The organism is Pseudoalteromonas sp. BSi20495 (assembly GCF_000241185.1).
Classification (GTDB): domain Bacteria; phylum Pseudomonadota; class Gammaproteobacteria; order Enterobacterales; family Alteromonadaceae; genus Pseudoalteromonas; species Pseudoalteromonas fuliginea.
The window spans coordinates 1-115,343 of the sequence record NZ_BADY01000001.1 but is presented as its reverse complement, the minus strand read 5'-3'; the positions used below and the strand labels follow the sequence as shown (position 1 = coordinate 115,343).

Below are 115,343 nucleotides of genomic sequence, written 5' to 3'. Positions count from 1 at the left end.
AAAGTCAGCTTTGCGCCAAATAGTACTCCCGTTACGAATAACAAGCCAAGTACGCTCTGAATAGTAACGTTTTTTCGCTTTTTGTTTCAGCAACCGCTCTAATGCAGCCCGCAATCTGTGTTCACTTGGCTTTTGTGCCATGTCTGCCAAATCTCGTTGCATTTGCATTGACAGCGGGCGTCCTAAAACAGCCATCGCTTCTGTTTCGCTGGCATATAGATGAGCAATTTCTATATCAAGCTGTTCATTCTCTTGATAACAACTAACGTCAGGTTTATTCGGCTCATTATGCCAAATATTACGCATATGAATGCCTTGCTGTTGCTCATAACAGCGTAAAAACAATTTAGCCGCATCATGCTCTAACTGACGCTTTTCCTCATCACTGCTGCGTTTCATTCAACACCTTGTAAACATCATTCAGTAAGCTTGAAGCACCAAACCTAAATGTATTTGCTTGCAGGTAATCATCGCCCATTATCGCGCGTGCAAGCGCTAAATAATCACTGGCATCAGCCACTGTTTTAACACCACCGGCGGCTTTAAAGCCAACATGCTTACCAGTATTTTTAATTGCACTGAGCATAATTTTTGTTGATTCAAGCGTGGCATTTACAGCGACTTTACCCGTACTGGTTTTTACAAAATCAGCACCACCTTCAATTGCAAGCTCCGTGGCTTGATTAATAAGCGCGTCAGTTTTTAGCTCGCCGCTTTCTATTATTACTTTAAGTTGCGCGCGCGACCCACACGCTTTTTTACTTTCGCTTACATAGTTAAGTACAGTTTGAGCATCGCCCGCGATTAACTTTTTATAAGGAATAACCAAGTCAATCTCATCAGCACCGCGCTCTATTGCAATAAGTGTTTCGTTAATTACATCACTTATTGGTGCATCACCCGTTGGGAAGTTAGTGACTGTTGCCACTTTTACATGGTTAAGCTCACGCGCTGCGAGTGATATTTTTGCATCATCAACAAAGTCGCTATAAACACATACGGCGGCAGGCGTGCCCAACGTCGGATTTATACTATTAACAAGCGCTTGAATGTCTGTAGTTGTATCGCTGGTATTTAAGCTTGTTAAATCCATCAGTGCGACTGCTAATGCAGCTTCTTTTTGTTGTTGTGCCATGTAGACTCCCTTGCCTATGTAATACCAATTTTATTAAAAACATGATCATTTTAGCGTATTAAATAACTCACTAACGACGTTAAAAATTATTTATATAGAACAACTATGTATCATAATTTTAGCCTTGTTATTGAGCTATTTTCTCGTCGCTATAATAGATCACTAATTTAATGCAATTGGTATAAGTACAAAATTTAATATGCCACCATATTAACAAATTAAATCAAACTCGCTATAGCTCATAACCAAACACTATAAGCTGATTATTTTACTTGTAACTCGTCGCAATCCCTTGTTAACTAACTCTTAGGCCTAAAAAGCCCACCTATTATAACTTTTAGTTATATCAACTTGGTTTTAATTATTTTTTACTTATTGATAGCCGCTATATTCTGCTCATCAGAATAAAGCGTTTTCTTATATTTGAATTTGTTTAGGGGTCTTATTAACGTGCAGTATTTACCTATCTTTACCAAACTCGACAACAAACCAGTATTGGTTGTTGGCGGTGGAGAGGTCGCACTACGCAAATGTCGCGCGTTTTTAAAAGCGAGAGCAAGCGTTACTTTAGTAGCACCTTGGTTTTGCGACGAACTAAAAGAGCATGCACATAATAATGAAGTAACGCTTATTGATGCTTATTTTGATGAATCGCATCTCGATGGCAAAATGCTTGTTATTGCAGCAACCGACCGCGATGAAGTAAACAACAACGTATTTGAACTTGCCAATGCCCGCAATGTATTTGTAAACGTGGTTGATGACCAACCTAAATGTACGTTTATATTTCCATCCATTGTTGACCGCGACCCAATTACGATTGCTATATCAAGTGCGGGCACAGCGCCGGTACTTGCACGTCGCTTACGCGAAAAGCTCGAAACCCTTATTCCGCATCATATTGGCCCACTTGCAACACTTGTCGGTGGCTTTAGAGACAAAGTAAAAAAACGCTTTAAGCATTTTTCAGACCGCCGCCAATTTTGGGAAGGCGTGTTCGACTCATCTGTCGTGAGTAAAGTACAAACCGGCGATACCCAAGCCGCACAGCAGCAACTAGAGCAAATGCTAGATGCTAAAGCAGAGCCTGAAGGCGAAGTATATGTAGTCGGTGCAGGCCCTGGCGATCCAGAGCTTTTAACACTTAAAGCACTGCAACTTATGCAACAAGCCGACGTCGTCGTTTATGACTTTTTAGTCTCTGACGAAATTATGGAATTAGTGCGCCGCGATGCTGACCTTATTTGTGTAGGCAAACGTTTAGGCGATCATAGTGTTGTTCAAGACGACACCAACCAAATGCTGGTCGACCTTGCTAAACAAGGCAAAAAAGTGTGCCGCATTAAAGGTGGCGATCCGTTTATTTATGGCCGTGGTGGCGAAGAAGTACAAGTACTGGCTGCTAACAACGTAAATTATCAAATTGTACCGGGTATTACAGCCGCTGCAGGTTGTAGTGCTTATGCGGGTATTCCACTTACGCATCGTGACCATGCACAAGCCATTCAATTTGTAACTGGCCACTGTAAAAAAGACGGTCAAGAACTTGATTGGCAATCGCTGGCAAAAGCAAATCAAACGCTGGCTATTTACATGGGCGTAATTAAGTCGCCGCACATACAAAGCGAGCTTTTAAAACATGGCCGCAAAGCCGACACACCAGTTGCCATTATCGAAAACGGTACACGCAAAAATCAGCGTGTAGTAACAGGCCAACTAGGCGAACTTGCCGACTTAATCCAGCGCAACAACATTATATCGCCTGCGCTACTCATTATTGGTGAAGTAGCCGCCCTGCACTCGCAACTATCGTGGTTTGGCCAAAACGAGCAAACAAGCAGCTTTGCACAGCCGCTAACAGATGTATCAAATACATAACCGAATTTTAAATTTGTAACTTTTAATCATTTTAGTAGGACGACTAACAATGGCTTTAACTCACCTTCAGCAACTTGAAGCTGAAAGTATCAAAATCATGCGCGAAGTCGCCGCTGAGTTTGAGAACCCAGTAATGCTTTACTCTATTGGTAAAGATTCGTCGGTACTTTTGCACTTAGCGCGTAAAGCATTTTACCCTGCAAAAATTCCGTTCCCGTTATTACACGTAGACACCAATTGGAAGTTTCGTGAAATGATCGAGTTTCGCGACCGTATAGCTAAAGAATACGGCTTTGATCTACTGGTACACAAAAATCCAGAAGGCATTGAAATGGGTGTAGGCCCGTTTACGCATGGCTCGGGTAAACATACTGACATAATGAAAACCCAAGGCTTAAAGCAAGCACTTAACAAATATGGTTTTGATGCTGCATTTGGTGGCGCACGCCGAGACGAAGAAAAGTCACGCGCAAAAGAGCGTGTTTATTCATTCCGCGACAAACACCACCGTTGGGACCCTAAAAACCAACGTCCTGAGCTTTGGAACACCTATAACAGCCAAGTTAATCCGGGCGAAAGCATTCGTGTTTTCCCGTTGTCTAACTGGACTGAGCTTGATATTTGGCAATACATTTATCAAGAAAACATCGACATGGTACCGCTTTATCTAGCAAAAGAGCGCCCTGTTGTTGATCGCGATGGCACTTTAATTATGGTTGACGATGAGCGTATGCCACTTAATGAAGGTGAAGTACCGCAAATGAAATCTGTACGTTTTCGTACATTAGGCTGCTACCCACTTACCGGTGCAGTTGAATCAACAGCAAGTACTTTAACCGAAATTATTGAAGAAATGCTGCTATCTACGTCATCTGAACGTGAAGGTCGTGTTATTGATCATGATTCAGCCGGCTCAATGGAGAAGAAAAAACGTGAGGGGTATTTTTAATGTCTAGCCAAAATAACGATACATTTAACGAAGTAAAAGAAATAGGCATAGACGCCTACCTAGCACGCCAACAAGATAAAAGCTTATTACGCATGCTTACCTGTGGCAGCGTAGATGACGGTAAATCAACATTGATTGGCCGCCTACTGCACGACAGCCACCAAATTTATGAAGATCAGCTTGCTGCCCTTCATAAAGATAACGAAAAAGTAGGTAATGCAGGTGAAGATCTTGACCTTGCTTTATTAGTTGATGGCCTACAAGCTGAGCGCGAGCAAGGCATTACCATTGACGTAGCGTACCGTTACTTTTCAACGGCTAAGCGTAAATTTATTATTGCCGACACACCTGGGCACGAGCAATACACACGCAACATGGTAACGGGTGCATCAACAAGTGATGTCGCCATTATTTTGGTTGATGCGCGTTACGGCGTGCAAGTACAAACTAAGCGCCATAGCTTTATTTGTGACTCGCTGGGCATTAAGCAGTTTGTTGTTGCCGTTAATAAAATGGATATCGTTGATTTTGACGAAACCGTGTATGAAAAAATTAAGGCCGATTACCTTAAATTTGCTGAGCAACTTAACGTATCAAACATTAAGTTTGTGCCTATGTCGGCGCTTAAAGGCGACAACGTAGTAACGCGTTCTGCTCATACACCGTATTACACCGACAAGCCGCTACTAGAATTACTAGAAGATTCGCCAGCAGCCGAAACAGATACAGGCTTTGAAGCGCGCCTACCAGTGCAATATGTAGTGCGTCCTAATTTAAACTTCCGTGGTTTTCAGGGCACACTGACATCGGGCAAGATACACGTAGGCGATGCAATAAAAGTATTACCGTCGGGTAAAACATCAAGCATTAAAGAAATTGTTACCTTTGATGGCAACCTAGACAGCGCACAAGCAGGCCAAGCAATTACCGTTACCCTTAATAACGAGATTGATATTAGCCGAGGCGACGTAATAGTACCTGCAAATTCAACGGCTGTTGTTACTAACCAGCTGCAAGCTAAAATTGTGTGGATGCATGAGTCGCCATTAGTATTAGGCAAAAGTTATAACCTAAAGCTAGGCAGCAAAAACACCTCAGCTATTGTTACAAAAATTGATTACACAATTGATGTGAACACGCTTGAACACGGCACTAGCGACTCATTACAGTTAAACGAAATTGCGATTGTAACACTTGAACTAACCGAAACTATTTTGGCAGACGAGTACCACAGCAATCACGAAACAGGCTCGTTTATATTAATTGATCGCTTATCAAACCTAACAGTTGCTGCGGGTATGATTGAGCAAGTACTGCAAAGCCAAGCACAGCAAAGTAACTTTAGCGAATTTGAAGTTGAATTTAACAGCTTAGTACGCAAGCACTTCCCGCATTGGCAAGCGCTTGATATTTCTAAGTTATAAGTTAACTTTAGCCTGTTAGGAATTTAAAAGCATGGTAGAACAGCTCGTTTTAACAGGCATTATGCTTACCTTAGTCGGGTGCCTTTTTGGCACCCGTATTAATCCAGCATGGTTATTTGTAAGCGCTATTGGCACCAGCTACTTAGCAGGGCTAATCGATCTTGAAAGTATGTTAGTTAACTACGCTAACCCGTCGCTTATCACTTTAGTACTATTGGTGTTAGTGTCGACTGCAATAGAAAAAACCACCCTAATTCAAAAGTTAGCGCAATCGCTATCTAAAGGTAGTTTAGTAAAATCGGTAACAAAATTGGGGTTATCAACCGCCTTTTTATCGTCGTTCACTAACAATACCGCCGTTGTTGCATCGCTTATTACAGCGATAAAAGACAATCCTAATCACTCCCCTTCAAAGCTATTATTACCGCTGTCGTACACTGCTATTTTGGGCGGCACTATTACGCTTATTGGTACATCAACCAACTTAATCGTTAATGGCTTTGCGGTAGATGCGGGCATGGAACCACTGGGCTTTTTTGACTTTACCTTAGTAGGTCTAGGCGCGCTAAGCGTAGGCCTAATTACTATTTTAGTTATGCTTAAATACTTACCCGACAACGGTAAAAGCGACCAAGAAGTCGTGCCTTTTTACCTAGAAGGTAAAGTACAAGCAAACTCAAAGTTAATAGGCCAAACCGTTGAAGAAAACGGCCTGCGTGATTTAAAAGACTTATTCCTTGCAGAAATTATTCGCGACGGGAGCCGAATTTGCGCAGTCACCCCGCAGCAAATTATTCAAAAAGACGACGTGCTACTTTTTGTAGGTGACATAAAATCGGTGCCATTACTTACCCGTTTTGACGGTTTAAAAGTAGTGCACGAGAATCATCAAAAAGACATAGAACACTTAGTAGAAGTAGTCGTAAGTCAATCTTCAAAATTTATTGGCAAAACCGTAAAAGAAGCCCGCTTTAGAGAGCAGTTTCATGCAGCCGTTATTGCTATTCGCCGTGGGCACGACCGCTTACAAGGTGGCCTTGGGCAAGTGCAATTACAAGCTGGCGACTCACTTATACTCGCACCAGGCAAAAACTTTTACAGCTTGCCTAATTTAAAGCGCGAATTTGTGTATATTTCAGGGTTTGACTTACAAGCCCACCTTGCGCCTAAACAATCAAACATTGTGTTACTAAGCTTTGCCGCAGTACTGGGTTTAAGCATTATTGGCATAGTGCCGCTGGTTAAAGGCTTATTAGTATTACTGATTGGCTTAATGCTCAGTGGCACCATAAAACTTAACGAAGTAAAACGCCGTTTTCCTATCGAGTTATTAGTGGTAGTAGGCAGCGCCATTGGCCTTGCTAAATTAATGATAGGCACCGGACTTGCCGGGCAAATATCCGACGCCATGTTTATGGTACTTGGGGATTTTGGCCCGTACGGCGCATTTATTGCCATATTTTTAATGACCGTATTATTTACCGAGCTTATTACTAATAACGCAGCAGCTGCCTTGTCGTTCCCTGTTGCTTACTCGCTCGCGGTTGGTTTTAATGTAGACCCGCTACCGTTTATTATGGCGGTTGCCTTTGGCGCATCAGCCAGCTTTATATCGCCATTTGGGTATCAAACTAATCTAATGGTTTATAGCGCGGGTAACTATCGCTTAAAAGATTACATAGTGATGGGCTTACCCCTTTCTATTATTTATTCAATCACGGTATTAACCTTGATCCCGCTGGTATTTCCGTTTTAATACCTGCGCCCACAGCATAAGAGACTCTCACTATGGATGAAAATATAGTTTGGCATAACTACGCAACTACAAAAGCACAGCGTAGTGAGCAAAAAAAACATAAGCCCGCTATTTTATGGTTTACCGGCTTTTCAGGCTCTGGCAAAAGTACCGTAGCAAACGCATTAGAAGCAGCACTTAACCAACAAGGTACGCATACTTACCTGCTCGATGGCGACAACGTACGCCACGGTTTGTGTAAAGATCTAGGCTTTAGCGACGAAGACCGCATTGAAAACATACGCCGCGTAGGCGAAACCGCAAAACTAATGACCGACGCTGGCTTGTTAGTACTTACTGCGTTTATATCGCCTTTTAGAGCAGAACGCGACATGGTGCGCAGCTTAGTAGACGAAGGCGAATTTATCGAAGTATTTATCGATACCCCACTGGATGTATGCGAAAGCCGCGATCCAAAAGGCTTATACAAAAAAGCCCGCGCTGGAGAGATAAAACACTTCACTGGTATCGATTCAAACTACGAAGTGCCAAACAATCCAGAAATAATTTTAGATACAAGTAAAAACACCCTAGACCAATCGGTTACACAACTGATAACGTATCTAAAACAAAAGCACATAATATAGGTTAACCCCATGAATCAAACCGAACTGCTAGAAGAAACCCTCATCCTTGCCCGCAAAGCAGGCCAAGCGATAATGGGAATTTACGAAAAGGATTTTAACGTTGAGTACAAAGCCGATGAAAGCCCCGTAACCGACGCCGATTTAGCAGCTCATAAACTGATTGTGGCAGGGCTTCAACAGCTCACACCTGATATTCCAATACTCAGTGAAGAAAACGCCGACATAAGCTGGGATATACGCCAAACGTGGAAAAGCTACTGGTTAGTTGATCCAATCGACGGCACTAAAGAATTTATTAAAAAGAACGGTGAATTTACCGTAAACATCGCCCTAATCAAAAACGGCATTCCTATTTTAGCCGTAGTTGATGCACCCGCCCTTGGCGTATCGTACTTAGCTGCCGAAGCCATTGGCGCATTTAAAGATAAAGGCGATGAGAGAATTGAGCTTAAAGTAACCACCAAACCTAATAAAGGGTTAATTCGTGTTGTAGGCAGCCGCTCGCACCCATCACCCGATTTAGCCGAGTTTGTGAAACGCTTTGACGACGTTGAAATGGTGTCTAAAGGCAGCTCACTAAAGCTGTGTTTAGTCGCTGAGGGCAGCGCCGATATTTACCCGCGCTTAGGTCCAACTTGCGAATGGGATACGGGTGCCGGCCATGCAATCGCCGAAATAGCCGGTGCTAAAGTCACTAAACTTGATGGCAGCCCGCTTATTTATAACACCAAAGATGAATACTTAAACCCGTATTTTATTGTGAGTGCGATAGAAGAGTAAAAGCTAAGAGTTGCGAGCTGTTAGCCACGATCAGCTCGATGTCAATTTAAACACCGCAGGTTGGGTTGAGTGGAACGAAACCCAACAAATACCTACGAGCCACGGGCTCAGAGTTGCGAGCAGCTCAATAACAATTTATACACCGTAGGCTGGGTTTAGTGCAGCGAAACCTAAAATGAAGAGCCATAAAGCTGAGAGCTTTAAGCCATAAGTTCAAACCTCTCCCCTTAGAGGCTGGTTTGAGCAACGAATAATCCTGTACGATGTTTAGATTTATAAACAATCTCACCACCGAGGCGCTTCGCGCTACATAGAAATTGAGTCATAAGTTATCAATTGCACACTTCACTTAAGAAGCTTTTTGCTGTTTACTTGATATTTTTTTCTTCTATTTCTTCATTTAACTTCTTGGCATTTTTTATAATTACTTTCAGGGATTGAAATATTATGATCTATATCTGAGTTACTTTTAACTGCATCATACGCAGCTCTTGTAAATGCGTATAAACCTTCAGGGAGCTCACTTTCAAACGTTTTACCCGAAATTTCAGAAAATTTCCTTTTATAGCTATCTGTTAATACTTCAATTAGCGCTACTTTCAAATGAGTGTTAGCACTTTTGTTCAATGATTCATCATTACCATTTATTAATAGCAACTGCTCTATATCAACAAGCGGTTCTATCGTTAATCTACTCGCAATATAAAAAGCAACTCTGCGAACTGGAGTATCATATAAATGCCCAACAACATTTTTATAGCTATTAAATAAGCACGATTCTAATTTACCTGATTCGAGATCCCAGAATATAAACTGTGCAATCCTATTTTTCTCTTGAAATGGCTCAGCTTCCAGCCAATATTTTACAAAACTTAATAAATCTTTAGATTGTGTTATATATTTAAATGTTTCAATAAACTTTTGATCAGAATCTATTTTGTCTACATTTTGTTTTAAAGCTCTACGCAGATACTTAGGAGAGTTAATACCCTGCAAATAGTCTTTTAAGCTGTCAAAGTAATACTTATCGTCTATTTCAATTAAATTTAACAACACTATGATGAAATGATGAATATTCTTATCATTTTGCGCTATTTTCTCTAAAGAGCCTTTAAGGTCCTGCTTACTCATGAGAATATAATTTTGCTCATCTAAGAAGTGCTGAAATCTATAAAAAGCTTTAATTTCCCTTTCTCGCAACGTGTAAAGCATTAACAGAGCATATATATTCACTTCCCCCATTAGCCCATCATTTGATGTCCATGCTTCATGAGCTCTTCTCAACACTTTTTTCAACACTCTAAGTGTAGTTAAATAGTTACTAATCAGTTCCAGCTCTAACGACTTATTCGCTATAAATGATAACCGTTTACTTTGGGCATCTCTAAATTCATTCATATTGTCATTGAAAACTACAACGCCTTTTTTTTCAGCTTCTTCTATCATTATTAAAATAAAACGCTCTATTTTTTCAACAGAAAAATCACTAAAAATAATATCCTCTCTATAATCAGTCGCTTTCGATATTACTTCAGCCGCAACTTCATTCTCATTACCCATTGCAACGATAAAATTGATATGGCTCAAGTTTCTATCTTTCAACCTATCCAGCAGTGCAGCTATATCATTTAAGCGCTTTTCCTTTTCATCGCCTGTTCCGCGATCTACATCTTGTAGGGTAATGAGTAATTTATGGTTAGTTACTTCAAGAACATCATTAAGTTTTTGAAAACTTCCTTCAATTTCCACAGGGCCTGCGAGTAACGTAGATGCAAACTGAAACATACTACCACCCGACTTTAGTGCTTCAGTGTAATGTTTAGGTAGTGCACGGAAGGCACATATATCAATATATTGGCTTATATCATCAATAATATTGCTGAGTATCACATGCGCAACATTCCCGCTTGCAGCGCCCCACGTTGATATGTCGCTGTGTATCCAAATACTCTCTTTTTCAGAGTTTTTTGCTAAATCATTCACAATACTTTCGACGATACTGCTTTTTCCGCAACCATAAGGCCCACATAAAGCTATGTGCTGCGCTAAATCCTTTTCATACTTACCACCGCCATTTTTTAACCGTTCGGTGATCCGCGTGGCGTAAACCTGTAAATCGGGTTCTAATTTCTCTGTGCTTTTAATAGTGGAATCGTCCTTAAACCAACTTTTAAACTCATCTAATGTTTTAAAATCACCAGAACTCAGATTTTTCGTACGCTCTAAAGTTATTTGATTACGATTCCATTTAGCTTTAATACATTCATTTATATATTTGATTATCAAAAATATTGCAGAGAATATGTAAACATCTACTGTTATAAAAAGCGGCCAGCTAAAGCCTATCTGACTGATATGCCAATAAATGAAAGCTGTACTAGTCGCTGCGATAAGAGAGAAGCATACAACTAAATTAAGGCTAATTCTTTCATTGCTTTGTTGATAAGCTGTAATTATGGAAGAGCCTAAAATTAATACGATGAAATACTCAAAACAAGAAGTAGCAGCTATTAACTCTTCCTGGTTTGAAGTGAAATAAAAAATAAATCCTATAAAAATCAATGATAACCATAAGCTCATTGTCACTGGCGGGTATCGCCAGCTAAATCCAATATCGCGTTTAGGGTGTGATATATAAAACTTATCAAGCAGAAGCTTTATGCCAATACCCGCTAAAAATGCGCTGCTGTAATGTAGAATTGGATTCGCATTTAAAATAGTGCTCCAACTTAAATATGCCTTTTGTACAAAACCGACTTTGCTTAAGAATACAGTAATTGTAGCGGCGGTAATTGCGCACAACAAAAGAGAGAACCAGCGTCTGGCTGTAATGGGGAGAGTTTTAACTTGTGACAACTTAATATCCTTATCAATGCGTTACCTTGCCAGTGTATACCTTATATTTGTCGATTTGAACAGTCAGTGCTATCCATGATAATTTTTGTTCTTAGATTGAATAATACCGTATATCAACGTTTCACATTATTTATAGATAAAGATAAATACATGGATTTTATACAAGGAATAATAAATGCTCGGATTAATTCGCTATACAGTAGAGCTATGTCCGGAAGTTAAAGGACAACTTATGCTAAACGGTAAACCAGTACCAAACCAACTTATCCAAAGAGGCTTAACCTTAGAAAATGAGGAGATAGATGAAGCCTATACTGATGAGTTTGGTTTTTACTCATTTTCCGCTAAATCAATTAAATCACGTAAGCCTGGCAGTATATTTTATGAGTCAATGATAAGAGTCGTAATAGTGACTCACTTTAAAAGTCATCATCATACTTTATGGTTTGGATTTCAACATGGACTTAAAACCCCAATTGAACTACAAAAAAGACTGATTAATTTAAATGCAGATTTAAGCGCTGAAGAAATAAAACATCAAATCGTTGACTCAGAAGCACCAAGCGGCGAGCATAATATTTCAAGTATTTGTCGCTGGACAAATTAAATCGTATAGGAAATACATTGATGTTTTACTCTGTTTATGGATAATTATAGAAACATGGATTATTAACAAGGAACGATATATGCTCGGATTAATTCGCTATACAGTAGAACTATGCCCCGAAGTAAAAGGTCAGGTTTTTGATAATGGAATCCCATTAGCCAATCAACTCATTGAACGAAGCTTAACCTACAAAGAAGAAGAACTAGATAGTGTTTATACTGATGAAAACGGTTGCTTCTCATTTCCTGCCAAATCTCTAAAATCTCGCAAACCAGGCAGTATTTTTCATGAGCCCGTGGTGCGAGTAATTATTGATCTAGAAAGGAATGACGAAGTGTACTTGCTCTGGTTTGGTAATCAGCGAGGGTTAAAAAATACATCAGAGTTCAAAAAGCATTTGATCAATTTAAAGGCGGATTTAACTTCTAGCGAACAAGTGCATCATTTTATAAACACTGACTCCCCTTTTCAGGAAGAGCATAATATATCTAGTATTTGCCGTTGGTAATATAAACTTTACTTTTTAAAAGGAATTAACATGAGCACTTTATCCCCAGTAATTTGTGCAGAATTGGCCACTATCTCCTATGATATCCATAAGCCAACGAAACGAGGACGTTATCTACTTGAAACATCAGCAACATTAAAAAGCTTGTTCTCTTTTGACCTATCAAACGGTCCTATAAAAGGAATTTCAGGCGGAGCAATGGCCCATGCAACAGGTCATCAAACAGGGTTTGTACTCGTTGGCAAAGGCACCTCTCCAGCTGGTCGCATGAACCCATTTAAAAACGATTTAGTACTTGCCATACGCGGGACTGCATCAATATACGATGCATCTACTGACTGTAGAGCTAATATAAGTGTGTGTGACGGAGGGCATAGTGTACACGCAGGGTTTAACACTTTGTTTGAAACTTTGAAATTACAATTAGCCCCTTTATTACGTGAATTAAAGCCTAATGCTACAGTTCACTGTGTTGGTCATAGTCTGGGCGGCGCAGTTGCCTCATTAGTAGCTGACTGGGCAAAACGACGTTTTAGTTCAGACGTTAAATTATATACTTTTGGAGCCCCAAAAGTAGGCTTAACAAACTTTGCATTAAGCACAACAAATGCGTTGGAGCCCAAAAACATTTTCCGTTGCGTTAATGGCGGAGATGTTGTGCCTATGGTTCCATTCTGGCCATTCATGCAAGCTCCTTACAACGCTCCTGAATATAAAATGGATAACAATCAAATTATAGCTCCTTGGCATCATTTGATGAAATACTATACCCGAAACTCACAAAAGCAATCTTGGGATAGTATCAATAAAAGAGTGACATTTAACCCATTTAAACGCGTTACCTTAGATATTACTCATGCCACTCAAGTACAGCCTTCAATATATTGGATGAATCGCTTAAGTGAAGCCCTTATGACTGTGTTACGTCAAGCAAAACTTGGCACTTTAAACGCACTACAATCAGGCACTGCAAACGGCTTAAGCTTATACGACAAAATTGCGATGATTTTAGCTAATAATAATTTTCATACTGTAGATTTAACAGGCCCTATAAATGGATTACTTGCATGTATGCTGGCCTTTGCTGGTTATGCTAGAACTAAAATAAAGGAGTTATCTGCCGAGTTTATTAAGTGGGTATTCGAAAAAACACTTAAAATGGTTAATCGAATTGCTCAAAAAGCCCTTTCGGCAGTAGATTAAAAGCTAATAATTTCCAATAATAGTAATAAGCAAGAGCATAAAGCCTAAGCTTATTACTATTACAACCCCCACTACAGTTCACTTTTCAAACATCGTTTCATTTTCATTACACTTAGCAACTAAGCAACTAAGCAACTAAGCAACTAAGCATGAAAACTACGTTAAAAGTTATATTATTGCGCGCAATTGTTATTAATAATGGATGAGCACACACATGACAACACCTCAAGGTGTAACGCTTTCAAATACATCAATAAATAACACACTCTTTTACCTCAAAATAGAACCAGCACGATATACAATGGACGCTAAGTCTATATGGCACGGCCGTTGGTGCGGGTACTTTATTTTTACCTATTAATATTGGCATTGGCGGTTTTTGGCCGTTAATTATTATGGCGTGTTTAGCATTTCCAATGACCTTTTTGCCCACCGAGAGTTAGCGCGCTTTGTACTTTCATCAAAAAATAAAGATGCCGATTTTACCGATGTAGTTGAAGAGCACTTTGGTGTGACTGCAGAACGGTTAATTTCTTTATTGTACTTTTTATCTATATTCCCAATTTTGCTTATTTACGGTGTGGCTTAACCAATACTATTGATAGCTTTATGGTTATTCAAATGGGGATGGATTCGCCTTCTCGCGTATTGCTTTCAGGCCTATTGGTTGCGGGTATTATCCTTCGGATCTTGTTTTTAGTTTAGGACGAAAGTCAAAAAGAAAGATCTGTTCCAGTTTACTCATGATGGCTGTTATAAAATTTTTCTAATTACCTACCATTAACTGAAAGCTTTTTAAAAGCAACAACCCTTAACGATTTTGCTGGGCGATAAACGCAAGCGAGTGCTGATTGAATAAGTCAGGACGTTCTACATTACAAACATGGCCGCAATGGTGAATAGTTTGCAGTACGCTATTTTTATGACGCTTAACCATTTCTTTAACAGGGCCAAGGAACATATGATCTTCCTTACCCATAATGTACAGAATGGGAATATCAATGTCTTTTTCTTTGAAGTATTGCATTAAAGGATTTACATCCATGGCTAATTTAAACCATTTTATAAACTCTTTTTGGCACAAGCGCTTTGCTTCACGAACAAATAAAAGTCGAGATTCTTTATGACGCTTCTTCGGCATCATAATAAAAGCAAATAAGCGATACAGCCACATATAAGGCAAGAAGTGTTTAAAAGTATTGCCTAAATAAACCAATGTATTACTGCGCGTATTAAAACGAGTAACCGCTCCACCTAGTACCATGCTAGAAACATATTGCGGCGCAATTTCAGCAATATTTCGAATAAGAATTGTGCCCAATGAAATACCAACAAAGTGTGCGCTGGTAATATTGTTATGATCTAACACATCTATGATGTCTTTAGAGACATTATTAAATGAATAATTATTATCAACAAAGTTTTGTAGTAGATTATTCGATTTGCCGTGACCGCGAAGATCAAGCAACAACACATTATATTCTTTTTTATACGCTTTAAGCTGACGAAACCAGATTGCCGAACTACCACCGGCTCCATGGACAAATACAACCCATGTTTTACTGGCTTCGTGTGGAAAAATAGTATGGAAAAGAATTTCTGTACTCATTGCAGTTAGCGGCCTATTTACTTCATTTGGCATATTCAATTGCAAGAAGTATAACGGAGTTTAATAAAAATCTCTCATGAAGTTCAGATCAATAGCTCCTACTTAACAACTTTTCGGAGCAGATTTTGATTTTTAAATAAAAACGACTCGCTTCTATTCTCAACGTATTTTAGGCGCTTGCCCGTGAAAATCTAAATACAGTTTTTTAAGTTTGTCAGGAACAAGTGGCCAACCTATTTCAATTCCAATGGGAGTAGCCTTGCAAAATAAGTGCTCAACGTAATAAGTGTCTATGTACTCAAGTTCAGCAGGACTTGCAGAGTCTAATTTTAGACTCATATATGACAAGTGCTTTAGAGCATTAGTGACTTTATTTTCGTTGAATGCAAAAGTTGTTAAGTTTGCAAATTCTTCCATGCGAAAAGTAAGCGCCCAACTTTCGTGTTTATCCATTAGCGGGATCACATCTGGAAACTTACATTGTATATCCTTAATGAATCTTATTATTTCTTGCTTTTCCATATACTCCCTTGCTGCACATAGTTATACAAATGCCATTGTACCAGCTAAAAATAATTTGGTGGGGCACGGACAAAGCCAACTGTTCTTGTCCGCGTTTACGACCTCGTTAACTTAACGTTTTGATAACCATACCCACACCATATAATTTTTTAAATGCCTAAATATTGTTTTTATTTAAGACTTACGCTCAATACGTTAAGTTTTTTTAAGGCCTCAAACGATTTTTTAGTAAGCTTCCAATCGCCCTGCACCACTTCAAAAACCCACTTAAACTATTGCTTAGGTTAACTTTTTAAATAATTACGATATAAAAATATCAGTCTTCAGCAACTCTATGAAACAGCTAAACGTATATTAATTTAATATCTTCACATAAAGATACTTGACACAAAGTTAATTCTTACATATCTTTACGTCGAGATTCTTTACAACCCTTTAACTTTAAATTGGAGAACATTATGAAAAACATTATTCAAGTAGCTGGCATTATCGACCGAGAAGAAGCAAATCTAATGCTGGAGTCTGGCATTGAGTGGCTTGGCTTTCCTTTACGCTTACCTTCTGGAAAAGATGATATTTCTGAAACAGATGCAATGAGCATTATTAAAGGCTTAAGTGAGCCTCAAGCCGGTGTGTTGATTAGCTATATGGTAGATGCTGAAGAAGTGAGCGGTTATTGCAGTGAGCTAGGTGTAAAAGCAGTTCAACTACACGGTGATATTAGTGTGGCAGAAATGAAAAAGCTTAGAGAGCTGCGCCCTGATCTTTTCTTATTAAAAAGCCTTGTTGTGAAAGAAGACAATGCTGAAGAGCTGTTAGAAATTGTTGATACCATGGCTGACTTTGTTGACATGTTTATCACTGATACGTTTAACCCTAAAACGGGTGCTAAAGGCGCTACTGGTTTAACGCATAACTGGGACGTAAGCGCTGAACTTGTTAGACGATCTCCAAAACCTCTAATGATGGCTGGCGGTTTAACGCCTGAAAATGTAGCTGATGCAATCTATAAGGTTAAACCAGCCGCAGTTGATTCACATACGGGATTAGAAGGTAGCGACGGCAGAAAAGATGCCGCTAAGGTGAAGAAATTCATTCGCGAAGCTGAAAAAGCATTTTCGGAGATCAATGCTTAATATAATTCACTGCCAGATTAACACCCCTAATCTGGCAGACTCAAATAGGGAGAGCGTTATGAATGCAAATCAAGTTATTCAAATATATAAAGAAGACTCACAAATACTCTCAAGTAGTGTGATCGAGTTACCGCAAACAAATAGACTAAAATACCTGCATGCAAAAATGCGTGACAAGGTAGCTAGTAAAAGCCAATTCATTTTTTATGCTGATCAAGTGTTTCGTCTGCTGATTGAAAAAAGCTTAGAATTAGTACCATTTAAAGATCTCGATGTAACTACTCCCGTGGGAGAAACATACAAAGGCAAGCAGTTTGCAGATCCAATATGTGCCGTTTCTGTGGTTCGTGCTGGTGAAAGTATGGAAAATGAGCTGCGTCATATTGACTTAAAAATTCCCATTGGAAAAATTTTAATACAACGCGATGTCGTCACAAAATTGCCAACTCTTTATTATTCAAAACTTCCGGATCATATCGCTAAATGTCGCGTGCTGATATTCGAACCTATGTTGGCGACAGGCGGCTCTGCAATTTGTGCTATTCAGGTGCTTATAGATGCTGGTGTTTTAGAAGAAAATATCATTTTTGTTAATCTTTTGTGCTCCCCTGAGGGGATTCAAAAAGTTACTCAGCAATTTAAGAAAATTCAAATAGTCACGTCTTCAATTGAAGAGTATCTAAATGGAAACGCATTTATGATACCTGGAATTGGCGACTTCGGAGATCGCTACTTCGGTACGACCGATGTGGGGGCCGTATGACAAATAAACAACTAATACTTTGGATGTTAGTTGCTATGATTGCCCCAACAATTTGGGGCAGTACATACATAGTAACGACCGAGCTATTACCGCCAGATATGCCTTTAATGGCGTCAACACTTCGTGCTTTACCTGCTGGTATTTTATTAGTACTGATTGGTCGAAAGCTACCTAAAGGCATCTGGTGGGTGCGTTCTATCGTGCTTGGCATACTTAATATTGGTGGCTTTTTTTACTGTTTATTTGTAGCAGCCTATCTATTACCCGGTGGTGTAGCTGCACTTGTTATGTCGTGCCAACCTATCATAGTCATGATACTTGGTGCGCTACTCTTTAAAGATACCCTTAATTTAAGGCAATTTATTGCTTGTGCAATTGCGGCTGTTGGAGTCGCGATGTTGGTCTTAGAACCAAATATGAATTTACCTGTTCAAGGTGTTATTGCAGGTTTAATTGGTGCCGCTTCAATGGCCACGGGAATCGTATTAACAAAAAAATGGGGCAAGCCTGCTGACGTTAATTTATATACTTTTACAGGCTGGCAACTCGTTGTAGGTGGATTATTTTTACTCCCGATTGGATTAGTACAAGAAGGCTTACCTAGTAACCTAACAGTGGACAATATAATTGGTTATTCCTACTTAAGTATCATTGGCGCCTTGTTCGCTTATATAGTTTGGTTTAAAGCTATTGAAAAACTGCCAGTTGTTACGGTGTCTTTTATATCGTTTGCAAGCCCAATCTCAGCAACATTATTGGGTTATTTTATTCTTTCGCAAAGGCTAACGATGAGTCAAACATTAGGCGCAGTCATTATTGTATTAGCCATTGTTATATCTCAAGTACAGCTGTTTAAAAAATCAAGTTCCAATTTTAATCTGGAACCATCATTAAACAAAAAAACTAGTTAAAGGAAGTAAACATGGACAACTTATTTACAGAAGCTCGTTTTGGGAAAATCAACGCAAGCAATCGCTTTGTAATGGCACCAATGAGTAGAAACAGGGCAACAGCTGAAGGATTAGCAACGCCTCTTATGGCAACCTATTATGCTCAAAGAGCAACAGCTGGGTTAATTATTTCTGAAGGTATTCAACCTAACCAAGTTGGTCAAGGTTTTATGAATTCCCCAGGGCTACATAATTTACAACATGTGAAAAGCTGGCAGCCCATTACTGAAGCAGTACATAAAAGGGGAGGCAAAATTGTAGCTCAATTGATGCATTCTGGTCGTATTGGGCATCCTGAATTATACCCCAGTGCTCATCAATCAATAGCGCCTTCAGCAATTAAAGCTACCGGAGACGCTTTTACACCAACAGGGCCAAAGAGCTACCCTACACCAAAAGAAATGACATTAGATGAAATTACAGCAACCATTGAAGACTTCGCAAAATCAGCTGAATTAGCGATTCAGGCAGGTTTTGATGGGGTAGAAATACACGCAGGAAATGGTTTTTTACTTCACCAATTTATGGCAAGCAATACAAATAATAGAGCCGATCTATTTGGTGGTAGCGTCAAAAACCGTTTAAGATTTACGCTAAAAGTAGTGGCGGCTGTTACACAAGCTATTGGTGCTAAAAGAGTCGGTATTCGTATTTCTCCCGACAATACTTACAATGACATTATTGAACAAGACAGTGAAGTGCTCTACCAAACTCTTATTAGTCAGTTGCCAACTGATCTGGCGTATTTGCATATTATGGAAGCGGCTAACCGTGAGCACACCCAGCAGATCCGTAACCAATGGTTAGGTAAGCTTATATTAAACCCTCACAAAGCTTGGCAGGATGGCCCTGTAACCCCTGCTATTGCATCAGATGTGTTAAATGAAAATTTATGCGATGGTGTGGCATTAGGGGCACTCTTTTTAGCAAACCCTGATTTGGTAGAACGTACTAAGTTAAATGCTTCTTTTAATAATGTAGATCCCGATACGTTTTATGGTGGCGACGAAACCGGTTATACCGATTATCCTACAATGGTAGATAAAAGTGCATCGCTATCTGAGAAACAAAGTGAATCTATATTAGAGCGTGTTGAGCTTTCGTGATTAATTTTGCACCTGTAGGTTTGGTAGTTAGGCGAGGCAGAGTTTATGTCGTGTGATTATTCCCCATAAATAGGCGATAACGCAGCGTAAGTGCCAAACATCCGTAGCCCTTAGGTTCGTCCTAGGGGCGATTTACTCTTTGCTGCTACATAGATGTAAATAAAAGCCGTGAGTAGGGCGCGGAAGCTTTGCGCGAATTTACCTATTCTTACATAAAGATAAGTTAGTAAGGTGATGCAGGAGCGTTACCAAAGCTACCAAGTTACAAATCTCGCGCCACGATTAAATCGCTCCTCGATTGAACAAATTTTAATCCACAAAGATCAACATGCCCTAGATAGAACAAATTGTGCTCCTGAAAGGCCAACTGGCCTTATTTATAAGTAGAGCTAGAAAGGCCTAAAAGTAATTTTTTAAGTAATACTGCGAGTTGCTGCTGCTCCGACTTATCTAAAGGTGACAATAAAGACTGCCCTTTTGCGATATGCTCCTCTACAACCTGATCAATCAATTGAAAACCTTTCTCTGTTAAAGACACCATAACGCCTCGACGGTCATTAGGATCAGAGCTGCGTGCAACCAAGTCTTTAGCTTCTAGTTTATCGATACGGTTTGTCATTGAGCCTGAGGTTAGCATTAATGTCTGCAATAGTTGATTTGGACTCAATGTAAACGGTTTTCCTGAACGCCTAATTGTCGCTAATACATCAAATTCGCCACCATTGAGGCCAAAACGGCCAAATACAGTTTGTAATTCTTTGCTAAACATTGCATCGGTACGAACGAGTCGGCCCATAACTCCCATAGGCGAAGGGTCTAAATCAGGTCTTTCTTTATTCCACTGGGCTATAACGACGTCAACAAGATCATTTTTCATCATATCTACTACTCTAATTTAAATTGATAAACCAATATAACTCACAACAACCTCTACGACAAGACTCATCACAACAAGTATCTTCATACAAAGATACTTGACATTAAGATTGTATGTATTATCTTTTACCTAACTTTGTTACATGAGAGTTATGTGTAGTACTCATTTTTAACAAGGCAATTCAAAAATTAGTCATCTATAAAATTTTAAATAAAGGAATAGGCATAGAAATGAAACTACATAACCAACTAAATCGAACCGAAAACCTTGAGCAAGATCAGATATCTTTTTTGGGAGAAAGTGATACTCGAACATTGTTTGATTTAATTCAAAAGCAAATTATTGAAACACCTGATGAAACTGCAGTAATTAGTAACCAAGGAGATTGGAGCTATAAAATGCTGGATAAAAAATCAGCTAACATTGCCTCTTTACTCCATCAGCATGGTGCTAAGCAAGGTGAATATGTTGGTTTGTTTGTCGATCCATCGCCTGACTTAATTTTTGGTGTGTGGGGAGCTATTTATGCAGGATGCGGATACCTTCCACTGTCTCCTGAATACCCTGAAAAACGTATTAGCTATATGCTAAAAGACTCTAAAGCGCGCTTAGTTTTAACTCAAGCACATTTAAAAGAGCAAATTACTGCATTGGTTAGCAGCGACATTACTGTGATTTCAATAGATGATGTTGATGATAATACGTCATATTATGCGCCACTATCACAAGATAGCCTTGCTTATATGATTTACACCTCTGGAAGCACAGGTGATCCAAAAGGCGTCATCATTGAACATAGCAGTATTGTTAATCAGCTTCTGTGGTTAAAAGAAGAGCATAGCTTTAGCCAATCAACTCGTATTGTACAAAAAACGCCTTTTAGCTTTGATGCAGCCCAATGGGAGATTTTAGCTAATGCAATCGGTATTTGTGTTGTTACAAGTGAAGTAGGAATGTATCGCGATCCGCTTGCACTTATTGATTTAATCATTGAAAAACAAGTGACCGTTTTGCAATGTGTTCCTACCCTTTTACAAGCCTTGCTTGATTCGCCTTGTATTCAATTGTGCAACTCATTGTCTCACGTGTTCAGTGGGGGTGAAACGCTTACTAAACAGCTCGCCTTGCAATTTTTTGAAACACTGCCTGAAAAAGATCTAATCAATTTATATGGGCCAACAGAATGCACAATAAATTCATCCAGCCATAAAGTAACACCTCATACTTTAGAACAAGCGTTTGATGCAATTACCATTGGTAAGCCTGTAGCCAATACTCACTACTATATACTTGATGAACAGTTAAACTTAGTTGATGAGGGTGAATCTGGTGAGCTTTATATTAGTGGTGTGCAGGTTGCTAGAGGTTATTTAAACCGTAACGATACAACGCTCGAAAGATTTATATCTAACCCTCACAATAGCGAGCCTATGCATAATACGCTCTATCGCAGTGGTGATATTGTAAAACGTGATAAAGAAGGTAACACACACTTTTTAGGTCGCGCCGATAATCAAATTAAATTACGTGGTTACCGTGTTGAGCTTGATGAAATTAGACTTGCCATTGAAAAGCATGATTGGATAAAAAATGCCGCAATGGTTGTAAAAAATGACCAGCGTACCGGTTTTCAAAATCTTATTGCATGCATTGAATTAAATCATCGTGAAGCCGCTTTAATGGATCAAGGCAAGCAGAGTGAACACCATCAATCTAAAAAAAGTAAATTACAAGTTAAAGCACAACTCTCTAATGCTGGATTTAGACAACCACAAGCGCTGTTAAACTTACCCGTATTTAATTTACCAAATAAAAACGCATCAAAAGAGCAAACTGAAACTGTTTTTGCTCGTAAAACTTATCGTTACTTTGATGGTGGAAATGTGTGTGAGCAAGAAATACTTAACTTACTCAAAAAACAAAAATCAAAGATCCCTACACGCCCTGTCAGCGCATTAGAATATGATGAATTTGGTCAAATCATGAGATATTTTGGCCAGTTTAAAAGCAAGCAACGCTTACTGCCCAAGTATGGCTATGCATCTCCAGGCGCCCTGTATGCTACGCAGTTATTTTTAGAAATACATAATTTATTTAATTTAAAATCGGGTATTTATTATTATCACCCTGAACTACATACCCTGCATCTTGTACGCTCATTAGCGCCTGTAAGCACGGTTAAATTAACTTGCCATTTTTTAGGTAAACAATCAGCTATAGAACCTGTATATCAAAATAATATATTAGAAGTTTTAGAAATGGAAACAGGCCATATGCTTGGCTTATTTGATCATATTTTACCTCAGTTTGGCCTTTCAATTGGCGCTGCTAGTTTTGACAATGAATACCAAGATTACTTAGCTGTTCACGAAGATGACGCCTACTTAGGAAGTTTTGATATTAGCCAACATAGCGAAACTGACCCGCTTTCAAATGTTGAGACCTTAGTGCAAATTCAAAATGTAGATGGTTTAAATTCAGGACAATACACAGTTCAAGATAATCAGCTGACACCCCTTTCTGATCAGCTAATTGAAAAGAAAAAAGTGATTGCCATTAATCAGCAAGTCTATGATAGAGCTTCTTTTGGTATTTCTTTACTTAATCATTCTACAACGGCTTGGCGACACTATATTGATTTAGGTCGTAAGTTACAGCAGTTACAAATGAACGACTTAAACATAGGTTTAATGTCTTCTGGTTATAGCTCAAAATCTGGTAATAATTTACCTTCAGCCAATCGTATTGAAGAAATTTTATCTGATGCGAACTGTACAATGAAACCATTTTATTTTTGCATTGGTGGAAAAATTTCAGAAGAGCAAAAACGCAGCGAAGGTATGAAAGAAGACGCTATACATATGCGTGGCCCCCTTGAAATATTGAATCATGATTTACAAAATTCGCTACCTAGCTATATGGTACCTAATAAAATTATAACTTTTGCTGAATTCCCACAAACAGCGAATGGGAAAGTCGATTATCTCGCTCTAAAAAATTCAGAGAAACTTAATAATATTGAAAATAAGGCAGCCTACATTGAGCCTCGAAATAAATTAGAAGAGAAAATAGCTGATATTTGGCTCCATGTTATGAAATGGGACAAAGTATCTGTCCAAGATGATTTTTTTGAAAGTGGTGGAAACTCTTTAACAGCCGTTACATTTATGAATACTTTAAATAAAGAGTTGAGCATTAGTATCCCGATGCAAGCTATCTTTCAAGCCCCCACTATTGAAGCACTTGCTCTTTATATTAAGCAAAACGATAACAGCTCACATAGTCGGTTGATTAATTTAAATAACTCTACACAAAAATCGCGAATTTTCTGCTGGCCTGGTTTAGGTGGGTATCCAATGAGCTTAAAACCTTTAGCTGAAAAAGTGGCCGATGAAGCGACGTTTATTGCAGTGCAAGCGCATGGCCTTAATTGTGATGAAGTTCCTTACGATACAATACAAGAAATGGCAGAAGCTGATATCAAGCTAATCAAAAATGAGCAACCAACGGGTCCTTATACGTTATGGGGATACTCTTTTGGGGCTCGTGTTGCATTTGAAGTGGCGCATCAACTTGAAGCAAGTGGCGAGACCGTGGAAGCACTTTATCTCATTGCACCTGGCTCACCTAATCTACCTCAGTATTCACAAAAAGAGCAGACACCTTGTTTTACTTCTCCTGCATTTGTCACCATTTTATTTTCAGTGTTCTTTCAAAAAATACAAGGCCCGGTATTAGAACAATGTTTATCGGCAGTGACTAATAAACAACAGTTTATTGACTTTGTATGTATGAATCATCGCACTTTGAATCGAGATGTTGTCAGTAAAATCATAGAAGTAGTCATGCGCACTTATGAGTTTAAATATACATTCACAGAGTTGCTTGAACGCCAAGTAAAAGCACCAAAAGTGATATTTAAAGCACAAGGAGATGATTATTCATTTATTGAAAACATTCCTGAGTACAACGAAAAAGAAGCGATAACACAACACTTACAAGCAGATCATTACGCATTATTAAAACATCAAGGTGTTGATGAGCTGTTTAATTGCATTGTGCAATCTCAAGGTTCTTACGAGAACCATCGTTCATTATTAATAGCGTAAGGACGCAATATGCCGCATATCAACATACATTATTTTGATTCTCACGTATCCAGTTCTACCAAGAATAGGCTCGTGAAAAAAATTTCGGCACTGATAAGTAAAGAGTTTAAATGCAATAACGACTTTATTTCAATCGCACTGCATGCAGAGCAACCGAAAAATTGGCGACAACGTGTTTATAACAAACATATTATTCAGCAAAAATATAAATTAATTAAAAAACCAAGTTATTAGAGGAAAATAAAATGAACAATACAAAGATAAATCTTGTTATTAAGCCTGAAATTAAACGGGCTCTTGAGTTAGGGCTTGCGGTCGTGGCGCTTGAGTCTAATGTTATAACGCATGGCTTAGATTACCCTGAAAATAAACACACCGCGTTACAAGTAGAAGCAGCAGTTCGTGAATCGGGTGCAATCCCTGCAACCATTGGAGTCGCTAATGGTAAATTACTAATTGGCATGGATGAAAGTGAGATTGAGTTATTTGCAACAACCGCAAATATACCTAAAGTCAGCACGCGTGACTTACCCGTTGTATTAGCGACTAAGCAATTGGGTGCAACCACCGTTGCCTCATCTATTATTGCAGCTGAGTTAGCAGGAATATGCTTTTTTGCATCTGCCGGCATTGGTGGCGTTCATAGAGGAGCAAACAATACGATGGATATTTCTTCAGATCTTATGCAATTTACACGTTCACGGGTTGCCGTTGTATGTGCTGGTGCAAAAAACATACTCGATCTAGGTTTAACACTTGAATACTTAGAGACCCACAATGTCCCTATTATATCTTATCAATTTGATGATTTCCCTGCATTTTACTGTCGCTCAAGTGGCTATAAAGCACCACAACGGATAGATGATGCATCTATTTTAGCCGACATAATTGAAACCCAATGGCTACTTGATAATAAGCGCAGTGTATTAATTACAACACCCACTAAGCTCGAAGACGCCATTGATAGTGATGATGTTAATGATGCTATCAACGCGGCAATTAGCTCGGCTCAAGCGCAAGGGATCAGTGGAAATAAAGTCACTAAGTACATTATGAAAGCAATTGATGAAGTAACTAAAGGGCGTTCAGCTAAAGCTAACAGTGCCGTTTTGATCAATACAGCGCGTGTTGCAGGGCATTTAGCTGTTGCCCATGCAAAGCAATCTAGTAATAAAAGAGAAGTAGCGTAAAAATAATGGGTGAAGTTTATTGACAAATTTTTTTAATTATATATCTTTATATAAAGATACTTTACATAAACAAACTTCACCCAAGCATATTACCTACTAGATGCACACAAGGAGCTAATTATGAATTTCATTCCATGGATTACAACGACAGGCATACTAGCAATTTTAATAGCGGGCAGCTTTGCAGTTAAAAGTAACATCATTGATGCGCGCAGCAATATAGGCAATGAACAATCGGCTAATGTCGAAGCTATGTATGTAGAAAAAGTTGCTCACCAGTCACATATAGATATTAGCGGTATCGTAAAAGCCCCTAAAACATTATCGTTAATTAATGAATCAGCAGGTAAAGTTACAAAACTCTATTTGCAATCTGGCGGTATTACTTATGCAGGTGATACGTTACTCGAAATAGAACACGAGGAGGAAAAAGCACAACTGCAAATAGCTAAATCACGCTTTGAACTACAAAACACCACCGTAAAGAGATATAAAAGCCTTTATAATTCAAATAAATTGAGCGCTCAGCAATTAGATGAATCAACGGCTTTACTTGCTCAATACCAAGCAGAAATAAACCTACTCTCAGCTAAAATTGCTAAAAAAGTGATTACAGCACCATTTACAGCCCGCGTTGGTATACATGACTTGCAAGTCGGTCAGTTTTTACCTGCTAATACAAATCTAACTCAGCTCATTGGTATTGAAAAATATATGTGGGTCGATTTTTCTCTCCCGCAAACCTATACAGAGCTAGCAATTAATACGCCGGTAGTATTAACGCTACTTGATGACACACAGACAGAAATAATTGCACAAGTTGCCTCTGTTGCACCAGAAATGTCAAAACACTCAAGACAGCTGAAATACCGTGCAAAAATTACATTAGGAAATACTAAACTAAATTCAAATCAACTCGTTAAAATTAAGGTACCTATTGGCAACAAAAAAGAGGTTGTTGCGATCCCATATTTAGCAGTTATTAAAGGCAAATTAGGGAACTATGTATATTTATTAAATAAAGACGAGGAAGGAAAAACATACGCTAAGCGTACACAAGTTGAATTAGGCGAACGTATTGGGGATCTCGTTATGATCACCAATGGCTTAACCTCAGGCGCATTAATCGCAAGTAATGGAGCATTTAAATTGCGTGACGGTTTGAGAGCATACTTGCTTAATTCAGAGCGTACTGTAGCTATGGAAGATACGTTATCTCCTAAGGTATCATTATGAAAAACAATCATTTTATGGATCGATTCATAACACAACCAACACTTGCAATCGTTTTATCCGCTATTATTTGTATTGCTGGGATTTGGTCAGTGCTTAAGGTGACTGTGCTACAGTTTCCAAAAATTGAAAGTTCATCTTTAGTTATTTCAACTAACTACGTAGGCGCATCAGCTGATACAGTTAAAGGTTTTATTACAGAACCAATAGAACGTATTTCCGCTACGGTTCCAGGTGTTGATTATGTTGAATCAGTCACAATTGCAGGGAACAGCACTGTAACAGCTTACTTAAATTTAAACGAAGATAGTACTCGGGCTTTATCACAGCTTACTGCTCGTCTTAGCCAAGTTAAATATATGCTCCCGAATGATACTGAGGATCCCATTGTTAGCGTTAAGCGTACCGATCGACCTCATGCGCTATTTTATTTAAATATAGGGCATCAGGGCGAATCACTTACACAACTAACCGACTTTTTATCAAGGCAAGTGACTCCTATAATTACAGATATTGAGGGTGTTCAAAGAGTCGCAATTGAAGGCAGTAGAACGCCTGCGATGCGCGTGCATTTAAATTCTGCAAAGTTAGAAGCATTTGATCTTAGCGCTGACGATATTTACTCCGCGTTGGCTGCAAATAATACAATAGCTACGCTAGGTTATATAGAAACTAATAAACAAAAAATTGATCTGGTCGCTAATACACAATTGAAAAGTATCGATGAATTTGAGCAGTTAATTGTAAAACGTATAGATAATGATGTTATATATCTGAGAGATGTAGCCCATATTGAACTTGGCTCTGAGCAGCCAACGGTAAGTGCTCGCTTAAATCAGCATGATACTGTTTATATTTCAGTTTGGCCGCAGCCAGGTGCAAATGAAATTGAAGTTGGTGACGCACTTTACGCATTAACCGATAAAATTAATAAGACTTTACCGGATGGTATCAGCATTGGTTATGCCTATGATGGTACTTTATATATGCGCGATGCATTAAATGAGATTTTTAAAACACTTATTGAGACGGTTATTCTAGTAGGCGTTGTTGTTCTCTTTATGATGGGATCATTTAGAAGCTCAGCGGTACCTTTAGTGACTATTCCTATTTCAATATTAGGTGCTATTGCGGCAATGTATGTCGTCGGTTTTTCGTTAAACTTACTAACCGTGCTCGCTATTGTTCTCTCTGTTGGCTTGGTGGTTGATGATGCGATTGTTGTTGTAGAAAATGTTTCACGTCATATTCGTGCAGGAAAATCTAAAATTGACGCAGCGCTCACAAGCTCCAAAGAGCTGTTTGTACCAATTGTATCAATGACTCTCACACTAACAATGGTGTATTTACCGATTGGCTTTCTGTCTGGACTTACCGGCGTATTATTTAAAGAATTTGCTTTTACCCTAGCAATATCAGTGCTTATATCAGGCATTGTTGCCCTCACACTTTCACCAATAATGAGCGCGTATGTTATCCCTGCTGAAGGGCAAGAAACTAAATTAACAAAAAAAGTAAACTGGGTATTTGATCAGCTAAGAAATAAATATGCGTTGTTACTTACTCTTTTATTGTCGTGGCGAAATCAAGTGATTGTTGCTGCAATTGCGTTAAGCCTTATGATAATACCATTTTACCAAGGTGCACAAAAAGAGCTTGCGCCAGTTGAGGATCAAAGCAGCATATTTGTACTTGTACAATCCCCCCCTGAGTCATCGTTAACTTATAATGAAGATAACATTCGTGGCATGGTTGATAGCTTATTAGAAATACCCGGCACAACTCAAATGTGGCAGAACATTTTTACCAATAGTGCTTTTGGCGGTATTGAATTTATAAGTGCTAGCGAACGAGATTACACTACTAAATCAATTCTTCCTGAGGTTTATGGACGCTTGGCTAAAACCCCTGGAGTCAACCCGTTGCCCATTCTTCCAGCGCCACTTCCTACTGCGGGCCAATTCGATGTAGAAATGGTCGTTAAGTCCAGCGATAGTTTTGAAATAATGCAAAGCTATGCGGGGCAACTTATAGGTAAAGCATTTGCTAGTGGGCACTTTTTATACGCAGACACTGATTTAAAAATCGATTTACCCCAAATACAATTACAATTAAAGCGCGATAAAATTGCCGATTTAGGAATGGATCTCGCTTATGTCAATCAGCAACTGAGTGTTCTTTTATCAAATAACTACGTTAATCGATTTGATGCGCAAGGAAAAGCTTATCAGGTAATCCCTGTTATTGACCGAAATGTAAAGTCAGATCCTGGAAAACTACTAAGCTTAAACATTAAATCAATTAATGGAACCAGCGTGCCATTATCTGCAATAGCTGAAGTTAAATGGGCAACAGTTCCTAGACAATTAAATAGCTTTGGACAGCAAAATGCCTTTCGCATATTTGGAGCCGTATTACCTAACTCCACAAAAGAAGAGGCACTTTCAGCATTAGAAAATGCCGCAAAAGAATTACTCCCCCCTTCATACACTGTTGATTATGCCGGAGAGTCTAGACAAATAAGACAACAAGGTAATAGTTTATTAGGCGTTATGCTAATTTCACTGGTCATTGTTTACTTACTGCTTAGTATCCAATTTAATAGCTTTCGAGACCCTCTAGTTGTGTTAATTGGGAGTGTACCTTTGGCAATGGCTGGCGCGTTGATGCTGTCGTATTTTGAATTAACGACTATCAATATTTATTCTCAAATCGGTTTAATCACACTCATTGGTCTGATTGCAAAAAACGGTATCTTAATTGTCGAATTTGCAAATCACCTACAAGAGCAAGGTAAAAGCCGCATAGAAGCCGTAATTGAATCTGCATCAACTAGATTAAGGCCTATTTTAATGACCACTGCTGCCACTGTTCTTGGACACTTCCCATTATTAATGGTATCTGGAGCTGGGGCTGAAGCCCGAAATAGTATTGGCATTATATTAGTAGCAGGAATGCTTATAGGAACCCTTTTTACTCTTTTTGTATTGCCTGCTTTTTACGTAAAACTGGCTGCAAAACGAGTGCCTAAAGAAGTAAATAAAAGTAACCTTTGCAGTTCAAATGAAAAACCATCTTTTGCTATTAGTTAAGGTCTGTGACCTCTCAAGATTAAAGTTTGTTCTATCTAGGGGAAATTTAATCCCGGCGCGAGATTTATAACATAGCCAGCTCGGTAACAGCTCCTGCGTTACCTTGTTGGCTTACATGCAAACATGCTGTTGAAAACTCAACGACCAAAGATCAACACGCTCTAATAAGCTAAAGCTCTTATCGCGATAAATTATGTAATATCTGCAGCGTATAAAAAACTTTGTTTCATACAAAAAAACCTGACAGCAGTTACTTCGTTCAAATAAACAACACATTGTATAATTATTACTTTATACATTGCTCACTTTTAAATCGGTGTTTCATATTCATGACAGTTAGTCACTAAACCACTACAACTAATTCATTCTAAAACCAGCTCAAAACATGAAAAATTTAGTCAAAAACTATATTCTTCGGCGCAATTATTATTACAAATAATGGATGAGCACACACATGACAACACCTCAAGGTGCAACGCTTTCAAATGCACCAATAAATAACACACACTCTTCTACCTCAAAATGGAACCAACACGATACACAATGGACGCTAAGTCTATTTGGCACGGCCGTTGGTGCGGGTATTTTATTTTTACCTATTAATATTGGTATTGGCGGTTTTTGGCCATTAATTATTATGGCGTGTTTAGCATTCCCAATGACCTTTTGTGCCCACCGAGGCTTAGCACGCTTTGTACTTTCATCGAAAAATAAAGATGCCGACTTTACCGATGTAGTTGAAGAGCACTTTGGTGTGACTGCAGGTCGATTAATTTCTTTGTTGTACTTTTTATCTATATTCCCAATTTTGCTTATTTACGGTGTGGGCTTAACCAATACTGTGGATAGCTTTATGGTTAATCAAATGGGGATGGAATCACCTTCTCGCGTATTACTTTCGGGTGTATTAGTTGCAGGTATGATTAGCTTAATGATGGGCGGCGAGCGCTTAATGCTACGTGCCTTTGCTATCTTAGTTTATCCGCTTGTGGGTATATTATTGTTTTTATCACTTTATTTAATCCCAAGCTGGCAAGTGCCCGATATGAGCATGCCTGAAATGGGCAGCTTTGGTAAAACGTTGTGGTTATCGATTCCTATTATTGTATTTTCGTTTAGCCACGCAGCGGCTATCTCAAGCTTTGTAAATGTGCAACGCGGCCATTACGGTAACCAAGCAACAAGCAAGGCAGAGGCGATTTTAAAGCGCACTAGCTTACTACTTATTACCTTTGTACTGTTATTTGTGTTCTCTTGCGTGCTATCGCTTACAGGCGAGCAAATGGCCGCTGCTAAAGCGGCTAACGTATCGGTTCTGTCCTATCTTGCTAACATTACTGATAACTCGTTTATTGCCACACTTGGGCCGCTTGTTGCCTTTATTGCTATTACATCGTCGTTTTTGGGTCACTTTTTAGGGGCACGTGAAAGCTTTACAGGTTTAGTAACTAAACAAACAAGCTTAAGCGCAAAAGCGGCCGATAAAATTGGTGTGCTAATTATGTTTTTAGCTATTTGGTTTTGCGCTGTTAAAAACCCAAGTATTTTAGACATGATGGATCAGTTATCGGGCCCTATCATTGCGATGATTTTATTCATCATGCCAATGATTGCAGTTTATAAAGTGCCTGCACTTCATAAATACCGTAACCGTTTAAGCACGCTATTTATATTAGCGGTTGGCTCACTTGCTGTATTTGCACTTATTTACAGCATGATTAATTAATACGCTATATACACAAAAGCCCAGCTAAGTTAATTAGCTGGGCTTTTTTGTTTGTACGGTTTGTCTCAAATTATTTTTTTATAGTGTGGGTTCTGGCATGTTAAGTATAAATTAGCCTAAAAATAGCCCAACTATGCAATACAATAAATTATTACTAATAAGCGCATGTTTGCTCGCAACACTATTTGTAAGCCCTTTAGTTCAAGCTTCAGAACCCCCAACAATTTTATCAATGAAAGAGCGCGCTGCGTTTATTAATAAAATAACTGAGCTTAGGGTTAACACCTTAATGCCCTCGTTAATGAAGCAGCACAACACTGATATGTGGCTTCTTATAAGCCGCGAATACAATGAAGATCCAATATTAAAAACAATGCTGCCTGCAACATGGCTTTCAGCCAGACGCACCACTATTTTGCTATTTGCACTTAATAAACAAGGTGGGGTTGATGCTTACGCTATTGCACCTTATAAAATAGGTAATGTATTTAAAAAAGGTTGGGATAAGCAAAAACAACCTAGCCAGTGGCAGGCACTCAATACGCTTATTGAGCAATACAAACCTCGCAACATTGCGCTCAATACTTCTACCGACTGGGCACATGCCGATGGCCTTGTGCTAGGCGATTACAAAACCTTAATGGCTAACTTGCCCGCCAATTATCACAATAAAATAATTTCTGCAGAGCCGCTTGCTGTCGCGTGGTTAGAGCAACGCATTCCTGAAGAAGTTGAAATGTATAAACATATTGTGGCTATTGCCCATCATATTATTGCAGAGGGGTTTTCGGGTAAAACAATTACGATGGGTAAAACAACTAGCGATGACTTGGTATGGTGGTTTAGAGAGCGCGTAAAAGAGCTAAAACTACAAACATGGTTTCACCCAAGCGTTGCTATTCAGCGCGCCGATGCGAAGTCGTTTAATCATGAAGAAAGCTTTACCAATGGCTACGATGATAACGTTATACAAGCCGGCGATTTACTTCATGTCGATTTTGGTATTACTTATTTACGCTTAAATACCGACACGCAGCAGCATGCGTATGTGCTCAAAGAAAACGAAACGAGTGCGCCTAATTACTTAGTTGAAGCACTAAAAAGCGGTAATAAACTACAAGATATATTTACCAATCAATTTGCGGTAGGAAAAACAGGTAATGAAGTGTTAGCTGCAGCACGAAAAGCCGCTATTGCTCAGGGATTAAAGCCCACTATTTATACTCATCCTCTTGGCTATCATGGTCACGCTGCTGGTACTACATTAGGTATGTGGGATTCTCAGCAAGGTGTACCGGGAGATGGTGACTATCCGCTGCATTTAAATACGGCTTACTCTATTGAGCTCAACAATGCGGTGTTTATAAAACAGTGGAACAAAGAAATAAGAATAATGCTAGAAGAGGACGCTATTTTTGATAAAAGCGGTGTCTGGTATTTAAATGGCCGACAAACACAATTATTGCTTGTAAAATAAAGCAAAAAAAAATGGCGCTCACTGAGCGCCATTTTTAACTTAATTCGTTGCTATTATTCTGTATCTGGCAGGTTACGGCCATAGAATATTTCTTGCATTTCACGGGTCAGTTTTGAGCGAATTTCGTCTTCTTCGCCCTCTGATAAATCTGCCGTAGAAAGGCCGAATAAATAGGTATTTAAGTCGGTTTCTTTTAACATCATTTTGGTATGGAACAGGTTTTCTTGATACACGTTCACGTCCATCATTTGGTACGCTTCTTTAGTATCTTCTGTCATGAAGTTTTGAATCGAGCTAATAGCATGATCAATGTAGTGCTTAACGCCATTTATGTCGCGGGTAAAACCACGAACGCGGTAGTCAATTGTTACCACGTCTGACTCAAGGCTATGAATTAAGAAGTTTAACGCTTTAAGTGGTGAAATAATGCCACAAGTAGACACTTCAATATCAGCACGGAATGTACAAATACCATCATCAGGGTGAGCTTCTGGGTATGTGTGTACACAAATATGGCTTTTATCTAGGTGCGCAACAACTGAATCAGGTAATGGACCTGGCGCTTCGTCAGCATCGTAATTTTGCTGCTCTTCTACTGGTTCTTCTGAAACCAAAATAGTTACACTAGCGCCTTGTGGTTCATAGTCTTGGCGCGCTACATTTAAAATGTTAGCGCCAATTATATCAACAACTTCACCTAAAATGTCGGTTAGTCTATCTGCACTATACTGCTCATCGATATATTCAATATATTCTTTACGTTGTTGCTCGGTCTTTGCGTAGCAAATATCGTAAATACTAAAGCTTAAACTTTTGGTTAAATTGTTAAAGCCATGAAGTTTAAGTTTATCGAAGGGTTTGTTCATAATAAACCAACCTATAAATTAGTGAACTCTGCACCTGCAGAATGAAAAGTTCGCGGATTTTATACGAATTTTCCTTATGGAAAAAGCGTTATTTTGCTTGATCTTGCACAACTTCGTGGCTATGCGTAATTTCTACTGTTTTATCAAGCATTAATGCAACCGAACAATACTTTTCAGCAGAGAGGGAAACGGCGCGTGCAAGGTGTTTTTCAGACACATTATTACCTTTAACAACAAAGTGTAAGTTGATTTTAGTAAATACGCGTGGGGCTGTTTCGGCACGCTCTGAAGTAAGTTGTACTTGCACGTCTGAAAAATCTTGTTTGGCTTTTTTTAAAATACTGACAACATCGACTGATGAACAACAGCCAACCGACATTAAAACCATTTCCATAGGGCTTGGCGCGGCACTATCGCTACCGCCATCAAACACTACATTGTGGTTAGAATTAGAACGGCCGATAAACGTATCGCCCTCAACCCATTTTACATTTGCTTGCATGTGCTTATCTCAAAAAAATATTTTCTTGATTGTAAGCAACTTAGCCGCAGTTGCAAATGAAAATGTACTAGGCGGCTATATAAGCAATTGATTAATACTGTTGCGAGACTGCATTATCGAATAAGTTTTTAACTAAACCAGCAAATTCATCTATAAATGCATGCTGCTCAACCGTGACAGGCTGTGTGGTGATACTACTGAGGACTTCTTCTAAATCGTAAACTATGCCGTCAACTTCGCGTACAATTAAGCTACGCTGCTCTGTATTAAGCTCTGTGTGCTGCTCACAAATAAGCATAACATTTTGCGCAATGACGTCTTCAATTAATTCCATTACTGTTGGGGCACCTGGTTTTATCTCGCCTGGCTTCTCAAACAATGCTAAATTTTGAGTTAGATACATGATCAAATCATCGTACCCTTGCCTATCTAAAACCATTTTTTATACCACCTTAAAATAATTAATTGCCATGATTTAATCAGAAAGCGACGCGAATTACTAGCTTTGCACGATAGCAATACAAAAAAAGCAGCCGAAGCTGCTTTTGTAGTTATTAAGTAGTACTTAATCTATTTTTAAACCTGGACTTAGCGTTGCTGGCATCGCTACCTTTTCAAGCTCAACTGAAGCAACTGGGTATGCACAGTAATCAGCAGCGTAATACGCGCTTGCTCTGTGATTGCCCGACGCGCCAATACCACCAAACGGTGCTGCACTTGATGCGCCAGTAATTGGGCGGTTCCAGTTAACAATGCCGGCACGAATACGACGTAAAAAGTGGTCATAATCTGCTGCACTATCACTTAATAAACCAGCCGATAAACCAAAGGTTGTATCGTTTGCTTTATCAATTGCTTGGTCAAAGTCGTCAAAGCGGAATACTTTTAAAAGTGGTCCAAAATGCTCTTCATCTGGGAAGTCACTAATGTTTGTACACTCAATAATGCCCGGTGTTACAAAACCGGTATTGGCTGTGTGCTCAAGTTCTACTAATACTTGAGCGCCAAGCTCAACAAGCTCGTTTTGCGCTTTAACCATGCCTGCTGCTGCCGCTGATGAGATCATAGAGCCCATAAATGGCTGGTCTGCATCATCGTAGTTGCCTACTTTAATCGCTTTAGTTGCAGTGATAAGGCGCTCTAAAATTGCATCGCCTTTGCTACCTTTAGGTAAAAACAATTTACGTGCACATGTACAACGCTGGCCGCTTGAGATAAACGCTGATTGAATAATATCGTGAACAACCGCTTTAGTGTCTTCAACGTCAGTAATAATAAGTGGATTATTACCCCCCATTTCTAGCGCTAAAATTTTACCCGGTTGACCCGCAAACTGTTCATGTAAAATATGACCAGTACGCGAAGAACCCGTAAAGAACAAGCCATCAATCCCTTTGTGAGCAGCAAGGGCTTTACCCGTTTCTACTTCACCTTGAACGAGGTTGATTACACCGGCTGGTAAGCCTGCTTTTTCCCACAGTTTAAGCGTAAGCTCGGCAACTTTAGGAGTCAGTTCAGACGGTTTAAATACAACCGTGTTACCTGCTAAAAGCGCTGGCACAATGTGGCCATTAGGTAAGTGACCCGGAAAGTTATACGGACCAAATACAGCTACAACCCCATGTGGCTTATGACGAATCATCGCACGGCCAAGTGGCATTGCGTTTTCTACGTCGCCAGTGCGCTCTAAAAATGCTTTTTCAGAAATGGCAATTTTACCAACCATAGCACCCGCTTCTGTGCGAGTTTCCCACAGTGGCTTACCTGTTTCTTGTGCAATAGTAATAGCGAGCTCTTCGCTGTTTTCTTTTAATTGCGCTGCGAATGCTTTAATAATTTCTAAACGCTCAGTAAAGCTTTTATCAGCCCATACATAAAACGCTTCGCGCGCTGCATTTACTGCGGTATCTACTTGCGCCGCAGTTGCTGATGATGCCTGCCAAATAACGTCGTTATTTGCAGGGTTTAGCGAATTAAATTCTGTGCCTTGGCCTTGTGACCATTGACCATTTATAAATTGTGCAGGATGAGTCATATACTTTCTCCTAAATTAAATCGTGGTTGCACTAACAATATCGCCAGCTTGCAAATGCAATGCATCTGCTATTTCTTGCGATAAAATAAGGCTTTTTGCGCGCTCGTCAAATGTCATTGGCGCAACAGTTGCTCTAAAATCTTCAAGCTTTTCGTTCGCTAGTAACACCATGGTGTCGCCAGTCATTTCGCCAATTTCAACGTTAAAGTGATTTGCATTACGAATCGTCGCAATGTTATCTACTTTTGCTTCAACCGTTGGGCCGCCGTCAAAAATATCTACGTAGCCATTAAACGTAAAGCCTTCGCTTTTTAATAACTCGATTGCTGGGCGAGTGTTGTCGTGTACTTTACCTATTACGGCTTGCGCATCTTTACTTAGCAAGTTTACGTAAATTGGGTATTTAGGCATTAATTCAGCAATGAAAACCTTTTGGCCAATACCTGTTAAGTAATCGGCTGTTGGAAAATCCATTGAGAAAAAGTGCTCTTCAAGCCACTGCCAAAAAGGGCTACTGCCGTTTTCGTCAGACACACCGCGCATTTCTGCGATCACTGTTTGTGCAAAACGCTCTTGATGCTGTTTTATAAACATAAAGCGCGCTTTTGAAAGTAGCTTACCGTTACAATTTTTACGATAGCCATCTTTTAAAAACAATGTGCAAAGCTCTGTAGCACCTGTGTAGTCGTTACATAGCGTTAAAATATCAACCGCTTTGTAGACGTTTAATGTACGCGAAGAGTGAATCACTTTACTTAAGTGATAATGATAAAATGCATCATCAAGCCCTACCGCAGCTTCAATTGCAGACGTACCTACAACGTCACCGGTTTCGCTATCTTCAAGAACAAACAGGTAGCCTTCGTCACCAGGTTGTGACGTTTGTTTAGCAAAAGAGCTTACTGAATGGTCAATCTTTTTTTGCAATAGTTCTTCGTTTAATGGCAAAGACGTAAAACCATGCCCTGATTCGTGGGCAATTTTCAGTAATGCTGAATAATCATTTTGCTGGATTGGGCGAAGGATCATCATGAGTCCGCTTGCTCCCTTATAAATAACGGTAAATAGGAATTGCAGGGCAAGCGGTGCTTGCCCTTAATTGGTTGGCTTAAGTCGCTTATGCGTTTACTACGCTTGCTACTGCTTTTTCAAAGCGCGCCATACCTTCGCGAATGTCCGCATCAGGAATTACTAAAGATGGAGTGAAACGTACTACATCCGCACCAGCAACTAATGACATAAGACCTTGCTCAGTACCTGCCACTAAAAACTCTTTTGCACGACCTTTGTATTTCTCGTTCACCACTGCACCAATTAATAAACCTTGGCCACGGATTTCGCTAAATACGTTGTATTTTTCGTTAACCGCGCTAAGTAGTTCATTAAATAATGCGGCTTTTGCTTTTACGCCAGCAAGTACTTCTGGGGTATTTACTGTATCAAATGCAGCTTCTGCAACAGCACACGCAAGCGGGTTACCGCCATAAGTAGAACCATGAGTACCTACTTTAAGGTGCTGTGCAATCTCAGTTGTTGTGATCATAGCGCCAATAGGGAAACCGCCGCCAAGTGCTTTAGCGGTAGTTAAAATATCAGGTACTATGTTTAAGCCTTGGTATGCGTATAAATCGCCAGTACGGCCAACACCTGTTTGAACTTCATCAAAAATAAGCAGTGCGTTATGTTTAGTACATAAATCGCGAACGCCTTGAGCAAACTCATCAGTTGGTGAAACAATACCGCCTTCACCTTGTAGAGGTTCCATCATTACGGCACATGTTTTATCGCTGATAAGTGCTTCAAATGCAGCAAGGTCATTGTAATCGCAATGTACAATGTCGCCAGGCTTAGGGCCAAAACCATCTGAATATGCCGCTTGGCCGCCAACAGTTACGGTAAAGAATGTGCGACCGTGGAAACCTTTGTTGAACGCGATGATTTGTGATTTTTCTGCGCCAAACTTATCAAGTGCAAAACGACGCGCTAATTTAAGCGCGGCTTCGTTTGCTTCTGCGCCAGAGTTCGCAAAGTAAACTTTTTCAGCAAATGTCGCATCAACCATTTTTTTAGCTAGGCGAAGTGCCGGCTCATTGGTCATTACGTTAGATAGATGCCAGATTTTTTCGCCTTGCTCTTTTAATGCGCCTACTAATGCAGGGTGGCAATGGCCAAGACAGTTAACGGCAATACCACCAGCAAAGTCGATAAACTCTCGACCTTGTTGATCCCATACGCGAGAGCCTTCGCCTCGAACAGGAATTACGCTTGAAGGTGCGTAGTTAGGAACCATTACGTGATCAAATAATTCGCGATTGACTGTCATTTTATTTCCTCTTAATTGTGAGCAACACAAAACATCAAAATAGGTGTTTGGTTACTATTTGTAACCAACTTTATAGGCAAGATCAGTAACCTGATAATTGCGCAAAATTGCTTTGTGGTTCAATTTTCAGACGCACATTATTTCAGAATTACTTAAATCTGTCTCGTTAAAAACTTTCATGTATCCCTTTAAAATAAAGGGCTAAAGATATTATTTCATAGATAGTGAATAACTATTTGCATAGTCAATTATGCTCATTTTTAGACAACTAACCGCATGAGCACTGAGGCGCACACACTTTAAGTGTTAAATATGCAATATAACAATAGAGTGAGAATGAATGATTAGTCGCTAAAAAATTAACAAAAATTTTAAGTTTTTAGTCAATTTGAATAGCTAGATTGGTAAAATTACTTGTTTCGAGGGTTTTTAGTTCCGTTTTAGTGAACTTAAAGTACGAAAACCATGCTGTTGTTTCATCAGATTCAATAAGCTGGTGTTCTTTTAAATTTAGATATTGAGAGTAACAACGCGCTTTTAACATTACCTCGGTTAAAGGTAACATTGTATCGCCCTTATCGACTCCATTAACCAACTGCTGCATGACCCCTTGAAACGGCAAATACTTAAATTTCATCTTCTCAATAACTTTAGCGCTGATAGCTAAAGATTGGTTATTAAGTAACGTAGTTAAAAAAAGCGGGTCGGGTTTTAATTCTAATAACGCAGTGTGCAAGTCTTTGCGCTGCTCTTGGCGCGCTATTTGTACTTTACGTTGCCATACTTGCTCAAAAGTTTTTAAATATAAACGCACTAATGCGATTCGCCCTACATCTAAAAGCATACCAAGGGTAAATGCATGAATATCGTTTACATTGTTAATTTGCGCTATTTTTTGTGCTGCAATCGCATTAGCCATTGCACTATCACGTAGCCTGCGCTTTAGCAGTGAAAATGGTTCAGTACTGTGTGGCATCCAATGACGTACTGCAAAAGTAGGTATGACTAACTGTAAATTATCAAGGCCAATGTAGCGCAGAGCAAGCGCGGGGCTATCTACTTTTACTGAGGTGTTTTTACTACGCTGTTTTCGATAGTAAGGTAAATTAACGAGTGTGACTAACTCACGCCCAAGCCAGCTTAAATCGTTTACTAGAGGCTCTAGCCGCCCTACAGTTGCAGACTTAACCGCTAAAAGATCAAGAATAGTTGCAATACCATCTTCAATCCCTAACGTATTTAGGATTACGGCATCCATGTCGCTTAGTTGCTTAAAAATAGCTGTTTCTATTGCTTTGTGAAGTACTTCACTCGCCTGAGCTCGATACTTATGATGCGCAGTACTGCTCTGCTGACGTTTATGTTGTGCTGCGACCTCAACTTGAAGCAACGTACGTTGCTTCATTGGCTCGCCATATTCTATTTCTAATGTATGAATAAAACCAATTTGCTGATGCGCAAAGCTATGACCAAGCAATAAATCATGTGCTCGTTGGTCAAGTATTTTAGCTGTTCGTTGTTGCGCTACAAGTTCAGTCATAACATCCATTCATTAGTAAATATAAAATAAGTATCGGTATTAAAAATTAGAATCGCATTAAAAAGTTATCAAGCAGTGCTAATCCTTGTTCAGTTAAAATAGCTTCAGGATGAAACTGCACTCCCTCTATCGCTAACTCTTTATGGAGTAACCCCATAATTTCGTCAAATTCACCTAATTCGGTTTGACTCCATGCGGTTACTTCAAGCTCTTTAGGCAGTGTTTGTGCTTTAACGACTAAAGAGTGATAACGACATACCGTTAATGGGTTGGCTAAACCTTTAAATACACCTTTATTGGTATGAACGATGGGCGATGTTTTACCGTGCATAATTTTTTTAGCACGAATGACATCCCCACCCAAAGCTTGTGCGATGGTTTGGTGTCCCAAACAAATGCCTAAAATTGGGTATTGCCCTTTTAGCTGCTCAACCACGCTTAACGATATACCAGCTTCGTTAGGTGAGCAAGGACCCGGCGATAACACGATGTGTTTCGGGTTTAACTGTTTTATTTGTGCAATGCTTAGCTCGTCATTACGTTTTACTAAAACGTCTTGATCTAAACGCTGAAAATATTGCACTAAGTTGTAAGTAAACGAATCGTAGTTATCGATCATTAACAGCATTACACAACAGACCTTATAAATTATTGACCACTACTTCACACAAGTGGCACTAAGCGCTGCATTCTACCACTATTAATTAACCAACATAAATTAGCAAAAAGCGTTAAAAACTTGCTCTTTTAACTAAAATAGCAGCTCAAGATAGATTTATTGCCCAGAGTTCAGGTTACTTAAGTTTAATTCCACTCATAGTCGCTTAACTTCTGTGGTTATTCTACTTTCTCGCATCTTGAGCAATAATATCGAGCCCTAAGCTTTTCACGAGTAGTTAATACGACTATTTCAGCTGTATACCCCTGCCATAAATTATTGACCGCTAAAGTACGTGCGTTTATCGATCATTTTATTGCCTGCTTTGGTGAAGTCCCTTATTGGAAAAAACAGTAACTGCTAAAAAGTAAAAGCGGTTGTTTGCGCTATATCAAATTAAGTTGGCAATGGTTGATTTATGATTGTTTAAACCCCAGTGTATTATATGAAGGTAATAATTCACTTAAACAACTCACTTACTTGTGAGCTCATTTATATCCTATTAAGGAGCGAATATGTTAGGCGAAGACCACTCATTAACAAACGACTTTCCAGATCATTTAAATGCCATTGCAACACTCAATACTGACGATTCTGAATTTGCCGAAAAGGCAACACAGTACGATAAGTTAGACAAAGAAATAAGAGTATTGGAGCTTAAAGATGCGCCAATTAGCGATGAACAAATGCATCAATTAAAGCATGATCGCTCAGAATTAAAAGATTGGCTATACCAGCGTTTACTTCAAGCCGAACAACACTAAAAAGTAAAAAAGAGTTCGCTGTAAACAGTGAACTCTTTGATCGTCTTCAATCAAAAATCTATATTACTTTACAAAATCACCCACTGGATTCATAAACACAGTAGCAGGGCTTTAAAGTTGTCATAAAGCGCGCACTCAGCAGTCCACGTATAGGTTTATTCATTATAATTCACCTAATTTAAGCTGTGCTAAAACACTATCTAATGTATCAACTAGTTGTTGGTTTTTAGTCTCGTTTAATGCATCTATATGTGGCGGTGCAAAACGCTCAGCATCGTTATCAAAATACAAACCTGTGGCGTTGTTAAATTCATCGCTAAGCGCAGCACGATAAAAAATATCAGCTCCTAGTTTTAGATCTCCACCGTCTAATCCGTATGCATCTTTAACCATTTTGCTACCCAGTAACGATTTTGGATTTACTGATACAACTAACGGGCCTACCTCTTTTAATTTAAGTCCTAGATAGCGCGACCACATCGTAATAGCTAACTTACTTTGTGCATAAGCGTCACCATCCGAAAGCGCCTTATTACCAATAAGTGCATCAAGGTTAACGCTTGATTGCGCGGCCGATGATACGTTAACTACACGCGCATTTTTATTTAATAGTGGTAACAGTAATTTAGTCAGTAAATAAGGTGCAAATGTATTTACGGCAAAACGCGCATCAAGGCCATCAGGTGTTGTTACGTTCTCAAGCTTGAATACACCAGCGTTATTAATAAGTACGTCAATTTGTTTATGATCTGCGCTTATCTGTTCTGCCAAATAATGTACCTGTGACATTTCGCTTAAATCGGCCACATAGCTTTGAGTACTTGCTTGCGGGTAATGCTCGTTTAACATTGTCTGTACATTATTAAGCTTTTCTATATTACGACCATGCAGTAATACAGTCTGACCTTGGGCTAGTAACATTTTTGCCGTCTCTAAACCAATGCCATCTGTTGCACCGGTGATTAAAATGATTTTTTTCATGTGTATGCCCTCTCAGTGCAACATTAAAGTAGTTAACCTGGACTCTAGATAATAAATATCTTAACCAGGGTTGTGGTTAGTTAAAGCCCAGTTACAGTCTTAAAGTAAATTATGCAGCTATCGTAGCACCCCAATACCGTCGTGATAATTAGCCATGTAATAGAATCAGTTTATAAAATAAATTGATAAAGCGAGGATCTGATGAGCGAATATTTTTTATTCTTCTATTTGAATTTTGCTCTAATCATTACTATTGTTTTTACACCTCCTTAATAGTAGTATTTATCATATAAATATGCTTTTCGAGAAATAACATGAAAGTTTTAGTTACTGGCGGCATGGGTTACATAGGTAGCCACACATGCATTGCATTGCATGAAGCAGGTATTACACCTGTTATTTATGATAACTTATCTAATGCAAGTGCGCGGGTACTTGACCAACTCGAAAAGATTACAGGTACTCGGTTTGAGTTTATTTTGGGTGACATTCAAGACGAGCAACAATTTAAACTCGCTCTAAAACATACTAAAGCCGAAGCTGTCTTTCACTTTGCAGCTTTAAAAGCCGTTGGCGAATCTACCGAGCAACCGCTGCGTTATTATCAAAATAACGTGTCGGGCACATTAAGCATGCTACAGAGCATGCAAGAGGCAGGCGTTAACCATATTATATTTAGCTCATCGGCTACTGTGTACGGCGAGCCAGACTACCTCCCTATTGACGAAAAGCATCCTATACGCGCAACTAACCCCTATGGTTGGACTAAAGTCATGGTTGAGCAAGCCATGCAAGACGTATGTAATGCCAACAGTCAATTTATGGGGATTGCGCTTCGTTACTTTAACCCAGTAGGTGCACACCCAAGCGGTTTACTAGGCGAAAGTCCTAATGGTATTCCTAATAACTTAATGCCATTTATTGCCCAAACTGCAGTAGGTAAGCGCGACGTGGTAAATATTTTTGGTGACGACTACGACACCGAAGATGGCACCGGTGTGCGCGACTATATTCACGTTTTAGATTTAGCGAAAGGCCACGTTGCCGCTTTTATGCAGCACAAAACAGACACCGCTTTTCATGCTTATAACTTAGGCACAGGGCAAGGTTATTCTGTGCTTGATATGATTAAAGCATTTAGCGCATCAGCCAATAAAGATATTCCTTATCAAATTACGCCGCGCCGAGCAGGTGATATTGCCTGTAACTACGCCGATGCCACAAAAGCGCAAAACACACTTAACTGGCACGCAGAACTAACACTTAGCGACATGACAAACGACACATGGCGCTGGCAAACTAATTACCCAAGTGGGTTGGAGAGTTAATATGACTTTATTAGAAAGTACTCACAGACGTAAAAATCCGCTAACGGGTCGTTGGGTATTAGTGTCACCACATCGTAATAATCGCCCATGGTTAGGCGCAACAGAAGCTGTTAACGAAAACGTATTACCAAAACACGATGACAGCTGCCCACTTTGTCCTGGCAACACCCGTGCAAATGGCGACAGTAACCCAGATTACAAATACACCCATGTATTTAGAAATGACTTTGGCGCACTCACACCTAATGCCAGCGAGCAATTACAAGGCTTAGAGTCAGACAGCGATTTATTTATTGCCGACGAAGCCAGTGGCGAATGCCGCGTAATTTGTTTTTCTCCAGAGCACAATAAAACACTACCAGAGCTTAGCCAAAATGCATTGCACGAAGTAGTAAAAACTTGGAAACAAAATTACACAGAGCTTGCACAGCAGTACGAATGCGTACAAGTTTTTGAGAATAAAGGCGAGATCATGGGTTGCTCGCAACCTCATCCTCACGGTCAAGTATGGGCGCATTCGCATTTATCAACGGAAATTGAAGCCGAAGATAACCAGCAGCTCGCCTATTATGAAAAGCATGGCACAGCCTTGCTTGCCGATTACGCGCAAAAAGAGCAAGCAGATCAAACACGTGTTGTATTTGAAAACGAACATTGGCTTGTTGTGGTGCCATTTTGGGCTGCATGGCCGTTTGAAACAATGCTAGTAACTAAAGATAACATTCAAAACTTTAGCCAGCTAAACGATGCACAAACCGACTCTTTAGCTCAGGCTCTTAAAGTATTAACCACTAAATACGACAACGTATTTAATTGCAGCTTCCCCTACTCAATGGGTTGGCACAATGCACCGGCCAATAGAGGCTCTGATGAGCAGCACTGGCGCTTACATGCACATTTTTATCCGCCGCTACTTCGCTCTGCTACCGTTAAAAAACACATGGTAGGCTACGAAATGCTAGGCGAAAGCCAACGCGATTTAAGCGCAGAAACCGCCGCTTCTATTTTAAAAGCAGCCAGTACCACACATTATAAAGATACAGCAGGACACATAAATGAAGCTTAACGAATTCCAACAACAATTTTTGTCACTGTATGGCGCGCCTGCACAAGGTATTGCTGCCGCCCCTGGGCGTGTAAATCTAATTGGTGAATTTACTGATTACAACGATGGCTTTGTTTTACCGTGTTCGTTAGCATTTCGTACCCAAGTTATGTTTAAACAGCGCGACGATAATATTATCACTGTGCGCTCTTTAAATTACCCAGGCGAGCAAGACCGCTTTAGCGTTGATGAGGCAATCAGCGAAGGCCAATCGCAATGGGGTAACTATATTCGCGCGGTGGCTTTTGTACTTAAACGAGCAGGCCATACATTACGTGGCGCTGACCTACTTATTGATAGTAATTTGCCGCAAGGCAGTGGCTTGTCGTCATCGGCTGCACTCGAAGTTGCTGTTGGCGGTATGTTTAACCATATTGCACAGCTTGGTTTACCACCAGAGAAAATTGCGTTATTTGGCCAAGAAGCCGAAAACGACTTTATGCATTGCCAATGCGGTATTATGGATCAGCTTATTTCGGCTAAAGGCGAGAATGGTCACGCACTTTTAATTGACTGCGAAAACTTAGCGACTACGGCAGTAAAAGTACCAGATGATTTAAACATTGTTATTGTTAATTCAAACTACCCGCGTAAATTAGTTGATAGCGAATACAACCAGCGCCGTATTGACTGCGAACAAGCTGCTGTAAAAATGGGTGTAGAAACACTTCGTCAAGCAACCATGACTGGCTTGCAAGCAGTAAAAGCGACATTAAGTGAAAACGAATATAAACGTACACACCACGTAATTAGCGAAAACGACCGCGTAATTGCAGCAACTACTGCACTGCAAAATAACGATATGGATGCACTTCGCACGCTAATGGCAGCATCGCACCAATCACTTAAACACGATTTTGAAGTAACCGTACCGGCAACCGATGGCCTAGTAGAAATTTGTAAAGAAGCGATGGGCGAGCGCGGCGCAGTACGTATGACAGGGGGTGGTTTTGGTGGCGCAATTGTATGTTTGTGTCGTGATGCTGAAGTACCATTAATTAAAGCAGCGATAGAAAAGCATTACTTTGAGCGTTTTAGCCTAAATGCTGATATTTACGTATGTTCAGCGGGTTCAGGATTACAAATTACGTCTTTTTAAATAAATTTAAGGAATAAGCATGGCAAAGGTTAATTGGGGAATTATTGGGTGTGGCAATATAGCTCACACCTTTGCTAAAAGCATCGCACATTGTAGTGATGCACAGCTTATTGGCGCTGCATCAATGAGTATGCAGCGCGCTAAAGAATTTGCCACACCGTACAATATTCAAGGCTATGAGAGCTATCAAGCTCTTATGCAATGCCCAAATATAGATGCTATTTATATTGCCAATACGCACGATCAACACTTTAAAACGATAGCCCAATGCTTAAAACATAATAAGCACGTGCTAAGCGAAAAACCAATTACCGTTAATGCTAAGCAGTTGCAAAGCCTCACTGAGCTTGCAAAACAACAAAACTGCTTTTTAATGGAAGGCGTTTGGATGCGATTTTTACCAGCCATAGTAAAATTACAACAACTCCTAAATGAAGGTGTTATTGGTAATGTACACAGTGTTAATGCCAACTTTAGTTTACCTGGCAGCTTTGCCGACACTCATCGATTAATGAACCCTGTAACAGCGGGTGGCGCCCTACTCGATTTAGGTATTTATCCTATTTCGATTGCTGATGTGGTATTTAATAAAGCCCCTGAACACATCAAATCCTTTGTACATAAAAGCACAACCGGTGTTGATGAGCGAAGCACTGCTATAGTTGATTACGGTAATGGGCAATTTGCATCTCTTGCCAGCGCACTGCAGCAAAATGGCCCAACAGAAGCATGTATTAATGGTGAGCTTGGCTATATTCGAATACCTCAGTTTGTAGGTGCACAAACGCTAGAGCTACACATAAACGACCAAGACCCTCAGTACTTTGAATACAACTTTAGCGACAATGAAAATTTTAAGTTTGAAATTGCACATGTCACGCAGTGTATATTACAAAAACAAACCCAAAGCAGCGTATTACCACTGGGTACTAGCTTACGAGTTATGAACATAATGGATACCTTACGAGCACAATGGCAGTTGCAATATAGCAATGCCGTCGAGTCGGCTGAACTGACTAATTAAAAATAAAAATACACAACAAGGACACACAATGACACACACACTCAAGGCGCTTTCAAAAGCTATATTACTTGCTACGTGCAGTTTATCTGCCAGTGTAGCTGTTGCTGAATCTAATAAACCAGAGCAGCTATACCCGCCAATCACTAGCGAAGTACTGCCAGAACTTGCAGCTAAAGGTAGCTACAATGTAGGTGTGCAAACACTTGGTTTAGTTAACCCTGCGCAATTTGATCCCGCTACACAAGGTCAAAAAGATCGTCCTTTAAAAGTAGAAGTGTGGTATCCGGCTGCAAATACAGCAAAAGCAGCACTTACCAGCTACACAGATGAAACTCGCTCAGGTAAAGAGTTTACTTTGCAAGCCGATGCAATGCGTGATGTCGCCATAAATAGTAAAGAGCACTACCCTGTCATTGTGCTTTCGCACGGTTATACCGGTTACCGTACAATTATGTACTACCTTGGCGAGCACTTAGCGTCACACGGTTACATAGTTGTAGCGATTGATCATACTGATTCAACTAACGCAGATGTTGATTTTAAAAATGCGCCGTTCTCTGGCTTTTTCAGTACGCTTATAAATCGCTCTCGCGATCAGCAGTTTGTTATTAATTACTTCAACGAGCAAAATAACTTTGCAAGTAAGCAAGTAGATAACAAAAGCGCTGGTGTAATTGGTTACTCAATGGGTGGCTATGGCGCGGTAAATACGATAGGTGGTTGTTACGCTTTTAATGAGCAAACTACGGCCATGTTTACGGGTATGAAAGACCCAGCTCAAATTAAACAAGTACAGCAACTACTCAACAGCTGCGCTGGTGGGCAATACCAAAACCCGAAAGTAGACCCACGCATAAAAGCCATGGTTGCCTTTGCACCGTGGGGCGGACAGCACGCTATATTTGATGCCAAAGCAATGGCAAATATTAAAGTACCTTCGCTTTATATAGCCGGTAACTTAGATGATATTTCAGGCTATGAAGGCATTAAAAACCTTTATAACCAAACAGGCAGCGAAGATAAGTACATGCTTACTTACAAAAATGCGCGCCATAATATTGCACCACACCCAGCCCCTGCTATTGCACAAAGCAGCAGTGAGTTAGATATAGGCCATTACTACGAGCCATCGTGGTCTATGCGCACACTAAACGAAATCAATAAACACTTTGTACTTGCTATGATGGATTGCCACGTAAAAGGTATAGCCAGCGAGTGTAAATACTTAGATTTACCACAAAACGGCGACCAAGCTGTTGTTGATGGTAAGCCACTACCACAGTGGCACGGATTTGATAATCGCTTTTCCACTGGTATGGATTGGCAGCAAGCTAAACCACACGTTAAGTAACTGAGCTCTGGATAATAAATCTATCTCAAGCAGCTATTTTCAGCGTTAACTGCGTTGAATTTACTTGCAATAGTCCGTCAGATTTCAAGTTAAGTAACTCACTAAAAGCGACTGTTTCTCTTAAATAGTCGCGCTCGCACTTAAAATTTACTAAAAGTAAAACGCCCTGCTTTTTAAAAGTTATCAATAAAAACAGGCGAGTTTACTTTTTAGTAAGATATTTTAAGAAAAAACCATTGCCATTAGCTAACGTTAAAGGCAATCTAGCTATATATAAGATAAATAATATTAATAAATATGTCCAAATACATACTCTCAATTGATCAAGGAACCACAAGCTCTCGTGCCATCTTGTTTACAAAAGATGCAGACGTTTTTGGTACAGCACAGCAAGAATTTCCTCAGCATTTTCCACAAAACGGCTGGGTTGAGCACGATCCTAACGATATTTGGCAAACAGTGCTTAGCACTAGTCGCGAAGTACTCGCTAAACAAGATGTAAAGCCTGAAGAAATTATCGCTATAGGTATCACTAACCAACGCGAAACCACCCTAGTATGGAACAAAAAAACAGGCAAAACGATTTATAACGCGATTGTTTGGCAAGATAGACGCACTAGTGACTATTGCGAAAGCCTTACTACCGATGAACTTTGTCAAACTATTAGCGAAAAAACAGGCTTGCTACTTGACCCTTATTTTTCAGCCACTAAAGTTCGTTGGATTTTAGATAATGTTGAAGGCGCACGCGAACAAGCCCTCGCTGGCGAACTGGCTTTTGGTACGGTTGACACTTACCTACTTTGGCAACTAACAGGTGGTAAAGAACATCGCACTGATGCAACGAATGCATCCCGTACTATGTTATTTAATATTCATACCCAGCAGTGGGATCAAGAGCTTCTAGAGTTATTCGATATTCCAGAATCTATGCTGCCAGAAGTAATGGACTCAGCCGACGAATTTGGCTCAACGAGCGCTGATATTTTTGGTGCACCAATTCGTGTATGTGGTATTGCTGGTGATCAACAGGCAGCCCTTGTTGGTCATGCATGTTTTGAGCAAGGCATGGCAAAAAGTACATATGGCACTGGCTGTTTTTTAATGCTTAACACTGGCGAAAAAGCACTGACCTCAGAAAACCGCTTACTGACCACTGTTGCCTACAGATTAAACGGCAAACCAACTTACGCCATTGAAGGCAGTATCTTTATGGCTGGCGCAACTATGCAGTGGATTGTTGAAGGCTTAAAGCTACTTAGCCATGCTGGCGAAAGTGAATCGATGGTTAAAGATGTCCCCCTCGATCATGGTGTATTTTTAGTACCTTCGTTCACGGGTTTAGGTGCACCTTATTGGGACCCAAATGCACGTGGCGCTATTTTAGGTCTTACACGCGACTCAGGAATTAGCACTATTGTTGCGGCTGCTTTGCAATCAGTAGGTTATCAAACCAAAGATTTACAAAAAGCGATGGAGCGTGATGGCCTTCGGCCAAGTGTGCTTCGTGTAGATGGCGGCATGGTAAAAAACAATTGGGTTATGACCTTCCTATCAAACATTTTAGGTGCAACAGTAGAGCGTCCAACGGTGACCGAAACCACCTCTTTAGGGGTCGCTTATTTAGCAGGCTTACAAACCGGCGTTTACGAATCAACTGAGCAGTTATCGAAAATGTGGACATGTGACCGTCGTTTTGAGCCAACTATGAGTGCCGACGAGCGTAATGATTTATATGCAAAATGGCAGCACTGCGTAGCTCAAGTGTGCTTAACAAATAAAAATTGCCCGCAGTAAATACTAAGTGGCTAAGGCTAATACTTTAGTCACTTTGTCTTTTTTAACTTAGCTAAATGCTCGATTTAAAAGGCACACTTTACTGCTCCAAATTGAAAGTGGATTCGCGTCAAAATTAACAAATAAAAAATTGGGTTTTCTATTGTCAAATGAAAACAGCAGCTTTATGATGCTTTATGTATTATTTATATTATAAATAGAAGGGTGCTCGGTGAAATTAGCAGATAACGAATATGACTTACTAGTCATCGGTGGCGGCGTAAACGGCACAGGCATAGCAGCAGATGCTGCTGGTAGAGGACTTAAAGTACTTTTGTGCGAACAGTCAGATCTAGCTTCTGCAACGTCTTCAAACAGCTCCAAGCTGATCCATGGTGGTCTGCGCTACCTTGAGCACTACGAATTTAGATTAGTAAAAGAAGCCTTAGCCGAGCGAGAAGTGCTGCTAAAAAATGCCCCTCACATTATGTGGCCACTTACGTTTAGATTACCCCATCAAAAGCATTTACGCCCTGCATGGATGATCCGCATTGGCTTATTTATGTATGACAACCTAGCAAAACGAGTTACGTTACCTGCATCGAAGAGCATTAAATTTGGCGAGCATAGCGTACTAGAACCTTCAATTACTAAAGGTTTTGAATACGCTGATGGCTGGGTTGATGACTCTCGCTTAGTTATTTTAAACGCCCTTGCAGCGCAGCAAAAAGGCGCAGTAATTGCCACACAAACTAAATGTGTCAAAGCGCATCGTGAGCAAGATAAATGGCAAGTAACGCTTGAGCAACAAAGTACAAAATCGCATTATAGTATTGCTGCTAAAGGCATAGTAAATGCAGCGGGTCCTTGGGTTGCTAAGCTTTTTGATGAAGCACTCGAAGAAAAATCACCACAAAATATTCGCCTTGTAAAGGGTAGCCACATTGTCGTGCCACGCATTCATAACGAACCGCAAGCTTATATTTTACAAAATAAAGATCAGCGTATTGTGTTTGTTATTCCGTTTGAAGATGATTACTCACTTATTGGCACGACTGATGTTGAGCACAAAGGTGAGGCACAAGACGTTAAAATTAGTGAAGAAGAAATCGATTACCTTATTGAGATTACTAATAGCTACTTTAAAACTCCGATTAAACGCCAAGATATTGTGCATACTTTTTCAGGTGTACGTCCATTACTTGATGATGAATCAGTTAATGCACAAGCCGTTACTCGCGATTATAAACTAGAGCTTTCGAGTGATGCTAAACAAACACCTCTACTGAGTGTGTTTGGCGGAAAAATTACAACTTACCGCAAACTTGCCGAAGCTGCGGTTAACAAGCTTGAAGACTTTTACCCGCAAATGAGTGAAGCTTGGACTAAACATAGTGCGTTACCAGGTGGCGATTTTAGCTCTGTAGAAGCACTTAAAGCGCAATTACAAACAACCTATAATTGGTTACCACAAATACTGCTAAATCGCTTTGTACGCACCTATGGTACGCGCACTATAAATATTTTGGGTGATGCAAAACAACTAAGCGATTTAGGTCAAGATTTTGGGCATAACTTATTTGCAGCAGAGGTCGATTTTTTATTAAATGAAGAGTGGGCACAAAACGCATATAACATATTATGGCGCCGCACAAAGTTAGGACTGCGCTTTAGTGAAACCCAAACTACCACCCTTAATAATTATATTGAACAAAGCAAAGCGGCCAAAATTGCTTAATAACCGCTAAAGAAATTGGCTGCAATAGCCCTAAAAGCTTTCTACGAAACCCCTTTATAATTTAATCATTATGAAGGGGTTTAATTTTCTCGGTTATATAATACCAATCCGCAATAACACTTGGTCAATTTGAGGGCTTAAACCTGGCGCTAACTATGTTAATAATTTCTGATATAGAACAACTAAATAACGAAATTCTCACCTTGTTATCGACCCTATTTTCTTACTTCAAAATCGCTCACTTAATTAAGCTGATTGATATAAAAAATTAAAACCGCTCAACGTAGCCATTTTAATGTCAAACTCAACACATTTAACGCCTATTTGGTTAAGTGCCGTAGAAAAACATTTATTAAGCTGTTTGGTTCCCACTACCACAACTTGTGTATTACTTTGCAACTGCCACTCACTGGCATGGCGTGCTGCTCGTACGTCACTGCCAATTAACACACCCGATAAATACGCTTTAGCTTGTACAGGTGTTAACTCCTTTGAAAGCTGACGAGTACGCACACTAAAAATACCATGCGCTAAATTACCACTATCACTGTCAAGCGTGAGTTTGCACCCTTGATCAAATGCTTTCCAATCAAAGTCGCCCTCTTCACAGTCACTGGGTATCAATACACTTTGGTGGCACAGTAAATCGTATAACTCGCCAGTCATTGCGGTTTTAAAGCAGATTATTTCACCATGGTTTATAAGTACCCACTTAGTATGTGTACCTGGTAAACACAGTAATATTTTACCCTGTTGATACTCTGGGTTTTGTTTTAAAAACCCTAAAATTTGCAGCTCTTCACCGCGCATTACATCAAATAAAGAATTTTGTAGGGTACATTTAGTACCCGGCAACGCTTTAATAGTATGCCCTGCACAATTAAAGCTAATAGCAGCATCGAGCAAACTCTCAGGGTTTATAGGGCACTCTAAATAGGGCGTTTCGTACCAACCTATACTTGATGTGATTTGCCCTGCTATATATACAGGTACGCAGCCATACTGCTTACTCCAAGGCTCGATAGCACTAAGAAGCGTTTGCTCAAAGTCTTGGTTAACTTTTACAACACCTGGCCCATCACGTTGTTCAAGTAATGTAAGCGGTTGTTTTGCGTTAACGCGGCACAAATAAGCACGTAAATGACTGGTACCCCAATCAACGGCTATAAAAAGAGATGAAGTAGTCAAACTTTAAAGTCTCCCACCGTCAATTTTAATGCCCTGCCCGGTAATCATACTGCTTTCATCTGCCGCTAAAAACATCGCTAAATTAGCAACATCCTCAGGTGAAACTAGCTTTTTAAGCGCCATAGCTTCCATCCATTTTACTTGCTCGGCCTCTGTAAACCAGCTTGCTAATTGACGGTCGGTAGCCACCCACCCAGGTAAAATAGCATTTACGCGAATACCAAACTCGCCATAATCACGAGCAAGTGCCTTAGTCATGCCTATAAGACCTGCTTTAGCGGTAACGTAACCGGCCATTTGCGGTTGGCCCATTATGGCATTGATAGAACTAAAGTTTATAATACTGCCCGCCCCTTCTCGCTGCATAAATGACATAGCGACTTGGGAAGCAAAAAAGGCTGGATTTAAATTAATTTGCAGACACTGATCCCAGTCTTGCACTGTAACGTCTTCGCTAGGTTGACGGCGATCGTTTGCTACGTTATTGACCAGTACATTGACGCTACCAAGGGCAGCACACGCATCAACTAATGATTGCTGCAGAGCATGGGAATCAGTTACATCAACTTGCCTGTACCATAAGTTAGCTTGTGGGAGATTGTTAATGAGCGCCTGCGCAGCATCGTCATCTATATCGATAAAAGCAACTTTGGCATTTTGCTTAGTAAATGATTCGACCATTGCTCTACCGATGCCTGATGCACCACCAGTAATAAAAATAACTTTACCAGAAAGACTATGATATTGAGCGAGGGTGTTCAAATTCAACTCTCCATACAGCACATATAAAATCTTATTTAAACCCTTTATAAACTGACACTTACAACATAAAGGGCCAAACCAAATTGTTATTACTGTGTTAAAATACCTAACTAATAAAAAGTTTATACCATATCCTTACGTACATTAATATGATATATGATATATAATCTAGCAATATGAACTCGGAAACTCGCACAATGAAAAGCCAACCTCGTCAAAACTTAACACACCAACTAACCCATGATTTGGGTTTTGCTATTGTGCGTGGCGTGTACCCTGTAAGTGAAGGTCTGCCGTCGGAAGCTGACTTATGTATAAAATACGATGTGAGCCGTAGCGCCACTCGCGAAGCGGTAAAAATGCTCTCTGCTAAAGGATTAATTTCGTCGCGTCCTAAGCAGGGTATTCGTGTATTACCTGAAAGTAGCTGGAACATGTTTGATACCGACGTACTGCGTTGGATTTTAAGCAGCAAACCGTCACTTTCTTTATTAAAAGAATTTACCCAAGTCCGTGTAGCACTTGAGCCTCAAGCTGCAGCGCTTGCAGCGGTGAATGCAACTGCTGAACAACTCGTTGAAATAGATAACGCGTTAGCGCGTATGGCCGATGCCGATGAAGGATTAGATGATCCTCTCGAAGCTGATATTGCCTTTCATACCAGTATATTAGTGGCCAGCAACAATCGATTTTTTGTACAATTGACTGAGTTTATTAGCACCGCATTACGTGTAAGTATTCGCTACACTAACCATATTAAAGGTGTACCCGGCGCTGATGTAGCAAAGCATGCAGACATTTTAAATACCATAAAATCACGTAACCCAGAGCTGGCTAAAAAAGCAGTAGAAACTATTTTAGAAGAAGCGCTTGAGCTTATCGAATCAAAGCTGGTGTAGTAAAAAGTTACTTTTGACAGATTAAAAAAGGGAGCTAATTAGCTCCCTTTTTGCTGCCCATATTTAAAATTACGCTTTTGTAAGTTCAAAAATAAGCGATGTTTGCGGGAATGAAATTGGCATTTGTAAGCCAAACTGCATTAACGCTTCACCTGTAAATGTTTGACCATTTACCACAGCAATAGAAGATGGGCGATACTCTTCAAATTTTACCGGCCACACTAAATTAAGTGTATATTGTGCATCGGTATCTAGGCTAACAAAGCGTAATTTATTAGGCGCTGTACGCGGTGTTTCGCGAACGCTATTATAGGCAAATAACGCTTTTGTTTTTTGCTCATCGATTAAACCAAAGTTAATTGATAAATCGTCGCTATCAAGGCGGTATAAATCGGCGCTATGAATAAACTCCCGATGCTCTTTGTGAAGTACTATTGCCGCTTTGAGTGTATTGTATTCGTGATCGGTCAGTTCACGTGGGTCCATTTCAATGCCCATGTGGCCAAACATTGATACCGCAGCACGCATTTCAATGCTCACATTACGCCCTGTGATATGACAATCACGTGGGCCTACGTGAGCGCCCATTACCGACGATGGGAAAAAGAACGAACATCCACGCTGTATTTCAAGGCGATCTAGCGCATCGTTTGAATCTGACGTCCATACACGATCTGTGTGTGCAAGTACGCCGTAATCTACACGTGCACCACCTGACGAACAGCTTTCTATTTCAAGCCCTGGGTGCGCCGCTTTAATACGATCAATTAAACGATAAAGCGCCAATGTTTGTTGATGCACGGCCGGCTTACCATCAAAGTTACCCGCATGGTTAATATCGCGGTTCATATCCCATTTAATGTACTTAATGGTTGGGTATTCAACTAAAATATCGTCAATGGCTTTGTATAGGTACTCAACCACCTCAGAGCTCGTTAAATCAAGTACGAGCTGATTTCTAAAGCTTAACTGTTCGTTGTTTTGAGAGCCTAAAACCCAATCAGGATGCGCGCGGTATAAATCACTATCAGGGTTGACCATTTCTGGTTCAAACCAAATACCAAACTCCATACCTAAGCTATTAACATGATCTATAACTGGCGATAAGCCATCTGGGTAAATTTTGTAATCTACTGTCCAATCACCTAAGCCAGCATTGTCGCCACGGCGGCCTTTAAACCAACCATCATCAAGTACAAAACGCTCAATACCTAACGGGGCTACTTTGTCGGCTAATTGCTTAAGCGTGTCTACGTCGTGATCAAAGTAAATACCTTCCCATGTGTTGTAATGCACAGGGCGCGTTTTTTCGCGTTGTGCTTGGCTAAGTAAATTAGCTTTAACAAAACGATGGAAATTACGAGAAAGCGCGCTAAAACCTTCACTTGAAAACGAGCCATAAATGCTCGGGCTTTGATACGTTTGACCTTTAACAAGCGTAAGCTCACCAGGAAGTAATAGCTCGCCCATTTGTACATAACGGCGCCCTTCAGCTAAAAGCTCTGCACGTAGTTTATTGTTACCACTCCAACCTAAATGAAAGCCGTAACATTCGCCGTGTTGCTCGCCTGCATTTTCGTTATGCACTAATAAACCAGGAAACACATCGTGTGATGTTTTGCCTTTACGGTTTTCACGTACAAAGCTGCCAAGCACTAAATCAACCGATTGACGTTGGAATTCGTTTGACCAACGACCTTCAAAGCTCACTATTTTGCTTACGCTATCTGGCAATTGAAATGTTGGCGCGGCGCAAAAATTAACGCTTAATGGCGAATCACCTAAATTAGTTAATACGGTATGTGCACTTAGTACGTCAGTGTTTTTATCAAGCGTAATGCTGTGCACGACTTCAATACCACGAAGCTTATCTACGCTTACAAATTCAAGTGTTGCGGCTGAAGGCTGACGCACTTCTTGAAGCTCTGGCCCAACTGACCATGCGATTGAGTCGTTTACAAGCTCAAGGCCTGGCGCACCAGTGAAGCCCTCACCTAAAAGCGGAGAAAGAGAAATAGGTGCTTCTTCAACCACGGCACATTTTACTTCTTGACGGGTAGCAAGTTGAGTTAGCATTGCCTCGGTTGTTTGCTCAGATAGGCGTTTACCAAAGTACAATAACGCCGGTGTTTTACTTTGGCAGTCGAAAATAACCGTGCTATTAGCGCTATCTAATCGAAAAAATGGTTTAATATCGGCCATAATTCTCCTATCCTTTTAATCTATTACGAGTTAAATAATGTGAGTATGTGAGTCAGTTATTTTGTGTGTGAACTCATTTACCGTTGCTTGAGATACGACCGGTCAGACAGTGGCCCTCAATAATAATAGTATATATCATATAAATTAGCTTTTGATAGCCTTTGCACTACAAATAGTTAGATAAACTCACTGGAAGTACCACTGCAATAAAAGACATTAAACTAACCTTAACTCAAAAATCCAATTACTCTCTTTTTGCTGGATAAAAAAATCGGCCAAGAATTACCTGTGACCGATTTTAATAGCTTAATTTATCTGTAGTTTATTTTTGTATTAGCGTCTGCGTTGCGCCATCAAGATCAGGAGTTTTACCTGCCCACTGCGCGTTTAAGCCAAATACCACTTTATTTACTACTAATGCAAAAGTCACACATACAATGAGTGTAATTGGCATTAAGTGAATGTAATGAATGTCGGTATGTAGTGGTGAGTTTGCAAACGTAAGCATACCGTACATAACCACGCCTAAAATTACCGCTGCAATACCCGCACGGGCATCAACATTTTTAAATAATAAGCCCACTACAAAAATAGAGAATATAGGCATACTTAATAAGCCGTTTAATTGCTGTAGTAAGTTAATAATACTGTCGGCTTGCTGATAAATTGGTACAAGTACCAGCGTTAAACTCGTTAGTAATAATGTTACGTAACCACTTAGCTTTACTACACTTGGCTCTTTATTAAAGTAAGCTTCGTGAATGTCACATACATATAGTGCTGTGGCTGAATTTAATAAACTGTTGTAAGTAGACAGCACTGCCGCCGCCATTGCCGCTGCAAATACACCGGTTAACCATGCAGGCATTACATCACCCACAATTCGACCATAAGCAGCGTCGCCAATATCGCCATAGAGTTTAAACGAAATAATACCCGGTAATACCACAATTGCAGGGACGATTAAAAAGCGAATACCTGCTGCTGCAAATATACCTTTTTGCGCTTCTTTAACATTAGGCGCTGCCATTGCTCGTTGCGTAATTGTTTGGTTAGTACCCCAGTAATACATTTGAATAAAGATCATACCGGTTAAAAGTGTTGGCCAAGGAATAGGTGAATCAGCATCGCCGATGAGTGTTAAACGCTCCTCTGGAATACCCGTAAAGTCATAATCAATCGCATTAAGCGCTAAAAAGACTACTAAAACAGCCATGCCCAGTACAAGTATGCCATTGTAGGTATCCGATACAGCAACTGCCCGCAAACCACCAAAAAATGCATAAACAGCACCAATAATGGCAAACGCGGTGGCAATATACATTAGTGGAATATCAACCTTAAACATGGTTTGCATAAACAGCGCGCCAGAATAAATAACCGCTGGCATATAAATAAGTGCATTACCTAAAAAGAATAAACCCCCAATAACAGCGCGAATATGTTTGTTGTTATAGCGCTTTTCTAAAAGCTCTGTGGTCGTTGTACAGTTGTATTTGTAATAAACCGGAATGAACACTTTGGCTAAAATAATCAAACCTATAATTGCTGCAAGCTCCCACCAAACCAGTAAAGCCATTTGATTACCATTCATACCTACAAGCTGATCAGTACTTAAATTAGTTAATGTGATTGAACCTGCAACAAACATCCAAGTAAGGCCACCGCCCGCTAAAAAATACTCTTTGGTTTGGCTTTGTCCGTTATTGCGATTTTGGCCTCGGCATTTCCAATAAGTAAGGCCACCAATTAAAGCGGTGACAAAAACAAAAACCACCAGCTGTAAAATATTATCTGACATGTGTGTGTCTCTTATATGTGTGTGAAAATAGACACGCTATAGCGCGTGTGAATCTCGACTTAGTTCTAATTTAATTTGCTTTAAAGGTTTGAGGTCTGAATGCTGATTATGAAGTTTCACTAAGGCGTTAAGCTGAAACAGTGAAATAAGCATGCTGTTAAGCACACTTAAGTAACCCTTCTTTTGTAGTTCCGCAATGGTATTGCTATCTAGTGTTTGCAGTTTGTCTTCATCAACGGTGCTCAAACCTTGAATGGTTTGGGTTTCGCCTTGTTCAAACTGTAAAACAATATCAATATTTTTAATGAGCCCTAAGCGCGCTACTTCCTGGGCAAATTGATATGTTTGATAGTCATTTTTTAAATCGCTCTCAAGTAGCTTTTGTTGCGAATTTAAAAATAAGCTTGGGTTACCTTTAGCATCAAATAGTGCCTCGCCTTGCTGCGAGTTTACAGCTGAGCTTTGCTCATCAATCGCAATAAAGTAATCGCTACTGTTTGCTTCACGGGTCATTAAATGAAGAGGGTGAGTTTGCATACATACAGGTGTGTAAAGTGCCTGCCATTGGTTGTTATTCACCAATAAACTTTGCCCGGCGTTAAAACTTGTTAACGCTGATATTGTGTAGCTGCCATTTTGTGCGTTACGGGCTAAAAAAATAGGTAAGTCGCAGGCTACTTTTGCTATTTCATTTGCTCTTAAATTAACTAAATGCTGCGTTTTTGCGTATTCAACTGCTGCATTGGGGTTAATTTTTAATGTTTGGTGTTTAGTGTTTACGAGTTCACTAATAGCCATAGTTACACATCCTTAAACTGGGTTAGCTGCTAGCCACTGCTCTATAAAAGCACGATGTGGCGGCAAAGTTTGTAACATCTGCTGTGTAAGCTGGCTGTTACGTTCAATTATTTGTTTGGCTTGCACATGTTGTGAATACAAATATGCTTGTTTAGTAAAGTCTGGCTTAAAGCCCATACCATACAAAACATACTGATAACTGGCAGCAGGGAATAACTCTAATGCGCCATGAAAGTCTTGAATAAGTGGACCGCGGCTTCCCCAAAGAAGTAAGTCTTCTTGCAGGGTTTGTGGAATAGTATCGGGCTGTACATGTGCTTGCCAGTAAGGTTCTGGGCGCTTGGTTAGCATGTAATGTAGCTTTAAAAAGTCGATAATACGCTGCCAGCGGTAATCCATTTGCTCGTTAAAGCGTTTAGCTACAATAGGCATTACTTGTGTATCTGCTGGCATATGCTCTGCTACAAAGCGTGCTGAAATTTCAACAAGCATAATAGCGGTTGCTTCAAGCGGCTCCACAAACCCTGCCGACATACCAATGGCAACACAGTTTTTATGCCAAAACTTTTCACGGTAGCCCGACTCAAAGCTAATCTTACGGGCAGTTAAACAGTTTGCTGCATCGCCTAAATAGTTTCTTAGGTTTTGCTCTGCTTCATCGTCTGATAGAAACTTGCTTGAATATACATGCCCTACACCTCGGCGGTGCGTTAAACCTATATCCCAAATCCATCCAGCGTTTTGCGCTGTTGCTATGGTATGGCTGGCTAAGGAGTCATCGTTTTCATCATAAGGGACTTGCATCGCCAGAGCGCTGTCGTTAAATAGCACGTGGTCCATTTTTTTAAACGGTACGTTGAGCGCTTGGCCTAATAACAATGATGAAAAACCAGTACAGTCTATAAATAAATCAGCGCTTATAGTGCGGGTTTGATCTTTTAGAGTAAGCTCATTTATTGCACCATCGTCATCAAGTTTTACCTGATCAACAGTACCAATAATATGCTCTACGCCAAGCTTACTTTTACAATGCTGTTTAAGCATTTCTGCAAAAGCGCCGGCATCTAAGTGATAAGCGTAATTACAATTACCTTGATATTCACCTTGCGCTATACCCCGTGGGGCTAAGCTTGCTTCGCAAATATCATGTTGAAAATTAGTTTGCTGTGCAAAGTCTTCAACATTATCTAAATAAGGGGCTAAATCTATGCGGCCGTAGCCTAGCGGTACAGTAAATGGATGGTAGTAAAAATCGTTGTTGCCGTGCGTCCAATTTACAAATTTACCACCTTGCTTAAAGGTAGCGTTACAGGCTTTAAATACATCAACTTCACGCAAACCTATTTGCTGAAGAGTGTTTTTCATCGTGGGCCAGGTACCTTCACCTACACCAATTGTTGGAATATCTGACGATTCAACCAACATCACTTTTAAGCCGTCACCATTTTTACCTTGGTGATACGAAGCTATAATTGCAGCGCTCAGCCATCCTGCTGTGCCGCCACCAATTACGGCGATTGTTTTTATTGTTTTATTCATAACGGACTACTCTTTGAGTACTTTATTGATAACCGGCTAGACAACAAATGCCCTTTCGGGCATTTGTTTAAATTAGTCTCATTTTGTGCAAAATAGCTACTAACTTTATTAGTAACAGGACTTATAATGCACTGCAATGAAAACTAAGAGGCAGTCGCTGCCTCTGCTATCAATTAAAACGATCCACGAATACCAAACGCGTAACGTGAGCCATTATCTTCTACTGAATAGATTTGGTTAGCAAAACGACCTGTTTGTACTAGCTCTTCTTCAGTGATATTGATGCCTTCAGCAAAAATAGTGAAGTTTTCGTTAATATCGTAGCTTGCACTAATATCCCACTGACCGTAAGTTTCTACGTTCACTGGTTCACCGTTAAAGCCATTATCAACTAAGCGTAAAAAGCCTTCACGGTTGTTAAATGCAACACGTGCTTGCCAGTTATCTTGCTCATAAAACAATATTAAGTTTTGCGAATCGCCTAAACCTTCAAGTGCAAATGTTTGTGTGGTGTCTGCGCCTACGCTAATGTCACTATCTACGACTGTGGCATTGGCTATAATACCAAAGCCATTATCAAATATGTGCGTCACACCAACTTCATAGCCCGTTACTTTAGCTGACTCACCATTTTGAGGGCGAGTTACTGTGTATATCTCTGAACTACCATTGAGTTCATCATCAGCTTGGTCTGTACATGTAGTACACGCAAAATCAGGACCCGAACGGTCAGACATTTCAAATGTTTCTGCACCTGTTAGCGTGACAATGAAGTCATCAACTTCTTTACTAAATACTGCAAAGCTAAATAAGTTAGCATCGTTGTAGTACCACTCGTAAGAAATATCCCAGTTTTCTGATTGGAATGGCTTAAGAGCAGGGTTGCCACCATTTGCCGTTAAGTTTTGACGACGTGGTTCGTTAAAGTTTGTAGCAGGAGATAACTGCGACATCGTTGGACGAGTAATACTGTCGTACGTAGCAAAACGTAAAATCATATTGTCTTGCAGTTCTAACTTAACATTTAAAGATGGTAGTAAGTTTGAGTAGCTAGTCCCTTGTTCAATGCTTGTAGCCGGACCAAATACGTTAGCAAACAAAGTTGCATCCGTCGTTGGGATTACATCACTAATAAAGCTCTGTATTGCAGCTACTTCAATATCAGTTTCAGAATAACGTGCACCTAAGTTAACGGTTACAGGCATATCCGCAAGGTCAAAACCAAGCGTAAAGTCCATGTATAGGCTGGTGATGTCTTCGTTGATTGTGTAACGGTTATTTTGTAATGTTGGCTCTACTGGGAAACCTTGATCGGCTAAATAATCAAGCATTTTATCACCGTCGTAGGTGTAAAATGTATCGATCAAACCTGGGAAGTAGTTACTTGCTTGATAGGCTTCAAAATCAATTGCATCAAGTGGTGCTTGCGTCCCATAACCACAAAATTGACATTGAGTACCATAAACTTGAAAACTTGATTTTTCACGCTCTTGGCGATAAGCACCAAAGTTGATTCGATCTACAGGGCCTTTATCTGGCACGTATTCAAAATCAGCTTTTACTTCTGTGATTTCATCTTCATCTGTAAACTGAAGACCGACTTCATTGTAGTGAAGGCGCGCAAGGCTAGGATCTGGGAGTGAACCATTTTTAAACCCGTCATGCTGAACAGTAGGAACACTGCCTGTACCATCAAAGCTATAGCTATTAATAATACCTACAACATTAAAACGGTCAGTACCTGCACGGTCATTTTCAGCTGTTGAGCGAGACACATCAAATTTAGCTTTTAATAATTCGTTTACTTGCCAATCTACGTTAATACCAAATGCTTTATTAGTTACATCACGAGAGTTACGAGTGTGCGACACAAAGTCACTTGCAGGGTCGCCACTTGGCGCACCTAAACCCACTTCTTGAGAGAAAGTTAAAAGCGTGCCTGTTTCTGGATCAATCGTTGCGCTACCTACGCGGTCTGGTTCAAACCAAGATGCTAAATCGCGTACTGTTGAATCAACTTCAAATTTTGAAATCATGCCATCAACAGTAATAGTAACATCGTCAGATGGCGCATATTGCAGTACTAAACTTGCATTTGTACGCTCACGATCTTGCTCATCAACAACTTGGTCCCAGTTACGTGGAATATAGGCATTTTCAAACAATACACCATCAGTTGGATTAGAGATTGTTTGGCCGCCGCGCCAACCTGCCGTTAAAATTTGGTTATTTTGAAGTTTACGTTGTTGATTAGTGATGGCAAAAAGCACACCTAGCTTATCATCGTTAAACGTATTACTTATTAAGAATGATGTTGATGGGGATACTTCTTCAGAAAGGCTTTCGTACATACCTTTAACTGAACCTAAAATATGTAAACCACCAAAATCAAAAGGACGTGCTGTAGTTACGTTAACCGTACCACCAATGCCGCCTTCTTGAAGCGTTGCTGTATTACTTTTATAAATATCAGCACCGGTGATTTGATCTGCGGCTAATACATCAAAATTAAATTCACGACCTGCACTGTCTGTCGCAATTTGACGACCATTAACAAGTACAGTATTAAATTGTGGACCAAAACCACGAATAGTTACCGCTTGTCCTTCACCACCACTGCGGTCAATTGCTACACCTGTAATACGTTGCAGAGATTCTGCTACGTTTAAATCAGGAAATTTACCAAGATCTTCTGCTTTAATCCCGTCTGTAACAACATTAGATGCTTTTTTATCTAACATTGATGAACGTAAGCTGCTACGGATACCCGTTACTGCGATAACTTCAACATCCTCATTTACTACTGTAGACGTATCGCCTTCAGCGCCTTGAGCTGCAACGTTTCCGCTTGCCAATATGCCAGTGATAGCAATACTGATCGCGGTTTTCTTGTTGAACGATAACTTATTGTTAATTATCATTTTTTAAAAACTCCTGATTGTGTGTAGTCGTTGTGTCGTTGTGCTAGTGCAAATAGTTTCAAATACTATTTATATTATAAATACTTTAAATCAAGCTGAAGTGCAACCTTTTCCTTGATTGTAGAGCGTTATTTATTACCGTATTTTTTCTTTTTATTTTCTTTAAATTAACATCAACATATTGAGTTAATTACGAAAATGCGTAAATAATAACCTGTTCATAAACTTCATCAGGTAATAAATTAGCTTTTGGATAATTTTCACGGTTTGGCGCGTCAGGCCAATTTTGCGCTTCAACACACAAAGCTTGTCGTGCTTTAAACGGCGCACCGACGAAGTTAGCGGTGTATAACTGCATACCTGGCTGAGTGCTTTTGAGCGTTAAATTAACCTTCGTGTGTGGCGAGGTTAATGTAGCCATCGTCTTTAAACTGCTGTCATCATTAAAAATATAGCAGTGGTCAAAGCCATTTCCAGCTTCTAGCTGAGGATGAATGGCGCTTAATGCCTCCCCAACTTGACTTGGTTTGGTAAAATCAAAACAACTACCTGTCACTAATGCCGCTTCATTAAGCGGGATGCTGGTTTTATCGATGGGAAGGTAGTGACTGGTATTTACTTGAACAGAATGATCATTAATTGATTCGCCGCCATCAAGGTTAAAATAACAATGGTTAGTAAAATTAACGAGTGTTTCTTTGTTAGTCGTAGCTTTAAAGCGTAATGCAAGCTCGCCATTTTTAGCACTAATCGTTTGCCAAACCTGTAACTCACCGGGGAAGCCTTGCTCACCATCGGGCGAGCAATAATAAAGCTCAACTTCACTTTCAGTTTGTTTGGTTACTTGCCAAAGTACTTTATTAAAGCCTTTAACACCGCCATGTAAGCTATTAGGGCCGTTGTTCGTTTCTAATTGATACTGCGTACCAGATAAGCTGAAACGCCCCTTTGCAATACGGTTAGCGTATCTACCTACTGTAGCGCCAAGGTAAAATGGGTTTTCAAGATAGTATTGAGGGTCATCGACGCAAAGTGTCATTTCTTGCTTTTTAAACTTTATGCTTTTAATTATTGCACCAAATGGCAAAATTTCAGCGGTTAAATCTTTACCATCACTGAGCTGAATAACTTGTAAAAGCTGGTTATTGGCAATAGCTACCACATGTATTCTCCAATCAAATTACCGAATTAACATTTTCTGTTATGACGGCGCAACAATATATATTATAAATAGTATATAACTGAAGCCTGTAACTCAATCTAAATACGTTAAAATTTCTCGATAAAAATTTACAGCTGCCATTATTTATTTACACTAGGCGAGTAAATTAAACACTTATTATTTTTAACCTCCTAAAAACTACATTTAATTAACTAACACATCAAAAAAACAAAAAGGCTAACGTAATTATAGCCTTAATAAAATCCAACCAATCTAAAAATGTTAAAGTTTTATTAAACCACTCTTTTATTTGGAAAATTTTCAGTCCTAGTTTGTTTAGTTAATGTCTGCACCATTTAATCCAGCTTAATCGCTGCGTGTGCACTTCGTTTTTAGTATTTATAAACATTAACTGAGAGAAGAAAGGAATTATGATCCCATTTAGACTTAATAAACTGAGTATGTTAGTTGGCGCTGTATCTGGCACATTCATTTTAGCAAGCAGCCCTATACATGCAGCTCAAAGTGATAAAGTTCAGCAAGAAATGGAAGCGATCACGGTAACAGGCTACCGTTCTAACCTAGCCCGTAGTAAAGAACTCAAAAAAAATGCAATTGGCTCGCAAGATAGCATACTCGCTGAAGACATTGGCGAATTCCCTGATGCCAACTTAGCAGAGTCACTACAGCGTGTACCGGGGGTGTCTATTTCGCGTGACTCAGGTGAAGGTCGTCAAATATCGCTACGTGGCTTGGGTCCTAATTTTACACGCACGCGCTTAAATGGCATGGAAGCACTTTTTACAAGCGATTCAGGTATTGACCAACGTGGCGGTGCATCCCGCTCTCGAGATTTTGATTTCAGTATTTTTGCCTCAGAACTATTTAATCGCGTAGATGTTTATAAATCGTATGATGCGTCATTAGATGAAGGGGGGATTGCCGGTACTGTTGATTTACATACTGCAAAACCTTTTGATAATTCTGAAGAAGGGCTACAAGGTGCTGTAAGTGTAAAAGGTATTTATAATGATAGAACAGAGCATTCAGACCCTCGCTTTGCTGGTTTGTTATCAAATACTTGGGGGAATTTTGGTGCGCTCGTATCGGTTGCTTATTCTGAAGTAGATACAATTGAAGAAGGCTATCATGTGTGGTCTTGGAAACAAGCGAGCTTTGGTGATGATAATGTTGCAGATTCAGTTGATGGCGATATCAAAAACCGCTTAGTTAACGCCACGGGCAATGACCGAGTGTTTGTATCTCGCGCTAATAACATTGCATCTTGGGCTAATACACGAAAACGTACCGGTATTACCGCTGCATTCCAATGGCAACCTTCTGATTCAATGTCTTTCGATTTAGATATTTTATACGGAAAGCTATCTAACGATCGTATTGAAAATCAATTATCAACAGCGGGCACAAACGCATTTACTGGCGATGTGACGGCAAATCAATTACTCGTTGACGCAGCCATTGAAGGTGACGATTTAGTATATGCCTCATTTGAAGGTCTTGATTTACGTACCGAGTCAAAAGTAAGTTTTGGCGAAACTGATTTTCACCAAATATCACTCAGTGGTAATTTTGAACTAACCGATAAACTATACATGACAACCATGTTTGGTTTATCAAAATCTACCTTTGAGCAGCCTATAAACGATAAAGTTTTTAGTGAATCTGTCGATCATGCGTTTTCTGTTGATTGGCGCAATGCTAAATATGGTCAAAATACTTACGACTTCGATATTACCGACATCGACCAGTGGGCATTAATGCGAACTGATATCCGCGAAGATGAAATAAGCAATGAATACAACACTTATCAAGTTGATTTTAATTACGAACTTAATGATGTGCATTCATTTAAGTTTGGTCTTCAGTCTAAAAACTATCAATCAGATGGTTTTGAACGCAGAGACCGTGTTGATTGGGAAAATGACCCAAATTCACCTGAAGCTGTTTTTCAACTAACTAATATTCCAATTTTACATGACTATGTTATTGCAAATAACCAAGCAACTTTTGAGCGTGTTGTTGCGACAGGTTTAATTTCTCGCGAGTTAGATGCCTCTCATAATCGCCCTGGTACTCTATATCAAATTGAAGAAGATACTATTGGGGTTTATGCACAATATTTATGGAACACCGAAATAAGTAACTTCCCAATTAGAGGTAATTTAGGCTTACGTTGGTACGAAACTGAACAAACATCGAGCGGGGAAGTTAATACTGGATCAGGTTTTGAACAAATTGAATTTAGTAAAACCTATTCCGATTTACTACCAAGCTTAAATGTTGTTGCTGATATTTCTGATAATTGGTTAGTACGCTTTGGTGCAAATCGCAATATTTCTCGACCAAATTTAAATCAATTAAAAGCCGCAGGACAAGTGGGTGTTGCAGATCAATTTATTAGTGCTGGTAATCCTAACTTAGATCGCTTTGTTGCTGATTCATTCGAAACATCATTTGAGTTTTATGGTGATTCGTCAAGCTTAGCTATAGCAGTGTTTCATAAAGATATGGAGTCATTTATTGTCCAGCAATCAGTGACTCTACCTTATGAGAAAACGGGTTACCCTCTAGAGTTTTTAGACTTTGACCCTCGCGTAAATGCGCAATCTGAGTTTACCGTTTCACAACCGATAAATGGTGATTCTACAGATGTCACTGGTTTAGAAGTTGCGTTTCAAATGGACTTTGATTTTTTACCCGAACCTTTTAATTACTTAGGTATGCTGGGCAATGTAACCATTGCTGATGGCGAGACCATTTTGTTTAACGAAGGTGAACGCATAAGCGTTACCCCTCCTGGCTTATCTGAACTGTCTCACAACTTTACCCTTTATTATGAAACGCCGCGCTGGGGTATGCGTGTATCTAGCTCTTATCGTGATGAATACATTACAGGCGAAGGCTCAGAGCAAAATATTGTTGCCGGATACGATGAAACAACCTTTGTTGATTTCAAATCGTTTATGAATATTACCGAGCAAGTAAAAGTAACCTTTGAAGCAACAAATTTAACAGATGAAGTAATTCGTCAATTTCTCGATCACAGAACCCAATCTTACTCGCAAAGCGGTCGTAATTTTGCGTTAGGCATGTCGTATAAATTTTAGCTCTCACCTCTAAACTGGCTGCTTTTGCAGCCAGTAATTCCACAGAAAAAGGTATAACAATGAATAAAAAAATTATAGCAACATCATTAATATGCAGCTTAATAACTGCAAAATACTGTGCAGCAAATGATTTTTATACGCAACCAAAGCTAAATAAACCAATTTCACAAGTGGTCAATTCTTTGGGTAATAGTTGCCAAGATTTTAAAGCCGATACAGAAAATGATCATGTGTTTGAAGTTAGTGATCACCATCAAGCATTTGAGCTATCACACAAATGGAAAGACGGCTCGCATACTGCTTTTATTGCACACTCAGAAACAAGTAGTGGTGATTTAGGTCAAATATTAACATTTAGTGCAAGCAGTAATGTGTTCAACAACAACGATGAAATCAGTAGCAATACCACACTACCTCTACGAGATAAAATACGTATCTCGGAGCAGCACCCATCTGGTATAGCGTGGCTTCCAGCTCCAAACGATAAAGATGAAGGCTATTTATTTATAGCCTCTGAAAACGAAATTAAAGTACGGGTAAGAAAATTTAATTCAACAAAAGATTTAGGTCAAAGCGCTGAATTAATACAAACAGAGTTAAACAAGATTACCGATGTATGGCTTGCTCAAGTCGATAATACTACTTGGTTAATACTCCATCATATGGGAGAAGCAAAAGGAGTCGCTTATAAAGCTGATTCTGAGCGCTTGTTTCAATACAACACTCCACAAAAAGGCACTATAAATATAGACGCTTTTGAGCGAGTAAATAGCTACAACACAGCAAAAAATACGCAATGTAATAGTGTTGGTCAAAATGCCCAGCTAGTTCAAGACAGTAACAATGACTGGTTTGTTGTCCACTCTTATACTGGTGGTACTATTTGTGGCGCTAATATTGGCGACAATCATGTTAATGCTTACTCGGTAAGCTTCAATAACAATACTGCCTTTAGCGTATCTACGTCAGCTCCGGCAGTGAAAACTACACTAAGCCGTGCCATTGGCCCAACAGATCCCGGTGCCGATGGTGCCAGCGGATTTAGGATAAACAATAATGGGCAATTAATTGCCTATTTAGGCGCGCAATATGCCTATTCATCCTTTTTTAATTGGAAGTCCGCACTACGTGAATGTCGCTCTAGTCAATAAACTAAAAAACAGATCACTATTTTAGATTAATCTTTTAGAGCTGAGTTTCAGCTCTAAAAGATCAACACTCTCACTTAAATAAAAAAGAATATTTTATGCAAAAATACATAACTTCATTTCTCATTAATTTTTTACTGCTTTTGATTTGTTGCCCATCAATTGCCGCCAATGACTCATTCACTTTAGGTGTTATTGCCGATTGCCAATATGCAGAACAAGCCAATAAGGGTACTCGACACTATACATCTTGCCCTCAAAAATTCAGCACTGCGGTTGAGCAATTTAATCAACACCCTTTATCGGGTGTATTACATTTAGGCGACTTTATCGACCGTGAATTTAAAAGCTTTACCCCATTAAATACAATATCATCGTCGCTTAATACTCCTATTTATCATGTATTAGGAAACCATGAATTTTCGGTAGATGATAAATTTAAAATGCGCATAACTAACACTTTAAACATGCCATCGCGCTACTACAGTTTTGAAATAAACAACTGGCTCTTTATCGCCTTAGATGGCAACGATGTGAGCACTTACGCATGGCCTAAAAATAGTAAAAAACATCAACAAAATATGACCTTGTTTAACTCTCAATATAAAGGGCACGAAGAGTGGAATGGCGCAATTGGTATTAAACAGCTTAAGTGGTTAGAAGAAAAGCTAAAAGTAGCGCAAGTAAAAGAGCAACCTGTTGTGCTACTGAGTCACTTTCCTATTTTTCCTGAGAACAATCATAACCTATGGAACGCGCAAGAAGTGCTAACCCTTATTAGCCAGTATCCAGCCGTAAAAGCATGGTTTAATGGTCATAACCATGTAGGTAATTATGCAAAAAAAGACGGTATTCACTTTGTGACTTTTCATGCCATGCTTGATACCGACACAACTGCATTTAGCACTCTTGAATTTTCGCCAACCCAACTTAAAATCAATGGTCAAGGGAGGCAGCTTTCAATGGTTCTTCCCATTAAATAGCTGCAAAAAACTAAGATAACCTATCGCGCTATATAATAACGCGTACAAGGTGAGGATTAGCGTGACTATGAAACTTAGTTACGCATTTCTGGCACTTATATAGCTATGCAATTGCTCAATAGCACTTTGCATTTGGCGGCTTATATCACCTAGGCTAAACCCTGTTGCCACTTTAATTTGTTGATATGTTTCACCATGAATTCGACTACGTACTATAAGGTCTCGCTGCTTATCTGTAAGCGTATTCATCGCATATGAAATATATTCAATTCGCAAATTCATGCTACATAGATCCTCAGGGCTACCTTGCGTACATAATGGTTCATCAATATTATCGCGGGTATCGTCTAAAAAATGTTGAGTGTTTTTAAGGCGGGAACGATAATTTAAACCAATGTTAATAGCTGAACGAAGCAGATAAGCTTTCGGAAACTCTATTTTATCAATATGCTGATGTGATAACATATTACTAAATGCCTCCTGCACTAAATCTTCATGGTCGCTAAGGCTTGCCCCAAAAAAATCACGGACTCTACGGTTTAGCTCACTGTTGTGCTCGGTATATAATTTTTCAAAAAATGATTCGATAATCATAAAATGACTTTAAAAACCTCTTAATTCAAAAGTAAAAACAACTGTGTTAGCTGTTGTATTTAAGAGGATTAATCTAGCATTAAATTATGCTAAGAATATGACAAACCAAGCGTTTATCACTAAAAGGTCATTTATTAGCTAAGTTACGACTCAGCAGTGATGTGCTCGTTAAGCGCTGTTTTTTCGTCAATACTAAGGGCCTGCTTTGATTTCGCGATAAAATCGTATCTCACCATAACGGCTTTACCTATTGCGCAGCATTTATCATGTTGCCATGCTTCTTGCCTAAGCGTAAAAGAGCTAGTGCCTATATGCTCTACAGAGGTTTTTACTGTTACTTCGTGGCCATAAAATAATTCGCCTACAAACGACACTTCAACTTTGGCGATAATCAATTTCCAATCATGTGGATTTAAGTCCGGTGTAAAAAACTTAAAAATAGGTCCACGTGCGACTTCAAACCATACAGGTAGTACGGTATTGTTAATGTGTCCGAGTGCATCTGTTTCGCTAAAGCGCGGCATCACTTTTTCAATAAACATAAAAATCCAATAATAATTATATAAAGGTAAACCATGACGGACTTTATACGCGTTATTGATAACGCATTAAGCGATGAGTTTTGCGATGAATTTATTACCACATTCGCGCAAAGCCCGCATGTAAAACAAGGGGTAACATCGGGCGGTGTCGACTTAAAGAAAAAAGATAGCCACGACCTACACTTAAATAATCACCCCGAATATGCACAACAATTAAAACATATACAACAAACGACTGCACAGCATGTTTTTAAGTATGTTGAAGAGCATATTTTTATGATGATTGGGGCGTTTGGCTTAAAGGTCTATCACCCAAAAACAGGTGAAGTAGTCGATTTAACCCAAGAGAATTTTGAAGAAGTGGGTAAACCACAATTACCTTTGCTAGTTCAGCAAATTTTTAGACTTGGTAATATTCAAGCGCAAAAATACGAAGTAAATAAAGGAGGCTACCCTTACTGGCACAGTGAGGTTTATCCGCAGCTACAGCATAATGAAGCACTACATCGCGTGTTGTTATTTATGTTTTATTTAAACGATGTTGATGAAGGCGGTGAAACTGAGTTTTACTATCAAAACCGTAAAATAGCACCTAAAAAAGGCACTATGGTAATAGCCCCAGGCTACTTTACACATACTCATAGAGGTAATAAGCCAGTATCAAACGATAAGTATATTTTAACATCGTGGGTGTTGTTTAATCGCGCAGAACAAATATATGGTGCGCCAAAGAGTTAGCGCACCAAAATCAGTATTATTTAACCGAGCAGTTCATCAAATAAATTAAACAACTGATCTAGCTCTTCAATGGTGTTGTAGTGCATACAACCAATGCGCACTACACCGCCTTTATCAAGCACATCTAATTGCTTGCACAAACCTTGCGCGTAAAAATTACCATCCCACACGCATATATGCTGCTTACCTAAAAATTCTGAAACGGCGCGTGGCTCAAGCCCTTCAAAAATTAAAGCAAAAGTAGGTGTACGCTCATTTAAGCGATCAAAGTCATCAATACCAAACAGCTTAATGCGTGGGTAGTTTACCAAGCGCGTTAAAAAGTGTTCGCTAAGCGCCATTTCGTGCTGCTTAGTTTTAGCAAAAGCTATGCTTAACTTTTTGCGGCGTGAATGGCTATCATCAAGCTCACTAATCGCCGCAATGTAATCAACAGCCGCGATAAAACCAGCCATTGCTTCAAAGCTTTGTGTGCCGGTTTCCCAGCGACCTGGTGCTATGTCTTTAGCTGGCTCAACTTTGTACGGTGTAAACCCATCTAAATGCTCTTTTTTACCGTAAACCATACCCAAATGCGGACCAAAAAACTTATACGCCGAGCAAGCTAAAAAGTCGCAATCAAGTGCTTGTACATCAACAAGTTCATGCGGTGCGTAATGCACTGCATCAACATAAACAAGTGCGCCTACGCTGTGAGCACGCTCTACAATGCGTTTAATATTATTAATTGAACCTGTGGTATTTGACGCATACGTTACCGCAACAAGCTTAGTATTACTGTTTAATAAGCTTTCAAACTGCGCCATATCTAAGCTGCAATCAGCTTCGTTAATAAGCGCAGTATTTACAACAACACCTTTATCTTCTGCGGCTTGTTGCCATGACGATACATTCGAGAAGTGATCAGCGTTAGTTACAATTATTTCATCGCCAGCCTGCCAATCACGCGAAATTGCACGGCTAAAGCTAAATGTGAGGCTGGTCATGTTTGGACCAAACACAATTTGTTGTGAGCTAGGTGCATTAAGTAAGTCAGCGGCGGCTTGGCGCGCATTCGCCATCAACTCAACCGTTTTATCACTTGAAAAAAAAGCGCCACCTAAGTTCGAATTATAATGACCTAAATAAGCAGTCATCGCAGTAAGCACCGATGTTGGTACCTGCGAGCCGCCTGGTCCGTCTAAAAATATTGGCGATTTACCATCAACGTCTTGCATTAATGCTGGAAACTGCTCACGTAATTGCGTTATGTTCATGCTTATTCCTTAAGACGTTAATACAAAACAATCCAGGTAACCTGGTTTGCTAGCATCAATTTTGTTCATCGGTGTTGCGTTGTGCCACACTTGACGGTCGTTTATTAATGCAAACATGCCGTCTTTTATTTCCATTTTAAAACAAGGCTCAGCTTGCTTGCTTTCGTATACAAGCAGTTCGCCACCTTCTAAGTTCTCGTGAGATACACCGCATATACATACATGGTCAAAACCATCTTGATGCACGCCTTCTGGCGCTGCAGGTGTATCGCTATCAATGGCAAGCATGCGGAACTGATGAATTTCAATATCGCGCTGTTCATCAATACCGGTAAGTTGGCGAAACTCATTGACGATATTTTTCATACCCTCTGATTCAAGTAAACTTTGCTCTAGGTTTTCGTAAGTACGCTCTACATTACCCTGAAAAGTATTAATTGAATCGTCTTGAACAAATGCTTTGGTTTTTTGTAACTTTATTTCACCATTTAGCATTTTAACTACTGAATAACGACGTTTACGAAAAGCACCATCTGCATATGGATTTGCAGGCAGGTTATCAAAAGAAGGCTTAACCAAATCAATATTTACTTGGTTAATAAAACGTAGTTGCAGTAAATTCTGGTTGTTTAATGCTGTCATAAAATCTCGCCTAAAATAATGAGAATATTGGTGAGGATTTTAATGCATATTGAGAGGATTTTTTGCTTTATTACTCAACTTAAAAACAACTTAAGGCCAGAGTTAATACAAAAATATAAAAAAAGAAGCATGAACTATCTAATATTTATTTTAGTCAATAAAAAACCCGCCGAAGCGGGTTTTTAAACAAACTTTAAAAATTATACAGCTTGTTGAATAATAACCTTGTCTGCTTTTTTAGTGTAAGCAGGCATACGGTGGAAGTTCAAGTAACGGTAAGTATCTGCAGCCGTTGCATTGATCTTCGCTGCATACTCTTGGTACTCAGCTGGAGTAGGTAATTTACCTAAGATAGCCGCTACAGCAGCAAGTTCTGCTGATGCTAAGAATACGTTTGCACCATTACCTAAACGGTTAGGGAAGTTACGTGTAGAGGTAGACACAACCGTTGCTTTGTCTGCAACGCGTGCTTGGTTACCCATACAAAGTGAACAACCTGGTGTTTCGATACGTGCACCAACACGTCCAAATATACCGTAGTAACCCTCTTCAGTAAGCTGGTCTTTATCCATCTTAGTTGGTGGAGCAACCCAAAGTTGAGTTGGTAACTGACCTTTAAAGCCATCTAGTAATTTACCCGCTGCGCGGAAATGACCGATGTTAGTCATACAAGAACCGATGAACACTTCGTCGATTTTCTCGCCAGTAACGTCAGATAGTAAGCGCGCATCATCTGGGTCATTTGGAGCACAAAGAACGGGTTCTTTAATCTCAGCTAAATCAATTTCAAGTACATGCTTGTACTCTGCATCAGCATCAGCTTCCATTAGTTCTGGGTTAGCTAACCAATCTTGCATTGCAGTAATACGACGCTCAATAGTACGTACATCGCCGTAACCTTCAGAGATCATCCATTTAAGCATAACAATGTTTGACTCTAGGTATTCTGCGATAGATTCTTTAGAAAGTTTAACCGCACAACCTGCTGCTGAACGCTCTGCAGATGCATCTGATAATTCAAATGCTTGCTCAACAGTAAGGTGCTCAACGCCTTCAATTTCTAGTACACGACCAGAGAATTCGTTAATTTTACCTTTTTTCTCAACTGTTAATAAACCAGCTTTGATACCGTAGTAAGGAATTGCATGTACAAGGTCACGTAAAGTGATACCTGGTTGCATTTCGCCTTTAAAACGAACCAAAATAGATTCTGGCATATCAAGTGGCATAACACCCGTTGCTGCTGCGAATGCAACTGCACCCGAACCTGCTGGGAATGAAATACCTAGTGGAAAACGTGTATGTGAATCACCACCAGTACCTACAGTATCTGGTAGTAACATACGGTTTAACCATGAGTGAATTACACCATCACCTGGGCGAAGTGAAACACCGCCACGGTTCATGATGAAATCAGGAAGCGTATGGTGAGTGTTTACATCGATAGGTTTAGGATAAGCTGATGTATGACAGAAAGACTGCATGGTTAAATCTGCAGAAAAACCTAAACAAGCTAGATCTTTAAGTTCATCACGTGTCATAGGACCTGTTGTATCTTGCGAACCAACAGTTGTCATTTTAGGCTCACAGTATTGACCTGGACGAATACCTGCAACGTTACATGCTTTACCAACCATTTTTTGCGCTAGTGTGAAGCCTTTGTCAGATACTTCTGTTGCTGTTGGTACTTTAAATACGTCAGTTGGAGCTAGACCAAGTGATGTACGTGCTTTATCAGTTAAACCACGACCAATGATTAGTGGAATACGACCACCAGCACGAACTTCATCTAAAATTACATCAGATTTAAGCTCAAAAGTAGAGATTACTTTATCTGTACCATGTTGCTTAACAACACCTTCGTACGGGTAAATGTCGATTTGCTCGCCCATGTTAAGTTCATCAACATTTAACTCGATTGGTAATGCGCCTGAATCTTCCATTGTGTTGAAAAAGATTGGCGCAATTTTATTACCTAGACATACACCGCCAACACGCTTGTTTGGTACGAACGGGATATCATCGCCCATAAACCAAAGTACAGAGTTAGTTGCAGACTTACGAGAAGAACCAGTACCAACAACATCACCTACATATGCAAGTGGTAAGCCTTTAGTTTTTAATTCTTCAAGCTGAGAGATTGGACCTACTTCGCCTGGCTTGTCTGGTGTAATTCCATCACGTTCAATTTTTAGCATTGCTAAAGCATGTAGTGGGATATCTGGACGAGACCATGCATCTGGTGCAGGTGACAAGTCATCCGTATTTGTTTCGCCAGTTACTTTAAATACAGTTACTGAGATCTTTTCAGCAACAGCTGGCTTATTAGTAAACCACTGCGCATTTGCCCAAGACTCAATAATTTGCTTAGCGAATGCGTTACCCGCTTTTGCTTTTTCTTCAACATCGTAGAACGCATCAAACATAAGTAATGTATTTGAAAGGCCTTTAACTACGATTGGTGCAAGTGTTTCGTCATCAAGTAGGTCAATCATTGGTGCGATATTGTAACCGCCCAACATTGTACCTAATAATTCTGCCGCTTTTTCTTTAGAAACAAGTGGAGAATTAGTTTCACCTTTAGCTATAGCTGCTAAAAATCCCGCTTTAATATAAGCAGCATCGTCAACACCCGCTGGTATACGCTGAATAAACAAATCTAAAATGAATTCTTCTTCACCTGCAGGTGGATTTTTGATTAATTCAATAAGATCAGCAGTTTGCTGAGCATCTAATGGCGCTGGTACGATACCTAACGCGGCACGTTCTTCTACGTGTTTACGATATTCTTGTAGCACAATATTGCCCTCTTGGTGACGTGAAAGTATCCGGTAGCGCTTCAAGCGCAAATAAGTTACCCAATACTTATAGTATTCTAACGCGTAATTATAAAGCTTTTATGGATAGATGAAAATCCATCCAGTTACGCAACTGATTATACCGATTATAAATACTATGAATAGTGGTTGTAGTAAAAACTATTCCCATGAATACTTGTTAAGTAATAATCATTACCATTAACCAATATTAATTTATTACAGACATAAAAAAACCCAGCGCTTGGCTGGGTTTCTATTACAAACTATTTAATTAACGTAAAACTTTAACGTTTTTGATAGTTTTGATATGCGCTTCTACACGACGGTTTTCTGCGTTTGCAGCTTTAGTGTTTGCATCATTTTTAAGACGCTCTTCACCTAAACCAACTGTAGTAATGCGATCTTGAGCAATACCATCAGCAACAAGTTGCTTAGCTACAGCATCAGCACGCTTTTTAGATAACCATTTATTGTAAGTTGCTTTACCTACAGCTGAAGTGTGACCTTCTAAAAGCACTGTTGTACCTGGGTACTCTTTTAAGAACTCAGATACTTTTTCGATATCATTTAAGTACTGAGTAGATACTGCTGATGTATTATTAGGGAAAGTCACTAATAAGCTTACAGTTACTTCTTTATCTTCATATAAAGTACAACCAGTGCCATCAACTGCGTCAGTCATTGGCGTGTTTGGACATCTATCGTCAGCATCTAAAATATTATCATTGTCGCTGTCTGAAGGAGCAACTGCAACTTCAACTACTTCTGGAGCTGGTTTTACTGGCTCAACTGGTGCTGAGTTTTGGCCAAATAAGTAGTTAATACCAATTTTAGCGCCTACATCTGTGTAACCACGGTCAAGACCTTGGTATACAGCTGTTTCAGCATTTACAAATAAACCATCTGTAATGAAATGTTGGTAACCAACACCTGCATTTAAGAATGTGTTGTCATCTACTACGTCCATTTCTTTAATACCGAAAAGACCGTAGAAAGGACCGCCATTTAAATGATAAAGAGCATCAATACCGTAACGCTCGCCATCAATACTGTTGCGGTTGCCAGCAACTTTATCAAAAGCATTAAAATCCATGTCTGCATATTCTAGGCGTGCGCTCCAGTAATCACTGAAACGGTAACCAGCTTCAACACCCCAACCAGTTGATTCATTTACATCAAGACCAGCTTGGGCACGCATGTTTTTCCAAGATGCGTCATAGTAGTCACCAAATGCGCCAATGTAGAAACCTTCTTCTTTATCTGCAGCAAATGTAGATACGCTAGTTGCAGCTAACGCAATTGCGATTGTAAGTGATTTTAATTTCATTGTTTTCTTCCCATTTTAACAATTAAAAATTGTAGCTAATCAATACTAGCTCAATCTGTTTTATACAGACTAACCGAACCTTTGTTAATCAATACTTAACGAATAATAAAGTTTATAAATTTTTTAATGATCTATAACGACATCCAACCACCCATTGTAGGTGAAATTAAAAATATTACCTACTCTGCAAATAATTTATAGTTGTGGTTTTTTTATAAATCGATAGCCTGCGATAAAAACAGGAACAATTCAGTTAAATGCACTTTTATACACAGCAAAACTTACTTATCCTTATAAAATGGATGATAACACTAGAATTTATTTTGCTCAATCAATGAACACTTCTAAAAATGAAAAATGAATATTTATAATCATAAACTTACATCTAAAATTAATAGTTAAGTACCGCAAAAAGTACGATACCCCTGATCACTTTTAGGAGGCGTCTGAAAATCGACAAGCTTATTCACTTCATTATAAGGATTGCTCAGTACTTTTAAAAAATCACTTAATAGCGCACTTGACCCCATTTCGCTGTAGTCAGTAATAATTGATTCAATGATGTGATTGCGTGGTATTACTCGAGGGTTCGCTTTTCGCATTACTGTATAACTATTTCCATCAACCCGGCTTTGCCATTTACATGCCCATTGCGCTAATGCTTCAGGAATAAGCGCTTCCTGTTTTAACGACTCAGTTAATGCATCAAAGGTATTGGTGTAATCGAGTTCATGAACTTTTAATAATGTTAACAATTCTGCAACTAATTTTGTATCGTTTTCATCAATACCGACTAAGCCCAACTTTTTTGCCCACATAACCGTAAATTCAGTATTAAACTGTTCAGCAAAGCTATTTATATGTGGCGTCATTAGCGAAACAGCTTGCTCATCATCGTCATGAATTAGTGGTATCAGACTTTCAGCTAAACGGGCACAGTTCCAGTTAGCCATATTCGGCTGGTTACCAAATGCATAGCGGCCTTGTTTATCAATAGAACTAAATACAGTATCAAAATCAAAACTGTTCATCATGGCACATGGGCCGTAATCAATGGTTTCTCCGCTTACTAGCGTATTATCTGTATTCATTACTCCGTGAATAAAACCAACACGCATCCAGCTCACAATTAGCTTAACTTGGTTTTTAATCACTGCGCCTAAAAAGGCTAAATAGCGCTGCGAACCTGTATCAGTTATTTCTGGGTAGTGTCGCTCTATAGCTAAATCGGCTAAATTTTTAAGCCCTTCAACATCGCCTTGCGTCGCTAAATATTGAAATGAACCAACACGAATATGGCTCGTTGCTACGCGAGTAACGATAGCCCCTGCTTGTGGCGGATTACGGTAAACCGTTTCGCCACTGCCAACAACCGCTAAGCAGCGTGTGGTTTTAACTCCCAGCGCATGCATTGCCTCGCTCATTACGTATTCACGAATAGCAGGACCAAGTGCACAACGCCCATCCCCTCCTCTTGAGTAAGGAGTAGCACCAGAGCCTTTTAATTGAATATCCCACAACTGGTTTTTTTCATCATTAATAGCGCCCAGTAAATGCGCTCGCCCATCGCCTAAACGTGGTGAAAAATGTCCAAATTGGTGCCCAGAGTAACCAAGTGCTACCGCAGGAATCGCTTGTTTCTCGTTACCGCTAAAAGTGCTAGCACGCAAATCAGCTGCAACGTTAATATTAAACTCTTTTGCTAAGCTCTCGTTCCACAGCAATAACTGAGGAGAGGCAACACTTGCAGGGAAATCTTCTATCGCAAAGTTTTCCGTAATGTCTGTGTATCTTGGCACTAATTTCATGGTAATTCCTATTATTGCTGACTTATACCAACACGGTTGTCACCAACGCCATAAGCAACAATTAAACTTAACTCTTGCATACTTAAGCCGCTTTGCTTTTGCATTTCATTAAAAAAGGCTTGGGTTGCATTTAGTGACTTTTTAGTTTGTAAGCCGCCATCTATAATTTTATGGGCGCGTAAGTAACTCTCTACATCGCGTGATAGTAAAAAGGTATCTTTACCAAGTGCTCGTAGCGCATAAGGTCCTGTATTTCCGCCTAAACGCGCACCATGTTTTTTTAAATACGCCCATAAACCAATAATATCGTCTGCTGGCCAATTAGCGATAAACTGACTAAAACTGCCATGTTCCCCTGCTATTTCGTGGATCATGTAAGCATTTTCGGTAATTGTTTTTACTTTTTTATAGTTACGAACAATTCGCTCATCCGTTGCTTTTTGTTCCAGCATATCAGGTGGCATCATTAATAACTTATCAACGCTAAAATCCCAAAAAACCTCTCTAAAGCCTGGCCACTTATTATTAATGACTGACCAATAAAAGCCGCTTTGAAATACTTTTCGAGTAAATTCCTCAAGCCAATCGTCGTCACTTAACGTGCTTAGTTGTTTTTTAGATAGCGGTTTTGCAAGTAATAACTTAAGCATTTTTTCGGAGCCTTTTCGCTCTACCGCTCGCTTATAAATATCGCTAAATTTTTCCATACTAATTAAATACCTCACTACTTATATTGCTAGTGTACGAGAAAAGCACCCAATACGTAACCACTCCCATTATGGATGAATGAATATGCATTTAGTCGCTTGACACCTAGACGGCTAAAATGCTTTAATCGCCGTAATTACCCTATTTAAATTGCACAGGTTTGTAAGTTTTTACTCTACAAACAGGTGTAAAGGGCTAGAAGAGGTGCGTTATTCAGGTAGCGTATGTTAGGAGCGCAAACTCCAGTGAGCATACGTGAGGGGAATTAACGCCGAGAAGTAACCACTTTTGCGAGGTGTTTATTTCGGGCGACTAGGTTGAACCCTAGCGACTGTCACCAATAGCTGCTTATAAAAGCAGCTTATTAGTTTGGTGGAGAGCTTCTGGTCTTAAATATTAAGGCCGTGCGCCCTATTATTTTAAGCCCATTCGCTCTTCGAATTATTAGTTCGAACGACGTTAATGCGGCTCCTTCCATAAAGCTTTTTAACTCTTCGAATAATACCAATTGCATTAAATTAGTTATCGCTAAAATGATCACGTTTTTAATAAAGTTGGTACAAATTATAAGTTCGTGAGAGATGATCAACAACTTCAATTTAAACGACTACTCATTGTGGACCGCGCTCGTAACGCCATTTGATCAACACGGCGATGTTGACTACAACACGTTAACTAAACTGGTTAGCGAGCAAGAAGCGGCACATAACGGTATTTTACTACTTGGCAGTACGGGCGAAGGTTTAGCACTCACGCTAAAAGAGCAACAAGCCATTGTTGAACACGTTTGCCAGCTAAAACCAGCAGTACCACTCATGGTTGCTGTGGGCGGTAGTAACTTAAAGCAACAAATTGAGTGGGTTAACTACTGTAATACATTGCCAATTCATAGCTTTTTACTTGGTTCACCGCTTTATGCAAAGCCCGGCGCTATAGGTCAAACTCATTGGTTTGAAAGCCTACTTAATGCAAGCGCTCACCCGTGTATGCTTTATAACGTACCGGGACGAAGTGCTGTTAGCATCCCAGCGGCAACAATTCAAAACTTACAAAACAATAAAAATTTATGGGCGTTAAAAGAAGCGAGCGGCAGTATTGCTCAGTTTGAGTCTTACCGCCAAGCAGCCCCTAATTTAGCTATTTTTAGTGGCGACGATGCGCTGATGCCTTACTTTGCACAAGCAGGTGCAAAAGGATTAGTGTCGGTAGCTGCAAATGCATGGCCCGCACAAACTCACGAGTTTGTTAAACGCTGTTTAAGTGGTCAACACCCTAATTTATTTGCCCAGTGGTCAAGCGCTATTAATAGCCTATTTGCTGTCGCAAACCCTATTCCCGTAAAGGTACTGATGCATTTGCAAGGTCGCTTAAGCAGCCCGCAACTTCGTCCACCTTTAACACACCTTGAGTTAACTCAAACCGATTGCATCACAACTGCAAACAACACCATTTTATCTTGGCATTAAATACAGGTTTTTATAATGAGCTGGTTAGAACTATTAAATAATTTAGAATCGGGCGCTGTACGCGCAGCATCACAAAACGAAAGCGGCCAATGGCAAGCTAACATAGAAGTAAAAAAAGGTATTTTAGAAGCCTTTAAAAATGGCACTAATACTGAGTTTGCAGGTGGTTTTGTTGATAAACATAACTTAGCTCCGCAAGAGTTTAGTACTGAAGATGGCGTGCGAATGGTGCCGGGTGGCTCAAGTGTTCGCCGTGGTGCTTATGTGGCTAAAGGCACGATTATTATGCCACCAGCGTATGTAAACATTGGTGCATATATCGACGAAGGCACAATGGTAGATAGCCACGCATTAGTTGGCTCGTGTGCACAAGTAGGTAAAAACGTACATTTAAGTGCTGCAGTTCAGCTTGGTGGTGTACTTGAGCCAATTGGTGCAAGCCCAGTAGTGGTTGAAGACGACGCCTTTATTGGTGCGGGCTGCATTATTGTTGAAGGCGTAGTCATTAAAAAAGGCGCAGTACTTGCCCCTGGCGTGCGTTTATCAGCAACTATTCCAGTATACGATTGCGTAAACGAGCGCCAACTTGATAAAGGCGAGCCAATCCCAGAATATGCCATTGTAATACCGGGCTCTCGCCCTGCGTCAAACGAATGGGCACGCGAACAAGGCCTAAGCATGTCGTGTGCGTTAATAGTTAAATACCGCGACGAGAAAAGCGATGCATCGTTATTGCTTGAAGAGGTTTTACGATAATGAGCTTTTTGAGCACGCCTATCAAAACCGCTGTAAATACTATTACACAACAACTTGATACACCTTTTTTTGTTTACGACCTAGATCAACTAAACACGCATCTTGCGCGTTTAGTTGCGCAAACCGATGTAAAACTGTGGTACGCGGTAAAAGCAAATCCACTGTCTAAAATAATTCAAAGCTTAGACAGCGCTGGCTTTAATTTTGACGTAGCAAGTAAAGGTGAGCTTGAGCAAGTACTCGCACAAGGTATTAGCTCGCAGCGCGTGCTCAACACAGGGCCAGCAAAAAGCCCTAAACAAATTAAACACTTTATTGAGCGCGGTGTGCGTATATTCGTAGCAGAAAGCCTCAATCAAGTACGTTGGTTAAACCAACAAGCACAATTGCAAAATACACAGTTACAAGTATTACTGCGTGTACAATTACGTTGGCCTGAAGGTGAAAAAAACCCACTGGGCGGCGACAGCCTCACACCATTTGGTTTGGGTTGTGATGAGTGGCAAGCACTTAATGTAGCCGACTACCCTGCACTTAAATTTGACGGCTTACATATTTTTCAGTGGGGCAACATGCTTAGCACACAAAAGCTAAGCGAATTGTGGTCACAAATGATTGCACCACTTAGCCAACTTGCCAGCGATTTAAATATCAGCCTTAAAATTCTCGATTTAGGTGGTGGTTTAGGTATTCCCTACACACAAAATGAAACAACACTTGATTGGGATGACTTAATAGCTGCGCTCGCTAAAATTAAAAATGATGCGGGTGTAGATGAATTATGGATGGAACTTGGTCGTTATGCCGTGGGCGAATGTGGTCATTACGCAAACCCAGTAATAGAGCGCAAACAAAACTATAATCAACAGCAAGTAATTTTAAGCGGCGGCATAAATCACTTATTACGCCCTGCTGTTACCAGCCAAGACTTTCCTGCTGCGTTACTGCGTGAATCCAGTGCTAAAACTCAAGCAGTCACTTTATACGGCCCGCTTTGTACAGCGCTTGATTGCTTAGGTGAACATAACCTGCCAAGCGATTTAAATGAGCACGACTGGCTAGTATTTAGCCAATGCGGTGCTTACGGCTTTACCGAAAGTATGCCGTATTTTTTATGCCATGAGCTAGCTGCTGAGTACACATTGCAAAACGGTACACTTACCTGCGTTCGCCAAGCCGAAAATGCCAGCCACTATTTAAGGTAATAAGCATGAGTAATACAACACACATCAGCCAAGAGAACATTGTAGTAGGGGAAGTTGCAAACGGCTTACCGCTTACAATTCCTGTGTATCGTTTAAAAGGCGATGGTACAGGGCCTAGTGTTTACATTCAGGCCAATATGCATGGCGCTGAAGTGCAAGGTAACGCAGTTATTTTTCAGCTGCTTGAGCAATTAAAACACCTTAATCTTAATGGCGATATTACCCTTGTACCTTATGCAAATCCGATTGGTTGTAATCAAAAATCTGGCGAGTTTACCCTTGGCAGGTTCGATCCGATTACGGGTACTAATTGGAATCGTATGTATCACTACAATAAAAATTTAGTGGCACAGTTTGTACAAAATCATACTCAGTATGACGACGCTACATTAAAAAGCAACTTCAAACAGGCGCTTATTGACGAAGTAGACAGCAAACTCAACGGCCCTGCTTATTTACTTAATACAGGTAAACGCATTGCGCTTAACTTACAAAAGCTCGCTCATCAGGCTGATATAGTACTCGATTTACACACAGGTCCTATTTCAAGCAAACATTTGTACTGCCCAACCTATGCAACCGACAGCGCACGTTACTTTAATATTGAACATGTATTGCTTATTCCTAGTGATTTTGACGGCGCTATGGATGAAGCTAACTTTTGCCCGTGGTGGCATTTAAGTGATGCACTTAGCGAGCAAGATCGTGAATTATCAATACCTGTAGAAGCATTTACTGTAGAGCTAGGCAGCCAAGAAAAAATAGACTTAAAAGAAGCACTAAACGATGCAAACAGTATTTTGAGTTACTTAAACCACAAAGGCGTATTACAAAATGCAATGCATACTCCAGCCGATATAACTCGTTATGCTTGTAATTTAGACGACTACTTTGCTTATTACGCCCCTATTGGCGGTATGGTTGAATACATAGCACCTCTTGGTGGGCACATTAAAGCCGGTGAGCCTATTGCTAATATTTTACGCATGGAGCGCTACTTAAACGAGCAGCCACTACAAACACTCACTCTTGATTGCGATGCAATCGCGATTCTGCACTTTGCATCGGCAAGCGTTAACCAAGGTACAGAACTTTATAAATTTTTTACTAACGTATTCGAGCTTTAGCTCCCACTTCTCATTGCGTGAGAGTAATACCAATTGCATTAAATTAGTGATCTATTATAGCGATAAGAAAATAGCTTAATAACAAGGCTAAAATTATGATACAGAGTTGTTCTATATAAATAATTTTTAACGTAGTTAGTGAGTTATTTAATACGCTAGAATGATCATGTTTTTAATAAAATTGGTATAAATTAACTAAAGTAGTTAATTTGCATTAGAAAGCGGCCCAGGCCGCTTTTCTTTTGATCTGTGTTTATCTCAAATACGTATAATACGAAGTATAAGAAAAAATTCAGTAAAAGTTCACCGTTACATATGTAAAAAGACGTTATAATTAAATTAACGCATACAATAACTTAAACTCACAAAGGAACTACAATGAGCTGGCGCCACTGGATAACACTTTCTGCCTTAATAAGTACAGCTACCTTAGCACAAGAAGAGGTTGCTACAAACGAGCAAGACAACGAAATAAACCTTGTAAAACAGTGTATTTTAAACGAAGTTATTGGTGGAGACGGTAAACAAACTCTAGACGATCTTCGTAAAAAATGTTCAGCTCTTGAAGAAAACAAACAACTTACCGCGCTTGATAAACGCCAAGCACGTGAAGAAGTGGGTAAAAAAAATCGTAATGTTATTACGCCACATAAACGTAATTATATTTTACCTCTTTCGTACGTCTCACATCCTAACAGTCGTCCTTTTGATGGCTTTGATGAATTAACGGATGAAGAAGATGGCGAACCACTCGATAACTTAGAGGCAAAGTACCAGCTTTCTATTAAAGTACCTTTGTACGATGATTTTTCAGATGAAGACCAAGCATTATTTTTTGGTTTTACGCTGCAATCATATTGGCAAATATATAATTCAGAAATCTCCTCACCATTTCGTGAAACGAACTACGAACCTGAAGTTTTTTGGATAAACTACCTCGACCCAGAAAATGTACTTTGGGGCGATGAAATGGCAATTGTTTTAGGTATTTCACATCAATCAAATGGTCGTAGCCAGCCCAACTCACGCTCATGGAACCGTATTTACGCTGATTTCATTTGGGAAAATGAAGGGTTTGTTTTTAGTTTTAAACCTTGGTATCGCATAGCCGAGGACGAAAAAGACAACGTTTTAGAAGCTAAAGGCGACGATAATCCAGACATATACAAATACATGGGCTATTTTGAATTTAGCGGTGCATACCGTCTTAACGATCATGAATTTAGCTTTATGTCGCGTAATAACTTAAATTCAGACAATCGTGGTGCTATTCAGCTTGACTGGTCATTTCCATTATGGGGCCGAGTTCGTGGTTATGCACAATACTTCAATGGTTATGGCGAAAGCTTAATTGACTATAATGCCGATATAGAACGTATTGGTGTAGGTATATTATTAACCGATCTGCTGTAATACTTCCCTAAGTTTTACGCATTAAAAAGCCAAGCATTGCTTGGCTTTTTAGTGTTTTGAACAACTAAACAGTTATTTTTTTACTACAAACTGCCCTTCAAACTCCGCAACTATATTATCACCATCATAAATAGTAACAGGCACAACATAGCTTGCTTTACCTTCGGTTTCTAAATCGCTCAACTTACCTTTGCAGGCTTGCAAATCTACACAGCCACGTGGATCGGTATTAAGTGGTTTTAAATACTTAATGTTAGCATCGGCTAATACAATATTACCTTCAAGCCCAGCTTCTTTGAGTGCTAAGTACGTAGCACCCCAACCTGTTAGCGTGGCCAAGCTATAAATAGAACCTGCAAACATGGTGTTATGTAGGTTTAAGTTAGCGTCTAGGTCGGCGCTGGTTGTAAATTGCCAATCGGTGTAGCTTTCTACCTTAATACCCATCGCATCACTAATTGGAATAGACTCACGCCACGTATTTTGTAGCACTTGCGTCCAATTAGGATGACGGAACCAGCCTGGCTCACACGGTTTTTGCTTTACCATTTTAAAGTGTTGTACATCGCCATACGCTAAGTGCGCTTTTTCTTTTAATTCGTAACCGTGGCGTTTATAAAACTCAAGCGCACGTTCGCGTGCAAACAAAACCAATTCATCGGCATTTTGTGTCCATGCTATTTTTTCAAGCTCATGAAGCAAACGACTACCAATATGCTGATTACGGTTCCCCTCTGCAACGGCCATGTAGCGCACTTGTGCTTGCTCATGACTGTTAAAGTGCAAACGTGCTACGCCTAGCACTTCACCTTCTTTATTTTTTATAAAGCGATGCTCAGAATCTTGCTCCATATCGTCTTGCTCAGAGCCACGCGGCTCGCCCCAAGGTGCGCGTAATACCTGCCAGCGCAATTGGTAATACGCTTGCCAATCTTCGCTACTTTGTGGGGTGCTTACCTGAAACATACATACTCCTGTTGTTATATAAGCCGTAAATAAAAATCAAAAAGGCTACGGCGCTATACTAATCATATTGATTATCTACAAGCTAGAAAGCTCAAATAATTAAATCGCTTGGTATTTTTATTGTAAATACCATACTCCATCTTTAAAAAACTGCAAATACGACTTTGGTGATGGCCATAAAATATCTAAAAATTAATAACACAAGGCATTGCCATTTAACGGTGCTAGTTTATGCTGAGAATATGATAGAAAAAATCAGTTATATAAATTCGCTGACGGGCTTGCTGGACGATCAATTTATTGAGAATAGCCACAGCATTGGTCAGTTAATCTATTGGCATAAATGCAGTGGCGATCACATTCAGATACGTGGTCATGAGCAGTTGCGCTGGTTACTCATTAACGACACACTTCAATCTGTTATTGATTTAAATGACCCGAGTTTATTACTTTTTCCACATTTATTGTGCTTAGGTAAGCACTGGCAAGCTCTTAGCGCGCCAAAAAAGGTGCTAGAACTTGGCCTTGGCGGCGGTGCAATTCGTAATTATTTACAACACAAATACCCCAAAGCACACATAACATCCGTTGAAAAAAACGCTGATATTATTGATTGCTATACCCAGTTTTTTTCGTCAAATAAGAATGAGCAACTGCTGTGCGCCGATGCACAACAGATTTTAAAAAGTGTGCAAAATATTGATTGGATTATTCTAGACTTATTTAGCCAAATAGACGCACCTCGATTTTTATTTGAAGAGGCATTTTATAAAAAAATCTACTCGGCTTTAAATAACAACGGCGTGCTATTTATTAACTTTTTATCGCAGCATGAGTCGCAATTAAAGCAACTTCAGCAGCTATTACTCGATGTATTTGGTTGTAATGTTAGCCCGCAAAAAATTACGGGCTACGTGAATCATATTGTCGTGGTAACCAAAAACTTAAACAGATAAGTTAAACGTAACGGGCCCATCGTTACACAAGCTTACTTGCATATCGGCACCAAACTCACCTGTGGCTATTGTAAGCCCCAACTCTTTAGCTTGAGCTACAAAGTATTCGTAAAGCTCGTTAGCTTGGCTTGGCGTTGCCGCAGATGAAAAACTAGGGCGCATACCCTTTTTAGTATCAGCCGCTAAGGTAAATTGCGAAACCACAAGTAACTGACCTTTAATGTCTTTGAGGCTTAAGTTCATTTTGTCCTTTTCGTCAGTAAAAATACGATAGTTACTTACTTTGTGTAAAAGCTTATCGGCCGTTTGCGTATCGTCGTGTTTTTCAACACCCAGCAACAACAATATACCTTGGCTAATTTCGCCTACAACTTGATTATTAATTTCTACCTTGGCATGCTTTACGCGCTGTATTAACCCTTGCATTTAAACTGTGTCCTTTACTGTTGGCTTGTCATCTTCAAACTCAATTTCTGGTGTTTCTGGTATTTCATCTGGGCTAATACATGCTGTAAATTCAGCGCCAAGCAAAACAACAACCCACGATAAATACACCCAAACAAACAAAATAGGAATCGTCGCCACTGCGCCGTAAATCACTTCGTACGAAGGAAAATGGCTAATATAAAGTGCAAACCCTTTTTTAGTTAGCTCAAACAAAAGTGCCGCAAATAATGCTCCCGGTATCGCCGCTTTAAACGATACGCGCGTATTAGGCACTAAGGTGTAGAGCATAATAAAGCCCACCATCGAAATACCATACGGCAATAGCTTTAACAAAAACCCGCTAAACCCAGGAATACCCTGATCAGCAAACGATACCAAAGATACAATATAAGAGGTAACACCAATGCTGGCACCAAGTAACATAGGCCCTAAGCTCAAAACCATCCAATATACTGCAAAGGAAATCATCATCGGGCGCTTTTTCTTTATTCGCCAAATGCGGTTTAGCGTGGCATCCACATTACGTATTAGCAACAATGCAATTGCAGCTAAAAAACCAATACCTACTGCGGTCATTTGGTTTGCGTTACCGGCAAAAGAGCTAATATGCTCTCTAATAACATCGGTAGAAGTAGGCACAAAGTTAGTAAACAAAAAGCTCTCAATCTCCATACGAGTGGATTCAAAACCTGGAAAAGCCGAAAATATAGCAACACCCACTGCAATAAGCGGTATCAAAGAAAGTAACGTAACATAGGCTAAATAGCCGGCATTAACCGTTATTTGATCATCTATACAGCGATTAAAATACTGCATCCACCAACTTGGCTGCTGGCGTATAAAGGTCTTAACTTGCTGTTTGTAATTGGAGAGCTTATCATTCATACAATTGACTTGTGCTTATGTGGTTTTGATTATAATAACAATCAGCGCCATAATTTACAGCACTAACACGCGTAAACAGGAATTCAGATGAAAAAACAAACATTACTTAGTGTTTCAATGCTTGTACTAACACTTACTTTGTCAGGTTGCCAAACAGCTTATTACTCTGCAATGGAAAAAGTAGGTATTCACAAACGCGACATCCTTATCGATCGCGTAGAAGAAACCAAAGACTCGCAGCAAGAGTCTCAAGAAGAATTTAAATCGGCACTAGAGCGCTTAACTACTCTAATAGATTTTAATGGTGGCGAACTACAAGACACTTACAATCAATTAAACGACGATTACGAGTCGAGCTTAAAAGCCGCAAACGAAGTATCAACTAACATCAATAAAGTAGAAGACGTAGCAGAAGCACTTTTTGATGAGTGGAGCGATGAGCTAGAGCAATACAAAAGCGCATCACTTAAGCGTGAAAGCAGCAAAAAGCTAACCGCGACTAAGCGCCAGTTTGAACAGCTATTACGCTCAATGCGCAGCGCAGAGAGTAAAATGGAGCCAGTATTAACGTCGCTTCACGATAATGTTTTATATTTAAAGCATAACTTAAACGCACAAGCGGTATCGGCTATTAAAGGCGAGTTCACTAACCTTAAACGCGACATACAAGTGTTAATGAACGACATGAACAAATCGATTGCCGATTCAAACAAATTTATTGAACAAATGAATAGCGCAGGCTAACTAATATATTACAAACAAACAAAAATAAATAAGCCTGCAATTTCGCAGGCTTTATTTTATTTTTACTTTTTGTTACTTTTTAACCACTTATTAATCTAACGTTTTTGGTACACTTTCATAAAATTAGAATTAAAATAAAAAACTACAATGAAAATAAGTACCTTAACTCTTTTGGCTATCTCTAGCTTACTAACCGCTTGCGGAACTGCTAATCACATAGAAAGAATCGCAGGGCCTGATACTGTAGTACCACTACATAAAGATGGGGAGCGCAAAGGGCGCTACCATAATCTATACCCAGGCAAAAAAACGTACCCTATTAGTTGTGAAAATGACTGCTATCCAAGCAACACTCATTTGCAATGTGAAGAAGGAAGTGAAAACTGCCAATATATTGCTGGGCAAGTAACTCCAAAATTAAATACCGGATACACTGTTCGCTGGCTTGGCCATGCAGGGTTTATGATCAGCACACCAAACGGGCAGCAAGTGGTGTTTGATCCTGTAAAAGAGCAGTTCGACTCCCCTGTTGATTTAGCCTTTAAACTTGCCTCAGGGTTTTATCGTAAGCCCGGTGACTGGCTAACTAACAGCGAACTAACTAATTTAGATGCCGTTATATATTCTCACCTTCATTATGATCATTTTAATAAAGCAGATATAGCAGAAATAGGTAACAAACCACGCTACTTAACGCCACTGGGAATGGCTGATAACTTCCCAACAGGTGGATTTAACATTAGCGAAATGGCCTGGTATGCAAAAACGAGTATTGACGATTTGGCAATTCATGGCGTACCTGCACATCACTTTAGCAGTCGTATTTCAGTGCCTTTTATTTACGAAGATCACGATAAAGACCTATGGAATGGCTGGTTACTTGCACAAAACGGTAGCACTTTATTTTTTGCAGGTGATACTGGCTACTCAAAACATTTTAAAGACATACAGCAAAAATACGGCGATATCGATATTTGCTTAATGCCAATCGCTTCTTACTACAGTAAAGACGATCCTAACTGGTACCGTTACGTCCACACCACACCAGAAGATGCACTAAGCGCAGCGCAAGAGCTTAACTGTAAAGTAATGATCCCTTTTGGATACGGCAACTCTAGCTGGAAAATGGGCGACCACAGCAGTCATTCAGCCTTACTTCGCTTATTGCACATGGTTAAAAAAATGGATGCTAAAACACCGCTGTATATTTTAAACGAAGGCGAAAGTATTTCACTGTAACTAATCACTTAGCTACTTTAAGATGGTGTTACATCAATAAAAATACATAATAAGATTGAGAAATTAATGAAAAAATTAGCACTCGCCTTAAGCTTTTTATTAAGCACGCCAGCAATGGCCACTGATGTTGAGCATACATCAACCCCAATTACTATTGATGGCGTATCAGAAGATGCGTGGAATAAAGCAACTTGGCACGACATGCCTTATTTAATGGATGGCACACTGCCATCAAGCGATGCCGACTTTAAAGGGCGCTATCGTTTATTGTGGGATAAAAACTATTTATACCTACAAGCCGATATTGTGGATGATGTTTTAATAGATACACACGCAGATCCAACCTATAAATATTGGGATGACGATGCGCTTGAAGTATTTATTGATAGTGATGCATCCGGTGGAAACCACCAATTTAATCACACCGCTTTGGCGTATCATATTGGCCTTGATAACCAAGCTGCCGATTACGGACCTGATAAACAAGCCCATTTGTATACCGACCACCTAGTTAGTAACTGGAAGCGCAACACCACCGCACCTTTTAACATTACGTGGGAAGTAGCAATAAAACTCTACCCAAATGATTATAAAGAAGGGGCTAAAAACACCCCACTTACACTTAGCGAAAAGCAAGTAATCGGCTTTATGCTAGCGTATTGCGATAACGATGGCAGTGACGTGCGCGAGCACTTTATGGGCTCACACGAAGTACAACCAGTAAATGGCGACAGAAATCGTGGATTTATAGATGCAGACGTATTTGGCAAAGTCACCCTACTCCCTAAAAAGTAAGTAACTACCAACTACCACCAACAAAATAATTAAGTAGGTTGGGTTGAGCGAAGCGAAACCCAACGAAAAAACATCTTATCAAAGAATAACTTTATTTATTATTTTAATTGGTTACGCAAAGAAATTTCCTTAATAAGTTCTGGAAGTTGTTTGGCTAATTTATGAATTTGCTTTAAATGAGCTGAAATTATTTCTCGTTTCTCTTCATTATAGCCACCACCTATAATCGATTTACCGGACTTAAGTATTAAAGAAGAAAATACCATTTCAGAAGCATGGCTATAACCATTATAAAAATCTTTAGCTTGTTTGAGCCAACCTTTCCCCGATGTAACGCCTAACACGCTTGCATTTCTTACTACTAAATCAATTGATAAGTGCGCTTTAGTGAAGGCATCTTTATTTAAATAGCCAGAATAAAAATCTATTTCTTTTTGTTGTTTACCACGACCAACTTTTAACCTTACTGGGGATGAAAGCAAGATAGACATACAGAGAGATTCATAAGATATTCTCATAGTATTACCAGCGGCATTAATATGACCTTCGGCTAATAATCTCAATGAAGTAACCGAAGTCTCTAAAGACAAGAATAGATATTCTTGAACCCACTTAAATTTAGGGTTCTCATTTGTAAGTATGAAATTTTTGAAAGCGGTCTCACAAGTATTTAAATGTTTCAAAATCTGAATTACGTCAATCTCAAAATCAGATTTAAAACCTGCAATAGTTCTATCACCTAAAATTATTTCATCAAATTCCATAATAACTCCCATAGCAATTTAGCAGTGTATTCTTAGAAATAATACTTTGTTTCTAAAAGCGACTCTAGCCTTGCCGTAAATAGTTGCCTTGACTTTAAAGCTTCTCTTTGTCACAAACACAAAAAAGCCGCTGTATTTTGCAATACAGCGGCTTTTAAAATCATAATTCTAAATTAATAGGTTATGCTTTAGGTGCACGACCCGCACGTTTACGTTCGTTTTCTGTAAGATGACGCTTACGGATACGAATGTTTAGTGGAGTAACTTCAACTAGCTCGTCATCATCGATGAACTCAAGCGCTTGCTCAAGTGAGTAGTTAAGGTGTGGAGAAAGCGTTTGCGCTTCATCAGTACCAGATGCACGTACGTTAGTTAACTGCTTGCCTTTAAGGGCGTTAACTGTAAGGTCGTTATCACGGTTATGAATACCGATAACCATACCTTCGTATACTTCAACACCGTGACCGATGAATAAACGGCCGCGTTCTTGTAAGTTGAATAATGCGTTAGTAAGTGCTTTACCAGTTGCGTTTGCAATCATTACGCCGTTCTTACGAACACCGATGTCGCCACCTTTGTGAGGACCGTAATGATCGAACGTATGGTACATAAGACCAGAACCCGAAGTAAGCGTCATGAAATCAGTTTGGAAACCAATTAAACCACGGCTAGGGATCATGAAGTCTAAACGCATACGGCCTTTGCCATCTGGAGTCATGTTAGTAAGTTCACCTTTACGTAGGCCAACTTGTTCCATAACAGAACCTTGATGCTCGTCTTGACAGTCAATAGTCACTGTTTCAAACGGTTCTTCTAGAACGCCATCTACAGTACGTAAGATAACTTCTGGACGAGAAACTGAAAGCTCGTAACCTTCACGACGCATGTTTTCGATTAAGATACCTAGGTGTAATTCACCACGACCAGAAACACGGAAGCTATCTGGGCTAGCAGTATCTTCAACGCGAAGTGCTACGTTGTGTACTAATTCTTTGTCTAAACGCTCACGGATATTACGTGACGTTACAAACTTACCTTCTTTACCACAGAAAGGTGAGTTATTTACAGAGAATGTCATTGTTACAGTTGGCTCATCAACACTTAGTGGTGGTAATGCTTCAACGTTTCCTGGGAAACAAACTGTGTCAGAAATCTTAAGCTCACCAATACCTGTTACAGTTACGATGTTACCAGCGTAAGCTCTATCAGTTTCGATACGTTCAAGACCTAGGTAGCTTTGTACTGCGCCAATTTTACCATTACGTGTAGTGCCATCAGCACTGATAATAGTAACTTGTTGGTTAGGAGCAACAGAACCACGTTTAATACGACCAATACCAACTACACCAACATAAGAGTTGTAATCTAGTTGAGAAATTTGCATTTGGAAGTCACCTTCAGGATCTGCATCCGGTGGTGATACTTCTTCAACGATCATCTTGAACATAGGTTCCATGTTGTCTGATGGCTCGTCTAAATCTAGTGTTGCCCAGCCGTTGATTGCTGAAGCGTAGATTACTTTAAAGTCTAACTGTTCGTCAGTTGCGCCAAGGTTGTCGAATAAATCAAAGATTTGATCCATAACCCAATCAGGACGTGAACCTGGCTTATCAATTTTATTGATAACTACGATTGGCTTTAAGCCTTGCGCGAATGCCTTTTGCGTAACGAAACGCGTTTGTGGCATTGGACCTTCTTGAGCATCAACAAGTAATAATACTGAGTCAGCCATCGAAAGTACGCGTTCAACTTCACCACCGAAATCGGCGTGTCCCGGAGTATCTACGATATTGATATGGTAGTCGTTCCAAGAAATGGCTGTGTTTTTAGCCAAAATGGTAATACCACGTTCTTTCTCAATGTCGTTTGAGTCCATCACGCGCTCTTCGTTACCGCCGCGTGTTTCTAATGTACCTGATTGCTCAAGTAGTTTGTCAACCAGTGTTGTTTTACCGTGGTCAACGTGCGCGATAATCGCTATATTTCTTAACTTTTCGATGCTCATATATTTACTCAGAGAAATTAAATTCTCAATGATCCTGCAAGATCTACGCACTCATCTGCGTTTTCACGAGATGTCCAAGCATAGGATTTAAAAGGGCGCATATTATCCCTCATTAATGACATGGATGAAAGTTTATCCAATACAAATTTTAAAACTTTCTCAATACTTTCACTAAGTATCTGTTTTATATATGACAATTATATGAATTAAATTTCGATATTTTTTCGAAAAACAGCCATTTTGGCTATTTTTCCGATCTTTTTGGTACTCTTTTGCATTTAGTTTATGCTAATTTTAAGCGATTAAATTATCAGCAAATTGCACCATGTAAATATTGCACCAAAAGGGATATTTTACGCACCAAACTAGTGCGCCACTATGCTGGATTTTATAACAACTTATTTTTTTTAATTTATAAACATGCAGTTATAAAAATGGCACAAAATCAGCTTAATAAATGCTAAAGCAATTATGCAGCAATAACAAAACCCCACACTTGGAGGACACATGTCACAATCGGTTTTAGATTTTATTAAAGAAAATGACGTTAAGTTCATTGATTTACGCTTTACTGACACTAAAGGTAAAGAACAACATGTTTCTATTCCTCATCATCAAGTTGATGAAGATTTTTTCGAAGACGGTAAAATGTTCGATGGTTCTTCAATCGCTGGTTGGAAAGGCATTAATGAGTCAGACATGGTTTTATTACCAGATGCAGACTCTATCAAATTAGACCCTTTCACAGAAGAAACAACACTAATTGTTCGTTGTGACGTTGTTGAACCTTCAACACTTCAAGGTTATGAACGTGACCCACGCTCAGTTGCTAAGCGTGCTGAAGATTACATGCGTTCAACTGGTATTGCAGACACTGTGTTATTTGGCCCAGAGCCAGAATTTTTCGTATTTGATGATGTTAAATACAAATCAGACATGTCTGGTTCTATGTATAAAATTGATTCTAAGCAAGCTGCTTGGAACTCAGATAAAGAATATGCAGATGGCAACACAGGTCACCGTCCAGGTGTTAAAGGCGGTTACTTCCCAGTTGCTCCAGTTGATGACTTCCAAGATTGGCGTTCAGCTACGTGTCTAGTGCTAGAAGAAATGGGCCAAGTAGTAGAAGCACATCACCACGAAGTAGCAACAGCAGGTCAAAACGAAATCGCTACCCGCTTTAATACAATGGTATTAAAGGCGGATGAAATTCAAGAAATGAAATATGTTATCCATAACATGGCTCACTTATACGGTAAAACAGCAACGTTTATGCCTAAGCCAGTTGTTGGTGATAACGGCTCTGGTATGCATTGTCACCAGTCACTTGCTAAAGATGGTGTAAACCTTTTTGCTGGTGATAAGTACGGCGGTCTTTCTGAAGATGCACTTTACTACATTGGCGGCATCATTAAGCATGCTAAAGCAATCAATGCTTTTGCAAATGCCTCTACTAACTCGTACAAGCGTTTAGTACCAGGTTTTGAAGCACCAGTTATGCTTGCATACTCTGCACGTAACCGTTCTGCATCAATTCGTATCCCAGTGGTTCCATCTGAAAAAGGTCGTCGTATTGAAGTACGCTTCCCAGATCCAACTGCTAACCCATACCTTGCTTTCTCAGCAATGCTTATGGCTGGCCTTGATGGTATCAAAAACAAGATCCACCCTGGCGATGCTATGGATAAAGATTTATACGACTTACCAGCTGAAGAAGCAGCAGAAATTCCAACGGTTGCAGCATCACTTGACGAAGCACTATCTGCACTTAGCGCAGACCGTGAATTCTTAACTCAAGGTGGTGTATTCACTGATGATTTAATTGATGCTTATATCTCACTTAAATCTAAAGAAGTTGAAAAACTTAACATGACAACTCACCCAGTTGAGTTTGAAATGTACTACAGCTGTTAATTAAGCTGTAAAAAATATGTGTGTTCTCAAGCCCGCTGCTCTGCGGGCTTTTTTAATGGTAAATCAAAGCAATCTCCACTAGAGTAAAGTTACTCTAAAACGCAGGACCGCCGAGTGAATAATTACACTTTATTACTAACAATTACTTTAGGATTAAGTAATTATGGCTATGCTGCTGAAAAAAATATACGCTTGGGAAGATAAAAATGGCGTGTTAGTGTTCTCAGATACACCGCATAAAGGCGCGACGGAGGTAAAGCTTACAAGTCAGCACCTTACAATGCCTGCGACCAATACTTATATTTTAAATAACCAACCTCAACCCCAAGAAGCAGCGTTTAACATTGCTATTTTGTCACCAGAGCATAATCAGACAATTCATGAAAATACAGGCACGGTATATGTTACCAGCCGTATAACACCACGGTTCGAAAGTGGGTTAACAATACAGCTGTTTGTTGATGGTCAAACACATGGCCCTGCTAGTCATGATTCAACCTTTGCTATAAAAGATGTTGAACGCGGTGAACATACATTGCAAGTAAAGCTGTTGAATAATAAAAACCAAATTATTGCCGTGAGCCAACCTTATGTGTTTTTTATGCGCAGAAAGGGCTTAATACCAATCCGCAATAATACTTGATCAATTTGAGGGCTTAAGCTTGACGCTAACTGTGTTAAAAATTTCTGATATAGAACAACTAAATAACGAATTTTTTGCCCTGTTATCGACACGGTTTTCATACCTCAAAATAGCTCACTTAATTAAGCAGATTGGTATAACATTCAAGAACTAAATTTAAGTTTAAAACTGAGGCGCAGCAGTGCATTTTATTAATATTAATTGCCTGCAAATATTAGCGCACTAAAATGGTGCAACTATGATTAATAATGAAATTTTCAGCCCAGAACTGCTTGACGCTATCTGGCAAAACCAAACAACAGCGGTCATGTTGCTCGATAAAAAATTTACTGTTGTTTATGCTAATACCAGTACGAGTGAGTTACTTGGTCTTGGTACTAAACGCTTGTTAGATCAACCTTTCGATAGCCTTTTTAATTACCATTCTATTGACTTGAAACGTATTGAACAGTATTCATTAATTGATGGCGTTGATTGCCAGCAACATAGAGCTGACGTGGTTTTTAGCGACTCTCGTCATGCCAAGGTAGCAGTCAGCTCAAGACAGCTTAAATTTAAAGACACGTTATATATATTATTAGAATGGCGCCAAACAGATGATGAAATAAAGCACGACCAAGCATCAAACCAAATGCATCAATATCAAGCTGCACGAAACTTAATTCGTGGCTTAGCGCACGAAATTAAAAATCCTTTAGGTGGAATTCGCGGAGCGGCGCAGTTATTGCAGTATGAAGTTGATCAACAAGAAAGAGACCAATGCGCTGAGCTTATCATTGAGCAAGCAGATAGATTGCGCGAATTAGTAGATAGGCTCTTAGGGCCAAATCAGCTACCGCAAAAGTCTTATGGCAATATTCATCAAACCCTAGAGTCGGTTGTCAGGCTAAGTACGTTAGATAATTGTTCTAATATTGGCTTAGTGAAGGATTATGACCCGAGTATTCCTGATGTATATATTGACCAAGGCAAAATACAACAAGTCGTATTAAACATTGTTCGAAATGCCCAACAGGCGCTCGTTGATGGCGGTGAAATAAAAATAAAAACCCGCATAAACCATCAACATCGTCGCCCAGGTAAAGCACCTAAAAAAGCCTTGTTGATCCAAATATCTGATAACGGACCAGGCATTGACCACAGCATACGCGAAACATTGTTCTACCCGATGATCACCAATAAAGAAGGTGGTTCAGGACTTGGACTTTCTATTGCGCAAACGCTTATTGATCAGCATGACGGCTATATTGAATGTGATAGCTGGCCTGGACATACTGAATTTAATATCTATCTGCCCTTTGCAGATTAATGTTTGGAGTTTGCATGAAAACAGTTTGGCTTGTAGATGATGATGCCTCAATTCGCTTTGTACTTGAAAAGGCACTTACCCGAGCAGGGTTTAACACGGAAAGCTTTGCTAATGCGCAAGATGTATTAAGTGCATTAAAGTTTAGCCAACCAGCTGTTTTGGTGTCTGATGTAAAAATGCCTGGCATGGATGGCATGGCTTTACTTGAGCTTATTGCAGAGCAAAACCCTGGGCTACCGGTTATTATAATGACCGCGCACTCAGATTTAGATTCGGCCGTTAATGCCTTTCAAAAAGGTGCTTTTGAGTATTTAGCTAAACCGTTTGATTTAAACGAAGCGGTTGCTCTTGTTGAAAGTGCATTTAGAGCAAACTCTACAAAAAAAACTAAACGTAAGCAGGCCCCACCTAAAAGTGCACACATAATTGGTGAAGCACCCGCTATGCAAGAGGTATTTAGAGCAATAGGTAAACTGTCAGCCTCTAGCATGAGTGTATTAATAAATGGTGAGTCTGGCACAGGCAAAGAACTGGTCGCCAGCGCCTTACATAATCATAGTCCACGTAAAGAAAATCAATTTATTGCACTTAACATGGCCGCAATTCCAAAAGAACTTGTTGAGTCAGAATTATTTGGCCACGAAAAAGGCGCATTTACGGGCGCTGATAGTGTGCGTAAAGGGCGTTTTGAACAAGCCAATGGCGGCACGCTTTTTTTAGATGAAATTGGTGATATGCCTCTTGATGTGCAAACACGTTTATTGCGCGTGCTTGCCGATGGTGAATTTTATCGTGTGGGCGGGCATCAAAGCATAAAGGTGGATGTACGCATTATTGCAGCTACGCATCAAAATCTGGAAGACTTAGTTAAACAAGGTAAATTTAGGGATGATTTATTTCATCGTTTAAACGTAGTACGCCTACGCTTGCCAGCTCTTCGGGAGCGCACTGAAGATATTGATCGCTTGTCGCAACATTTTTTGCACAAAAGCGCTAAAGACTTACAAGTAGAAAGCAAAGTACTCAGCCCTAAAGCAACAGAGCAGCTTAAACTCTTTAATTGGCCCGGTAATGTACGTCAGCTCGAAAATACGTGTCGTTGGCTTACTGTGATGGCGCCAGGTGAACTTGTTACAGAACAAGATTTACCACCTGAGATCCTTGATGCCTCGCCAATTCAAGAGGAAGGTGATTGGCTTGATGCATTTCAACAATGGCTTAACCACGAACTTAAACAAGGCAAAGAAAATATTTGGCCCGATATTCAAGCACAACTAGAAACTCGGCTAATAAAAACAGCTCTCGCCAATTGTTCTGGCCATAAACAAGATGCAGCTATAAAAATTGGCTGGGGACGCAACACGTTGACCCGTAAGTTAAAAGAGCGCAATATTAGCTAATTAAACGTGTCTAACAAATTTGGTTATTGATGAAGCTAATCGAACATATTCCATTATTCAAACAAATGGAAATTATAAACAGGCTACACTTTTTTAAAGAGTTTACGCTCAACGAACGTCAAATATTATTAGAATCGTTTGGCCTGTTGTATTTAGTTAACCAACAGCAATTTTTATTTAAGCAGTTTGATAACGACAAACATTTATACATTGTACTAAGTGGCGCCCTTTTAGTCTTTAAGCATAATCACTTATTAGAACTAGGTACTATTGAGCCCGGTGAATTTATAGGTGAAGGCGCCTTTATTGGTAACAGACAAAGAAGTACCAATGCCCAAGCTAAAAGCGACACTATCGTACTCGCTATAACTCCTGAAGCATTGACTCGTTTACCTAATGTTATACGTGAAAAAATTAAAGACCGTATTATCGAGGGCATGAGCGAACGAATTGCAAAACTAAGTGAGCATATAGAAACCCACGGTTAACTCTATCACTCAGTCCATATAAACAATTTGTAGTGAGCAATCAAGCCAGTTGGGGTTATTAACGTGAGCTATAAACCTGAAAGTATCGGATGGTTTTGCGCCAAAGGGCGTATTTATAAGTGGTTGTGAGTGACTGTATGTTTGCGAATGATTTTTGTAATAAATAACAAGATAACCATATAAATACTCCCAACTCAGCCTAACTATTGCGCCACTTGGTAGTGTAAATTCAACATGTTCATTTGCAAATTTGACCGCTAAATCATTGTACTTGTCTTCGCTACATTGAGTTGTTCGTAACTTTTTAGACATAACAAAGGTTGTACCCGCCACTGCATTTTTTAGATAAAATCCTATATTGCTATCACCATAAAAATGATTTGAACGAGTTGTATAGTTAACTTGTGGCTCGTAACCTAGCCCCTGCATAATAGTAGCTAACTTCTCAGTCTCTTTTGGGTAAATTTTGTCGCTTGATAATATTAGGGCGTGTTGAACTTTGGTGATTGAATTTGCAGCTCAACATATTCATAAGGGAGCGATTGTGCTTTTAGCGCAGCATCGAGCTGATTGCGCTGTTCATCTTGCAAGTTTTCACTAAATACATACACGGTAGGTTGTTGGCACGCAGCTAATAGTAATGCCAACACACATATTAAAATCCATTTTTCATAGTTACCCCTTTTGATTACAATTGTAGTCTATTAAAGGTAACTATTTATGGCAATTTAATTTGTTTGGCTATCTAACCAAGCATCAACACTTTTGCGAGTATATAAAACTTCTTTAAACAAACGATGACGTTCAAATTCAAGTTTTGTTTTTCTCGTGGCATCACCACTAACTAAACGGCTATGGGTATCATTGAATTTTGAAATTACAGAAAAACCGCGCTCATCTTGATCAGCTTGCTTTTTTACAGAATTAGCAAGGTGCTCTCTAACATCGTCAGCAGTTAACATACCTGAATTATCTAATCCCATTAGCTCTTTTTTCATTGCTAATCTTACGCCCATTTCCTACTCCATTTAATGAAAAATATTTATTCCGCCAAAGTTTTAGCAATTAGCAGGCCATACGTAAAATTAACTGCTGCAAAGCTTAACCTTCAATTGCTTCAGTTTTTTTAAAGACAGACAAAATACATAAAAACTTTCATAACTATTTACCTATTACAATTAGCTAAAGTCACTTGCTTTGGTGCAAAAGTAGCTGCAAGCCTTTATACTAAAGCTTGTGCGTTACCCCACCGAGAGCAAATATGAACGAAGAATACATAGAAATAGAATTAGAAGAAGAGCCGATTGAGCTCTGTAAATTATTAAAAGTACTAAACTTAGTTGAAGGTGGCGGCCAAGCTAAAAACCTAATAACTGAAGGCTATGTGGGTGTTAACCATGAAATTTGTACAATTAAACGGAAAAAATTATACAGTGGTGATGTGTTAGAGTTTGATGGTGAGTTTTTTCAACTATCACTAAGTGCGGATGCAATCCCTGCAGAAAAACCTGCTGTACAAACTCACACTGAACCAAAGCCGGCGGTCTCTCAACCAACAGTTCAGCCTGCTAAAAGTAAGCGTAAGCGAACTAAAAAGCCAAAAGTAGATGACAAAACAGGACGTCGTCCTATTTCATTTGGTTAAGTGTTTAAAACCCCCTCTTTTTATATAAAAAGGCCAACTTATATAGTTGGCCTTTTTACTCTTCAATAACCTAGGGCGTGTTAGTAAATAATAAAAATAAGGTGGTTACATGCCTGTCAATACATCCCAACATTGGTTTAAACCTGCTGTATGGGCGTCAACTCGTATGGAACTTACTTGGCGTTATTGTATTTTTTATGCAGATGATGACTCCCAAGATAATAATTAAACCAACTATAAATCAATAAGCTGCGCATTCTAACATTCCTATTTAGTTAACCATTACATTTACTATTGCCGTATTAATAGGCACTTTTGGCCGGTTTTACTTTGTGTGAGTGTTAAAGTTACGCAACAAGGCTGGTTACAGTAATTATACCAATTGCATTAAATTAGTGGGCTATTATAACGCTAAGAAAATAGCGTAATCACGAGGCGAAATTACGATATATAGTTGTTCTATAAAAATAATTTTTAACGCAGTGAGTGCGCTATTTAATGCGATAAAATGATCATTTTTTTAATCAAGTAGGTATCAGTATGGGCCGAATAACGTTTGGCCCCCTCCCTCTTTTAAATCATCCTTGAAAATAAAGTTTTCAGCATCATCTCTATCATGGTAACTGTATAAATTTCGTTCTCTAAGTACGGTTTTTTACGCTGGTATGTACTTTGCAACTCAAGCACTACAGAGGTCACTCTTCAAAATATTTTTATAATTCATAAAGGGGCAAATAATGAATAATAGTTTCGACACCCAACATCAGCTCACAATTAATGGTGAGCAATACCATATTCATTCTCTAAAAGGACTTGGTGACAAAGCAAAACGATTGCCCTTTTCCTTAAAAGTATTACTCGAAAACCTCCTTCGTAACGAAGATGGCGCAAACATTAAAGAACAAGACATTCAAGCTCTGCTTAATTGGGATCCTCAAGCAAAGCCTGCATCTGAAGTTGCCTTTACTCCCGCCCGTGTTGTTATGCAAGATTTTACAGGCGTACCCGCTATTGTTGATTTAGCCGCAATGCGTGACGCAATGGAAAAATTAGGTGGGGACCCTGCAAAAATAAACCCGTTATCGCCTGCTGAACTTGTGATCGACCATTCGGTACAGGTAGATGGCTATGGTAACGAGGGTGCTTTTGATTTAAATGCAAAGCTTGAATACGACCGAAATAAAGAACGTTACGAATTTTTGCGTTGGGGGCAAACCGCTTTTGATAATTTAAAAGTAGTGCCACCCGCAACCGGTATTGTTCACCAAGTGAATTTAGAATATTTAGCGCGCGTTGTTTTTAATGAAGAGCGCGATGGCAAAAAGTTCGCTTACCCAGATACGCTTGTAGGGACTGACTCTCACACCACTATGATTAATGGTTTAGGTGTGCTTGGTTGGGGTGTAGGCGGTATTGAAGCCGAAGCAGCAATGCTTGGGCAGCCAATTAGCTTACTCATCCCACAAGTAGTGGGTATGAAGCTAAGCGGCCGCCTACCTGAAGGGACCACCGCAACTGATTTAGTATTAACAGTAACAGAGATATTACGTAATCATGGTGTAGTGGGTAAATTTGTCGAGTTTTATGGCGACGGTCTTGCCGATTTACCACTCGCTGATAGAGCAACCATAGCTAACATGGCACCAGAGTACGGCGCTACGTGTGGTATTTTTCCGATTGATGATGAAACCATTAACTATCTCCGCTTAACAAACCGCGATGAGAAGCAACTTAAACTCATTGAAGATTACGCTAAGCACCAAGGCTTATGGCGTAACGATGGCGACGAAGCTAATTACACCGACACACTCGAGCTTAAATTAGATGATGTTGTACCAAGCCTTGCAGGACCTAAACGTCCTCAAGACAGAATTGCCTTAAATGAGGCTGGCAAAGTTATTAGCGAGCATTTAAAAGGCTTTCAAGATGAGCGTATGGCTCGTCGTGATAAAAGCGATGAAGAACAAGCGCGTATCGAAAGTGAAGGCCCGGCAACAAACCCCGATGAACCTGTTGATGAAGCGCAGTTTATGGGCGCCGCTAAAGTTAAATTTAAAGGGCAAGAGTTTGAGCTAAACGATGGCGCATGTGTTATTGCCGCTATAACCAGTTGTACTAACACCTCGAACCCGAGTGTAATTTTAGCCGCAGGTTTGGTCGCTAAAAAAGCGAAGCAATTAGGTATTAATGTAAAACCTTGGGTTAAAACATCCCTTGCACCTGGCTCTAAAGTAGTTACCGACTACTTAGAAAAAGCAGGCTTGATGGACGACCTAGAAAGTCTAGGCTTTAATTTAGTAGGCTATGGCTGTACGACGTGTATTGGTAATTCAGGGCCACTTGCAACTGAAATATCAGACGCGATTCAAAAACATAAACTAGTGGTCAGCTCTATTTTATCAGGTAACCGTAACTTTGAAGGGCGTATTCACCAAGACGTTAAGATGAACTTTTTAGCGTCTCCTCCGCTTGTTGTTGCATACGCTATTGCAGGTAGAACAGATATTGACGTATATAACGAACCTCTCGCGCAAGATCCTAACGGCAACGATATTTACCTTAAAAACATTTGGCCAAGCGTTAAAGAGGTTAGTGACTTAGTTAAAGAAACAGTGACTAAAGAAATGTTCGCAAGAAGCTACGCTAACGTTTATGAAGGTGACAGCCGCTGGCAGCAAATTCAAATACCTGATGGTAAACTTTATGATTGGGACGATGCATCAACCTACATTAAAAAAGCACCCTTTTTTGATGGCATTAAAGTAGAACCACCGGGCATTCCGACGATTGAAGGTGCGCGCTGTCTAGCTAAGCTTGGGGATTCAGTAACCACTGACCATATTTCTCCGGCGGGCGCTATTAAAGCTGACGCGCCAGCAGGTTTATACCTGCAAGAAAACGGCGTAGATAAAGGCCAGTTTAACTCGTACGGTTCACGCCGTGGTAATCACGAAGTAATGATGCGCGGTACTTTCGCCAACGTTCGCCTTAAAAACTTATTAGCACCGGGAACTGAAGGCGGTGTAACACGTACCCAGCCAGAAAATGACTTAGCAAGTATTTATGATGCAGCTATGGAGTATCAAAAAAACGGAACTCCGTTAATTATTTTGGCCGGTAAAGAGTACGGTACGGGATCATCTCGCGACTGGGCAGCTAAAGGTTCTCTTTTATTAGGCGTTAAAGCGGTTGTAGCGCAAAGCTACGAGCGAATTCATCGCTCTAACTTAATTGGTATGGGTGTATTACCGCTGCAATTTAAAGAAGGTGAAAGCTACGAGTCACATGGGCTAACAGGGCAAGAGCAATTTGATATTGATGGCTTGTATGATAAAACCGATGAAGTCACCGTTATTGCAACCAATGCTGAAGGTAAAAAAGTTAGCTTAAGTGCCGATGTACGTATTGATACCCCTAAAGAGTGGGATTACTACAAACACGGCGGCATTTTACAATATGTACTGCGTAATATGCTCGATTAAGCAAAGTATGTTTTAAAAATAGCAACGGCCTCCCTTTTAATAAAGGGAGGCCTTTTTGTGACTGGCCATACGTTGATTATATCGAGCTACTTTACTGTCGAGCATGATATTAAGGGGATAATGGTCGCGGCTGCATATATTGCTATAGGGGTACTATTGCCACTTCGACAAAGATATATTTAACCATATTATTCATGGAAGCCGAGAAACGTTATCGCGACGTGTCTATAAAAACCTTAGCTTTATTATAGACCGCTTAAGCTATTAATTTCTTTGTTACGTTTTTCAAGTTTATCTTGTACGCTCCCTGCATCTTCAAATAACTTTTGAACAGAATCAGGATCTAAAATACTTATTGTTTCTGATGCTGCTGACATACTTGATACTTTTGGAGTGTTATTTAAAATAGACGTATCTTCTGCGGCAATAACTGTAATATCTTTTGGATTGAGTTTAACCTCAATGCTTTTTGCATGCGGATTTGGCGTGTCTGAAAAATGCCATTGACCTGTGCCATCTTGCCATTTAAAAATTTTACTATTTGAGGCTGTAGAGCTCACTATTTTTTCGCTTGCTTGCTTTACGTTATGTACAGCATTATCAAATGTATTACCGGTGAGCGTCACTATTTTTTCTTTAATATGGTGCGACTTGTCACTCATTGATGACACTGAAAGCCATGTTTTACCATCGGGCTTTTTTAAATAAAATAAAGATATGAGCGCAATAGTCATGATTGATATTGCTAAATAGGCAAAGTATTTCATAGCGTTCCTGCTTTAAATTAATCCTTTATCCTTTGAGTCTAATTAAAAATACTTAATCCGGCAATTTTTTCACAATAAAAAAGCAGCCGAAGCTGCATTTTTATTTTCGATTTAGCTATACGTGTGCCGCGTTAAATACCATCGCCATCAATGTGTAACCCACACTCACGATTTAAACCAAAGAAACGAGTTTCTTCTTCTGTCATACCCGGCTCTAATTTACGCGTAGTGTGTACATCTCCCATCGACACATAACCTTGCTCCCATAATGGGTGATAAGGTAAGTCATGCTTAGTAAGATACTGATACACATCGCGATTCGACCATTCAATAATCGGGTACACTTTAACTGTGCCACGACTAATTTCTACAAACTGTTTATCTGCACGTGTAGATGATTGATCGCGTCTTAAGCCACTAAACCAAGTACCCGCTTCTATTTCTTTTAACGCACGGGTCATTGGCTCTACTTTATTAAGCTGATTATATTGCTTAATTCCACCTTCGCCTTGCTCCCATAATTTACCAAATTTAGCCTCCTGCCATGCAGGACTAAGCTGCGCTCTATACACCTTTAAATTAAGTGATAAGCGCTCGCTCATTTGCTCAATAAACTGATACGTTTCAGGAAACAAATAACCTGTGTCGGTTAAGACAACAGGAATATCTGGACGTTGTGAGGTCATTAAATGCAGCATTACTGCCGCTTGAATACCAAAGCTAGATGATAAAAAGGCCGTATTAGGCAAGTTATCAAGCGCCCATGCAACACGCTGTTCTGCGCTCATATTTGCTAGTAAACCATTAGCATCAGCTAACATAGCCGCTTGGCTTTGTTTATCTAGCTGTAAAATGTTTTTAAATTCACTCATGGTAAATTCCAAACCTCACCAGCGCTTAGCGCTGGTATTTAATTAAGCGTGAAAATCGGTTACTGATACTTTTACTTCAGCAACAATGCCTTTGCGAATAACAAAGTCACCAAAACACTCACCGTCGTTGCGCTCTTTAGCCCACTGGCCAATTAGCTTATCAAATGCGTCTAGGTAAACATCTTCGCCTACGTTCTCAAGGTACAATTTAGGAATACGTGTGCCTTCTAAATTACCACCTAAGTAAACGTTGTACTTACCAGGACCTTTACCTACTAAACCAGCTTCAGCAAGCATTGCGCGGCCACAGCCGTTCGGGCAACCTACAACGCGCATAATAATGCTGTCATCTGGTATACCGTGCTTTGCAAGTAATGCTTCAGTTTTTTCTACTAGGCTTGGTAAGTAACGCTCTGCTTCGGCCATTGCAAGTGGGCACGTTGGTAGTGAAACACACGCCATTGAATTTTTACGCTGCTGCGAATCGGTGTCATCAATTAAGCCATGACTACGGGCGATTTCTTCAATTACCGCTTTTTGATCTGCAGGCACACCGGCAATAATTAAGTTTTGATTAGCCGTCATGCGCATATCACCTTGGTGAATTTCAGCGATTTTACGACAACCGGTTTTAAGCGGTTTGTCTGGGTAGTCTAAAATACGACCGCTTTGAATAAATAATGTTAAGTGGTGCTTACCATCAATGCCTTCAACCCAACCAATACGATCGCCACGATGAGTAAACTCAAACGGGCGACTTGGCGCAAACGTAACGCCTGAACGCGCTTCTACTTCAGCTTTAAATACATCAACGCCTACACGGTCTAATGTGTATTTAGTTTTTGCATTTTTACGATTTGAACGATTACCCCAATCGCGCTGCACAGATACAACATGCTCTGCAATTTTTAAGGTATCTTCTAGCGGTATAAAACCAAAGTCATCGGCTTTACGCGGATAAGTTGCTGTATCGCCGTGCGTCATGGCAAGGCCACCGCCCACTAATACGTTAAAACCAACAAGCTTGCCGTTATCAGCAATAGCCACAAAGTTTAAATCGTTAGCGTGTATATCAACTTCGTTATTAGGCGGAATTGTTACCGTTGTTTTAAACTTACGCGGTAAATAGTTAGATCCTAAAATTGGCTCTTCCGTGGTTTGCGCTTTTTCGCCATTTAACCAAATTTCGGCATACGCTTTTGTTTTTGGTAATAAATGCTCAGAAATCTTTGTAGCCCAATCGTAAGCCTCTTGATGTAGCTCAGACTCAACTGGGTTAGTAGTACAAAGCACATTACGGTTAACATCACCTGCGGTAGCAATAGAGTCTATGCCCACGCTATCAAGCATTTGGTGCATGCCTTTGATGTTTGGCTTTAGCACACCATGAAACTGAAACGTTTGACGCGTTGTTAAACGGATGCTGCCGTAGCTTGTTTTTTCATCAGCAAACTTATCAATTGCTAACCACTGCTCTGGCTTGATAATACCGCCAGGCATACGTGCACGTAACATTACATTATGTAGGGGCTCTAGCTTTTGCTTAGCACGCTCACCACGTATATCACGGTCATCTTGTTGGTACATACCGTGAAAACGTATTAGCTGAAAGTTATCAGCGGTAAAGCCACCGGTAATTTCGTCTTTTAAATCTTGTTCTATGGTGCCACGTAAAAAGTTACTTTCTCTTTTCAAACGCTCGTTATCAGAAAGCTTTACGTTTTTATCTTGTTCGCTCATTTTAAATCCTAAATTTGTTACAGTGACGGCTGTTAGCTGTTAAATAAAATAAGAAACGTGATTAATACACGTCTTTCTGATAGCGGTTTGCGCTACGCAAATCTTTTAAGTATTGCTCTGCGTCTTCATCGCTCTTGCCTGTGTTTTCTTTGATGATATCGACCAAGGCGCTGTGTACATCTTTTGCCATGCGATTTGCATCACCACAAATGTAAAAATGAGCGCCAGCTTCTAACCATTCAAACACGTCTTTACTGTTACTGCGCAACTTGTCTTGCACGTATACTTTTTCTGCTTGGTCGCGGCTAAATGCAACATCTACTTTATTAAGTAGGCCCGATTTTAAATAACCCTGTATTTCTACTTGGTATAAAAAGTCTTGAGTGAAATGTGGGTTACCAAAAAACAACCAATTTTTACCTTGTGCTTCACGCGCATCACGCTCTTGTAAAAATGCACGGAACGGCGCAATGCCCGTACCTGGGCCAACCATGATCACCGGTGTATCATCGTTAGTTGGTAGGCGGAAATTGTCGTTATGTTCGCTAAATACTTTAACTTTACAGCCTTCTTCAGCTCGGCGAGTTAAGTAACCTGAACAACCACCTAAGTGCTCACTATCAAACGCATCAAACTCAACTAAGCCTAGAGTTAAATGCACTTCGTCTTCAACCTCTGCTTGGCTAGATGCAATTGAGTACAAGCGAGCTTGCAGCTTACGTAGGCAATCGACTAATGTTTGCGCATCAATTTTTGCTGGATTTTGGCGAATTACATCAAATATCTGGCGAGGTTCAATATACGCACGCATTGCAGCTTTATCTTCCACAAGCTTTAATAATTCAGGCGTACCTGTTGCTGTTGCGTATTTTTCTACAAAACCTGGGTATGACTGAGTCAGCTCTAGTTTTTCAATAAGTGCGCCGCGTACGCTTAGCTCTTCATCACCTACTTTTACAATGCTTGCTGCATCTATTTGAGTGAGTGTAAGTACTTCATCAACTAATACATCGTCATTTAAAAAGTACACACCTAATGAATCACCTGGTGTATAAGTAATGTCTGAACCTTCAAGTGAAATTTCAACGTGGCGTACATCTTTGGTTGAATCGCGACCGGTAATTTTTTGAACTGTTAAAAGCTCTGCTTCAAATGGGTTTTGCTTTGTGTATTGGCTTGCTGCAGACGTTGGTGCGCCAAATGGCATTGATCCTACTTGCCCCGAAGTGGCGCCTTGCTGCACTTTTAAATCTGGTTCAAATGCATCAAGTGCACCGGCGATCCATGTTGCAGCTTCATCTTCGTAATCTACATCTAAATCAGCACGTTGATATATAGTTTGTGCACCAAGTTTATTTAAGCGCTCTTCAAAGTCTTTTGCTGTTTGACAGAAAAACTCATAGCTAGAATCACCCAAACCAATAACGGCTATTTTTACATCGTCTAGTTTTGGCGCTTTTTTAGTGGCTAAAAATTCATGTAGTGTTTCACCGTCTTCAGGAGGCTCACCCTCACCATAAGTAGACACAACGACAGTTAAAAACTTTTCTTTTTTCAGGGCTGTTGGTTTGTAATCAGACATGCTAACCAATTTAACTGCTAGGCCTCGTGATTCGGCCTGCTCTTTCATTTTGGTAGCGACACCTTTTGCATTACCCGTTTGCGAACCATATAAAATAGTTAGTGCTGCAGAATCGCCATTAGCCTGTGCGCCTGAAATAGGAGCTCCTAGCGCAGCTGAATTAGCATTAGCAGCTAAGTAACCACTTACCCACGCTTGTTGAATTGGATTAAGTTCAGCCACTAAACCTTGCAGCTTCTGTACTTGCTCTTGCGATAGCGGACTTGCCGCAGCATTTAGTTGACCTAACAACATGAATCGATTCCCCATAACCCTGAAAATTAAACACAATACACTTTATGTATTGTTAAAAAATGAGTTTTACCTCATCCAGAGTGTATCTGTTGAGGTTTTCTAAGTATGTAGGATAACGGGGTCTGCATAGATAAAAAAAGAATAGAATCTGCTTTGATATTCCATTTAGTTATTAATTTATAAAATTACCTTCAAAAACAGATTAAAGACTTATTATTGCTTTTTATCGAATTTTAAATTAACAATTTTGTAACTAAACTAATATAAGGTATATTCTTCATTCAAAATAAAAAATAGGAATACTCATGTCATACGGGACATATAAAAACAAACTACTTAGTACGGCTTTATTACTCGGCTCACTGCCAGTAATGGCCAATGTAGCTAATGGTAGCTTTGAACAGTGGTCAGGAAATACACCTGCATCATGGACTACTATAGATAGCGGTATTAACTTATCACGCTCAACTAGCACAGTGAAAAGCGGTAGTAGCTCTGCTGCTGTAAATGTAACAACTGGTTCGCAAAGTAACACGGATTTACTACAGCAAATTGCTGTTGAAGCAGGTCAAACTTACGATTTTTCTGCTGATATTTACCATACGGAAGGTAAAATTAAAGCCCGTTTGTATGTCGATGGTTACCAAGGCTATTCAAATGAGGCGCAAACGAATCAATGGCAAAAAATCAGCCATAGCTACACAGCAAGTAGCAGCAAAACAATTAACGTGGGTCTGCGTTTTTATGATGTTAGTGGATTTGACGGTAGCGAAATTGTCTACGTAGATAATTTTTTACCAAATAGCGATGGTGGCTCATCAACAAGCTGTTCTGACAATAGCCTTACCCTAACGCTTAATACCGATAATTATGGCAGCGAAACAAGTTGGTCTATTAATAATAGTCAAGGTAGTTCAATTGCTAACGGTGGTGGTTATGAGTCAAACACTCAGTATGATGAACAAATATGCTTAACTGATGGGGCATACACGCTTGTAATTAGTGATAGTTATGGTGATGGCATGTGTTGCTCTACTGGTAATGGTAGCTATACACTTAAGCAAGGCTCTATCACTCTTGCCAGCGGTGCGAGCTTTAGCAATACAGACAGCTCAGCTTTTGAGTTAGGAAATTCTGGCACAGAACCTGGTGATGGCTCTGGCGGAACTAATCCAACACCCACTGGTTATTATGTAACGACACAGGGCTTAACTGGCTATGCGCTGAAAACTGAGCTTTATAATATTACTAAAGATCATAATGCACAGGGTTATTCGGCGATTTGGAATTTTTATGATTCATCAGCACGTGATAAATACTTTGAAAACGATAATAGTATTTTAGATATGTATAGCGAAAAGCCAAACGGTTCAGACAGCTATAACTATACAGCCGTGAGCGATCAGTGCGGTAACTATAGTGGAGAAGGCGGCTGTTACAACCGTGAGCATTCATTCCCGAAAAGTTGGTTTGGCGGCACTATTGAACCTATGAACTCAGATGTTCACCATATTTACGCAACCGATGGTTATGTAAACTCAAAGCGTAGTAACTATCCATTTGGTGAAGTATCAAGTGCTTCATTTACATCCACTAACGGCAGCAAATTAGGTTCAGCTACAAGCTCATTAAATTACTCAGGTACTGTATTTGAGCCAATTGATGAATTTAAAGGTGACTTTGCTCGCGCTTATTTTTATATGGCAACACGCTACGAAAATGTAATTGGCTCTTGGCAAAATATAACTACCTCAAGCAACGCAGTACTTAACGGTTCACGCAACCAAGTATTTGAAAGCTGGGTTGTAGCCATGCTGCTCAACTGGCATAACAGTGATCCTGTGAGCCAAATGGAGTTAGATCGCAACCAAGCCGCTTATGAATTTCAAGGTAATCGTAATCCATATATCGACCATCCTGAATTTGTAGAGATGATTTGGTAAGAGCGAATAAACAAAGTAAGAGCCTCAGCATTTTCTGAGGCTTTTTTATTACCCACTATTGAAAGACCACATTACTGCCATCCTTAGTACTAAAACCGCTTTCTCCAAAAGTAATAAGTAGACTTTGCCGATTATGCACTACAACAACTTGCTTAGCTGAATACATTGATAACTTATAACCAACGTTAACCAATAGTCCTGAAAGCAACGTAAGTTCAGCACTCGTAAATGGTTTTCGCTTATTGTTATTAGCCCAATCTAGAGCGTTTATCGTAAATATATTCGGTGATTTAAAAGAGTGCTGAACTAATTTCACAATATTTTGTATCTGCTCGATAGATGGCTGGTATTGAGTAATCCCTAAGCTTTATAAATAACTTTGAATGGTATACATATCACTTATTACTAAAATAAAAAACACATCATAAAAGCTCAAGTTAAGTTGAGGTAAAGCACTTTAAATAACTTAACCTGAACTCTGGTTAAGAGATTTACTAACGTATTGAATCATGGTGATATTTAAATTTATTTCTCTAGCTAGAGATTTTCAGTGAAAACAAGACGAATTTACGCGCCAATAGCTGCCTATTGTAGGTAAATTCAACGCAGTTAGCGCTGAAAGTAGCTGATCGAGATAAATTTATTATCCAGAGTTTAGGTTAACTTATATAAAAACTAGGGCGTGTTTATCTTTCGAGGTTGAATTTTCAGCTTTAGGCAAGGCGAAAATATATAGAGAGCAACGAGATGCTGGCCGATTAGAAAATCGTATTTTATTGGTATTCCCCGTTATATGTTTTTGTTACGCTATTAATAAGTCTGCTTCTATATAAACTTTTTCTAAAAAAGAAAGTATAAAATCAATTACAAATATTTTAACTACACGCGGATTCAAATCTGAAGTGCATAACGTTTAGGCGGCTTTAGTC

90 protein-coding genes, 3 pseudogenes and 1 riboswitch (1 of these 94 running past the window's edge) are annotated in these 115,343 nt (G+C 39.7%); of the genes and pseudogenes, 51 read left to right on the top strand and 42 right to left on the bottom strand.

Annotation, left to right across the window (positions count from 1 at the left end; translation table 11 throughout):
- Positions 1-399: the 5' portion of a hypothetical protein gene (locus P20495_RS19455; RefSeq protein WP_008133450.1), read on the bottom strand. Its footprint begins 117 nt before the window's first position; the window shows 399 of its 516 coding nt (coding positions 1-399); its start codon is at positions 397-399; its stop codon lies beyond the left edge, outside the window.
- Positions 383-1,135 carry a deoxyribose-phosphate aldolase gene (gene deoC / locus P20495_RS19460; protein ID WP_008133449.1) on the bottom strand — a complete coding sequence of 251 codons (753 nt, stop codon included), beginning with the start codon at positions 1,133-1,135 and terminating at the stop codon, positions 383-385. Before deoC ends, P20495_RS19455 begins: the two co-directional genes overlap by 17 nt.
- 450 nt (positions 1,136-1,585) lie before the next feature.
- On the opposite strand from deoC, the gene cysG reads away from it, so the two are divergent.
- From cysG to cysQ, 6 genes are read left to right on the top strand one after another with little or no spacing between them, the layout of a single operon-like run.
- Complete coding sequence (gene cysG, locus P20495_RS19465) at positions 1,586-3,013, top strand: siroheme synthase CysG (protein WP_008133448.1); 1,428 nt, start codon at positions 1,586-1,588, stop codon at positions 3,011-3,013.
- Between the two features lie 49 nt (positions 3,014-3,062).
- The gene (gene cysD / locus P20495_RS19470) at positions 3,063-3,962 is read left to right on the top strand and encodes a sulfate adenylyltransferase subunit CysD (protein WP_008133447.1); all 900 of its coding nucleotides are present in this window, start codon (positions 3,063-3,065) and stop codon (positions 3,960-3,962) included.
- Positions 3,962-5,386 carry a sulfate adenylyltransferase subunit CysN gene (cysN, locus tag P20495_RS19475; RefSeq protein WP_008133446.1) on the top strand — a complete coding sequence of 475 codons (1,425 nt, stop codon included), beginning with the start codon at positions 3,962-3,964 and terminating at the stop codon, positions 5,384-5,386. The genes cysD and cysN overlap by 1 nt, the downstream gene beginning before the upstream one ends.
- A gap of 31 nt (positions 5,387-5,417) precedes the next feature.
- Positions 5,418-7,142 (top strand): SLC13 family permease, encoded by a 1,725-nt coding sequence (locus P20495_RS19480; protein WP_008133445.1) that lies wholly within the window; start codon positions 5,418-5,420, stop codon positions 7,140-7,142.
- 32 nt (positions 7,143-7,174) lie between these two features.
- Positions 7,175-7,768: an adenylyl-sulfate kinase gene (gene cysC, locus P20495_RS19485; protein WP_008133444.1), complete on the top strand. Its 594-nt coding sequence runs from the start codon at positions 7,175-7,177 to the stop codon at positions 7,766-7,768.
- 9 nt (positions 7,769-7,777) lie between these two features.
- On the top strand, positions 7,778-8,548 hold the full coding sequence (gene cysQ, locus P20495_RS19490) for a 3'(2'),5'-bisphosphate nucleotidase CysQ (RefSeq protein WP_008133443.1): 771 nt from the start codon (positions 7,778-7,780) through the stop codon (positions 8,546-8,548).
- A 396-nt stretch (positions 8,549-8,944) separates the two neighbouring features.
- Here the strand turns inward: cysQ and P20495_RS19495 are convergent, their stop codons facing one another.
- Positions 8,945-11,404: a P-loop NTPase fold protein gene (locus tag P20495_RS19495; protein ID WP_008133442.1), complete on the bottom strand. Its 2,460-nt coding sequence runs from the start codon at positions 11,402-11,404 to the stop codon at positions 8,945-8,947.
- Positions 11,405-11,579: 175 nt separating this feature from the next.
- On the opposite strand from P20495_RS19495, the gene P20495_RS21240 reads away from it, so the two are divergent.
- From P20495_RS21240 to P20495_RS19910, 4 genes and pseudogenes are all read left to right on the top strand, one after another.
- Positions 11,580-12,011, top strand: a complete 432-nt coding sequence (locus P20495_RS21240; RefSeq protein WP_050548452.1) for a DUF6795 domain-containing protein — start codon at positions 11,580-11,582, stop codon at positions 12,009-12,011.
- A 79-nt stretch (positions 12,012-12,090) separates the two neighbouring features.
- Complete coding sequence (locus P20495_RS21235; protein WP_008133439.1) at positions 12,091-12,519, top strand: DUF6795 domain-containing protein; 429 nt, start codon at positions 12,091-12,093, stop codon at positions 12,517-12,519.
- Between the two features lie 30 nt (positions 12,520-12,549).
- Positions 12,550-13,722 carry a lipase family protein gene (locus P20495_RS19500; protein ID WP_008133437.1) on the top strand — a complete coding sequence of 391 codons (1,173 nt, stop codon included), beginning with the start codon at positions 12,550-12,552 and terminating at the stop codon, positions 13,720-13,722.
- Between the two features lie 214 nt (positions 13,723-13,936).
- A pseudogene (locus P20495_RS19910) lies at positions 13,937-14,403 on the top strand (aromatic amino acid transport family protein); the annotation flags it as partial.
- Positions 14,404-14,533: 130 nt separating this feature from the next.
- On the opposite strand, the gene P20495_RS19505 reads toward P20495_RS19910, so the two are convergent.
- Positions 14,534-15,331 (bottom strand): alpha/beta fold hydrolase, encoded by a 798-nt coding sequence (locus tag P20495_RS19505; RefSeq protein WP_033014826.1) that lies wholly within the window; start codon positions 15,329-15,331, stop codon positions 14,534-14,536.
- Positions 15,332-15,490: 159 nt separating this feature from the next.
- On the bottom strand, positions 15,491-15,853 hold the full coding sequence (locus P20495_RS19510) for a hypothetical protein (RefSeq protein WP_007376280.1): 363 nt from the start codon (positions 15,851-15,853) through the stop codon (positions 15,491-15,493).
- Positions 15,854-16,311: 458 nt separating this feature from the next.
- On the opposite strand from P20495_RS19510, the gene P20495_RS19515 reads away from it, so the two are divergent.
- Genes P20495_RS19515 through P20495_RS19530 form a run of 4 tightly spaced genes read left to right on the top strand, consistent with a single transcriptional unit; the run spans position 16,312 to position 19,808 of the window.
- Positions 16,312-16,989: a phosphoribosylanthranilate isomerase gene (locus tag P20495_RS19515; protein ID WP_008133429.1), complete on the top strand. Its 678-nt coding sequence runs from the start codon at positions 16,312-16,314 to the stop codon at positions 16,987-16,989.
- Between the two features lie 58 nt (positions 16,990-17,047).
- Positions 17,048-17,752 carry a uracil phosphoribosyltransferase gene (gene upp / locus P20495_RS19520; protein ID WP_232224803.1) on the top strand — a complete coding sequence of 235 codons (705 nt, stop codon included), beginning with the start codon at positions 17,048-17,050 and terminating at the stop codon, positions 17,750-17,752.
- Positions 17,749-18,663 carry an EamA family transporter gene (locus P20495_RS19525; RefSeq protein WP_008133428.1) on the top strand — a complete coding sequence of 305 codons (915 nt, stop codon included), beginning with the start codon at positions 17,749-17,751 and terminating at the stop codon, positions 18,661-18,663. The genes upp and P20495_RS19525 overlap by 4 nt, the downstream gene beginning before the upstream one ends.
- A gap of 11 nt (positions 18,664-18,674) precedes the next feature.
- Positions 18,675-19,808, top strand: a complete 1,134-nt coding sequence (locus P20495_RS19530) for an alkene reductase (protein WP_007376276.1) — start codon at positions 18,675-18,677, stop codon at positions 19,806-19,808.
- 373 nt (positions 19,809-20,181) lie between these two features.
- Here P20495_RS19530 and P20495_RS19535 read toward each other — a convergent pair whose 3' ends face one another.
- Entirely contained in the window at positions 20,182-20,688 is a 507-nt protein-coding gene (locus P20495_RS19535; protein ID WP_008133426.1) for a MarR family winged helix-turn-helix transcriptional regulator, read from the bottom strand.
- Positions 20,689-20,915: 227 nt separating this feature from the next.
- Between P20495_RS19535 and P20495_RS19540 the strand changes: the two genes are divergently transcribed.
- From P20495_RS19540 to P20495_RS19565, 7 genes are all read left to right on the top strand, one after another.
- A complete protein-coding gene (locus P20495_RS19540; protein WP_008133424.1) occupies positions 20,916-24,794 on the top strand; it encodes an amino acid adenylation domain-containing protein in 3,879 nt (1,292 codons plus the stop codon).
- A 72-nt stretch (positions 24,795-24,866) separates the two neighbouring features.
- Complete coding sequence (locus tag P20495_RS21860; protein WP_007376273.1) at positions 24,867-25,028, top strand: hypothetical protein; 162 nt, start codon at positions 24,867-24,869, stop codon at positions 25,026-25,028.
- A gap of 11 nt (positions 25,029-25,039) precedes the next feature.
- Entirely contained in the window at positions 25,040-25,984 is a 945-nt protein-coding gene (locus tag P20495_RS19545; RefSeq protein ID WP_007376272.1) for a pseudouridine-5'-phosphate glycosidase, read from the top strand.
- A gap of 120 nt (positions 25,985-26,104) precedes the next feature.
- Positions 26,105-27,220, top strand: coding sequence for an efflux RND transporter periplasmic adaptor subunit (locus P20495_RS19550; protein WP_008133421.1), 1,116 nt, complete (start codon positions 26,105-26,107; stop codon positions 27,218-27,220).
- Entirely contained in the window at positions 27,217-30,309 is a 3,093-nt protein-coding gene (locus P20495_RS19555) for an efflux RND transporter permease subunit (RefSeq protein ID WP_008133419.1), read from the top strand. Before P20495_RS19550 ends, P20495_RS19555 begins: the two co-directional genes overlap by 4 nt.
- 454 nt (positions 30,310-30,763) lie before the next feature.
- Positions 30,764-32,035: an aromatic amino acid transport family protein gene (locus P20495_RS19560; RefSeq protein WP_008133417.1), complete on the top strand. Its 1,272-nt coding sequence runs from the start codon at positions 30,764-30,766 to the stop codon at positions 32,033-32,035.
- A gap of 133 nt (positions 32,036-32,168) precedes the next feature.
- Complete coding sequence (locus tag P20495_RS19565) at positions 32,169-33,512, top strand: M24 family metallopeptidase (protein WP_008133416.1); 1,344 nt, start codon at positions 32,169-32,171, stop codon at positions 33,510-33,512.
- A gap of 53 nt (positions 33,513-33,565) precedes the next feature.
- On the opposite strand, the gene speD is transcribed toward P20495_RS19565, so the two are convergent.
- From speD to P20495_RS19605, 8 genes are all read right to left on the bottom strand, one after another.
- Positions 33,566-34,378, bottom strand: coding sequence for an adenosylmethionine decarboxylase (gene speD / locus P20495_RS19570; protein ID WP_007376266.1), 813 nt, complete (start codon positions 34,376-34,378; stop codon positions 33,566-33,568).
- An 88-nt stretch (positions 34,379-34,466) separates the two neighbouring features.
- Positions 34,467-34,880, bottom strand: coding sequence for an OsmC family protein (locus tag P20495_RS19575; RefSeq protein WP_008133415.1), 414 nt, complete (start codon positions 34,878-34,880; stop codon positions 34,467-34,469).
- Between the two features lie 91 nt (positions 34,881-34,971).
- Complete coding sequence (locus P20495_RS19580) at positions 34,972-35,319, bottom strand: DUF3802 family protein (RefSeq protein ID WP_007376264.1); 348 nt, start codon at positions 35,317-35,319, stop codon at positions 34,972-34,974.
- A gap of 126 nt (positions 35,320-35,445) precedes the next feature.
- Positions 35,446-36,915 carry a succinylglutamate-semialdehyde dehydrogenase gene (gene astD / locus P20495_RS19585; protein ID WP_008133414.1) on the bottom strand — a complete coding sequence of 490 codons (1,470 nt, stop codon included), beginning with the start codon at positions 36,913-36,915 and terminating at the stop codon, positions 35,446-35,448.
- 15 nt (positions 36,916-36,930) lie between these two features.
- Positions 36,931-37,947 carry an arginine N-succinyltransferase gene (gene astA, locus P20495_RS19590; protein WP_008133413.1) on the bottom strand — a complete coding sequence of 339 codons (1,017 nt, stop codon included), beginning with the start codon at positions 37,945-37,947 and terminating at the stop codon, positions 36,931-36,933.
- An 85-nt stretch (positions 37,948-38,032) separates the two neighbouring features.
- Positions 38,033-39,238 carry an aspartate aminotransferase family protein gene (locus tag P20495_RS19595; RefSeq protein WP_008133411.1) on the bottom strand — a complete coding sequence of 402 codons (1,206 nt, stop codon included), beginning with the start codon at positions 39,236-39,238 and terminating at the stop codon, positions 38,033-38,035.
- Between the two features lie 379 nt (positions 39,239-39,617).
- Positions 39,618-40,778 carry an HDOD domain-containing protein gene (locus P20495_RS19600; protein ID WP_007376260.1) on the bottom strand — a complete coding sequence of 387 codons (1,161 nt, stop codon included), beginning with the start codon at positions 40,776-40,778 and terminating at the stop codon, positions 39,618-39,620.
- A gap of 46 nt (positions 40,779-40,824) precedes the next feature.
- On the bottom strand, positions 40,825-41,406 hold the full coding sequence (locus P20495_RS19605) for an aminodeoxychorismate/anthranilate synthase component II (RefSeq protein ID WP_007376259.1): 582 nt from the start codon (positions 41,404-41,406) through the stop codon (positions 40,825-40,827).
- A 545-nt stretch (positions 41,407-41,951) separates the two neighbouring features.
- Between P20495_RS19605 and P20495_RS19610 the strand changes: the two genes are divergently transcribed.
- Positions 41,952-42,200 (top strand): YdcH family protein, encoded by a 249-nt coding sequence (locus tag P20495_RS19610; RefSeq protein ID WP_008133407.1) that lies wholly within the window; start codon positions 41,952-41,954, stop codon positions 42,198-42,200.
- 162 nt (positions 42,201-42,362) lie between these two features.
- On the opposite strand, the gene P20495_RS19615 is transcribed toward P20495_RS19610, so the two are convergent.
- Complete coding sequence (locus tag P20495_RS19615; protein WP_008133404.1) at positions 42,363-43,181, bottom strand: SDR family NAD(P)-dependent oxidoreductase; 819 nt, start codon at positions 43,179-43,181, stop codon at positions 42,363-42,365.
- Positions 43,182-43,495: 314 nt separating this feature from the next.
- On the opposite strand from P20495_RS19615, the gene galE reads away from it, so the two are divergent.
- From galE to glpD, 7 genes are all read left to right on the top strand, one after another.
- On the top strand, positions 43,496-44,509 hold the full coding sequence (galE, locus tag P20495_RS19620) for a UDP-glucose 4-epimerase GalE (RefSeq protein ID WP_008133402.1): 1,014 nt from the start codon (positions 43,496-43,498) through the stop codon (positions 44,507-44,509).
- A gap of 1 nt (position 44,510) precedes the next feature.
- On the top strand, positions 44,511-45,575 hold the full coding sequence (locus P20495_RS19625) for a UDP-glucose--hexose-1-phosphate uridylyltransferase (RefSeq protein WP_008133401.1): 1,065 nt from the start codon (positions 44,511-44,513) through the stop codon (positions 45,573-45,575).
- Positions 45,565-46,713: a galactokinase gene (galK, locus tag P20495_RS19630; protein ID WP_008133400.1), complete on the top strand. Its 1,149-nt coding sequence runs from the start codon at positions 45,565-45,567 to the stop codon at positions 46,711-46,713. Before P20495_RS19625 ends, galK begins: the two co-directional genes overlap by 11 nt.
- A gap of 19 nt (positions 46,714-46,732) precedes the next feature.
- A complete protein-coding gene (locus P20495_RS19635) occupies positions 46,733-47,737 on the top strand; it encodes a Gfo/Idh/MocA family protein (RefSeq protein ID WP_008133399.1) in 1,005 nt (334 codons plus the stop codon).
- Positions 47,738-47,765: 28 nt separating this feature from the next.
- Positions 47,766-49,088 carry a dienelactone hydrolase family protein gene (locus tag P20495_RS19640; protein ID WP_008133398.1) on the top strand — a complete coding sequence of 441 codons (1,323 nt, stop codon included), beginning with the start codon at positions 47,766-47,768 and terminating at the stop codon, positions 49,086-49,088.
- A 297-nt stretch (positions 49,089-49,385) separates the two neighbouring features.
- A complete protein-coding gene (glpK, locus tag P20495_RS19645; RefSeq protein WP_033014813.1) occupies positions 49,386-50,885 on the top strand; it encodes a glycerol kinase GlpK in 1,500 nt (499 codons plus the stop codon).
- 211 nt (positions 50,886-51,096) lie between these two features.
- Positions 51,097-52,602: a glycerol-3-phosphate dehydrogenase gene (gene glpD / locus P20495_RS19650; protein WP_008133395.1), complete on the top strand. Its 1,506-nt coding sequence runs from the start codon at positions 51,097-51,099 to the stop codon at positions 52,600-52,602.
- Positions 52,603-52,848: 246 nt separating this feature from the next.
- Here glpD and P20495_RS19655 read toward each other — a convergent pair whose 3' ends face one another.
- Complete coding sequence (locus tag P20495_RS19655; protein WP_008133391.1) at positions 52,849-53,790, bottom strand: 2-dehydro-3-deoxygalactonokinase; 942 nt, start codon at positions 53,788-53,790, stop codon at positions 52,849-52,851.
- Between the two features lie 3 nt (positions 53,791-53,793).
- Complete coding sequence (locus P20495_RS19660; RefSeq protein ID WP_007376247.1) at positions 53,794-54,552, bottom strand: SDR family NAD(P)-dependent oxidoreductase; 759 nt, start codon at positions 54,550-54,552, stop codon at positions 53,794-53,796.
- Positions 54,553-54,749: 197 nt separating this feature from the next.
- Between P20495_RS19660 and P20495_RS19665 the strand changes: the two genes are divergently transcribed.
- Positions 54,750-55,451, top strand: coding sequence for a FadR/GntR family transcriptional regulator (locus tag P20495_RS19665; RefSeq protein WP_007376246.1), 702 nt, complete (start codon positions 54,750-54,752; stop codon positions 55,449-55,451).
- 69 nt (positions 55,452-55,520) lie between these two features.
- On the opposite strand, the gene P20495_RS19670 is transcribed toward P20495_RS19665, so the two are convergent.
- From P20495_RS19670 to P20495_RS19695, 6 genes are all read right to left on the bottom strand, one after another.
- On the bottom strand, positions 55,521-57,653 hold the full coding sequence (locus tag P20495_RS19670) for an alpha-galactosidase (RefSeq protein WP_008133388.1): 2,133 nt from the start codon (positions 57,651-57,653) through the stop codon (positions 55,521-55,523).
- Positions 57,654-57,975: 322 nt separating this feature from the next.
- Positions 57,976-59,454: an SLC5 family protein gene (locus P20495_RS19675; protein WP_008133385.1), complete on the bottom strand. Its 1,479-nt coding sequence runs from the start codon at positions 59,452-59,454 to the stop codon at positions 57,976-57,978.
- Between the two features lie 36 nt (positions 59,455-59,490).
- On the bottom strand, positions 59,491-60,252 hold the full coding sequence (locus tag P20495_RS19680; RefSeq protein ID WP_008133383.1) for a SapC family protein: 762 nt from the start codon (positions 60,250-60,252) through the stop codon (positions 59,491-59,493).
- Positions 60,253-60,264: 12 nt separating this feature from the next.
- On the bottom strand, positions 60,265-61,791 hold the full coding sequence (locus tag P20495_RS19685) for a tryptophan halogenase family protein (RefSeq protein ID WP_008133381.1): 1,527 nt from the start codon (positions 61,789-61,791) through the stop codon (positions 60,265-60,267).
- A 173-nt stretch (positions 61,792-61,964) separates the two neighbouring features.
- Positions 61,965-64,712 carry a TonB-dependent receptor gene (locus P20495_RS19690; RefSeq protein ID WP_008133378.1) on the bottom strand — a complete coding sequence of 916 codons (2,748 nt, stop codon included), beginning with the start codon at positions 64,710-64,712 and terminating at the stop codon, positions 61,965-61,967.
- Positions 64,713-64,902: 190 nt separating this feature from the next.
- Positions 64,903-65,874, bottom strand: a complete 972-nt coding sequence (locus P20495_RS19695; RefSeq protein ID WP_008133376.1) for an aldose epimerase family protein — start codon at positions 65,872-65,874, stop codon at positions 64,903-64,905.
- Positions 65,875-66,305: 431 nt separating this feature from the next.
- On the opposite strand from P20495_RS19695, the gene P20495_RS19700 reads away from it, so the two are divergent.
- The 3 genes from P20495_RS19700 to P20495_RS19710 all read left to right on the top strand — a co-directional run bounded on the left by P20495_RS19700 (position 66,306) and on the right by P20495_RS19710 (position 71,133).
- On the top strand, positions 66,306-69,002 hold the full coding sequence (locus tag P20495_RS19700) for a TonB-dependent receptor (protein ID WP_008133375.1): 2,697 nt from the start codon (positions 66,306-66,308) through the stop codon (positions 69,000-69,002).
- Between the two features lie 59 nt (positions 69,003-69,061).
- Complete coding sequence (locus tag P20495_RS19705; RefSeq protein ID WP_008133373.1) at positions 69,062-70,153, top strand: hypothetical protein; 1,092 nt, start codon at positions 69,062-69,064, stop codon at positions 70,151-70,153.
- A gap of 95 nt (positions 70,154-70,248) precedes the next feature.
- Positions 70,249-71,133, top strand: a complete 885-nt coding sequence (locus P20495_RS19710; protein WP_008133371.1) for a metallophosphoesterase — start codon at positions 70,249-70,251, stop codon at positions 71,131-71,133.
- 78 nt (positions 71,134-71,211) lie between these two features.
- Here the strand turns inward: P20495_RS19710 and P20495_RS19715 are convergent, their stop codons facing one another.
- The gene (locus P20495_RS19715; RefSeq protein WP_007376236.1) at positions 71,212-71,727 is read right to left on the bottom strand and encodes an RNA polymerase sigma factor; all 516 of its coding nucleotides are present in this window, start codon (positions 71,725-71,727) and stop codon (positions 71,212-71,214) included.
- Positions 71,728-71,870: 143 nt separating this feature from the next.
- On the bottom strand, positions 71,871-72,269 hold the full coding sequence (locus P20495_RS19720; RefSeq protein ID WP_008133370.1) for a thioesterase family protein: 399 nt from the start codon (positions 72,267-72,269) through the stop codon (positions 71,871-71,873).
- 33 nt (positions 72,270-72,302) lie between these two features.
- Between P20495_RS19720 and P20495_RS19725 the strand changes: the two genes are divergently transcribed.
- Positions 72,303-73,007 carry a 2OG-Fe(II) oxygenase gene (locus tag P20495_RS19725; RefSeq protein WP_008133369.1) on the top strand — a complete coding sequence of 235 codons (705 nt, stop codon included), beginning with the start codon at positions 72,303-72,305 and terminating at the stop codon, positions 73,005-73,007.
- A 20-nt stretch (positions 73,008-73,027) separates the two neighbouring features.
- On the opposite strand, the gene P20495_RS19730 is transcribed toward P20495_RS19725, so the two are convergent.
- The 6 genes from P20495_RS19730 to P20495_RS19755 all read right to left on the bottom strand — a co-directional run bounded on the left by P20495_RS19730 (position 73,028) and on the right by P20495_RS19755 (position 81,566).
- Positions 73,028-74,263, bottom strand: a complete 1,236-nt coding sequence (locus P20495_RS19730; protein ID WP_008133368.1) for a cysteine desulfurase-like protein — start codon at positions 74,261-74,263, stop codon at positions 73,028-73,030.
- A gap of 9 nt (positions 74,264-74,272) precedes the next feature.
- The gene (locus tag P20495_RS19735) at positions 74,273-74,905 is read right to left on the bottom strand and encodes a 2OG-Fe dioxygenase family protein (protein ID WP_008133367.1); all 633 of its coding nucleotides are present in this window, start codon (positions 74,903-74,905) and stop codon (positions 74,273-74,275) included.
- A 200-nt stretch (positions 74,906-75,105) separates the two neighbouring features.
- Positions 75,106-77,703 (bottom strand): bifunctional aconitate hydratase 2/2-methylisocitrate dehydratase, encoded by a 2,598-nt coding sequence (gene acnB / locus P20495_RS19740; protein WP_007376231.1) that lies wholly within the window; start codon positions 77,701-77,703, stop codon positions 75,106-75,108.
- Between the two features lie 292 nt (positions 77,704-77,995).
- On the bottom strand, positions 77,996-79,051 hold the full coding sequence (locus tag P20495_RS19745) for an OmpA family protein (protein WP_007376227.1): 1,056 nt from the start codon (positions 79,049-79,051) through the stop codon (positions 77,996-77,998).
- Positions 79,052-79,449: 398 nt separating this feature from the next.
- A complete protein-coding gene (locus tag P20495_RS19750) occupies positions 79,450-80,859 on the bottom strand; it encodes a YdiU family protein (RefSeq protein WP_008133365.1) in 1,410 nt (469 codons plus the stop codon).
- A gap of 11 nt (positions 80,860-80,870) precedes the next feature.
- Positions 80,871-81,566: a DNA-3-methyladenine glycosylase I gene (locus P20495_RS19755; protein ID WP_007579979.1), complete on the bottom strand. Its 696-nt coding sequence runs from the start codon at positions 81,564-81,566 to the stop codon at positions 80,871-80,873.
- Between the two features lie 192 nt (positions 81,567-81,758).
- Positions 81,759-81,958: riboswitch (Lysine riboswitch) on the top strand.
- Positions 81,959-82,148: 190 nt separating this feature from the next.
- Here P20495_RS19755 and dapA point away from each other — a divergent pair.
- From dapA to P20495_RS19780, 5 genes are all read left to right on the top strand, one after another.
- Positions 82,149-83,033, top strand: coding sequence for a 4-hydroxy-tetrahydrodipicolinate synthase (gene dapA / locus P20495_RS19760; protein WP_008133360.1), 885 nt, complete (start codon positions 82,149-82,151; stop codon positions 83,031-83,033).
- 15 nt (positions 83,034-83,048) lie between these two features.
- Positions 83,049-83,789 (top strand): 2,3,4,5-tetrahydropyridine-2,6-dicarboxylate N-succinyltransferase, encoded by a 741-nt coding sequence (locus tag P20495_RS19765; RefSeq protein ID WP_008133358.1) that lies wholly within the window; start codon positions 83,049-83,051, stop codon positions 83,787-83,789.
- The gene (locus P20495_RS19770) at positions 83,789-84,994 is read left to right on the top strand and encodes a PLP-dependent decarboxylase (protein ID WP_008133357.1); all 1,206 of its coding nucleotides are present in this window, start codon (positions 83,789-83,791) and stop codon (positions 84,992-84,994) included. Before P20495_RS19765 ends, P20495_RS19770 begins: the two co-directional genes overlap by 1 nt.
- Positions 84,995-84,999: 5 nt before the next feature.
- Positions 85,000-86,121 carry a succinylglutamate desuccinylase/aspartoacylase family protein gene (locus P20495_RS19775; protein WP_008133356.1) on the top strand — a complete coding sequence of 374 codons (1,122 nt, stop codon included), beginning with the start codon at positions 85,000-85,002 and terminating at the stop codon, positions 86,119-86,121.
- 378 nt (positions 86,122-86,499) lie between these two features.
- The gene (locus P20495_RS19780; RefSeq protein WP_008133355.1) at positions 86,500-87,534 is read left to right on the top strand and encodes a phospholipase A; all 1,035 of its coding nucleotides are present in this window, start codon (positions 86,500-86,502) and stop codon (positions 87,532-87,534) included.
- 72 nt (positions 87,535-87,606) lie between these two features.
- On the opposite strand, the gene P20495_RS19785 is transcribed toward P20495_RS19780, so the two are convergent.
- Entirely contained in the window at positions 87,607-88,500 is an 894-nt protein-coding gene (locus P20495_RS19785; RefSeq protein WP_008133354.1) for a bifunctional GNAT family N-acetyltransferase/hotdog fold thioesterase, read from the bottom strand.
- A gap of 242 nt (positions 88,501-88,742) precedes the next feature.
- Between P20495_RS19785 and P20495_RS19790 the strand changes: the two genes are divergently transcribed.
- On the top strand, positions 88,743-89,456 hold the full coding sequence (locus P20495_RS19790) for a spermidine synthase (protein WP_008133353.1): 714 nt from the start codon (positions 88,743-88,745) through the stop codon (positions 89,454-89,456).
- On the opposite strand, the gene dtd is transcribed toward P20495_RS19790, so the two are convergent.
- Both dtd and P20495_RS19800 read right to left on the bottom strand, forming a co-directional pair.
- On the bottom strand, positions 89,445-89,882 hold the full coding sequence (gene dtd / locus P20495_RS19795; RefSeq protein WP_008133352.1) for a D-aminoacyl-tRNA deacylase: 438 nt from the start codon (positions 89,880-89,882) through the stop codon (positions 89,445-89,447). The two genes, P20495_RS19790 and dtd, sit on opposite strands and share 12 nt — an antisense overlap.
- Positions 89,883-90,788 carry a virulence factor BrkB family protein gene (locus P20495_RS19800; RefSeq protein ID WP_008133351.1) on the bottom strand — a complete coding sequence of 302 codons (906 nt, stop codon included), beginning with the start codon at positions 90,786-90,788 and terminating at the stop codon, positions 89,883-89,885.
- A gap of 87 nt (positions 90,789-90,875) precedes the next feature.
- Here P20495_RS19800 and P20495_RS19805 point away from each other — a divergent pair, with 87 nt between their 5' ends.
- The 3 genes from P20495_RS19805 (at position 90,876) to P20495_RS19815 (ending at position 93,566) form a co-directional block, all read left to right on the top strand.
- Positions 90,876-91,532 carry a DUF2959 domain-containing protein gene (locus P20495_RS19805; protein WP_007376214.1) on the top strand — a complete coding sequence of 219 codons (657 nt, stop codon included), beginning with the start codon at positions 90,876-90,878 and terminating at the stop codon, positions 91,530-91,532.
- A 147-nt stretch (positions 91,533-91,679) separates the two neighbouring features.
- Entirely contained in the window at positions 91,680-92,771 is a 1,092-nt protein-coding gene (locus P20495_RS19810) for an MBL fold metallo-hydrolase (RefSeq protein ID WP_008133349.1), read from the top strand.
- A 66-nt stretch (positions 92,772-92,837) separates the two neighbouring features.
- Positions 92,838-93,566: a CBM9 family sugar-binding protein gene (locus tag P20495_RS19815; protein ID WP_008133346.1), complete on the top strand. Its 729-nt coding sequence runs from the start codon at positions 92,838-92,840 to the stop codon at positions 93,564-93,566.
- Between the two features lie 98 nt (positions 93,567-93,664).
- Here P20495_RS19815 and P20495_RS19820 read toward each other — a convergent pair whose 3' ends face one another.
- Together P20495_RS19820 and typA are read right to left on the bottom strand one after the other, a co-directional pair.
- Entirely contained in the window at positions 93,665-94,330 is a 666-nt protein-coding gene (locus tag P20495_RS19820; RefSeq protein ID WP_008133344.1) for a hypothetical protein, read from the bottom strand.
- 181 nt (positions 94,331-94,511) lie between these two features.
- Entirely contained in the window at positions 94,512-96,335 is a 1,824-nt protein-coding gene (typA, locus tag P20495_RS19825; RefSeq protein WP_008133342.1) for a translational GTPase TypA, read from the bottom strand.
- A 507-nt stretch (positions 96,336-96,842) separates the two neighbouring features.
- Here typA and glnA point away from each other — a divergent pair.
- From glnA to P20495_RS19855, 5 genes and pseudogenes are all read left to right on the top strand, one after another.
- Positions 96,843-98,249 (top strand): glutamate--ammonia ligase, encoded by a 1,407-nt coding sequence (gene glnA / locus P20495_RS19835; RefSeq protein ID WP_007376208.1) that lies wholly within the window; start codon positions 96,843-96,845, stop codon positions 98,247-98,249.
- Positions 98,250-98,363: 114 nt separating this feature from the next.
- A pseudogene (locus P20495_RS19840) lies at positions 98,364-98,892 on the top strand (DUF4124 domain-containing protein).
- Between the two features lie 238 nt (positions 98,893-99,130).
- Entirely contained in the window at positions 99,131-100,201 is a 1,071-nt protein-coding gene (gene glnL, locus P20495_RS19845) for a nitrogen regulation protein NR(II) (protein WP_008133339.1), read from the top strand.
- Positions 100,202-100,215: 14 nt separating this feature from the next.
- Entirely contained in the window at positions 100,216-101,601 is a 1,386-nt protein-coding gene (gene ntrC, locus P20495_RS19850) for a nitrogen regulation protein NR(I) (protein WP_008133337.1), read from the top strand.
- Between the two features lie 29 nt (positions 101,602-101,630).
- The gene (locus tag P20495_RS19855) at positions 101,631-102,089 is read left to right on the top strand and encodes a Crp/Fnr family transcriptional regulator (protein ID WP_008133336.1); all 459 of its coding nucleotides are present in this window, start codon (positions 101,631-101,633) and stop codon (positions 102,087-102,089) included.
- A 9-nt stretch (positions 102,090-102,098) separates the two neighbouring features.
- On the opposite strand, the pseudogene P20495_RS19905 reads toward P20495_RS19855, so the two are convergent.
- A pseudogene (locus P20495_RS19905) lies at positions 102,099-102,745 on the bottom strand (hypothetical protein).
- Positions 102,746-102,817: 72 nt separating this feature from the next.
- Positions 102,818-103,105, bottom strand: coding sequence for a hypothetical protein (locus tag P20495_RS19860; RefSeq protein WP_007582180.1), 288 nt, complete (start codon positions 103,103-103,105; stop codon positions 102,818-102,820).
- Positions 103,106-103,350: 245 nt separating this feature from the next.
- Here P20495_RS19860 and P20495_RS19865 point away from each other — a divergent pair, with 245 nt between their 5' ends.
- Together P20495_RS19865 and acnA are read left to right on the top strand one after the other, a co-directional pair.
- The gene (locus tag P20495_RS19865) at positions 103,351-103,734 is read left to right on the top strand and encodes an RNA-binding S4 domain-containing protein (protein ID WP_008133330.1); all 384 of its coding nucleotides are present in this window, start codon (positions 103,351-103,353) and stop codon (positions 103,732-103,734) included.
- 737 nt (positions 103,735-104,471) lie between these two features.
- Positions 104,472-107,216, top strand: coding sequence for an aconitate hydratase AcnA (gene acnA / locus P20495_RS19870; protein WP_008133328.1), 2,745 nt, complete (start codon positions 104,472-104,474; stop codon positions 107,214-107,216).
- 245 nt (positions 107,217-107,461) lie between these two features.
- Here the strand turns inward: acnA and P20495_RS19875 are convergent, their stop codons facing one another.
- From P20495_RS19875 to P20495_RS19890, 4 genes are all read right to left on the bottom strand, one after another.
- Entirely contained in the window at positions 107,462-107,983 is a 522-nt protein-coding gene (locus P20495_RS19875) for a DUF4124 domain-containing protein (protein WP_008133327.1), read from the bottom strand.
- Between the two features lie 131 nt (positions 107,984-108,114).
- A complete protein-coding gene (locus P20495_RS19880) occupies positions 108,115-108,855 on the bottom strand; it encodes a phosphoadenylyl-sulfate reductase (protein WP_007376198.1) in 741 nt (246 codons plus the stop codon).
- A gap of 42 nt (positions 108,856-108,897) precedes the next feature.
- Positions 108,898-110,595 (bottom strand): assimilatory sulfite reductase (NADPH) hemoprotein subunit, encoded by a 1,698-nt coding sequence (cysI, locus tag P20495_RS19885; RefSeq protein WP_007376197.1) that lies wholly within the window; start codon positions 110,593-110,595, stop codon positions 108,898-108,900.
- Between the two features lie 61 nt (positions 110,596-110,656).
- Positions 110,657-112,471: an assimilatory sulfite reductase (NADPH) flavoprotein subunit gene (locus P20495_RS19890; protein ID WP_008133326.1), complete on the bottom strand. Its 1,815-nt coding sequence runs from the start codon at positions 112,469-112,471 to the stop codon at positions 110,657-110,659.
- A 305-nt stretch (positions 112,472-112,776) separates the two neighbouring features.
- Here P20495_RS19890 and P20495_RS19895 point away from each other — a divergent pair, with 305 nt between their 5' ends.
- Positions 112,777-114,414 carry an endonuclease gene (locus P20495_RS19895; RefSeq protein WP_008133324.1) on the top strand — a complete coding sequence of 546 codons (1,638 nt, stop codon included), beginning with the start codon at positions 112,777-112,779 and terminating at the stop codon, positions 114,412-114,414.
- Positions 114,415-115,343 lie beyond the last annotated feature (929 nt).

Coding starts and splice junctions, on each gene's coding strand:
- P20495_RS21240 (WP_050548452.1), top strand. CDS start 11,580: ATGCTCGGATTAATTCGCTATACAGTAGAGCTATGTCCGGAAGTTAAA.
- P20495_RS19675 (WP_008133385.1), bottom strand. CDS start 59,454: ATGTCAGATAATATTTTACAGCTGGTGGTTTTTGTTTTTGTCACCGCT.
- P20495_RS19820 (WP_008133344.1), bottom strand. CDS start 94,330: ATGGAATTTGATGAAATAATTTTAGGTGATAGAACTATTGCAGGTTTT.
- cysC (WP_008133444.1), top strand. CDS start 7,175: ATGGATGAAAATATAGTTTGGCATAACTACGCAACTACAAAAGCACAG.
- cysN (WP_008133446.1), top strand. CDS start 3,962: ATGTCTAGCCAAAATAACGATACATTTAACGAAGTAAAAGAAATAGGC.
- astD (WP_008133414.1), bottom strand. CDS start 36,915: ATGACTCATCCTGCACAATTTATAAATGGTCAATGGTCACAAGGCCAA.
- P20495_RS19565 (WP_008133416.1), top strand. CDS start 32,169: ATGCAATACAATAAATTATTACTAATAAGCGCATGTTTGCTCGCAACA.
- P20495_RS19525 (WP_008133428.1), top strand. CDS start 17,749: ATGACAAATAAACAACTAATACTTTGGATGTTAGTTGCTATGATTGCC.
- P20495_RS19510 (WP_007376280.1), bottom strand. CDS start 15,853: ATGGAAAAGCAAGAAATAATAAGATTCATTAAGGATATACAATGTAAG.
- P20495_RS19855 (WP_008133336.1), top strand. CDS start 101,631: ATGAAGCTAATCGAACATATTCCATTATTCAAACAAATGGAAATTATA.
- P20495_RS19535 (WP_008133426.1), bottom strand. CDS start 20,688: ATGATGAAAAATGATCTTGTTGACGTCGTTATAGCCCAGTGGAATAAA.
- P20495_RS19550 (WP_008133421.1), top strand. CDS start 26,105: ATGAATTTCATTCCATGGATTACAACGACAGGCATACTAGCAATTTTA.
- P20495_RS19670 (WP_008133388.1), bottom strand. CDS start 57,653: ATGGCCGATATTAAACCATTTTTTCGATTAGATAGCGCTAATAGCACG.
- P20495_RS19710 (WP_008133371.1), top strand. CDS start 70,249: ATGCAAAAATACATAACTTCATTTCTCATTAATTTTTTACTGCTTTTG.
- P20495_RS19635 (WP_008133399.1), top strand. CDS start 46,733: ATGGCAAAGGTTAATTGGGGAATTATTGGGTGTGGCAATATAGCTCAC.
- P20495_RS19775 (WP_008133356.1), top strand. CDS start 85,000: ATGAGTAATACAACACACATCAGCCAAGAGAACATTGTAGTAGGGGAA.
- P20495_RS19555 (WP_008133419.1), top strand. CDS start 27,217: ATGAAAAACAATCATTTTATGGATCGATTCATAACACAACCAACACTT.
- P20495_RS19700 (WP_008133375.1), top strand. CDS start 66,306: ATGATCCCATTTAGACTTAATAAACTGAGTATGTTAGTTGGCGCTGTA.
- P20495_RS19730 (WP_008133368.1), bottom strand. CDS start 74,263: ATGAACATAACGCAATTACGTGAGCAGTTTCCAGCATTAATGCAAGAC.
- P20495_RS19640 (WP_008133398.1), top strand. CDS start 47,766: ATGACACACACACTCAAGGCGCTTTCAAAAGCTATATTACTTGCTACG.
- typA (WP_008133342.1), bottom strand. CDS start 96,335: ATGAGCATCGAAAAGTTAAGAAATATAGCGATTATCGCGCACGTTGAC.
- P20495_RS19605 (WP_007376259.1), bottom strand. CDS start 41,406: ATGCTGTTAATGATCGATAACTACGATTCGTTTACTTACAACTTAGTG.
- galK (WP_008133400.1), top strand. CDS start 45,565: ATGAAGCTTAACGAATTCCAACAACAATTTTTGTCACTGTATGGCGCG.
- P20495_RS19770 (WP_008133357.1), top strand. CDS start 83,789: ATGAGCTTTTTGAGCACGCCTATCAAAACCGCTGTAAATACTATTACA.
- P20495_RS19595 (WP_008133411.1), bottom strand. CDS start 39,238: ATGACAGTCAATCGCGAATTATTTGATCACGTAATGGTTCCTAACTAC.
- P20495_RS19690 (WP_008133378.1), bottom strand. CDS start 64,712: ATGATAATTAACAATAAGTTATCGTTCAACAAGAAAACCGCGATCAGT.
- P20495_RS19610 (WP_008133407.1), top strand. CDS start 41,952: ATGTTAGGCGAAGACCACTCATTAACAAACGACTTTCCAGATCATTTA.
- astA (WP_008133413.1), bottom strand. CDS start 37,947: ATGATGATCCTTCGCCCAATCCAGCAAAATGATTATTCAGCATTACTG.
- P20495_RS19600 (WP_007376260.1), bottom strand. CDS start 40,778: ATGACTGAACTTGTAGCGCAACAACGAACAGCTAAAATACTTGACCAA.
- P20495_RS19745 (WP_007376227.1), bottom strand. CDS start 79,051: ATGAAATTAAAATCACTTACAATCGCAATTGCGTTAGCTGCAACTAGC.
- P20495_RS19515 (WP_008133429.1), top strand. CDS start 16,312: ATGAAAAACATTATTCAAGTAGCTGGCATTATCGACCGAGAAGAAGCA.
- P20495_RS19860 (WP_007582180.1), bottom strand. CDS start 103,105: ATGGGCGTAAGATTAGCAATGAAAAAAGAGCTAATGGGATTAGATAAT.
- glnA (WP_007376208.1), top strand. CDS start 96,843: ATGTCACAATCGGTTTTAGATTTTATTAAAGAAAATGACGTTAAGTTC.
- P20495_RS19895 (WP_008133324.1), top strand. CDS start 112,777: ATGTCATACGGGACATATAAAAACAAACTACTTAGTACGGCTTTATTA.
- upp (WP_232224803.1), top strand. CDS start 17,048: ATGAATGCAAATCAAGTTATTCAAATATATAAAGAAGACTCACAAATA.
- P20495_RS19580 (WP_007376264.1), bottom strand. CDS start 35,319: ATGGTTTTAGATAGGCAAGGGTACGATGATTTGATCATGTATCTAACT.
- P20495_RS19890 (WP_008133326.1), bottom strand. CDS start 112,471: ATGTTGTTAGGTCAACTAAATGCTGCGGCAAGTCCGCTATCGCAAGAG.
- P20495_RS19720 (WP_008133370.1), bottom strand. CDS start 72,269: ATGTTTATTGAAAAAGTGATGCCGCGCTTTAGCGAAACAGATGCACTC.
- glnL (WP_008133339.1), top strand. CDS start 99,131: ATGATTAATAATGAAATTTTCAGCCCAGAACTGCTTGACGCTATCTGG.
- P20495_RS19715 (WP_007376236.1), bottom strand. CDS start 71,727: ATGATTATCGAATCATTTTTTGAAAAATTATATACCGAGCACAACAGT.
- P20495_RS19805 (WP_007376214.1), top strand. CDS start 90,876: ATGAAAAAACAAACATTACTTAGTGTTTCAATGCTTGTACTAACACTT.
- P20495_RS19865 (WP_008133330.1), top strand. CDS start 103,351: ATGAACGAAGAATACATAGAAATAGAATTAGAAGAAGAGCCGATTGAG.
- P20495_RS19575 (WP_008133415.1), bottom strand. CDS start 34,880: ATGCAAGCAAATGTAAAATGGGTTGAGGGCGATACGTTTATCGGCCGT.
- cysQ (WP_008133443.1), top strand. CDS start 7,778: ATGAATCAAACCGAACTGCTAGAAGAAACCCTCATCCTTGCCCGCAAA.
- P20495_RS19800 (WP_008133351.1), bottom strand. CDS start 90,788: ATGAATGATAAGCTCTCCAATTACAAACAGCAAGTTAAGACCTTTATA.
- P20495_RS19810 (WP_008133349.1), top strand. CDS start 91,680: ATGAAAATAAGTACCTTAACTCTTTTGGCTATCTCTAGCTTACTAACC.
- P20495_RS19875 (WP_008133327.1), bottom strand. CDS start 107,983: ATGAAATACTTTGCCTATTTAGCAATATCAATCATGACTATTGCGCTC.
- P20495_RS19880 (WP_007376198.1), bottom strand. CDS start 108,855: ATGAGTGAATTTAAAAACATTTTACAGCTAGATAAACAAAGCCAAGCG.
- P20495_RS19680 (WP_008133383.1), bottom strand. CDS start 60,252: ATGGCTATTAGTGAACTCGTAAACACTAAACACCAAACATTAAAAATT.
- acnA (WP_008133328.1), top strand. CDS start 104,472: ATGAATAATAGTTTCGACACCCAACATCAGCTCACAATTAATGGTGAG.
- P20495_RS19735 (WP_008133367.1), bottom strand. CDS start 74,905: ATGACAGCATTAAACAACCAGAATTTACTGCAACTACGTTTTATTAAC.
- P20495_RS19500 (WP_008133437.1), top strand. CDS start 12,550: ATGAGCACTTTATCCCCAGTAATTTGTGCAGAATTGGCCACTATCTCC.
- cysD (WP_008133447.1), top strand. CDS start 3,063: ATGGCTTTAACTCACCTTCAGCAACTTGAAGCTGAAAGTATCAAAATC.
- deoC (WP_008133449.1), bottom strand. CDS start 1,135: ATGGCACAACAACAAAAAGAAGCTGCATTAGCAGTCGCACTGATGGAT.
- P20495_RS19685 (WP_008133381.1), bottom strand. CDS start 61,791: ATGAATAAAACAATAAAAACAATCGCCGTAATTGGTGGCGGCACAGCA.
- ntrC (WP_008133337.1), top strand. CDS start 100,216: ATGAAAACAGTTTGGCTTGTAGATGATGATGCCTCAATTCGCTTTGTA.
- P20495_RS19815 (WP_008133346.1), top strand. CDS start 92,838: ATGAAAAAATTAGCACTCGCCTTAAGCTTTTTATTAAGCACGCCAGCA.
- glpK (WP_033014813.1), top strand. CDS start 49,386: ATGTCCAAATACATACTCTCAATTGATCAAGGAACCACAAGCTCTCGT.
- P20495_RS19545 (WP_007376272.1), top strand. CDS start 25,040: ATGAACAATACAAAGATAAATCTTGTTATTAAGCCTGAAATTAAACGG.
- speD (WP_007376266.1), bottom strand. CDS start 34,378: ATGAACAAACCCTTCGATAAACTTAAACTTCATGGCTTTAACAATTTA.
- P20495_RS19505 (WP_033014826.1), bottom strand. CDS start 15,331: ATGAGTACAGAAATTCTTTTCCATACTATTTTTCCACACGAAGCCAGT.
- P20495_RS19540 (WP_008133424.1), top strand. CDS start 20,916: ATGAAACTACATAACCAACTAAATCGAACCGAAAACCTTGAGCAAGAT.
- P20495_RS19560 (WP_008133417.1), top strand. CDS start 30,764: ATGACAACACCTCAAGGTGCAACGCTTTCAAATGCACCAATAAATAAC.
- galE (WP_008133402.1), top strand. CDS start 43,496: ATGAAAGTTTTAGTTACTGGCGGCATGGGTTACATAGGTAGCCACACA.
- P20495_RS19705 (WP_008133373.1), top strand. CDS start 69,062: ATGAATAAAAAAATTATAGCAACATCATTAATATGCAGCTTAATAACT.
- P20495_RS19780 (WP_008133355.1), top strand. CDS start 86,500: ATGAGCTGGCGCCACTGGATAACACTTTCTGCCTTAATAAGTACAGCT.
- P20495_RS19615 (WP_008133404.1), bottom strand. CDS start 43,181: ATGAAAAAAATCATTTTAATCACCGGTGCAACAGATGGCATTGGTTTA.
- P20495_RS19530 (WP_007376276.1), top strand. CDS start 18,675: ATGGACAACTTATTTACAGAAGCTCGTTTTGGGAAAATCAACGCAAGC.
- cysI (WP_007376197.1), bottom strand. CDS start 110,595: ATGAGCGAACAAGATAAAAACGTAAAGCTTTCTGATAACGAGCGTTTG.
- P20495_RS19785 (WP_008133354.1), bottom strand. CDS start 88,500: ATGTTTCAGGTAAGCACCCCACAAAGTAGCGAAGATTGGCAAGCGTAT.
- P20495_RS19765 (WP_008133358.1), top strand. CDS start 83,049: ATGAGCTGGTTAGAACTATTAAATAATTTAGAATCGGGCGCTGTACGC.
- P20495_RS19790 (WP_008133353.1), top strand. CDS start 88,743: ATGATAGAAAAAATCAGTTATATAAATTCGCTGACGGGCTTGCTGGAC.
- P20495_RS19665 (WP_007376246.1), top strand. CDS start 54,750: ATGAAAAGCCAACCTCGTCAAAACTTAACACACCAACTAACCCATGAT.
- P20495_RS19625 (WP_008133401.1), top strand. CDS start 44,511: ATGACTTTATTAGAAAGTACTCACAGACGTAAAAATCCGCTAACGGGT.
- P20495_RS19480 (WP_008133445.1), top strand. CDS start 5,418: ATGGTAGAACAGCTCGTTTTAACAGGCATTATGCTTACCTTAGTCGGG.
- dtd (WP_008133352.1), bottom strand. CDS start 89,882: ATGCAAGGGTTAATACAGCGCGTAAAGCATGCCAAGGTAGAAATTAAT.
- dapA (WP_008133360.1), top strand. CDS start 82,149: ATGATCAACAACTTCAATTTAAACGACTACTCATTGTGGACCGCGCTC.
- P20495_RS21235 (WP_008133439.1), top strand. CDS start 12,091: ATGCTCGGATTAATTCGCTATACAGTAGAACTATGCCCCGAAGTAAAA.
- P20495_RS19725 (WP_008133369.1), top strand. CDS start 72,303: ATGACGGACTTTATACGCGTTATTGATAACGCATTAAGCGATGAGTTT.
- P20495_RS19750 (WP_008133365.1), bottom strand. CDS start 80,859: ATGAAATTAGTGCCAAGATACACAGACATTACGGAAAACTTTGCGATA.
- P20495_RS19755 (WP_007579979.1), bottom strand. CDS start 81,566: ATGGAAAAATTTAGCGATATTTATAAGCGAGCGGTAGAGCGAAAAGGC.